Source organism: Streptomyces sp. RPT161, assembly GCF_027533845.1.
Lineage (GTDB): Bacteria > Actinomycetota > Actinomycetes > Streptomycetales > Streptomycetaceae > Streptantibioticus_A > Streptantibioticus_A silvisoli_A.
Map to the genome: position 1 here is coordinate 454,324 of NZ_JAPZVN010000002.1, position 115,343 is coordinate 569,666.

105 protein-coding genes and 3 riboswitches (2 of these 108 only partly in view) are annotated in these 115,343 nt (G+C 71.4%); of the genes, 70 read left to right on the forward strand and 35 right to left on the reverse strand.

The genetic code is table 11. The annotated features are described in order from the left end of the window. The 3 genes from O5O46_RS06690 to O5O46_RS06700 all read left to right on the forward strand — a co-directional run. Positions 1–662, forward strand: the 3' portion of a protein-coding gene (locus tag O5O46_RS06690) for a sensor histidine kinase (RefSeq protein ID WP_443072410.1). It extends 610 nt beyond the left edge of the window; the window shows 662 of its 1,272 coding nt (coding positions 611–1,272); the start codon falls outside the window, past its left edge; it ends in the stop codon at positions 660–662. Continuing rightward, complete coding sequence (locus tag O5O46_RS06695) at positions 659–1,324, forward strand: response regulator (RefSeq protein WP_269854304.1); 666 nt, start codon at positions 659–661, stop codon at positions 1,322–1,324. Before O5O46_RS06690 ends, O5O46_RS06695 begins: the two co-directional genes overlap by 4 nt. A 62-nt stretch (positions 1,325–1,386) precedes the next feature. Next, a complete protein-coding gene (locus O5O46_RS06700) occupies positions 1,387–2,253 on the forward strand; it encodes a GNAT family N-acetyltransferase (RefSeq protein WP_269854305.1) in 867 nt (288 codons plus the stop codon). Between the two features lie 11 nt (positions 2,254–2,264). Here O5O46_RS06700 and nadA read toward each other — a convergent pair whose 3' ends face one another. Beyond that, positions 2,265–3,452, reverse strand: a complete 1,188-nt coding sequence (nadA, locus tag O5O46_RS06705) for a quinolinate synthase NadA (RefSeq protein ID WP_269854306.1) — start codon at positions 3,450–3,452, stop codon at positions 2,265–2,267. 307 nt (positions 3,453–3,759) lie between these two features. Here nadA and O5O46_RS06710 point away from each other — a divergent pair, with 307 nt between their 5' ends. Beyond that, positions 3,760–4,113 (forward strand): HesB/IscA family protein, encoded by a 354-nt coding sequence (locus O5O46_RS06710; protein ID WP_269854307.1) that lies wholly within the window; start codon positions 3,760–3,762, stop codon positions 4,111–4,113. 66 nt (positions 4,114–4,179) lie between these two features. Here O5O46_RS06710 and O5O46_RS06715 read toward each other — a convergent pair whose 3' ends face one another. Further along, positions 4,180–5,694 carry a hypothetical protein gene (locus O5O46_RS06715; protein WP_269854308.1) on the reverse strand — a complete coding sequence of 505 codons (1,515 nt, stop codon included), beginning with the start codon at positions 5,692–5,694 and terminating at the stop codon, positions 4,180–4,182. 179 nt (positions 5,695–5,873) lie between these two features. Then, a complete protein-coding gene (locus O5O46_RS06720; RefSeq protein WP_269854309.1) occupies positions 5,874–6,110 on the reverse strand; it encodes a hypothetical protein in 237 nt (78 codons plus the stop codon). Between the two features lie 259 nt (positions 6,111–6,369). Here O5O46_RS06720 and O5O46_RS06725 point away from each other — a divergent pair, with 259 nt between their 5' ends. Next, positions 6,370–7,344, forward strand: a complete 975-nt coding sequence (locus O5O46_RS06725) for a carbohydrate kinase family protein (RefSeq protein WP_269854310.1) — start codon at positions 6,370–6,372, stop codon at positions 7,342–7,344. Positions 7,345–7,408: 64 nt separating this feature from the next. Here O5O46_RS06725 and O5O46_RS06730 read toward each other — a convergent pair whose 3' ends face one another. After that, entirely contained in the window at positions 7,409–8,785 is a 1,377-nt protein-coding gene (locus O5O46_RS06730) for a cysteine desulfurase/sulfurtransferase TusA family protein (protein ID WP_269854311.1), read from the reverse strand. A 325-nt stretch (positions 8,786–9,110) separates the two neighbouring features. Between O5O46_RS06730 and ctaC the strand changes: the two genes are divergently transcribed. The 4 genes from ctaC (at position 9,111) to O5O46_RS06750 (ending at position 13,713) form a co-directional block, all read left to right on the forward strand. Further along, on the forward strand, positions 9,111–10,142 hold the full coding sequence (gene ctaC, locus O5O46_RS06735; RefSeq protein WP_269854312.1) for an aa3-type cytochrome oxidase subunit II: 1,032 nt from the start codon (positions 9,111–9,113) through the stop codon (positions 10,140–10,142). Continuing rightward, on the forward strand, positions 10,139–11,866 hold the full coding sequence (gene ctaD / locus O5O46_RS06740) for an aa3-type cytochrome oxidase subunit I (protein WP_269854313.1): 1,728 nt from the start codon (positions 10,139–10,141) through the stop codon (positions 11,864–11,866). The genes ctaC and ctaD overlap by 4 nt, the downstream gene beginning before the upstream one ends. Continuing rightward, complete coding sequence (locus O5O46_RS06745) at positions 11,863–12,261, forward strand: cytochrome c oxidase subunit 4 (RefSeq protein WP_269854314.1); 399 nt, start codon at positions 11,863–11,865, stop codon at positions 12,259–12,261. The genes ctaD and O5O46_RS06745 overlap by 4 nt, the downstream gene beginning before the upstream one ends. A 168-nt stretch (positions 12,262–12,429) precedes the next feature. Continuing rightward, entirely contained in the window at positions 12,430–13,713 is a 1,284-nt protein-coding gene (locus tag O5O46_RS06750) for a L,D-transpeptidase (RefSeq protein WP_269854315.1), read from the forward strand. Positions 13,714–13,716: 3 nt separating this feature from the next. Here the strand turns inward: O5O46_RS06750 and O5O46_RS06755 are convergent, their stop codons facing one another. Then, positions 13,717–14,124: a hypothetical protein gene (locus O5O46_RS06755; protein WP_269854316.1), complete on the reverse strand. Its 408-nt coding sequence runs from the start codon at positions 14,122–14,124 to the stop codon at positions 13,717–13,719. A gap of 270 nt (positions 14,125–14,394) precedes the next feature. Here O5O46_RS06755 and ctaE point away from each other — a divergent pair, with 270 nt between their 5' ends. The 6 genes from ctaE (at position 14,395) to O5O46_RS06785 (ending at position 21,554) form a co-directional block, all read left to right on the forward strand. Then, entirely contained in the window at positions 14,395–15,015 is a 621-nt protein-coding gene (gene ctaE / locus O5O46_RS06760; RefSeq protein WP_269854317.1) for an aa3-type cytochrome oxidase subunit III, read from the forward strand. A gap of 63 nt (positions 15,016–15,078) precedes the next feature. Beyond that, positions 15,079–15,885 (forward strand): cytochrome bc1 complex diheme cytochrome c subunit, encoded by an 807-nt coding sequence (gene qcrC / locus O5O46_RS06765; RefSeq protein ID WP_269854318.1) that lies wholly within the window; start codon positions 15,079–15,081, stop codon positions 15,883–15,885. Further along, the gene (gene qcrA / locus O5O46_RS06770) at positions 15,882–16,937 is read left to right on the forward strand and encodes a cytochrome bc1 complex Rieske iron-sulfur subunit (RefSeq protein ID WP_269854319.1); all 1,056 of its coding nucleotides are present in this window, start codon (positions 15,882–15,884) and stop codon (positions 16,935–16,937) included. The genes qcrC and qcrA overlap by 4 nt, the downstream gene beginning before the upstream one ends. After that, positions 16,934–18,577 (forward strand): cytochrome bc1 complex cytochrome b subunit, encoded by a 1,644-nt coding sequence (qcrB, locus tag O5O46_RS06775; RefSeq protein ID WP_269854320.1) that lies wholly within the window; start codon positions 16,934–16,936, stop codon positions 18,575–18,577. The genes qcrA and qcrB overlap by 4 nt, the downstream gene beginning before the upstream one ends. Positions 18,578–18,787: 210 nt before the next feature. Next, positions 18,788–19,852 carry an anthranilate phosphoribosyltransferase gene (trpD, locus tag O5O46_RS06780; RefSeq protein ID WP_269854321.1) on the forward strand — a complete coding sequence of 355 codons (1,065 nt, stop codon included), beginning with the start codon at positions 18,788–18,790 and terminating at the stop codon, positions 19,850–19,852. Between the two features lie 82 nt (positions 19,853–19,934). Next, positions 19,935–20,051, forward strand: a riboswitch (SAM riboswitch). A gap of 138 nt (positions 20,052–20,189) precedes the next feature. Further along, positions 20,190–21,554 carry an aminotransferase class V-fold PLP-dependent enzyme gene (locus O5O46_RS06785; protein ID WP_269854322.1) on the forward strand — a complete coding sequence of 455 codons (1,365 nt, stop codon included), beginning with the start codon at positions 20,190–20,192 and terminating at the stop codon, positions 21,552–21,554. 4 nt (positions 21,555–21,558) lie between these two features. Here O5O46_RS06785 and O5O46_RS06790 read toward each other — a convergent pair whose 3' ends face one another. Together O5O46_RS06790 and O5O46_RS06795 are read right to left on the reverse strand one after the other, a co-directional pair. Further along, the gene (locus O5O46_RS06790; protein WP_269854323.1) at positions 21,559–21,840 is read right to left on the reverse strand and encodes an Lrp/AsnC family transcriptional regulator; all 282 of its coding nucleotides are present in this window, start codon (positions 21,838–21,840) and stop codon (positions 21,559–21,561) included. Between the two features lie 39 nt (positions 21,841–21,879). Then, on the reverse strand, positions 21,880–22,686 hold the full coding sequence (locus tag O5O46_RS06795) for a rhomboid family intramembrane serine protease (protein WP_269854324.1): 807 nt from the start codon (positions 22,684–22,686) through the stop codon (positions 21,880–21,882). A 186-nt stretch (positions 22,687–22,872) separates the two neighbouring features. Here O5O46_RS06795 and O5O46_RS06800 point away from each other — a divergent pair, with 186 nt between their 5' ends. From O5O46_RS06800 to O5O46_RS06825, 6 genes are all read left to right on the forward strand, one after another. Continuing rightward, positions 22,873–23,127 (forward strand): hypothetical protein, encoded by a 255-nt coding sequence (locus tag O5O46_RS06800; RefSeq protein WP_269854325.1) that lies wholly within the window; start codon positions 22,873–22,875, stop codon positions 23,125–23,127. 61 nt (positions 23,128–23,188) lie between these two features. Next, entirely contained in the window at positions 23,189–24,553 is a 1,365-nt protein-coding gene (locus tag O5O46_RS06805) for an NYN domain-containing protein (protein WP_443072411.1), read from the forward strand. 381 nt (positions 24,554–24,934) lie between these two features. Further along, positions 24,935–25,087, forward strand: a riboswitch (cyclic di-AMP (ydaO/yuaA leader). A gap of 10 nt (positions 25,088–25,097) precedes the next feature. Continuing rightward, positions 25,098–26,123, forward strand: a complete 1,026-nt coding sequence (locus O5O46_RS06810; RefSeq protein ID WP_269854326.1) for a C40 family peptidase — start codon at positions 25,098–25,100, stop codon at positions 26,121–26,123. Positions 26,124–26,385: 262 nt separating this feature from the next. Then, on the forward strand, positions 26,386–27,468 hold the full coding sequence (locus tag O5O46_RS06815) for a C40 family peptidase (RefSeq protein WP_269854327.1): 1,083 nt from the start codon (positions 26,386–26,388) through the stop codon (positions 27,466–27,468). An 86-nt stretch (positions 27,469–27,554) separates the two neighbouring features. After that, positions 27,555–28,778, forward strand: coding sequence for a hypothetical protein (locus O5O46_RS06820; RefSeq protein ID WP_269854328.1), 1,224 nt, complete (start codon positions 27,555–27,557; stop codon positions 28,776–28,778). Beyond that, positions 28,775–29,920 carry a M48 family metalloprotease gene (locus O5O46_RS06825; protein ID WP_269854329.1) on the forward strand — a complete coding sequence of 382 codons (1,146 nt, stop codon included), beginning with the start codon at positions 28,775–28,777 and terminating at the stop codon, positions 29,918–29,920. The genes O5O46_RS06820 and O5O46_RS06825 overlap by 4 nt, the downstream gene beginning before the upstream one ends. Here O5O46_RS06825 and O5O46_RS06830 read toward each other — a convergent pair. Further along, positions 29,908–31,032, reverse strand: coding sequence for a mannosyltransferase family protein (locus O5O46_RS06830; protein ID WP_269854330.1), 1,125 nt, complete (start codon positions 31,030–31,032; stop codon positions 29,908–29,910). The genes O5O46_RS06825 and O5O46_RS06830 overlap by 13 nt on opposite strands. 215 nt (positions 31,033–31,247) lie before the next feature. On the opposite strand from O5O46_RS06830, the gene O5O46_RS06835 reads away from it, so the two are divergent. Next, positions 31,248–32,381, forward strand: a complete 1,134-nt coding sequence (locus tag O5O46_RS06835) for a glycosyltransferase family 4 protein (protein ID WP_269854331.1) — start codon at positions 31,248–31,250, stop codon at positions 32,379–32,381. 272 nt (positions 32,382–32,653) lie between these two features. Here the strand turns inward: O5O46_RS06835 and O5O46_RS06840 are convergent, their stop codons facing one another. Then, on the reverse strand, positions 32,654–34,453 hold the full coding sequence (locus tag O5O46_RS06840; RefSeq protein WP_269854332.1) for an AMP-dependent synthetase/ligase: 1,800 nt from the start codon (positions 34,451–34,453) through the stop codon (positions 32,654–32,656). Positions 34,454–34,752: 299 nt separating this feature from the next. On the opposite strand from O5O46_RS06840, the gene O5O46_RS06845 reads away from it, so the two are divergent. The 6 genes from O5O46_RS06845 (at position 34,753) to O5O46_RS06870 (ending at position 39,560) form a co-directional block, all read left to right on the forward strand. Then, the gene (locus O5O46_RS06845) at positions 34,753–35,514 is read left to right on the forward strand and encodes a metallophosphoesterase family protein (RefSeq protein WP_269854333.1); all 762 of its coding nucleotides are present in this window, start codon (positions 34,753–34,755) and stop codon (positions 35,512–35,514) included. Between the two features lie 135 nt (positions 35,515–35,649). Further along, positions 35,650–36,090: an SRPBCC family protein gene (locus O5O46_RS06850; RefSeq protein WP_269854334.1), complete on the forward strand. Its 441-nt coding sequence runs from the start codon at positions 35,650–35,652 to the stop codon at positions 36,088–36,090. 5 nt (positions 36,091–36,095) lie between these two features. Further along, a complete protein-coding gene (locus tag O5O46_RS06855; RefSeq protein ID WP_269854335.1) occupies positions 36,096–37,247 on the forward strand; it encodes an ArsA family ATPase in 1,152 nt (383 codons plus the stop codon). A 133-nt stretch (positions 37,248–37,380) separates the two neighbouring features. Next, positions 37,381–37,782, forward strand: coding sequence for a DUF5304 family protein (locus O5O46_RS06860; protein ID WP_269854336.1), 402 nt, complete (start codon positions 37,381–37,383; stop codon positions 37,780–37,782). Positions 37,783–37,837: 55 nt separating this feature from the next. Beyond that, positions 37,838–38,779, forward strand: a complete 942-nt coding sequence (locus O5O46_RS06865) for an ROK family glucokinase (RefSeq protein WP_269854337.1) — start codon at positions 37,838–37,840, stop codon at positions 38,777–38,779. A gap of 16 nt (positions 38,780–38,795) precedes the next feature. Next, a complete protein-coding gene (locus O5O46_RS06870) occupies positions 38,796–39,560 on the forward strand; it encodes an endonuclease/exonuclease/phosphatase family protein (RefSeq protein WP_443072412.1) in 765 nt (254 codons plus the stop codon). Here O5O46_RS06870 and O5O46_RS06875 read toward each other — a convergent pair. Further along, complete coding sequence (locus O5O46_RS06875; protein ID WP_269854338.1) at positions 39,557–40,084, reverse strand: hypothetical protein; 528 nt, start codon at positions 40,082–40,084, stop codon at positions 39,557–39,559. The genes O5O46_RS06870 and O5O46_RS06875 overlap by 4 nt on opposite strands. After that, the gene (locus O5O46_RS06880; RefSeq protein WP_269854595.1) at positions 40,071–40,856 is read right to left on the reverse strand and encodes an alpha/beta hydrolase; all 786 of its coding nucleotides are present in this window, start codon (positions 40,854–40,856) and stop codon (positions 40,071–40,073) included. The genes O5O46_RS06875 and O5O46_RS06880 overlap by 14 nt, the downstream gene beginning before the upstream one ends. A 292-nt stretch (positions 40,857–41,148) precedes the next feature. On the opposite strand from O5O46_RS06880, the gene O5O46_RS06885 reads away from it, so the two are divergent. Next, positions 41,149–41,874, forward strand: coding sequence for a lysophospholipid acyltransferase family protein (locus tag O5O46_RS06885; protein WP_269854596.1), 726 nt, complete (start codon positions 41,149–41,151; stop codon positions 41,872–41,874). A 161-nt stretch (positions 41,875–42,035) separates the two neighbouring features. Then, positions 42,036–43,064, forward strand: a complete 1,029-nt coding sequence (locus O5O46_RS06890; RefSeq protein WP_269854339.1) for a 6-phosphofructokinase — start codon at positions 42,036–42,038, stop codon at positions 43,062–43,064. A gap of 47 nt (positions 43,065–43,111) precedes the next feature. On the opposite strand, the gene O5O46_RS06895 is transcribed toward O5O46_RS06890, so the two are convergent. After that, positions 43,112–45,022 (reverse strand): anthranilate synthase family protein, encoded by a 1,911-nt coding sequence (locus O5O46_RS06895; protein WP_269854340.1) that lies wholly within the window; start codon positions 45,020–45,022, stop codon positions 43,112–43,114. A 255-nt stretch (positions 45,023–45,277) separates the two neighbouring features. Here O5O46_RS06895 and O5O46_RS06900 point away from each other — a divergent pair, with 255 nt between their 5' ends. Both O5O46_RS06900 and O5O46_RS06905 read left to right on the forward strand, forming a co-directional pair. After that, on the forward strand, positions 45,278–46,627 hold the full coding sequence (locus O5O46_RS06900; RefSeq protein WP_269854341.1) for a class II 3-deoxy-7-phosphoheptulonate synthase: 1,350 nt from the start codon (positions 45,278–45,280) through the stop codon (positions 46,625–46,627). Between the two features lie 128 nt (positions 46,628–46,755). After that, positions 46,756–47,052, forward strand: coding sequence for a (2Fe-2S)-binding protein (locus O5O46_RS06905; protein WP_269854342.1), 297 nt, complete (start codon positions 46,756–46,758; stop codon positions 47,050–47,052). A 7-nt stretch (positions 47,053–47,059) separates the two neighbouring features. On the opposite strand, the gene bfr is transcribed toward O5O46_RS06905, so the two are convergent. Then, positions 47,060–47,542 (reverse strand): bacterioferritin, encoded by a 483-nt coding sequence (gene bfr / locus O5O46_RS06910; protein WP_269854343.1) that lies wholly within the window; start codon positions 47,540–47,542, stop codon positions 47,060–47,062. A gap of 171 nt (positions 47,543–47,713) precedes the next feature. On the opposite strand from bfr, the gene O5O46_RS06915 reads away from it, so the two are divergent. After that, a complete protein-coding gene (locus O5O46_RS06915; protein WP_269854344.1) occupies positions 47,714–48,328 on the forward strand; it encodes a sulfite oxidase-like oxidoreductase in 615 nt (204 codons plus the stop codon). Positions 48,329–48,438: 110 nt separating this feature from the next. Here the strand turns inward: O5O46_RS06915 and O5O46_RS06920 are convergent, their stop codons facing one another. The 5 genes from O5O46_RS06920 to thiO form a co-directional block, all read right to left on the reverse strand. Further along, positions 48,439–49,311 carry a deoxyribonuclease IV gene (locus tag O5O46_RS06920; RefSeq protein ID WP_269854597.1) on the reverse strand — a complete coding sequence of 291 codons (873 nt, stop codon included), beginning with the start codon at positions 49,309–49,311 and terminating at the stop codon, positions 48,439–48,441. Continuing rightward, positions 49,311–51,215 (reverse strand): Stk1 family PASTA domain-containing Ser/Thr kinase, encoded by a 1,905-nt coding sequence (pknB, locus tag O5O46_RS06925; protein ID WP_269854345.1) that lies wholly within the window; start codon positions 51,213–51,215, stop codon positions 49,311–49,313. Before pknB ends, O5O46_RS06920 begins: the two co-directional genes overlap by 1 nt. 43 nt (positions 51,216–51,258) lie before the next feature. Continuing rightward, positions 51,259–52,068 carry a thiazole synthase gene (locus tag O5O46_RS06930; protein ID WP_269854346.1) on the reverse strand — a complete coding sequence of 270 codons (810 nt, stop codon included), beginning with the start codon at positions 52,066–52,068 and terminating at the stop codon, positions 51,259–51,261. 4 nt (positions 52,069–52,072) lie between these two features. Then, a complete protein-coding gene (thiS, locus tag O5O46_RS06935) occupies positions 52,073–52,273 on the reverse strand; it encodes a sulfur carrier protein ThiS (RefSeq protein ID WP_269854347.1) in 201 nt (66 codons plus the stop codon). Further along, a complete protein-coding gene (gene thiO, locus O5O46_RS06940) occupies positions 52,270–53,442 on the reverse strand; it encodes a glycine oxidase ThiO (RefSeq protein WP_269854348.1) in 1,173 nt (390 codons plus the stop codon). Before thiO ends, thiS begins: the two co-directional genes overlap by 4 nt. Beyond that, positions 53,439–53,552, reverse strand: a riboswitch (TPP riboswitch). It overlaps the preceding gene by 4 nt. Before the next feature lie 509 nt (positions 53,553–54,061). Between thiO and O5O46_RS06945 the strand changes: the two genes are divergently transcribed. From O5O46_RS06945 to O5O46_RS06965, 5 genes are all read left to right on the forward strand, one after another. After that, complete coding sequence (locus O5O46_RS06945; RefSeq protein ID WP_269854598.1) at positions 54,062–55,231, forward strand: NAD(P)/FAD-dependent oxidoreductase; 1,170 nt, start codon at positions 54,062–54,064, stop codon at positions 55,229–55,231. A gap of 229 nt (positions 55,232–55,460) precedes the next feature. After that, positions 55,461–55,835 (forward strand): Rv2175c family DNA-binding protein, encoded by a 375-nt coding sequence (locus O5O46_RS06950; RefSeq protein WP_269854349.1) that lies wholly within the window; start codon positions 55,461–55,463, stop codon positions 55,833–55,835. Positions 55,836–55,860: 25 nt separating this feature from the next. Then, positions 55,861–56,544 carry a thiamine phosphate synthase gene (gene thiE, locus O5O46_RS06955; RefSeq protein WP_269854350.1) on the forward strand — a complete coding sequence of 228 codons (684 nt, stop codon included), beginning with the start codon at positions 55,861–55,863 and terminating at the stop codon, positions 56,542–56,544. Between the two features lie 60 nt (positions 56,545–56,604). After that, positions 56,605–57,522, forward strand: a complete 918-nt coding sequence (metF, locus tag O5O46_RS06960; protein WP_269854351.1) for a methylenetetrahydrofolate reductase [NAD(P)H] — start codon at positions 56,605–56,607, stop codon at positions 57,520–57,522. 59 nt (positions 57,523–57,581) lie between these two features. Next, positions 57,582–58,373, forward strand: a complete 792-nt coding sequence (locus O5O46_RS06965) for a hypothetical protein (protein WP_269854352.1) — start codon at positions 57,582–57,584, stop codon at positions 58,371–58,373. A 134-nt stretch (positions 58,374–58,507) separates the two neighbouring features. On the opposite strand, the gene O5O46_RS06970 is transcribed toward O5O46_RS06965, so the two are convergent. From O5O46_RS06970 to O5O46_RS06985, 4 genes are all read right to left on the reverse strand, one after another. Then, positions 58,508–59,935, reverse strand: a complete 1,428-nt coding sequence (locus O5O46_RS06970; protein WP_269854353.1) for a phytoene desaturase family protein — start codon at positions 59,933–59,935, stop codon at positions 58,508–58,510. 67 nt (positions 59,936–60,002) lie between these two features. Next, positions 60,003–60,605, reverse strand: a complete 603-nt coding sequence (locus O5O46_RS06975) for a TetR/AcrR family transcriptional regulator (RefSeq protein ID WP_269854354.1) — start codon at positions 60,603–60,605, stop codon at positions 60,003–60,005. Between the two features lie 19 nt (positions 60,606–60,624). Beyond that, positions 60,625–62,712, reverse strand: coding sequence for a YhgE/Pip family protein (locus O5O46_RS06980; protein WP_269854355.1), 2,088 nt, complete (start codon positions 62,710–62,712; stop codon positions 60,625–60,627). Continuing rightward, complete coding sequence (locus tag O5O46_RS06985; RefSeq protein ID WP_269854356.1) at positions 62,684–63,487, reverse strand: ATP-binding cassette domain-containing protein; 804 nt, start codon at positions 63,485–63,487, stop codon at positions 62,684–62,686. Before O5O46_RS06985 ends, O5O46_RS06980 begins: the two co-directional genes overlap by 29 nt. Positions 63,488–63,718: 231 nt before the next feature. On the opposite strand from O5O46_RS06985, the gene O5O46_RS06990 reads away from it, so the two are divergent. The 3 genes from O5O46_RS06990 to O5O46_RS07000 all read left to right on the forward strand — a co-directional run bounded on the left by O5O46_RS06990 (position 63,719) and on the right by O5O46_RS07000 (position 65,747). Further along, positions 63,719–64,213, forward strand: coding sequence for an SAV_6107 family HEPN domain-containing protein (locus O5O46_RS06990; protein WP_269854357.1), 495 nt, complete (start codon positions 63,719–63,721; stop codon positions 64,211–64,213). 110 nt (positions 64,214–64,323) lie between these two features. Continuing rightward, complete coding sequence (locus tag O5O46_RS06995) at positions 64,324–65,079, forward strand: methyltransferase (RefSeq protein WP_269854358.1); 756 nt, start codon at positions 64,324–64,326, stop codon at positions 65,077–65,079. A 263-nt stretch (positions 65,080–65,342) separates the two neighbouring features. Then, on the forward strand, positions 65,343–65,747 hold the full coding sequence (locus O5O46_RS07000; RefSeq protein WP_269854359.1) for a DUF3040 domain-containing protein: 405 nt from the start codon (positions 65,343–65,345) through the stop codon (positions 65,745–65,747). 57 nt (positions 65,748–65,804) lie between these two features. Here O5O46_RS07000 and O5O46_RS07005 read toward each other — a convergent pair whose 3' ends face one another. The 4 genes from O5O46_RS07005 to O5O46_RS07020 form a co-directional block, all read right to left on the reverse strand. Continuing rightward, positions 65,805–68,267, reverse strand: coding sequence for a transglutaminase family protein (locus O5O46_RS07005; RefSeq protein WP_269854360.1), 2,463 nt, complete (start codon positions 68,265–68,267; stop codon positions 65,805–65,807). Beyond that, complete coding sequence (locus O5O46_RS07010) at positions 68,264–69,559, reverse strand: DUF58 domain-containing protein (protein WP_269854361.1); 1,296 nt, start codon at positions 69,557–69,559, stop codon at positions 68,264–68,266. Before O5O46_RS07010 ends, O5O46_RS07005 begins: the two co-directional genes overlap by 4 nt. 172 nt (positions 69,560–69,731) lie before the next feature. Then, positions 69,732–70,727 (reverse strand): AAA family ATPase, encoded by a 996-nt coding sequence (locus O5O46_RS07015; RefSeq protein ID WP_269854362.1) that lies wholly within the window; start codon positions 70,725–70,727, stop codon positions 69,732–69,734. Between the two features lie 174 nt (positions 70,728–70,901). Next, complete coding sequence (locus O5O46_RS07020) at positions 70,902–71,435, reverse strand: beta-class carbonic anhydrase (RefSeq protein ID WP_269854363.1); 534 nt, start codon at positions 71,433–71,435, stop codon at positions 70,902–70,904. A 367-nt stretch (positions 71,436–71,802) separates the two neighbouring features. Here O5O46_RS07020 and mraZ point away from each other — a divergent pair, with 367 nt between their 5' ends. From mraZ to O5O46_RS07105, 17 genes are all read left to right on the forward strand, one after another. Then, positions 71,803–72,234, forward strand: coding sequence for a division/cell wall cluster transcriptional repressor MraZ (gene mraZ / locus O5O46_RS07025; protein ID WP_269854364.1), 432 nt, complete (start codon positions 71,803–71,805; stop codon positions 72,232–72,234). A gap of 340 nt (positions 72,235–72,574) precedes the next feature. Further along, on the forward strand, positions 72,575–73,522 hold the full coding sequence (rsmH, locus tag O5O46_RS07030) for a 16S rRNA (cytosine(1402)-N(4))-methyltransferase RsmH (protein ID WP_443072427.1): 948 nt from the start codon (positions 72,575–72,577) through the stop codon (positions 73,520–73,522). Beyond that, positions 73,519–73,929, forward strand: a complete 411-nt coding sequence (locus O5O46_RS07035) for a septum formation initiator family protein (protein WP_276092342.1) — start codon at positions 73,519–73,521, stop codon at positions 73,927–73,929. Before rsmH ends, O5O46_RS07035 begins: the two co-directional genes overlap by 4 nt. 4 nt (positions 73,930–73,933) lie before the next feature. Further along, positions 73,934–75,871 carry a peptidoglycan D,D-transpeptidase FtsI family protein gene (locus O5O46_RS07040; RefSeq protein WP_269854365.1) on the forward strand — a complete coding sequence of 646 codons (1,938 nt, stop codon included), beginning with the start codon at positions 73,934–73,936 and terminating at the stop codon, positions 75,869–75,871. 7 nt (positions 75,872–75,878) lie between these two features. After that, on the forward strand, positions 75,879–77,594 hold the full coding sequence (locus tag O5O46_RS07045) for a UDP-N-acetylmuramoyl-L-alanyl-D-glutamate--2,6-diaminopimelate ligase (protein WP_443072414.1): 1,716 nt from the start codon (positions 75,879–75,881) through the stop codon (positions 77,592–77,594). After that, positions 77,591–79,015, forward strand: a complete 1,425-nt coding sequence (locus tag O5O46_RS07050; protein WP_269854366.1) for a UDP-N-acetylmuramoyl-tripeptide--D-alanyl-D-alanine ligase — start codon at positions 77,591–77,593, stop codon at positions 79,013–79,015. The genes O5O46_RS07045 and O5O46_RS07050 overlap by 4 nt, the downstream gene beginning before the upstream one ends. Further along, complete coding sequence (mraY, locus tag O5O46_RS07055; protein WP_269854367.1) at positions 79,015–80,079, forward strand: phospho-N-acetylmuramoyl-pentapeptide-transferase; 1,065 nt, start codon at positions 79,015–79,017, stop codon at positions 80,077–80,079. The genes O5O46_RS07050 and mraY overlap by 1 nt, the downstream gene beginning before the upstream one ends. Before the next feature lie 8 nt (positions 80,080–80,087). After that, positions 80,088–81,554: a UDP-N-acetylmuramoyl-L-alanine--D-glutamate ligase gene (gene murD / locus O5O46_RS07060; RefSeq protein WP_269854368.1), complete on the forward strand. Its 1,467-nt coding sequence runs from the start codon at positions 80,088–80,090 to the stop codon at positions 81,552–81,554. Positions 81,555–81,611: 57 nt separating this feature from the next. Beyond that, the gene (gene ftsW / locus O5O46_RS07065; protein ID WP_269854369.1) at positions 81,612–83,018 is read left to right on the forward strand and encodes a putative lipid II flippase FtsW; all 1,407 of its coding nucleotides are present in this window, start codon (positions 81,612–81,614) and stop codon (positions 83,016–83,018) included. Between the two features lie 6 nt (positions 83,019–83,024). Further along, entirely contained in the window at positions 83,025–84,119 is a 1,095-nt protein-coding gene (gene murG / locus O5O46_RS07070; RefSeq protein ID WP_269854370.1) for an undecaprenyldiphospho-muramoylpentapeptide beta-N-acetylglucosaminyltransferase, read from the forward strand. A 30-nt stretch (positions 84,120–84,149) separates the two neighbouring features. Beyond that, complete coding sequence (locus O5O46_RS07075) at positions 84,150–84,956, forward strand: cell division protein FtsQ/DivIB (protein ID WP_443072415.1); 807 nt, start codon at positions 84,150–84,152, stop codon at positions 84,954–84,956. 274 nt (positions 84,957–85,230) lie between these two features. Further along, positions 85,231–86,481 carry a cell division protein FtsZ gene (ftsZ, locus tag O5O46_RS07080; RefSeq protein ID WP_269854372.1) on the forward strand — a complete coding sequence of 417 codons (1,251 nt, stop codon included), beginning with the start codon at positions 85,231–85,233 and terminating at the stop codon, positions 86,479–86,481. Between the two features lie 34 nt (positions 86,482–86,515). Then, positions 86,516–87,232, forward strand: coding sequence for a peptidoglycan editing factor PgeF (gene pgeF / locus O5O46_RS07085; RefSeq protein ID WP_269854373.1), 717 nt, complete (start codon positions 86,516–86,518; stop codon positions 87,230–87,232). Between the two features lie 7 nt (positions 87,233–87,239). Further along, positions 87,240–87,959 carry a YggS family pyridoxal phosphate-dependent enzyme gene (locus O5O46_RS07090; RefSeq protein WP_269854374.1) on the forward strand — a complete coding sequence of 240 codons (720 nt, stop codon included), beginning with the start codon at positions 87,240–87,242 and terminating at the stop codon, positions 87,957–87,959. 124 nt (positions 87,960–88,083) lie between these two features. Beyond that, on the forward strand, positions 88,084–88,644 hold the full coding sequence (locus tag O5O46_RS07095) for a cell division protein SepF (RefSeq protein ID WP_269854375.1): 561 nt from the start codon (positions 88,084–88,086) through the stop codon (positions 88,642–88,644). A gap of 68 nt (positions 88,645–88,712) precedes the next feature. After that, on the forward strand, positions 88,713–88,997 hold the full coding sequence (locus O5O46_RS07100) for a YggT family protein (RefSeq protein WP_255931860.1): 285 nt from the start codon (positions 88,713–88,715) through the stop codon (positions 88,995–88,997). A gap of 46 nt (positions 88,998–89,043) precedes the next feature. Then, positions 89,044–90,204: a DivIVA domain-containing protein gene (locus O5O46_RS07105; protein ID WP_269854376.1), complete on the forward strand. Its 1,161-nt coding sequence runs from the start codon at positions 89,044–89,046 to the stop codon at positions 90,202–90,204. Between the two features lie 219 nt (positions 90,205–90,423). On the opposite strand, the gene ileS is transcribed toward O5O46_RS07105, so the two are convergent. After that, entirely contained in the window at positions 90,424–93,558 is a 3,135-nt protein-coding gene (ileS, locus tag O5O46_RS07110) for an isoleucine--tRNA ligase (RefSeq protein ID WP_269854377.1), read from the reverse strand. 522 nt (positions 93,559–94,080) lie between these two features. On the opposite strand from ileS, the gene O5O46_RS07115 reads away from it, so the two are divergent. The 6 genes from O5O46_RS07115 to O5O46_RS07140 all read left to right on the forward strand — a co-directional run bounded on the left by O5O46_RS07115 (position 94,081) and on the right by O5O46_RS07140 (position 99,675). Next, positions 94,081–94,926, forward strand: coding sequence for a TraR/DksA family transcriptional regulator (locus O5O46_RS07115; RefSeq protein WP_269854378.1), 846 nt, complete (start codon positions 94,081–94,083; stop codon positions 94,924–94,926). Between the two features lie 76 nt (positions 94,927–95,002). Then, entirely contained in the window at positions 95,003–95,641 is a 639-nt protein-coding gene (gene lspA / locus O5O46_RS07120) for a signal peptidase II (protein WP_269854379.1), read from the forward strand. A 46-nt stretch (positions 95,642–95,687) separates the two neighbouring features. After that, positions 95,688–96,629 carry an RluA family pseudouridine synthase gene (locus O5O46_RS07125; protein WP_269854380.1) on the forward strand — a complete coding sequence of 314 codons (942 nt, stop codon included), beginning with the start codon at positions 95,688–95,690 and terminating at the stop codon, positions 96,627–96,629. Then, the gene (locus O5O46_RS07130; RefSeq protein WP_269854381.1) at positions 96,626–97,111 is read left to right on the forward strand and encodes a GNAT family N-acetyltransferase; all 486 of its coding nucleotides are present in this window, start codon (positions 96,626–96,628) and stop codon (positions 97,109–97,111) included. The genes O5O46_RS07125 and O5O46_RS07130 overlap by 4 nt, the downstream gene beginning before the upstream one ends. 100 nt (positions 97,112–97,211) lie before the next feature. Next, a complete protein-coding gene (locus tag O5O46_RS07135; RefSeq protein ID WP_269854382.1) occupies positions 97,212–98,798 on the forward strand; it encodes a Na+/H+ antiporter in 1,587 nt (528 codons plus the stop codon). Between the two features lie 298 nt (positions 98,799–99,096). After that, positions 99,097–99,675, forward strand: a complete 579-nt coding sequence (locus tag O5O46_RS07140; protein ID WP_269854383.1) for a dienelactone hydrolase family protein — start codon at positions 99,097–99,099, stop codon at positions 99,673–99,675. A 7-nt stretch (positions 99,676–99,682) separates the two neighbouring features. On the opposite strand, the gene O5O46_RS07145 is transcribed toward O5O46_RS07140, so the two are convergent. Together O5O46_RS07145 and O5O46_RS07150 are read right to left on the reverse strand one after the other, a co-directional pair. After that, on the reverse strand, positions 99,683–100,489 hold the full coding sequence (locus O5O46_RS07145) for a thioredoxin domain-containing protein (RefSeq protein WP_269854384.1): 807 nt from the start codon (positions 100,487–100,489) through the stop codon (positions 99,683–99,685). Between the two features lie 85 nt (positions 100,490–100,574). Beyond that, positions 100,575–101,228, reverse strand: coding sequence for a hypothetical protein (locus tag O5O46_RS07150; RefSeq protein ID WP_269854385.1), 654 nt, complete (start codon positions 101,226–101,228; stop codon positions 100,575–100,577). 135 nt (positions 101,229–101,363) lie between these two features. On the opposite strand from O5O46_RS07150, the gene dnaE reads away from it, so the two are divergent. After that, positions 101,364–104,912, forward strand: a complete 3,549-nt coding sequence (gene dnaE, locus O5O46_RS07155) for a DNA polymerase III subunit alpha (protein ID WP_269854386.1) — start codon at positions 101,364–101,366, stop codon at positions 104,910–104,912. A 75-nt stretch (positions 104,913–104,987) separates the two neighbouring features. Here dnaE and O5O46_RS07160 read toward each other — a convergent pair whose 3' ends face one another. Continuing rightward, entirely contained in the window at positions 104,988–105,161 is a 174-nt protein-coding gene (locus O5O46_RS07160; protein WP_269854387.1) for a hypothetical protein, read from the reverse strand. A 267-nt stretch (positions 105,162–105,428) separates the two neighbouring features. Between O5O46_RS07160 and O5O46_RS07165 the strand changes: the two genes are divergently transcribed. The 4 genes from O5O46_RS07165 (at position 105,429) to O5O46_RS07180 (ending at position 109,207) form a co-directional block, all read left to right on the forward strand. Then, a complete protein-coding gene (locus tag O5O46_RS07165; RefSeq protein ID WP_269854388.1) occupies positions 105,429–106,664 on the forward strand; it encodes an NYN domain-containing protein in 1,236 nt (411 codons plus the stop codon). 62 nt (positions 106,665–106,726) lie between these two features. Beyond that, positions 106,727–107,710 carry an ABC transporter ATP-binding protein gene (locus tag O5O46_RS07170; protein WP_269854601.1) on the forward strand — a complete coding sequence of 328 codons (984 nt, stop codon included), beginning with the start codon at positions 106,727–106,729 and terminating at the stop codon, positions 107,708–107,710. Between the two features lie 29 nt (positions 107,711–107,739). Further along, entirely contained in the window at positions 107,740–108,519 is a 780-nt protein-coding gene (locus O5O46_RS07175) for an ABC transporter permease (RefSeq protein ID WP_269854602.1), read from the forward strand. 49 nt (positions 108,520–108,568) lie between these two features. Then, positions 108,569–109,207 carry a DUF2567 domain-containing protein gene (locus O5O46_RS07180; protein WP_269854389.1) on the forward strand — a complete coding sequence of 213 codons (639 nt, stop codon included), beginning with the start codon at positions 108,569–108,571 and terminating at the stop codon, positions 109,205–109,207. 10 nt (positions 109,208–109,217) lie between these two features. Here O5O46_RS07180 and O5O46_RS07185 read toward each other — a convergent pair whose 3' ends face one another. From O5O46_RS07185 to O5O46_RS07205, 5 genes are all read right to left on the reverse strand, one after another. Next, the gene (locus O5O46_RS07185) at positions 109,218–110,390 is read right to left on the reverse strand and encodes a VIT1/CCC1 transporter family protein (protein ID WP_269854390.1); all 1,173 of its coding nucleotides are present in this window, start codon (positions 110,388–110,390) and stop codon (positions 109,218–109,220) included. Continuing rightward, entirely contained in the window at positions 110,387–110,830 is a 444-nt protein-coding gene (locus tag O5O46_RS07190; RefSeq protein ID WP_269854391.1) for a Fur family transcriptional regulator, read from the reverse strand. Before O5O46_RS07190 ends, O5O46_RS07185 begins: the two co-directional genes overlap by 4 nt. A 330-nt stretch (positions 110,831–111,160) precedes the next feature. Beyond that, a complete protein-coding gene (ybaK, locus tag O5O46_RS07195) occupies positions 111,161–111,616 on the reverse strand; it encodes a Cys-tRNA(Pro) deacylase (RefSeq protein ID WP_443072416.1) in 456 nt (151 codons plus the stop codon). A 53-nt stretch (positions 111,617–111,669) separates the two neighbouring features. Continuing rightward, a complete protein-coding gene (locus tag O5O46_RS07200) occupies positions 111,670–112,389 on the reverse strand; it encodes an LON peptidase substrate-binding domain-containing protein (RefSeq protein ID WP_269854392.1) in 720 nt (239 codons plus the stop codon). Positions 112,390–112,469: 80 nt separating this feature from the next. Further along, the gene (locus O5O46_RS07205) at positions 112,470–114,104 is read right to left on the reverse strand and encodes an oxidoreductase (RefSeq protein ID WP_269854604.1); all 1,635 of its coding nucleotides are present in this window, start codon (positions 114,102–114,104) and stop codon (positions 112,470–112,472) included. Positions 114,105–114,327: 223 nt separating this feature from the next. Between O5O46_RS07205 and hisD the strand changes: the two genes are divergently transcribed. After that, positions 114,328–115,343: the 5' portion of a histidinol dehydrogenase gene (gene hisD, locus O5O46_RS07210; protein ID WP_269854393.1), read on the forward strand. 316 nt of this gene lie beyond the right edge of the window; 1,016 of the gene's 1,332 nt are visible here — the first part of the coding sequence; it begins with the start codon at positions 114,328–114,330; its stop codon lies off the right edge, out of view.

Below are 115,343 nucleotides of genomic sequence, written 5' to 3' on the forward strand. Positions count from 1 at the left end.
AGCTGCACGACGTGGTCGCCCACCACATCGCGCTGGTCAACGTGCAGGCCGGAGTCGCCGCCCACGTCATGGACAGCCGACCCGCGCAGGCCAAGCAGGCGCTGGCGCACGTCCGCGAGGCGAGCCGCTCGGCGCTGGACGAACTGCGCGCCACGGTCGGCCTGTTGCGGCAGGCGGGCGACCCCGAGGCGCCCATGGAACCGGCGCCGCGCCTGGCCGATCTGGACCGGCTGGTCGACGGCTTCGTCCGCACCGGACTGCGCGCCGAGGTGGTCACCGAAGGACTCGCGGACGCCGCCGAGCCGTTGCCCGCGACCGTCGACCTGACCGCGTACCGGGTGATCCAGGAGTCGCTGACCAACGCCCACAAGCACGCGGGGCCGGACGCCCGGGTGAGGGTGCGGATCGTCCGGGACGGCACCGGGGTGGAGATCACCGTGCTGGACGACGGCACCGGCGGCGCGGCGGCGGACGCCGGGCGCGGTGGCGGACACGGGCTGATCGGGATGCGCGAGCGGGCCACGGCGCTGGGCGGCCGGTTCGAGGCGGGGCCCTGGCCGGAGGGCGGCTTCCGGGTCTTCGTACGCTTGCCGTCGGCAGCCCCGGCGCGGCTTTCCGGCGCGCTGGGCGAGGCCGCGGCCACGGGGGAGGGGCGACGATGATCCGGGTCGTACTCGCCGACGACCAGGCGCTGTTGCGCGGCGCGTTCCGGGTGCTGGTGGAGTCCGAGCCGGACATGGAGGTGGTCGGCGAGGCCGGTGACGGAGCCGAGGCGGTGGCGGTGGCCCGCCGGACCGGTGCCGATGTGGTGCTGATGGACATCCGGATGCCGGGGACGGACGGGATCGCCGCGACCCGGGAGATCACCGCCGCCGACGACCTCGGCGGCGTGCACGTGCTGATCCTGACCACCTTCGAGGCGGACGAGTACGTGATCGAGGCGCTGCGCGCCGGTGCCGCGGGGTTCCTGGGCAAGGGCGCGGAACCCGACGAACTGCTGACCGCCATCCGTACCGTCGCCGCCGGGGAGTCACTGCTGTCACCGGCCGCGACCAAGAGCCTGATCGCCCGGTTCCTCGGCGCCGGGGGTCCGTCCAGGGCCGCCGAGGAGCGCCTGGCGGTACTGACCGCGCGGGAGCGGGAGGTGCTCGCCGAGGTGGCGGCCGGGCTGTCCAACGAGGAGATCGCCGAACGCCTCGGGGTCAGCCCGCTCACCGTCAAGACCCACGTCAACCGCACGATGGCCAAGCTCTCCGCCCGCGACCGCGCCCAACTGGTCGTCATCGCCTACGAGACCGGGCTGGTCCGGCCTTCGACGGGCTGACCGGTCGGGTGCATTCCGCGCGGACCGGCCCGCGCGGTGCGCGATCACGGCAGCATGGAGGGATGCTGCTGCGTCCGGTGCGGGACACCGCTGAAGATGCCGAGGCCGTGCAGGCCATCACCGCCGCGTCGTTCGGGGATGCCAGGGCGCTGCCGGGGGGCGACTGGCCGCCGGAACGGGTGGTCCGGTTCCACGCGCGGGTGCGGTACTTCGCCAGGACCGACCCCGACGGCTGCTGGATCGCCGAGGACGTGGTGGCCGGTCCGGTGGGCGTGGCACTGGCCCTCAAGCGCGAGTTCCTGTGGGGGCTTTCACTGCTCGCCGTGGTACCGACGGCACAGGGCAAGGGAGTCGGCAAGGCGCTGCTTGCCCGCGCGATGGGGTACGGACGCGGCTGTCTGCGCGGTCTGCTGTGCGGCACCCGGCACCCCGTGGCGGCCCGCGCCTACCGCCGCGCCGGATTCACCCTGCACCCGGCGATGCGGCTCAAGGGGGTGGTCGACCCGGCGCGGCTCGAACCGCTGGACGGCGCCGTGCACGAGGGCACACCACGGCACCGGGACCTGATGGACTCGGTCGACCGGCGCACCAGGGGCGGTGCGCACGGCCCCGATCACGAGCAACTCCTCGGCGGCTGCCGCCTGTTCGTGGTGGACGACCTGGCGGGCAGCGGGTACTGCTACGCCGACCGCGGCCGCGTCGAACTGCTGGCCGCCACCTCGCGACGGCTCGCCACCCGACTGCTCACCGCGGCACTGCTGTCCGTACCGCCGGGCGGCACGGCCTGCGTACCGCATCTGACGAGCGATCAGCAGTGGGCGCTGGACGTGGGGTTGACGGCTGGGCTGGAACTGGCCAACTCCGGCTATGTGTGCCTACGCGGCATGCGGCCGCCAACCCCGTACATCCCGTCGGATACGTTCCTGTAGAGGGCGGCGCGTTACGGCAGTGCCAGCATCTGCTCCAGGGCGAGCTTGGCGTAGTGCTCGGTCTCCTCGTCCACCACGATGCGGTTGACCACGGTGCCCTCGGCCAGCGACTCCAGCGCCCACACCAGGTGCGGCAGGTCGATCCGGTTCATGGTCGAGCAGAAGCAGACGGTCTTGTCGAGGAAGACGATCCGCTTGTCCGGGTGCGCCTTCGCCAGCCGCCGCACCAGGTTGAGCTCGGTGCCGATGGCCCAGGAGGAACCGGCGGGGGCGGCTTCCAGCGCCTTGATGATGTACTCGGTAGAGCCCACGTAGTCGGCCGCGGCCACGACCTCGTGCTTGCACTCGGGGTGCACCAGCACGTTCACCCCGGGTATCCGGGACCGTACGTCCTCCACCGAGTCCAGCGAGAACCGGCCGTGCACCGAGCAGTGCCCGCGCCACAGGATCATCTTGGCCGCCCGCAGCTGTTCGGGGGTGACCCCGCCGCCCGGCTTGTGCGGGTTGTAGACCACGCAGTCGTCGAGAGCGAAGCCCATCTCGCGGACCGCGGTGTTGCGCCCGAGGTGCTGGTCCGGCAGGAACAGCACCTTCTCTCCCTGGGAGAACGCCCATTCCAGCGCGCGCTTGGCGTTGGAGGAGGTGCAGATGGTGCCGCCGTGCCGTCCGGTGAACGCCTTGATGTCGGCCGAGGAGTTCATGTACGAGACCGGCACGGTGACGTCCGCGACCCCGGCCTCGGTCAGCACGTCCCAGCACTCGGCGACCTGCTCGGCGCTGGCCATGTCGGCCATCGAGCAGCCCGCGGCCAGGTCCGGCAGGATGACCTGCTGGTCGGCGGTGGTCAGGATGTCCGCGCTTTCGGCCATGAAGTGCACACCGCAGAAGACGATGTACTCCGCCTGCGGGCGCGCCGCGGCGTCCCTGGCCAGCTTGAACGAGTCACCCGTGACGTCCGCGAACTCGATGACCTCGTCGCGCTGGTAGTGGTGACCGAGCACGAAGACCCGCTCGCCGAGCTTCGCCTTGGCCGCCCGGGCGCGCTCGACGAGGTCGGGGTCGGAGGGCGCGGGCAGGTCGCCGGGGCACTCCACTCCCCGCTCGCTCTTGGGGTCCGCCTCGCGGCCGAGCAGCAGCAGGGCGAGCGGCGTGGGCTGGACGTCCAGCGATCCGGGGGCCAGGGGTTCGGTGGTGGTCACGGGCGGGGCGCCCTTTCTCTTGGCACGTGCTGTCGACATGCACCTTTTCGTCTAACTGACGCTATCTATCATAGCCGGTTCGCGTCAGATTGACGATGGGCATCGTGTCGATGTGACGTATCCGGCTCGTTCTGGCCAACGGGTTGATCCGCCCGGGCCATGAGGTGACCTTGCCGTGAGCGGTGTGCGAGCATGAATGGAAGGCGTGAGTGGGATGCCGGATCCGACCCGGAATTTTTTCCGGGCGGCGGCGGTTCCAGTCGGCGGCAGAAAGACCGACGTTGCGTAGAAACCCGGGAGTGAACAGATGACGGTTCAGGACGAGACCACCGCAAGCGAGGGCATCATCCTGTCCGACGCCGCCGCGGCCAAGGTCAAGAGCCTGCTCGAACAGGAAGGCCGCGAAGACCTCGCGCTGCGTGTCGCGGTTCAGCCCGGAGGCTGCTCCGGTCTGCGCTACCAGCTGTTCTTCGACGAGCGCTCGCTCGACGGCGACGTCGTGAAGGACTTCGGCGGCGTCAAGGTCGTCACCGACCGGATGAGCGCCCCGTACCTCGGCGGTGCCTCGATCGACTTCGTGGACACCATCGAGAAGCAGGGCTTCACCATCGACAACCCGAACGCCACGGGCTCCTGCGCCTGCGGCGACTCGTTCCACTGAGTCCTACGCGACCATGCGGCGGTGCCCCCCAGGCCGGGGCACCGCCGCTCGCGTATCCGGCGCCGTTCAGCCGCGCTGCGGCACCGCCCGGCCGTCCGAGGCGTCGTAGACCGTACGGGTGCCGAGCGGAGCGTCCAGCGTCACCCGCTCGCTGATCGACTTCGCCAGCATCACGCAGATCCGCGCGGGGTCCTTGGCGGAACTGGTGATCCGGACCTTCACCGCGTCGGCCGACTGGCTGACCACGCTCGCCGAGTACGTCGAACACACCCCGCCCCAGAAGCGCAGAGTGAGCGTGCGGCTGTCCGCCGCGTAGGACTCGACGTGCGTGGCGGTGCCCGGCGACGGCGCCGCGCTGGGCGGGGGCGCGACGTACTTCGGGTCCACCGCTGGCTGGGCGATCTCGACGGGCTGCTGGGCCGCGGGCTGGGCCACCTGGAACAGCCAGGACGGCACCAGCTCCGACTGCCCGCCCACGAACTGCGCGGACAGCCCGAACCGCGCCGCCCGTACGTCGAACGTCAGCGGGGCGCCGGTGACGCAGCGCGTGGAAGGGCGCACCGGAAGGTCTCCGGGATCGGCGGGGCCACCGGGGTCGGCGCCCGACAGGCCCGTGGCGCCCGGGTGCATGGTGCGGCACGGACCGGTGCCCGGGGTGGCACCGGAGCCGTTCAGCTCGTCCAGCGCCCGCCGCGCGCTCACCACCGGATACGCGGCGCCCCGGGCCAGCGCCGCCAGCCGCCCCGAACCGCTCAGCAGCCGCCCGTCCGGGCCCACCTGGAGCATGGTCTGCCAGCCGTGCGTCGGCAGACCGCCCACCACCGGGTCAACCTCGACGGTGCGCACACCGCCCGCCGCCCGCGAGGCGTCCACCCGCGCCCCGCCCAGGCCGAGCGCCGTCAACACCGGGGCGACGGCACGCTTCGCCTGGTCGGGCGGTACGGCCGGGCCGGGGGACGGGACCGCGGGCGCCGTCGACCGCATGGCGTCCTCGGGGGAGTAGCAGACAGCCTGCCCGGCACCGCCCGCGCCGCCGCTCGCGGTGGACGGGTGGCATCCGGTGCCAGCCCCGTTCCGCGCGAACGCCCAACTGCCGGGCGCCTGTTGGGTCACCTGCAACGTCGGGCCCGGCGCGTTGTGGCTCGGGGCGGCCCGCCACAGGCCGTGGTCCAGCACGATCGGGCCGGACACGCCGAGCGCGGTCGCGAGCTTGGCCACGTCGTCCCGGGAGACCTGGCCGCGTGCCTGATAGACGGGGGCCGAGCCGGGACCGGACGGCAGGGTTCCGGTCGGCTGGTACCGCACCCCCGGGGTGCCCGCGTCGCTCTGGCCCCAGCCGCTCAGCGCCAGTGGCGCCGGGCCGGACCCGGCGCCGGGCGCCGCCGGGCCGGGGGCGCCGCTGGCGGCCGACGCCGCCCAGTAGGCGCTGCCGCCGCCCGCCACCAGGACCGCCCCCGCGACCAGTGCCACGGCCAGCGGCGATCGGCGCCCGCGGTGCTCACCGGTTCGCTCCGACACGCCGGACGTACCGGCTGGTGACCCGTTCCCGGGCCTGCTCTCCGGGGTGCGCTCGATGCCCACCGTTCAGCTCCTTTCGGCTCCGTGACGGTGTGGATGTCACCATCCGCCCTGTGGCGGACGTGACTTGGACGGAGCCGAGTGCCGTACGGTTCCGCGTACAGCTTCGGAGCGCGGTGGGCTGCTTCAGGGGTGCGGCGGACTGCCGCGGGGCGGGCGGACTGATGTGTTCCGGCCTGGGTTCAGCTGCCGTATTCGGACATTTCCTCGACGGCGTGCGCGGAGGCGGCGGGGACCTTCGTACCGTGAATGGACGATGGCGGAACCGGAGGCGCCGCATCCAGGTGGGCTGTCGCCCAGCGGGAGGCGATGCGGCGGCAGTCGTCCAGCAGATCCGCGGGGGAGCCGGACTCCGTACCCGGGAAGCCGGGCACACCAGGCAGTTCGGTGAGCTCGGGGTGTTCGGCCTGCTCGGACATGGTGGCTCCCGGTTCTGAGGGGCGCGAGGGAATCGTGCGCACTGGTGACTTTAGGCACCGTTTACTGGGGTGGAAAGCAGTACTTTCCGGTAATTTCCTGGAGAGCCCCCGGAGGCGTGATCCTCGGCCAGCCGGTCCTGGCCGGAACGGTTCGGTACCGGCGCCGCATGGCGACCCGGTAGCGTTGGCTGGTCCAGTAGGCCCACCCGCCACCAGCAGTCCAGCCCGCCATCGCCCCCACCGCAGGAGCACACCCGTCGTGCGTATCGCTGTCACCGGCTCCATCGCCACCGACCACCTGATGACCTTCCCCGGCCGCTTCGCCGACCAGCTGGTGGCCGACCAGTTGCACACGGTCTCGCTCTCCTTCCTGGTCGACACCCTGGACGTGCGGCGCGGCGGGGTCGCGCCGAACATCTGCTTCGGCATGGGCGTGCTCGGGCTGCGGCCGATCCTGGTCGGCGCCGCGGGCTCGGACTTCAGCGAGTACCGGGCGTGGCTCGACCGGCACAACGTGGACACCGAGTCGGTACGGATCTCCGAGGTGCTGCACACGGCGCGCTTCGTGTGCACCACGGACGCCGACCACAACCAGATCGCGTCCTTCTACACCGGTGCGATGAGCGAGGCCCGGCAGATCGAGCTCCAGCCGATCGCCGAGCGGGTGGGCGGGCTCGACCTGGTGGTGATCGGCGCGGACGACCCGCAGGCGATGCTGCGGCACACGCAGGAGTGCCGGACCCGCGGCCTCGCGTTCGCCGCGGACCCGTCGCAGCAGCTCGCCCGGCTGGACGGTGACGAGATCCGGCTGCTGGTGGAGGGGGCGGACTACCTCTTCACCAACGAGTACGAGGCGGCGCTGATCCAGAGCAAGACCGGCTGGTCACCGGAGGAGGTGCTGGCGAAGGTCGGCACCCGGGTGACCACGCTCGGTGCGAACGGCGTACGGATCGAACGGGCCGGGGAGGCACCGATCGAGGTCGGCTGCGCGGAGGAGGAGCGCAAGGTCGACCCGACCGGCGTGGGCGACGCCTTCCGCGCGGGCTTCCTGACGGGCCTGGCCTGGCAGCTGGGCCTTGAGCGGTCGGCGCAGGTGGGCTGCATGCTGGCGACCTTGGTCATCGAGACCCTGGGCACCCAGGAGTACGAGTTGCGCAGGGCGCACTTCCTGGAGCGGTTCACCAAGGCGTACGGGGAGCAGGCGGCGGCGGAGCTGCGGGTGCACCTGGCGTAACGGGCGCCGCCCCGTGGGGCTCCTGGCGACGGCGTGCGGACGGCAGCCACCCTCCGCGGGCGGGTTACGTGCGGCGGCGGACCACGTAGGCCGTGCCGCCCGGGACCGGGCGTTCGCCGGCGTACTGCTGGTCGCGCATGTCGCACCAGGCGGGGATGTCGAGGCGCGCCGCCTCGTCGTCGGACAGGACCGTCACCGTGCCCCCCATCGGAACGTCGCCGATCACCTTGGCGAGTTCGATCACCGGGATCGGGCACCGCTTGCCCAGTGTGTCCAGGACCAGGTCGGCGCCGCCCTCGGCCGGAGCGCCGGCCGTCTCCTCGAGGTGCCCGCGTACCCGCCGTACCGCCGCGGGCAGCACGTCGAGGAAGTGGTCGACGTCCGCCCCGGTCGTGCCCCGCGGCAGCGAAACCCGTACGTTGCCCTCCGACAGCACGCCCATCGCCCGCAGCACATGGCTCGGCGTCAACGTGCTGGAGGTACAGGACGAACCGGACGAGACCGCGAAACCGGACCGGTCCAGCTCGCCCAACAGCGCCTCACCGTCGACATACAGACAGGAGAAGGTGACCAGGTGCGGCAGCCGCCGCACCGGATCGCCCACCACGTCGACGTCCGGGACGAGTTGCGGAACCCGCGCGCGGATCCGGTCCACCAGGGCGGCCAGCCGCTCGCGTTCGGCCGCGGCCTCGTCCCGTACCGCGCGCAGCGACGCCGCCGCGGCCACGATCGCCGGAAGGTTCTCGAAGCCGGGCGCCCGTCCGCGCTCCCGTTCGTCCGCGGGCGCGGGCGCCGCGAACCGCACCCCCTTGCGCACCGCCAGCAGCCCAACTCCCGGCGGACCACCCCATTTGTGGGCACTGGCCGTCAGCAGCGACCAGTCGCCCGGCACCGGCTCCCACCCCAACGACTGTGCCGCGTCCACCAGTAGCGGTACCCCCGCCTCCCGGCAGACCGCCGCCACCTCGGACACCGGCTGCACCGTGCCCACCTCGTGGTTGGCCGACTGCAGGCAGGCCAGCGCGGTGTCGGGACGCAGCGCCGCCCGGTACGCCTCGGGCGCCGCCCGCCCCGTGCGGTCGACGCCCACCTCGGTGGCCGTGCCGCCGTCCGCCTCGTGCGCCTCGGCCGCGTGCAGCACCGACGAGTGCTCCACGGCGGACACCACGAGGTGACGGCCCGTCCGGCGGCGTCCCGCCAGCGCCCCGGCGACGGCGGTGTGCACCGCCCGGGTGCCCGAAGAGGTGAAGCTCAGCTCGTCGGGGCGGCAGCCGACCGCTTCCGCCGCCGTCTGCCGCGCGGCGTCCAGCAGCATCCGGGCCCGCCGCCCCTCCCGGTACAGTCGGGCCGGGTCGGCCCACCCCTCGTCCAGCGCCGCCAGCAGCGCCTGCCGGGCGACGGGGTGCAGCGGGGCGGTGGACGCCACGTCGAAGTAAGGCACGCTCCCGACGCTACCCCTCCCGGCCGACCAGGCGGAACGCCGGTCGCCCGGCCCGTGCGCCCCCGAAGGCGACATCCGGCAAACCACGCAAACCGCCACCCGCCCAGCGCTCCGTCAATTGGCCCTCGGAGTGGGGGATTCCACCCCTTCGGGGGCCATCCTCCGGCCGGTCCGGCGCGTTGGGACCCCTCCCCGCGTGGCCCCGATAAGCGTCCAGTAGGGTTTGGTCCGCATAAACATCCAAACCCTGCCCGCGCCAGGGCGCCGACCGCACGCAACGGCCGGGATCCGGGGCGCGCGGGCGAGACTCTCGGGAAGGCGCTACGTGAGTCCCAACGGCTCCGACCGCAAGTCGCGGCGCCCGATGCGGCGGCGGTTGCCGCAGGCGTTGGCCGCGGGCCTGGTCCTGGTGACCGCTACCGGTTGCACCTACAAGGACTTCCCCCGCCTCGGCATGCCCAGCCCCGCCACAGAAGAGGCACCGCGAATCCTTTCGCTCTGGCAGGGCTCCTGGGCCGCCGCACTGGCGACCGGTGTGCTCGTCTGGGGCCTGATCATCTGGTCCGTGATCTTCCACCGGCGCAGCCGGACGAAGATCGAGGTGCCCACTCAGACCCGGTACAACATGCCGCTTGAGGCGCTGTACACCGTGGTCCCCCTCGTCATCATCGCGGTGCTGTTCTACTTCACCGCCCGTGACGAGTCCAAGCTTCTGGAGACCTCCAAGAAGCCCGACCACATCATCAACGTGGTGGGCTTCCAGTGGAGCTGGGCGTTCAACTACATCGAGGACGTGCCGGGCAGCCCGAAGTCCCCGACCGCCGTCCCGGCCGAGCTGTCGAGCATCCCGCCGACCGCCCTGCAGGGCATGCCCGCGAACGCCGGCGGTGTCTACGAGACCGGCACCCCGGCCGAGTGGGACCCGGGCAACCCCAGCCCCGGCCCGACGCTGTGGCTTCCCGAGGGCCAGACGGTCAAGTTCGTCCTCACCTCGCGGGACGTCATCCACTCCTTCTGGGTGGTGCCGTTCCTGATGAAGATGGACGTCATCCCCGGCCACACCAACGTCTTCCAGGTCACCCCGAACAAGCTCGGCACCTTCATGGGCAAGTGCGCGGAGCTGTGCGGTGTCGACCACTCCAGGATGCTGTTCAACGTCAAGGTCGTCACCCCGGCCCAGTACCAGGCGCACCTGAAGGACCTCGCGAGCAAGGGACAGACCGGCTACCTCCCGGCGGGCATCCCGACCACGGGTAACACGCGCGACGCGAAGACGAACCGGCAGCCGGGCAGCACGACCGTCAACCAGACGGGTACCGGCACGCCGGGCAACAGCCAGTCGGAGAGTGACAAGTGAGCATCCTCAACGAACCCCAGGGTGCTGCCGTCGGCGGAGCCACCGAGCTGCCGCCGGTACGGCGAAAGCAGCCGGGCAACGCGGTCGTGAAGTGGCTGACCACCACCGACCACAAGACGATCGGCTCGCTGTACCTGGTGACGTCGTTCGGCTTCTTCATCATCGGCGGCATCATGGCGCTGCTGATGCGCGCCGAGCTGGCTCGCCCCGGTCTGCAGATCATGTCGACCGAGCAGTTCAACCAGGCGTTCACGATGCACGGCACGATCATGCTGCTGATGTTCGCGACGCCGCTGTTCGCGGGCTTCACCAACTGGATCATGCCGCTGCAGATCGGCGCGCCCGACGTGGCGTTCCCGCGGCTGAACATGTTCGCCTACTGGCTGTACCTGTTCGGCTCGCTGATCGCGGTCGGTGGCTTCCTCACCCCGCAGGGTGCGGCTGACTTCGGCTGGTTCGCCTACTCGCCGCTGTCGGACGCGGTCCGCTCGCCGGGTGTCGGCTCGGACATGTGGATCATGGGTCTGGCCCTCTCCGGCTTCGGCACGATCCTCGGTGCGGTCAACTTCATCACCACGATCATCTGCATGCGCGCTCCGGGCATGACGATGTTCCGGATGCCGATCTTCTGCTGGAACGTGCTGCTGACCGCGGTGCTGGTGCTGCTCGCCTTCCCGGTGCTGGCCGCCGCGCTGCTGGCCCTGGAGGCGGACCGCAAGTTCGGGGCGCATGTCTTCGACGCGGCCAACGGCGGTGCGCTGCTGTGGCAACACCTCTTCTGGTTCTTCGGCCATCCAGAGGTGTACATCATCGCGTTGCCGTTCTTCGGCATCATCAGTGAGGTCATTCCGGTCTTCAGCCGCAAGCCGATGTTCGGCTACATCGGCCTGGTGGCCGCGACCATCACCATCGCCGGTCTGTCGGTGACCGTGTGGGCGCACCACATGTACGTCACCGGTGGTGTGCTGCTGCCGTTCTTCTCCTTCATGACGTTCCTGATCGCGGTGCCGACCGGTGTGAAGTTCTTCAACTGGATCGGCACGATGTGGAAGGGGTCGCTGAGTTTCGAGACCCCGATGCTGTGGGCGATCGGCTTCCTGATCACCTTCACCTTCGGTGGTCTGACCGGTGTCATCCTGGCCGCGCCGCCGCTGGACTTCCACATCTCCGACTCGTACTTCGTGGTGGCGCACTTCCACTACGTGGTCTTCGGCACCGTGGTCTTCGCGATGTTCGCCGGCTTCCACTTCTGGTGGCCGAAGATGACCGGCAAGATGCTCGACGAGCGGCTCGGCAAGATCACCTTCTGGACGCTGTTCATCGGCTTCCACGGCACGTTCCTGGTCCAGCACTGGCTGGGCGTCGAGGGCATGCCGCGCCGCTACGCGGACTACCTGGCGGCGGACGGCTTCACCACGCTGAACACCATCTCGTCCATCAGCTCGTTCCTGCTCGGCCTGTCGATGCTGCCGTTCTTCTACAACGTGTGGAAGACCGCCAAGTACGGCAAGAAGGTCGAGGTCGACGACCCGTGGGGCTACGGCCGTTCGCTCGAATGGGCGACGTCCTGCCCGCCGCCGCGGCACAACTTCCTCACGCTGCCGCGCATCCGCTCCGAATCCCCGGCGTTCGACCTCCACCACCCGGAGATCGCCGCGCTGGAGCTCGAAGCCCACGGCGAGAAGGCCCTGGCCGGTGCCGAGGGTAAGGAGGCCGGAAAGTGAAGATCCAGGGCAAGATGTTCCTGTGGCTGGCGGTGTTCATCCTGCTGATGGCCATCGTGTACGGCGTGTGGTCCCACGAGCCCGCGGGCACCACGGCCCTCTTCCTGGCCTTCGGCCTGAGCGTGATGATCGGCTACTACCTGGCCTTCACCGCGCGCCGCGCCGACACCGGTGCGCAGGACCGGCCGGACGCCGATGTCGCGGACGACGCCGGTGAGCTGGGCTTCTTCAGCCCGCACAGCTGGCAGCCGCTGGCCCTCGCCGTCGGTGGTGCGCTGGCCTTCCTGGGCATCATCTTCGGCTGGTGGCTGATGTACTTCTCCGCCCCGTTCATCCTGGTCGGCATCTTCGGCTGGGTGTTCGAGTACTACCGTGGCGCGGACCAGCGCTACTGAGCCGTAGGACAGACCGCAGGGCCGGGGCCCGGACACCGCTTCCACAGCGGGTCCGGGCCCCGGCCCTTGCGCCGTACGGGGGGCGTGACCTCGCCCGCGTGGCGGTACGGCTCCCCGATTGCCGGAACGCGACGCGCGGGGACGGGTGATATTTCTTACCTTGTGACCATGAGTCAGATATCTCGCGGTCACTGGGTGATATGCCGTCTTTCGTACCTGGCGCTGCTGGCGCCGCTGGCGGCCGAGCTAACCGCCTGCGGGGGATCGGGGAACCCGCTGGCCGCCGCGCCGTACGACGCGGCGGGACAGGTCTCGTACAGCACCGGGGACGGCAGTCGCCAGGTCGACCCGAACAGGCCTCTGGACATATCCATCAAGGGCGACGGCAACCGGATCACCGACGTGACAGCCACCGACGCCGCAGGACACTTCGTGCGCGGCGAACTCGGCGCCGACCGCACCAGATGGCACAGCACCTCTCCGTTCGCCGCAGGCGCCCACTACACGGTCCGGGTGAGCACCGAGAACGCCAACGGCGCCCAGGGCCGCCAGAGCATCGCCTTCGACACCCGGCCCGCCCGTGACACCCTCGGCGTCAAACTCGGCCCGGACTCCGGCGACTACGGTGTCGGACAGCCCATAACCGCCGAACTCAGCCAACCGGTCAAGGATCCGGCCGCCCGGGTGGTCGTGGAGAGCGCCCTGCACGTCAGCTCCGTCCCGGCGGTCACCGGCGCCTGGCACTGGGTGGACGACCGCACCCTGCACTACCGGCCGCGCGAGTTCTGGCCGACCGACGCCAGGATCAACGTCACCAGCACCCTGCTCGGTGCCCGAATACAGGGTCAGCTCTACGGCGGCGAGGCCAAACCCGTGACGCTGCACACCGGCGACCAGGTCATCGCGGTGACCGACGCCGCGGCGCACCACCTCACCCTCAGCCGCAACGGCAAGGTCCAGCGCATCATCCCGGTGACCACCGGCAAACCGGGCTTCTCCACCCGCAACGGCATCAAGGTGGTGCTGGACAAGGAGTCCTTCGTCCGCATGAAGAGCAGCACGATAGGCATAGCCGAAGGCAGTTCGGACTCCTACGACCTGCCGGTGCACTGGGCCACCCGGGTCACCTGGAGCGGTGAGTTCGTGCACGCCGCGCCCTGGTCGGTGGGCTCGCAGGGCTCGGACAACGTCAGCCACGGCTGCACGGGCATGAGCACCGAGAACGCGCACTGGTTCTTCGACCAGGTGCGCAACGGAGACATCGTCCAGGTGGTCAACAGCCAGGGCGCCAGCATGGAACCGTTCGGCAACGGCTTCGGCGACTGGAACCTGACGTGGGACCAGTGGACGAAGGGCAGCGCGATGGGCGCCCGCGGCGTCAACCGGCCCGGCGGCCAGAACCCCTCCGCGCCGCGGCCGACCAGCCCGGCACGGCTCACCCCGCGGATGTGACCGTCAGGTGTTGGCGGGCGAGCGGTCCCGGTCGCGCAGCAAGCCCGCCAGCGCCTCGGCCAGCGCCATCGGATCGATCGGGTGGGACACGGCGGCGTCCGCCCGGCTCCAGGTGGCCAGCCAGGCATCCTGCGGGCGCCCCATCAGCAGCAGCACCGGCGGGCAACGGAAGACCTCGTCCTTGATCTGGCGGCACACCCCCATGCCGCCGGCCGGGACCGCCTCGCCGTCCAGCACGCAGACGTCGATCCCGCCCTTGTCCAACTCGGACAGCACGGCCGGGACCGTGGCGCACTCCACGAACTCCACCCGCGGCACGTCCGCCGCGGGCTGGCGCCCGACCGCCAGCCGGACCTGCTCCCGGGTATTCCTGTCGTCGCTGTAGACGAGCACCGTGGCGGTCTGCTGCATGGGCTTCAGCCTCCTCGTCGAGGTTCGCCGCGCGGCCGGTGACCGCGGCGCGGTCGCGGCGATGCTACTCCCGCCACGGCCCGCCCGGAACGGTACGGGAAACTCCCGACGTGCCGTCAGCAGCGGGCGTGGGCTGGGCGGACGGGCCGAGGACGGCCGCGGCTTCGCTCCTTCGAGGGACGGGCGCGGTACGCCACGCGAGTCGCCGAACAGCCCTTGACACACCGAATCGCACCCCCCGGAGTGAGCGCGAGATAAGCGACCGACATAATGTCGGTCGTGGCGACAGCAACAGCAGTAGAAACCGGGCACGCGCACCCGTCGGTCAACCGGCCGAACCTCGTCAGCGTGGGAACCATCATCTGGTTGAGTTCCGAGCTGATGTTCTTCGCGGCCCTCTTCGCGATGTACTTCACCCTGCGATCGGTGACCGGCACGGCCTTCTGGCACAGCCAGAACGACGCGCTGAACGTGCCGTTCTCGTCAGTGAACACCACGGTCCTGGTGCTCTCCTCGCTCACCTGCCAGCTCGGCGTGTTCGCCGCCGAGCGCGGTGACGTGAAGAAGCTGCGCCTCTGGTTCGTGATCACGTTCATCATGGGCGCGATCTTCATCGGCGGGCAGATCTTCGAGTACACCGACCTGGTGAAGCACGACGGTCTCTCCCTGAAGTCCAGCCCCTACGGCTCGGTGTTCTACCTGACCACCGGCTTCCACGGGTTGCACGTGACGGGCGGTCTGATCGCCTTCCTGCTGGTCCTGGGCAGGACGTACGCGGCCAAGAGGTTCACCCACGAGCAGGCCACGGCGGCCATCGTCGTGTCCTACTACTGGCACTTCGTCGATGTCGTCTGGATCGGCCTCTTCGCCACGATCTACCTGATCAAGTAATTCGGTCCGCAGAGGACCACACCAGAAGCATCGACGCAGAAGATCCTGACACCGGGGTAATCCGTGAAAAAGCTCTCCGCACGACGGCGCCACCCGCTGGCGGCGCTCGTCGTCCTACTCTTCGCGCTTGCGGCCACCGGGGGGCTGTATGCCGCGTTCGCGCCGGCTGAGAAGGCGCAGGCCGACTCCGCGCAGTCCCTAGCGACCGAGGAGGGCAAGAAGCTCTACTCCGTGGGCTGTGCCTCCTGCCACGGCACCTCCGGGCAGGGCACCCACAGCGGTCCGAGCCTGGTCGGTGTGGGTGCCGCCGCGGTGGACTTCCAGGTCGGCACCGGCCGTATGCCCGCCCAGCAGCCGGGTGCGCAGGTCCCGCGGAAGAAGGCCATCTACGACCAGGCCCAGATCGACCAGCTCGCCGCGTACATCGCCTCGCTCGGTCCCGGCCCGGCCATCCCGTCGAAGCAGCAGTACAGCCCCGACGGCGCCGACATCGCCAACGGCGGCCAGCTGTTCCGTACCAACTGCGCGCAGTGCCACAACTCGACCGGCAAGGGTGGTGCGCTGTCCGAGGGCAAGTTCGCACCGACGCTTGACGGTGTCGACCCCAAGCACATCTACGAGGCCATGCTGACCGGGCCGCAGAACATGCCCAACTTCCCGGACAGCACCCTGCCGTCGAAGGACAAGAAGGACATCGTCGCCTACCTCGGGCAGGTCGACAGCTCCAAGAGCGAGAGCCCCGGTGGTCTTGAGCTCGGCGGCCTCGGACCGGTCAGTGAGGGTCTCTTCGCCTGGGTCTTCGGTCTCGGTGCAATGATCACCGTGGCCATTTGGGTCGCCGCTCACACGGCAAAGGCCAGGAAGTCATGAGCAACGAGGACATGTCAGAAGCAAACCTGCCGAGTGAGCGGGAGCACGCTCACCACGGTGCGGTCGAGCCGGTCGGCGACCCGTTCGCCGACCCGGGCCTGCCGCCCCACGAGCCGCGCCGTCAGGACATCGACGAACAGACCGCCAGGCGCTCCGAGCGCACCGTGGCGCTGCTGTTCGTCCTGTCGATGATCGCGACCGTAGGCTTCATCGCCTCCTACGTGATCTTCCCGATCGGCAAGATCGTCTACATCTTCCCGTTCGGGCACGTCAGCGCGCTGAACTTCTCCCTGGGCCTGACCCTCGGTGTCGCGCTGTTCGCCATCGGCGCCGGAGCGGTCCACTGGGCCCGCACGCTGATGTCGGACGAGGAGATCCCGGACGAGCGGCACGCCATCGAGGCGACGCCCGAGGTCCGCGAGAAGGTCTTCGCCGACTTCCGCCAGGGCGTCAAGGAGAGCCAGTACGGCCGCCGCAAGCTGATCCGGACCACGATGATGGGCGCCCTGTCCCTGGTCCCGCTGTCCGGCGTCGTCCTGCTGCGCGACCTCGGCCCGCTGCCGGAGAAGAAGCTGCGGACCACGGCGTGGCGCAAGGGCATGAAGCTGATCAACGAGAACACCAATCAGCCGCTGCGTCCCGAGGACATCGGCGTCGGCTCGCTGACGTTCGCCAAGCCGGAAGGCCTGAGCGAGGACGACGAGAACTTCCAGACCGTCATCGCCAAGGCCGCGCTGATGATCGTCCGGCTCAACCCGGAGGACATCAAGGACAAGCGCGAGCTTGAGTGGTCGCACCAGGGCATCGTCGCCTACTCCAAGATCTGCACCCACGTCGGCTGCCCGATCAGCCTTTACGAGCAGCAGACGCATCACGTGCTGTGCCCCTGCCACCAGTCGACGTTCGACCTCTCCGACGGTGGTCGGGTGATCTTCGGCCCGGCGGGCCACGCCCTGCCGCAGCTGCGGATCAGCGTCAACGCACAGGGCTACCTCGAAGCGCTCGGCGACTTCGCGGAGCCCGTCGGCCCGAGCTTCTGGGAGCGCGGATGAGCACTGCAAGCCATGAGGCGAACGCCTCCGCACGGCGGGGCAAGGCCCCGGCCGGTGAGCGGTTGGCTGACTGGGCGGACGGCAGGCTGGGTATCTACGGCCTCGCCAAGGCCAACATGCGCAAGATCTTCCCGGACCACTGGTCCTTCATGCTCGGTGAGGTCTCGCTCTACAGCTTCGTCATCATCATCCTCACGGGTGTGTACCTGACGCTGTTCTTCCACCCGAGCATGCAGGAGGTCGTCTACAACGGCCCCTACGTACCGCTCCAGGGCATCCGCATGTCGGAGGCCTTCGAGTCGACCATGCACATCAGCTTCGAGGTGCGCGGTGGTCTGCTGATCCGTCAGATCCACCACTGGGCGGCGCTGGTCTTCGTGGCCGCGATGCTCGTGCACATGATGCGGGTGTTCTTCACCGGCGCGTTCCGCAAGCCGCGTGAGGTCAACTGGGTCTTCGGCTTCCTGCTGCTGGTCCTCGGCATGTTCACCGGTTTCACCGGTTACTCGCTGCCGGACGACCTGCTGTCGGGTACCGGTGTCCGGTTCATGGAGGGCGCGATCCTGTCGGTCCCGATCGTCGGGACCTACCTGCAGATGTTCCTGTTCGGCGGCGAGTTCCCCGGGCACGACTTCGTCTCGCGCTTCTACACGATCCACATCCTGCTGCTGCCGGGCATCATGGCCGCGCTGCTGGTGGGCCACCTGATCCTGGTCTTCTACCACAAGCACACGCAGTGGGCGGGCCCCGGCCGTACCAACAAGAACGTGGTCGGCATGCCGCTGCTGCCGGTGTACATGGCGAAGGCGGGCGGCTTCTTCTTCCTGGTCTTCGGCGTCATCGCGGCCATCGCGGCGATCGCCACGATCAACCCGATCTGGGCGTTCGGCCCGTACCGGCCGGACCAGGTGTCCACCGGTGCGCAGCCTGACTGGTACATGGGCTTCTCCGAGGGCCTGATCCGTGTCATGCCCGGCTGGGAGATCAACCTGTGGGGCCACACCCTCCAGTTGGGTGTGTTCATCCCGCTGATCATCTTCCCGCTGGTGCTGGTGACGATCGCCGTCTGGCCGTTCATCGAGGCCTGGGTCACCGGTGACGACCGCGAGCACCACATCCTGGACCGGCCGCGCAACCGCCCGGTGCGCACCGGCTTCGGTGCGGCGTGGATCTCCTGGTACCTGATCCTGCTGGTGGGTGGTGGCAACGACCTGTGGGCGACCCACTTCCACCTGTCGATCAACGCCATCACGTGGACCGTCCGCATCGGCTTCTTCCTGGTCCCGGTGCTGACGTTCGTGATCACCAAGCGGATCTGCCTGGGTCTGCAGCGTCGTGACCGCGACAAGGTGCTGCACGGTCGCGAGACCGGCATCATCAAGCGGCTGCCGCACGGTGAGTTCATCGAGGTGCACGAGCCGCTGCCGCAGGACCAGTTGCACACCCTCACCGCTCACGACCAGCCCAAGCCGCTGGAGATCGGCCCCGAGGTCGACGAGAACGGTGTGGAGCGCAAGCTGGACCGCAAGACCAGGCTGCGCGCCAAGCTCTCGCGCGCGGTGTACGGCGAGGGGGCGCAGATCCCCAAGCCGACCGCGGCCGAGCACGCCGAGATCACCAGCGGCCACGGCCACCACTGATCCCGCCGTCAACCGGCACTGATCGCCACAGACCAGGACCCCGGTCCGGTCCCCGCCACAGGGACCGGGCCGGGGTCCTGGCGTTTCCCGGCACGTCCCGGGGTGTCCGCAGTGCGGGCGCGGTGCCCGTGCGGCCTCGGCACGCCGATAGGCTCAGGGGTGCCGGGAACGTACCGGAAGCCAGAGCGTCGACCGCCAGGAGCGTGGACCATGAACGCCCAGACCCCAGCCGGAGGCGAGACCGTGGCGGCGCGCAGCTGGCCGGACGTGCTGAGCGACCTGCTGGCCGGCCGGGACCTGTCCTCGGACGACACCGCGTGGGCGATGGACCGGATCATGAGCGGCGAGGCGAGCGACGCCCAGATCGCCGGGTTCGCGGTGGCACTACGTGCCAAGGGCGAGACGGTCGACGAGGTCTCCGGGATCGTTCGGACGATGTACGAGCACGCCAGGCTCATCGAGGTGCCGGGCCCCTCGGTGGACATCGTCGGCACCGGCGGGGACCGGGCCAAGACGGTCAACATCTCGACCATGTCGGCGATCGTGGTGGCCGGTACGGGGGCGAAGGTGGTCAAGCACGGCAACCGTTCCGCCTCCTCCGCCAGCGGGGCCTCCGACGTGCTGGAGCGGCTCGGCGTCAATCTGGAGCTGTCGCCGCAGCGGGTGGCCGAGGTCGCGCAGGAGGCGGGCATCACGTTCTGCTTCGCCGTGAAGTTCCATCCCGCGCTGCGCCATGTGGCCCGTGCCAGGCGGGAGTTGGGCATCCCCACCGCGTTCAACTTCCTCGGTCCGCTGACCAATCCGGCCCGGGTACGGGCCCAGGCGACCGGTGTCGCCGACGCGCGCATGGCGCCGATCCTGGCGGGCGTACTGGCCGACCGGGGCTCCTCCGCGCTGGTCTTCCGCGGCGACGACGGGCTCGACGAGCTCACCACCACCGCGACCTCGCAGGTGTGGGTGGTACGGGACGGCAAGGTCGACCAGGTCCCGTTCGACCCCCGGGACGTCGGCCTCGACCTCGTTCCGGTCGAGGCACTGCGGGGCGCGGACCCCGCGTACAACGCGGAGGTCGCGCGGCGTGTGCTGGCGGGTGAGCGGGGTCCCGTCAGGGACGCGGTACTGCTCAACTCCGCCGCGGCCCTCGTCGCCCTCTCGCCGGGCGAGGGTCCCTTGACGGACAGCATCGCCGCGGCCATGCGGCGTGCCGCGCAGTCCATCGACTCGGGCGCCGCCCAGGCCGCCCTCGACCGCTGGGTGGCGGCCAGCAACAGCTAGAGGTCCTCCTGCGGTTCCGCCCCCTGCCTCCTGTGGGAGGGCGGAGCCCCCAGGGATCACGTGCTGCTACACTCCTGCCCAAGGTCACGAGTGACAGCGAAAATGCCCCGGCTTGCTGTCCGGCAACCCTCCGTCCGTGGCGGGGTGCCCCGGGTGATGACCAGGCCGTAGGCAGCGAGGTCTACGGCAAGCGCGGACCCTCGCGAATCCAGGGGGTCCTGGTTATCGTGGGAGTTTTTGTGAGCAAGCGAATGCGATAGGGCCTGTCGGCCCCTTTTTCCCATTTCCCCGAGGCTTCTGCCTCGTGCCGCCGCTTGCCCGCCAGGGAGATTTCGCCATGTCCGTGCTCAACTCTGCCGTCGAACAGACCATTTGTGCCCCGCTGCCCGTTCTCGGGCGTGATGTACTCGTTCCCCTGGTGACCGGGGGCGAGGTCACCTATGCCGCACTGGATTACGCGGCCAGCGCTCCCGCGTTGCAGCGGGTATGGGACGACGTGGCCGGATACGCGCCGTACTACGGCAGCGTGCACCGGGGCGCGGGATATCTGTCCCAGTTGTCCACCGACCTTTTTGAGCAAAGCCGGACAACCGTCGCGGAGTTCCTCGGCTGCCGCCCGGACGACCAACTCGTCTTCACCCGCTCCACCACCGACTCGCTCAACCTGCTCGCGGCCGTACTGCCGCCCGGCACCCGGGTGTTCGTCTTCGAGACCGAGCACCACGCCTCGCTGCTGCCCTGGCGCGACGGCGAGGTCACTTACCTCAACGCCCCCCGCACCCCGCGCGAGGCGGTCGACACCCTGGAGCGGGCGCTCGCCGACCGCGCCCCGTACGGCCCTGCCCTGGTCTGTGTGACCGGCGCCTCCAACGTCACCGGTGAACTGTGGCCGGTACGCGAACTGGCCGCCGCCGCGCACGCGCACGGCGCCCGTATCGTGCTAGACGCCGCACAGCTCGCCCCCCACCACCCGGTGGACATCGCCGGGTTGGACGTGGACTACGTCGCGTTCTCCGGGCACAAGCTCTACGCGCCGTTCGGCGCCGGGGTGTTGGCCGGACGCGCCGACTGGTTGCAGGCCGCCGAGCCGTACCTGGCGGGCGGCGGTGCCAGCAGGAGGGTCGCCCGGCGCGCCGACGGCGCGGTGGACGTCGAATGGCACAGCACGGCCGCCCGGCACGAGGCCGGTTCGCCGAACGTGATCGGGGTGTACGCCATCGCCTCCGCCTGCCGGGCGCTGACCGAGGCCGGGTTCGGTGCGCTGGTCGCCCGCGAGCAGGCGCTGGTCTCCCGGGTGCTGTCCGGGCTGGCGGAGATCCCGCAGGTCAAGGTGCTCTCGCTGTTCGGCGAGCAGGCCCCGCGGGTGGGCGTGATCTCGTTCGTGGTGGAGGGCTGGAACAGCTCGCACTTCGCCGCCGCACTCTCCGCGGAGTACGGCATCGGAGTCCGCGACGGGCTGTTCTGCGCGCACCCCCTGGTGCGTACGCTGCTCGGCGGTGAGCCGGACGCGGTGGGGGAGTGCGGTGCGCCGGAGGCGGAGCCGGGCGAGCGCTCGCTCAACGCCATCCGGGTCAGCTTCGGCGCCGGTACCCCCGACGAGCACGTGGAGCGTTTCCTCGGCGCGGTGGCGGAACTGGTCAGGGACGGTGCGAAGTGGAACTACCGCACCGAGGACGGCCGTTGCGTGCCGGACCGCGGCTGACCGGTCAGCCCTCCAGGCCGATGGCGAACGCCGCCTCCAGGTCGTGCTGGGAGTAGGTGCGGAACGCCACGTGGGTGTCGGTGGCGGCGACCCCGGGGATCTTGCTGATCCGGCCCGGGATGACGTCCGCGAGGTCGTCGTGCCGGGCCACCCGCACCATCGCCACCAGGTCGTAGGTGCCGGTCACCGAGTAGACCTCGCTCACGTGCTCCAACGCGGCGATCGACTCGGCGATCTCGGGGATACGGTCGACGTCGGTCTTGATGAGCACGATCGCGGTGATCACGGCTGACTGTCTCCTCGGGTCGCGGCCTGTGCGGTCAGCTTAGGGGCTGTGCGGCGGATCCTGGACGCGGCGGTGGCCCCCGGCGCCCGACCCCCGGAACCGGAACCACACCCACGTACACAGGAACCCGAACGCGAACCCGATTACGTGGGCGAGGTAGGCGACCCCGGGACCGTGCTGCGGAATCCGGGTCGACAGCCACTGGAGCGCGAACCAGAAACCCAGCACCAGCCAGGCGGGAAAGCGCAGCGGCAGCCCCATCAGGAACGGGAAGAGGCTGGTCACCCGAGCCTTCGGGTACAGGTAGAGATAGCCGCCGAGCACCCCCGCGATGGCCCCGGAGGCGCCCACCAGCGTCTGCGCGGAACGGGCGTGGCCGAGCGCGTAGCCGAACGTGGCCAGGTACCCGGCCGCCAGATAGAACAGGGCGTACCGCCAGCGCCCCATCCGCCGCTCCACCCCGGCGCCGAAGACCGCCAGGAACAGCATGTTGCCCAGCAGGTGCGGCCAGCCGCCGTGCACGAACAGCGCGGTCAGCACCGACAGTATCGGCACCTTCACCCGCCCCGGTGGTACGTGGCAGCCGGGCGGCAGCCCCAGGGTGGCGGTGTGCAGCGGGCCGTGCCACAGCTCGCTGGGGATCACCCCCCAGCGGTCGAAGTACAGCGCCTGCGCGCACAGCTGCGCCTGCCCGGAGCCGTACGCGGGGTCCAGGCCGGAGATCGGGCCGATCACGAAGACCACCACGCACAGTCCGATGACCGTGTAGGTGACCACCGGCAGCGGACGCCCCAGCCGGTGTGTGGCCTGGCCCAGGAACTGTGTGACGGGGCGGAGCGCGGGCATAGGCCGATCATGGCGGAACGGGTCTAACGGGCATAGGCCGCCTCGCCGGACGGCCTGCCGTACACCCGCAGCGCGGGCGAGCCGCTAGGCCGTAGGGTTGCCCGCAGCGCAACCGCATTCTTTGAGCCAGGCCGACCTGGCCGTGCCCGTCGTGAGCCCGGCCAAGAGCTGAGAAGAGGACGACAGATGCCGGTGCCACTGCCGACGGCCAGCACCAGATGGCGCTGCACGCTGTGCGGCAACCTCACCCGGTTCGACGTCACCCGCTCCAGCCGGGTCGTCGAGTACGTCCACCTGGACCTGGCCGGCGAACCGAGGGTGGAGGAGCGCGAGGTGCTCAGCGAGACGGTGGAATCGGTGCGCTGTCGTTGGTGCAGCGCCGCCGACCAGGTCGAACTGGTGGACCGCCCGGCCCCCGGCGCGGAGCCAGGGCAGGTCTGACCCGCCCCGGGCGGGGACAATGAGGACGTACGACGGGGGTGGATACTGACGGGAGTGACTGGTGGAGCGTACGGGCGGCAATCCGCAGGCGGAACCGGAGGGCGCCGCCGGGTTTGACGAGCCGCTCGACCGGCCGCTGCCCGAAGGGGTGCGCCACCGGGTGGTCTCGATAGCGGCCGAGGCCTTCGGCTCGCTGACCCCGGCGGAACTCCCCGCCCAGCTGCGGCAGTACGCCCGCTTCACTCCCTCCCGCCGTGCCAAGTTCGCCGGGAACGCGCTGGCCGCCGCCCTGGAGACCGACCCGGTGTTCCGGCAGCGCATCGCCGGACGGCTGCGTGAGGGCCAGCCGGAACTGGCCGCCGCGCTGGAGGCGGGCACCCCGCCGCCCGCCGCCGATCCGATCGACGTCGCGGCGGCCGCCTATCTGCTGCGTCCCGCGGGCTGGCCCAAACTCGTCGCCGCCGCGGGTGAGGAAGCCCAGCGCGCCCACGCCGACCAGGTCGGCGCGGAGACCGCACGCGAGCTACAGCAGGTCAAGGCGGAGCTGGCCCGGCTGCGCGGGGCCACCCAGACCGAGGTGCAGGCCGCCCGCGCCGAGCTGGAGACGGCCCGCAGGGAGGCCGAATCGCTGCAACGCAAGCTGCGCAGCGTCACCAGCGACCTGCGCCGCGGCCAGGCCGCTCTGCGCAAGGCCGAGACCGAGGCCGCGCAGGCCCGCGCCGCGGCCGCCGCGGAGCTGGCCGCCGCCGAGGGCGAGACCCGCAGGCTGCGGGCCCGGCTGACCGAGGCCGAGTCCGCGCTGGAGGCCAGTCGGCGCGCGGTGCGCGAGGGGCGCAGCGTGGAGGACATGCGGCTGCGCCTGCTGCTGGACACCGTGCTGGACGCCGCCCAGGGAATCCGCCGCGAACTGGCGCTGCCGCCGGTCTTCGGGCGGCCGGCGGACACCGTGGAGGCGGTGGCGCCCGGTGCGATCAACCCCAGGGACGTGGCCCGACGCGCGCTGTCCGAGGACGATCCGGCCCTGCTCGACCAGTTGCTGGCGCTGCCCCAGGCACATGTGGTGGTGGACGGCTACAACGTCACCAAGACCGGTTACCCGACGCTGCCGTTGGAGAAGCAGCGGCTGCGGCTGCTGGGCGGCCTCGCCGTGCTCGCCGCGCAGACCGGTGCCGAGGTCACCTGTGTCTTCGACGGGGCCGAGCTGGCGGCGCCGGTGCTGCTGGCGCCACCGCGCGGGGTGCGGGTGCTGTTCAGCAAACCCGGTGAGACCGCCGACGAGTTGATCCGGCGGCTGGTACGGGCCGAGCCCCCGGGCCGCCCGGTGGTGGTGGTCTCCGCGGACCGTGAGGTGGCCGACGGGGTGGCCAAGGCCGGAGCACGGCCGGTGTCCTCCACGCTGCTGCTGCGCAGACTCGCCCGCGGCTGACCGGACGACGGATCCGCGCGAATTTCCCGGACTCGCCAATTGCGCCGGGGAAGTCCGTTTTTGGGGCTTGCGCTATTCAAGGCGGCTTTTCTGTGGGCCGGTTGGATGGTGCGCCGACGGTCCGGCGCATTTTTGTGGCGCACATCACAGAAAGTCGGTACGGCCGGTTTCCGGTGCAATGTCCCTAGACGTTGGGTCAATTGGCGGTCACCGGCGGTGCGGTGTCCGTAAAGAACTCGTCTGCTGGCCAACTTTTTTCCCGTGAGGATTTGAACGGATCACAACCTGGTTACTAGGGTCAGGGCTCGAACCTCCGCGCAGTCGATCATCCAGCCCGGATGGCAGTGGGGGTTACCGCCGAGTTCGACGCGCCGGTACGTATGACGGGGGATGCCGACGCTCGGAGCCGGGGAACCACCGTTCCCGGGGTGAATCGGGGTCAGGTCGCGTCGACCAGGACGCGGTGAGACCTCGTAGGGCTACTTCCGGCCCGAACCCGACAGCTCACCCGGTAGGCGGCCGCAGGAAGAAGGAGCTCGCCTCCGTGGCGTCCCACCGTCGTCCCAAGCCCGCCAGTCGCACTCGCGTGACCGTGCTCACCGCGACCGCCGCGGCAGCCGTCGCCCTCTCCACGCAGGCGGCCAACGCCGACCCCAAGCCGAGTACTTCGGACGTCAAGTCCCAGGTGGACGACCTGAACCAGCAGGCGGAGACGGCCACCCAGCAGTACGACGGGGTCAAGGCGCAGCACGACCAGCTGCAGCAGCAGGTCAACGACCTGCAGAACAAGGTGGCCCGCGAGCAGGCCACGCTGAACAAGCTGGTGGACAACATCGGGACGCTCGCCGCCTCCCAGTACCGCAACGGCGGCATCGACCCGTCGGTCCAGCTGTTCCTCTCCTCCAACCCCAGCGACTTCCTCGACAAGGCCTCCACGCTCGACCAGTTGAGCGGCAAGCAGGCCGACGAGCTCAAGCAGATCGAGGAGCAAAAGCGCGTCCTGGACCAGGAGCGCACCGAGGCGGCCTCCAAGCTCGCCCAGCTGGACAGCACCCAGACGCAGCTCGAGCAGAAGAAGAAGGACGTCCAGGACAAGCTGTCCAAGGCGCAGGACCTGCTCAACTCGCTCACCGCGCAGCAGCGCGCCAGCATCGACCAGAGCAACCGGGCCAGCCGTGACACCCAGCGCCCCAACCTCGGCAACTCCCCGGCCGCCTCGCAGCGCGCCGCCGCCGCGTTGGCCGCCGCGGAGGGCGTCATCGGCGCACCGTACGTCTGGGGCGCCACCGGCCCCAGCTCCTTCGACTGCTCCGGCCTGACCTCCTGGGCGTACGCGCAGGCGGGTGTGTCCATACCCCGCACCACCTGGGACCAGGCCAACATCGGCCCGCACCTCAGCATGGACCAGCTCCAGCCCGGCGACCTGGTGCTGTTCTACGGCGACCTGCACCACGTCGGCCTGTACGCGGGCAACGGCATGGTGCTGCACGCCCCGCACACCGGTGCCAGCGTGCGGTTCGAGTCGATCAACGACATGCCGTTCCAGTTCGGCGTCCGGGTCGGCGGCTGACCGTCACCTCGCCAAGGCAACACCGAAGGGCCCCGTTCATCCGAGCGGGGCCCTTCGCGTACCCGGATCACCTCCACGGGTGGCCGCGGGCCGCGCGGCGAAAGTGCGCCGGACGGGTGACATGAAGTGTCGCGCCGAGCCCCTACGGGGCCGGTGACCTGCGAATCCGACGCGGCGTCAATTTTCGGTGGGCACCGGTGTTTTGAACCGACTGTGACGGCGACGCTACTGTCTGCCCGGCACAGAAGGAGGTGCGGCCCCCATGGCGATCCATCGCCGTCCTACGCGGCCGGGTCTGGCGCGGGCCACCCGGTTCACGGTGCTCTCCGCGGCCGCCATGGCCGCGGCGGTGTCCGCCACCGCTCCGGCGGGCGCCGCGCCGCAGGACAGCCCCGACGAGGTGAAGTCGCGGGTGGACGGGCTGTACCAGCAGGCGGAGCAGGCCACCGAGAAGTACGACGCCGCCCAGGAGCGGGCCGCCCGGTTGCGCGGCGAGTTGGAGAACCTGCGCAGCGAACTCGCCCGCGGCCAGGACGCGGTCAACCGGATGCGGGACGCGCTCGGCAAGGTCGCGGGCGCCCAGTACCGGGACGGCGGCGTCGATCCGGCGCTGGCCCTGCTGCTCTCCTCCGACCCCGGCGACTACCTCGACCGGGCCGCCACGTTGGACCGCATCGACAGCCGCCGGGCCGAGCAACTGCGCGCGTTGCAGGACGCCCAGCGGATCCTCGCCCAGGAGCACGACCAGGCCGCCACCAAGCTCGCCGAACTGGACCGGCTGCGCCGCACCCTGGAGGAGCACAAGAAGACCGTGCAGGGCAAGCTGGCCGAGGCGCAACGGCTGCTCGCCGCGCTGCCCGCCACCCAGCGGGACGCGATCGGCTTCGGACCCGCCGCGGACAACCGCACCGGCAGCCCGGGGCCGGATTCCACTTCGGGTTCCGCTTCCGGTTCCGCTCCGGACGGGGTGGCGGCCCTTGCGGACCTCGGGCCGCTGGACGGCCGGGCGTCCGAGGCGGTCGCCGCGGCCAGGGCCGCCATCGGCTCGCCGTACGCCTGGGGCAGCACCGGACCGGGCGCCTTCGACTGCTCGGGGCTGATGTACTGGGCCTACCAGCACGCGGGCATAACCCTGCCGCGCACCTCCCAGGAGCAGCTGTCCGCGGGACACCACGTCCCGCTGTCCCAGGCCCGCCCCGGCGACCTGGTCATCTACCGCAGCGACGCCAGCCACGTGGGCATGTACGTGGGCGGCGGCAAGGTCATCCACGCCCCCTATCCGGGCGCGCGGGTCCGCTACGACCCGGTCAACATGATGCCGGTGGCGGCCGTCGTCCGACCCTGACGGGCCGCTCCCGCCGGGTCGGCGGCGGCCAGGGGCGCCGGTGCGGGCCCGTGATGCTCCGGTTGCGCCGACCGTAGGATCGAGGCGTGCCGTCGCGGTGGATGTGGTTCCGGCTGGCTGCCGCCCTGGTGGCCCTGGCAGTGCTGGCCGGTTGCGGCGCCGGGGGGAGCCCGACGGACGTCGACCGGGCCGTACGGGCGGTGCTCGACGCACGGGCGCGCGCCGTACTGCGGCACGACGAGGCGGCGTTCCTGGCGAGCGTCGACCCCACGGCCACCGGGTTCCGGGACTCGCAGCGCCAGGTGTTCGGCAACCTGGTCAAGCTGCCGGTCGGCTCCTGGTCGTACCGCCTCCAACGCACCGACGCCTTCCCGCTCACCAGTGAGTCGGACGCCCAACGGCGGGTCGCCGCACAGGTGGAGCTGGAGTACACGCTGCGCGGCTACGACACCGCGCCGGTCTCCTCGGTGGCGTATCTGACGATGACCGAACGCGGCGGCCACTGGTACGTGGCCGCGCAGACCGACGGCGAACCCGCGGGCCGGCACACCACCGTCCAGCCCTGGGACCAGGGCAGCCTCACCGTGGTCGCCGGGCGGCGCAGCCTGGTACTCGGCCAGGGCGACGCACAGCGGCTCACCGGGTACGCGGACCTCGCCGACGCGGCCGTGCCCGTCGTCCAGAACGCCTGGCGGGGCGAGTGGCCGGGCAGGGCGATCGTCGAAGTCCCGCCCACCGAAGCCGACATGGCCGCCCTGCTGGGTGCCCAGCCCTCGGCGTACCAGGGGATCGCCGCGGTGACCACCGCCGAACTGCACGGCAACGGCAGCGCACCCGCCGACCGGGTCATCGTCAACCCGCAGGCCTTCTCCGGACTGAGCCCGCTGGGCCGACGCGTCGTGCTCACCCACGAGTTGACCCATGTGGCCACCCGCACCGCGACCACCCCGAACACCCCGCTGTGGCTGACCGAGGGCTTCGCCGAGTGGGTGGGCAACACCGGTACCGGCCAGCCCGTACAGCAGGTGGCCGCCGAGCTGCGGGCCGACGTGCGGGCCGGACGGCAGCCGCGACAACTGCCGTCCAACGCGGACTTCGGCAGTGCCAACAGCGGCCTGCCGCAGGCCTACGAGGGCGCCTGGCTGGCCTGCCGGATGGTCGCTGAGCAGTGGGGGAGCGGGGCACTGGTGCGGCTGTACCGGGCGGCGGGCCGCGAGTCCGCCGACGCCGCGCTGCGCGGCACGCTGGGTGTGGGCCTGGACCAGTTCACTGCCCGCTGGCAGACCTATGTGGCAAGGGAGTTGGGATGAGCGGCGAGCAGCCGGACTTCTCCGCCGAGGAGATCGCCCGCGGTCGCGCGCTGCGCCGGGCGCAGTGGCCACCGCTGCTCGCCGGGCGAGTGGTGTCGCTGGCGTTGCTGCTGGTGCTCGGGCTGACGCCGGTCGGCGCGGCCCTGGTGACGGCGGTGGCACGGCCGTTCGGCGGCGCCTGGAGCGCCCGGGTGCTGCTCGGCGGACTCGCGCTGCTGCTCGCCTCGGAGGCGGTGGAGCTGCCGTTCGCCGCCCGGGTACGGGTGGTGCGCCAGCGGTTCGGCCTGGTGACCCAGGGCTGGCCGGGCTGGGTCGCCGACCGGGCGCGCGGGCTGCTGATCGGCGCACCGCTGGCCCTGGCCGCGCTGTTCGGGGTCTACGCGCTGGCGGGGGCCACCCGATGGTGGTGGGCCTGGGCCGCGGGGGCCGCGGGCCTTGCGGCGGTGGTGCTGTCGTGGCTGGCGCCGGTGCTGCTGGAGCCGGTGTTCAACCGGTTCACGCCGATGGAACCCGGGCCGCTGCGCGAAGCGCTGCTGGCCCTGGCCGCCCGCGACCGGATCGCCGTGCGCGAGGTGCTGGTCGCCGACGCCTCCCGGCGTACCACCGCGCTCAACGCCTATGTGTCCGGCTTCGGCCGTACGCGTCGCATCGTCGTCTACGACACGCTGCTGGCCACCGCCCGGCCTCGGGAGGTCGAACTGGTCGCGGCGCATGAACTCGGCCACGTCAAGCACCGGGACGTACCGCGCGGCACACTGCTGGGCGCGCTGGGCGCGGCACTCGGGGTGTGCCTGCTGGCCGTACTGGCGCAGTGGTCACCGCTGCTGGCGGCGGCCGGTGTGCACCGGTTCGCCGACCCGCGGTCGATGGCGCTGCTGGCCGCGTTGGCGGCGCTGGGCTCGGCGCTCGCCGGGCCGGTCGGCTGTGCGCTCACCCGCCGGGTGGAGCGGCGCGCGGACCGGCACGCCCTGCGACTGACCGGGGATCCGGAGGAGTTCATCGCGATGCAGCGCCGGCTGACGGTCGCCAACGTGGCCGACCCGGATCCGCCCAGGGCGCTGCACCTGCTGTTCGGCACCCATCCGACGGCGGTGCAGCGCATCGCCGCCGCACGGGACTACCAGCGGGCTCAGATCGCGTAGATCCAGTTGGTCAGCATGTACGCGCCGAACCAGGTGCCGAACAGCGCGAACACCGCCGCCGCGGGCGCCGCCGAGCGCACCCCCGCCTTCGCGAACGCCCGGGCCAGCGGCACCAGGGCGAGCATCGCGGGCACCAGCAGCCGCAGCTTGGAGTGGTAGTAGTTGGTCTGCCCCACGGTGAGCGCGAACACCAGCAGCCCGTAGACCGCCAACGGCGGCCACGGCCGCCGCAGCACCGCGGTCACGCTCGCCGCCGCCAGCGCCACCAGCAGCACCGCGGTGACCACCGGAACCCAGTCGTGGCCGCGTTGCAGGGTGTCGGCGAGGAACTGCCAGGTGGCGTACCCCCAGTCCCAGGCGGTGTGCCAGCCTGCCTGCTGTATCACCATCCAGGCGTCCAGTCTGCCGAGCCGTAGCCCCACCCACGCCAGGTACAGCGGTACGCCCAGCAGGCCGACGGCCACCCCCGACACCGCCCGCCAGTCGATCCGCCGCTGCCGCCACATCGGCGGCAGCGCGGCGACCGCCAGCGCCAGCGCCACGGCGGCCCCGGTCGACCTGGCCAGCCCGGCCAGCAGCGCCAGCACGCCCGCCGTCAGCCACGCCCTGCGGTGCGCGGCGAGCAGACAGCACGCCGCCAGCAGCAGGAACAGGCTCTCGCTGTAGCCGATCCACAAGATGATGGCCATCGGCTGGGTGAACACCAGCAGCACCAGGCACAGCGCCACGCGCTCCCCGTACAGCCGGAGCCCCAGCCGGTACACGGCCACCGCCGCGCCCGCCGAGGCCAGCCAGGCTACAGCGAGGGACGCGCTCTGCCCGCTGAGGCCGGTGACCGCCGCCACCACCTTGATCAGCAGCGGGTAGAGCGGGAAGAACGCCAGCGTGTTGCCGGTCAGCTGGCCGTTGGCGTCGTAGCTGAACGAGTGCGGATAGCCCTGCTCGGCGATCGACACGTACCACTCGTTGTCCCACGACGTCAGCGCGGCGTGCAGCCAGTCCGGACGGGTGCTCAGCCACCACAGCATCAGCAGTTGCAGCAGCGCCGCGCCCGCCCACACGGCGAGCGCGGGACCGGCCTCACTCAGCAGCCGGCCGGCGGTCCGCGACACGGTTGCGGAAAGCGCGGTGTCGCTGTCGTTCCTCGCCGGGCGCGGCACGGAGTGCGCGGGCGCGACAGGGGAGTTCTCGGTGAGGTCCGGCAGCGGAGGCTCCTTCGCGCGGGTCAGGCGGGGTCACCGTGAGGCTACGCCACGATCCGCGCCGCCCCCCACTTCCGGTGCTGTCCAGGCGCGTGCCGCGGGGCACCGGGTACGGTCAGAGGGCGATGAACAAGACCCTGATCGTCACCAACGACTTCCCGCCGCGGCCGGGCGGCATCCAGGCCTTCGTACACAGCATGGCGTTGCGCCTCGACCCTGGACAGGTCGTTGTCTACGCCTCCACCTGGAAGGACGGCGAGGAGGTCGCCGCCTTCGACGCGGAGCAGCCGTTCCCGGTGGTGCGCGACCGCACCAGCGTGCTGCTGCCGACGCCGCGGATCACCCGGCGGGCGGTGCGGCTGCTGCGGGAGCACGGCTGCTCCTCGGTCTGGTTCGGCGCCGCCGCGCCGCTCGGGCTGATGGCCCCGGCGCTGCGCGCGGCGGGCGCCCGCAGGATCGTGGCGACGACGCACGGGCACGAGGCTGGCTGGGCCCAACTGCCCGCCGCCAGACAGCTGTTGCGGCGCATCGGCGAGGGTACGGACAACGTCACCTACCTCGGCGAGTACACCCGGTCGCGGATCGCCCCCGCGCTCAGCGGGCGGGCCGCGGCGCGGATGGTGCAACTGCCGCCCGGGGTCGACGAGAAGACCTTCCACCCCGCCTCGGGGGGCGCGGTGGTACGGGCCCGGCTGGGGCTGACCGACCGGCCGGTGGTCGTCTGCGTCTCGCGGCTGGTGCCGCGCAAGGGGCAGGACACGCTGATCCAGGCCATGCCGCGGATCCTGCGACGGGTGCCGGACGCGGTACTGCTGATCGTCGGCGGTGGGCCGTACCGGGCGCAACTGGAGCGGCTCGCCGCACAGATCGGGGTGGCCGAGTCCGTGCGGTTCACCGGGCCGGTGGCTTGGGAGGAACTGCCCGCGCACTACGGCGCGGGGGACGTGTTCGCTATGCCGTGCAGGACCCGGCGGGGCGGGCTGGACGTGGAGGGCCTCGGCATCGTCTACCTGGAGGCGTCCGCCACGGGGCTGCCGGTGGTGGCCGGAGACTCCGGCGGCGCGCCGGACGCCGTCCTCGACGGTGAGACGGGGTGGGTCGTACGGGGCGGTTCGGCGGTTGAGGCCGCCGAACGCGTCGCCGTGCTTCTCGAAGACCCCGAACTGCGGCGGCGGTTCGGCGACCGCGGGCGCCAGTGGGTCGAGGAGGCCTGGCGCTGGGATCTGCTGGCGGAGCGGCTCCGGGGGCTTCTGGGGTAGGGGGGCGGGCCGGGGCCTGCGGGGTGGGGGCCCTGGACCGTATGTTTACGGGCCCCTCCACGTCCGGCTTCGGTTGCCCGGTAGTTCGGCCCGCAAATACACGTCAGCGTCCAGGGCCCCCACCCCGCAGGCCCGGCCCCTCACGTACGGAGCAGAGGCGCGGCTACTGGGTGGGAAAGCCCACGGGCGGGGGAAGACCCTCCCCACCGGGGGAGACGGGCGGAGAACCGTCAGCGGGCGCGACGGGCGGCAGCCATCTCGCCCGGAACCGCTCAGCGCGAAGCGTAAATCGCCTCGATCTCGTCGGCGAAGTCCCGCAGGACGATGTTCCGCTTCAGCTTCAGCGACGGTGTCAGATGCCCCGACTCCTCACTGAACTGCGTCGGCAGGATGCGGAACTTCTTGACCGCCTCCGCGTGGGAGACCGCCGCGTTGCCGTCGTCCACCGCCCGCTGGACCTCCGCCAACAGGTCCGGGTCGGTACGGAGTTCGGCCACCGGCGTGCCGGCGGGCTTTCCGTGCTGCTCCGCCCAGCGCGGCAGGAACTCCTCGTCGAGCGTGACCAGCGCCCCGACGAACGGCCTGCCGTCACCGACCACCATGCACTCGGCGACCAGCGCGTGCGCCCGGATACGGTCCTCGATCACCGCTGGAGCGACGTTCTTGCCGCCCGCGGTGACGATGATCTCCTTCTTGCGCCCGGTGATCGTCAGATAGCCGTCCTCGTCCAGCGTGCCGATGTCCCCGGTGTGGAACCAGCCGTCCTCCAGCGCCTCGGCGGTGGCCCGCTCGTTGTTCCAGTAGCCGGTGAACAGGTGCTCCCCGTGCAGCAGCACCTCGCCGTCGTCGGCGATCCGCACCACGCTGCCCGGCAGCGGCTGGCCGACGGTGCCGATCTTGGTGCGGTCCCAGGGGTTGAACGCCGTCGCGGCGCAGGACTCGGTGAGCCCGTACCCCTCCAGCACGGTGAAGCCGATACCGCGGTAGAAGTGGCCGAGCCGCTCGCCCAGCGGCGCCCCGCCGGAGATGGCGTGGGTGGCCCGGCCGCCCAGCACGCCGCGCAGCTTGCCGTACACCAGCCGGTCGAAGACCTTGTGCCGCAGCCGCAGCGCGAAACCGGGACCGTTCGGGGTGTCCAGCGCCCGGCTGTACTCGATGGCGGTGTCCGCCGCCTTGTCGAAGATCTTCTCCTTGCCGCCCGAACGCGCCTGCGCCCGCGCCGAGTTGTAGACCTTCTCGAAAACCCGGGGCACGCTCAGCACCAACGAGGGCCGGAACGAGGCCAGTTCATCGGTGAGGTTCTTGACGTCGCTGACATGGCCGAGCTTGATCGGCGCCATCACGCACGCCACCTCGACCAGCCGGCCGAGCACATGCGCCAGCGGCAGGAACAGCAGCACCGACGACTCGCCGGTACGGAACAGCGGCGTCAGCCGGGCCACCACGTTGCCGCACTCGGCGAAGAAGCTGCGGTGGGTGAGCACACAGCCCTTGGGCCGGCCGGTGGTGCCCGAGGTGTAGACGATCGTGGCCGGGGTGTCGGCGTCGGCGATGGTGCTGCGCTCGTCGACCTCCGCGTCGGACACGTCACTGCCGGACGACGCGAGGGTCTCCACCGCGCCCGCGTCGATCCGCCACAGGTGCTTCAGCCGCGGAAGCCGCTCCCGTACCGACTCCACCACGTCCTCGTGCACGGTGGTCTCGACCACGCAGGCCACCGCTCCGGAGTCGCTGAGGATCCACTCCACCTGCTCGGCGGAGGACGTTTCGTATACGGGCACGGTGACCCCGCCCGCGCTCCAGATGGCGAAGTCCAGCAGCGTCCACTCGTACCGGGTACGGGACATCAGGGCGACGCGGTCACCGGGCTCGACACCGGAGGCGATCAGGCCCTTGGCGGCCGCGTGCACCTCGGCGAGGAACTGTCTGGCGGTCACGTCCTGCCAGCCCCCGTCACGCTTGCGAGCCAGCACCGGGACGTCGGGATGCTGCGCGGCGTTGCGGCGGATGAGATCCGTCAGATTGCCGTCGGCAGGGACCTCGTACAAAGCCGGAAGGCTGAACTCGCGCAAGACTGATGCTCCTCGTCGGCGCCGGCGGCGTTGTCGGCTGCGCTCGTGATCAAGAGCTGTATGGGACGGCCCGGACGTTACCCATCGGTAAAGCTTCCGGGATAGGGGTCAGGGGCAGATGTTCGCTGTGTCACACCACCCTCGATCGTCGTGGCACGCGCCACCGCCCTGTCCGTCCCCGCCGCCCGGACGTGACCGCAGCGGTGCTCCGGGCACCCTATTGCAGAGGTCTGGTGACCCGCAGGTAACCGCCGGTCCATCAGGCCGAACCCCTTGCGCGGCCCGTTAGGGTGATCGTCATGCGGGTCCATGTGGTGAGCGATGTCCACGGCGCCGTCGAGCCCCTCGCCAGGGCGGGGGACGGTGCGGACGCCCTGGTCTGCCTCGGCGACCTGATCCTCTTCCTGGACTACGCCGACCACTCGCGCGGGATCTTCCCCGAACTGTTCGGCACCGAGAACGCCGACCGCATCGTGGAGTTGCGCACCGCCCGCCGCTTCGAGGAGGCCCGCGCCCTGTCCCGGATGCTGTGGGACGGCATCGACCGGGCCGCCGCCGTGGAGCGCGCCGTTCGCAAGCAGTACGCCGAGATGTTCGCGGTGCTTCCCACACCGACGTACGCCACCTACGGCAACGTCGACATGCCCGATCTGTGGCCGGAGTTCGCCCGCCCCGGCACCCGCGTGCTGGACGGGAAGACGGTCGAGGTCGGCGGCCGGGTCTTCGGGTTCGTCGGCGGCGGACTGCGCACCCCGATGCGCACCCCCTACGAGATCGACGACGAGACCTACGCGGCCAAGGTCGCCGCGCTCGGCCCGGTCGACGTGCTCTGCTCGCACATCCCGCCCGCCGTGCCCGAGCTGTGCTACGACACCGTGGCCCGCCGCTTCGAACGCGGCAGCCAGGCGCTGCTCGACGCCATCCACACGGTGCGCCCCCGGTACGCGCTGTTCGGCCATGTCCACCAGCCGCTGGCCCAGCGGATGCGGATAGGGAACACCGAGTGCGTCAACGTCGGCCACTTCAACGCCACCCGCACCCCGTACGTCCTGGAGTGGTGACCGAGGCCGACCGAGGCGCTACCCACCGCCCGATCCACCCGCGATAACCTGACGCACCAGAAAAGCTCCAGGCGCGGCGCCGACGGTGCCGGGCGCCTGGCAGGACCGACGCGAAGTCCCGGAGGGGCCACGGCGATGGCGGAACACACCAGCTCTAGCATCACCATCGAGGCGGCCCCGGCCGACGTGATGAAGGTGATCTCGGACTTCGAGCGGTACCCGGAGTGGACCGGCGAGGTCAAGGAGGCCGAGATCCTCGCCAAGGACGACGAGGGCCGCGCGGAGCGGGTCCGGCTGGTGCTCGACGCCGGGGCGATCAAGGACGACCACACCCTGAAGTACACCTGGGGCGGCCCGAACAAGGTCAGCTGGTCGCTGGTGAAGTCGCAGATGCTGCGTGCCCTCGACGGCTCGTACACCCTGGTGCCACTCGCGGACGGCACGCGCACCGAGGTCACCTACCAGCTCACCGTCGACGTGAAGATCCCGATGCTCGGCATGATCAAGCGCAAGGCGGAGAAGGTCATCATCGACCGTGCGCTCGACGGGCTGAAGAAGCGCGTGGAGCAGGGCTGACCCTCGTGCGTACCGTCCTGGTCACCGGTCCCGGCGGCGCCGGGACCAGCACTGTCGCCGCGGCCACCGCGCTGGCCGCCGCGCGCGCCGGTGCCCGCGCCCTGCTGGTCACCGCCGACCCGCCGCCCGGACTCACCGCCGACGAGACGCCGGGACTGACCGTGCGGACGCTGGACAGCGCCGGTGTCTTCCAGGACCGGGCCGCGGAACTCCAGCAGCGGCTGTCCACCGTCTTCGAACTGCTCGGCGCCAGCCCGCTCGACCCCGAGGAGTTCACCGAACTGCCCGGCTCCCGGGAGTTCGCGCTGCTGCACGCGCTCGGTGGCACGGACGGCCACGACGTGGTGGTGGCCGATCTGCCGCCGGTGGACAGCGCCGTCCGGCTGCTGGCCCTGCCGGAGCAACTGCGCCGCTACCTCAGCCGGTTGCTGCCGCCGGAGCGGCAGGCCGCCCGTGCGCTGCGCCCGATGCTCGCCCAACTCGCCGGGGTGCCGATGCCCGCGGAGTGGCTTTACGAGACGGCCGCCCGCTGGGACGCCGAACTCGCCGCGGTCAACACGGTGATCGAGTCCGCCGCCACCACGGTCCGCCTGGTCGTGGAGCCGGGACCGCGCGCCGCGGCGGCCGTACGCGCCGCCCGTACCGGCCTCGCCCTGTTCGGGTACCGGGTGGAGTCGCTGACCGCCAACCGGCTGCTGCCGACCGGCTCCGCGGACCCGTTCCTGGCCGCGCTGTCCGGACAGCAGCAGAAGCATCTCAAAGCGCTGTACGAGGAGTTCGGCGCCGACGGCGTGCCGGTGCGCGAACTGCCGCACCTCGGCCGCGATCCGTACGGTCCCGACGACCTCGCGGTGCTCGGCGGGCCCGAGCTGGCCGTCGATCCGCTGCCCGACACACCGGCCGACCAACCGTGGAGCGTCGAGGACCGGTTGGCCGCGGAGGGACAACTGGTGTGGCGGCTACCGCTGCCCGGCGCCACCCGCGACACCCTCGACCTGGTCCGGCGGGGCGACGAAGTCGTCGTGGACGCGGGGCGGTTCCGGCGCATCATGCGGCTGCCGTCCGCGCTGCGCCGCTGCACCGTGACCGGGGCCGCGCTGCGCGACGGCGCCCTGCAGGTACGTTTCACCCCTGATCCGGCGCTGTGGCCCCAGTGAACGGGGCGTATCCGCCGGGCTAACGTTGGATAGGTCACGATGACCACACCCGGGTACGCCGCAGTGGTGTAGAACACACCATTGAGTACAACTGGTGAACCCACCGCCTCGGAACGCCGTTGAGGAGTCCGCGATGAGCGAAGGCCAGGACCGTCCGCAAACCGACGCCGACGCATGGGCCGCGGCCTGCGCCGAGGACCTCGCCGAGGAGCGTGCCCGCCGCCGTGCGCAGGCCGGTTACCGCCCCGGCAGCGCGGCGGACGAGCTGCGCAAGCTGGCCGAGGCCGTCGCCGACAAGGTCGCCGAACTGCGTTCCCCGGCCGCCGAGTTGGCCGCACAGACGGTGATCTCCCAGGTGCGCGCGGCGGTCGGGCCGATCCGCGAGCGCAACCCCGATGTCTTCGAGCACCTGGCCGCCGCCGGATCCGAGCTGCTGGCCGCCTACCAGGCCGCGGTGACCGGTCAGGAGAGCCGGTGGACCCAGGGCGGCAGCAAAGATCAGCGTTCAGGAAGTGAACACATCGACCTCGACTGAGCCCTCCTCGGGTACGGTTGCCTTAAGCGGGGTTCGACCAAAATCTGAGGGACACATGGGACTCACCATCGGCGTCGACATCGGCGGCACCAAGATCGCGGCCGGCGTGGTCGACGAGGAGGGCACGATCCTCGAAACCTGCAAGGTGCCGACCCCGTCGACGCCCGAGGGCGTCATCGATGCCATCGCGGACGCGGTGCGCACGGTCAGCGCCTCCCACCGGATCGACGCCGTCGGTATCGGCGCCGCGGGATACGTGGACGACAAGCGCGCCACCGTACTGTTCGCGCCGAACATCAACTGGCGCCACGAGGCGCTCAAGGACAAGGTCGAACAGCGGGTCGGCCTGCCCGTGGTGGTGGAGAACGACGCCAACGCCGCGGCCTGGGGCGAGTACCGGTTCGGCGCCGGCCAGGGCCATGACGACGTGGTCTGCATCACCCTCGGCACCGGCCTGGGCGGCGGCATCATCATCGGCGGCAAGCTGCACCGAGGCCGCTTCGGCGTCGCGGGCGAGTTCGGCCACATCCGGGTGGTGCCGGACGGGCTGCTGTGCGGATGCGGCAGCCAGGGCTGCTGGGAGCAGTACGCCTCCGGGCGCGCCCTGGTCCGCTACGCCCGGCAGCGCGCGGCGGCCACGCCGGAGAACGCGGTGGTCCTGCTCGGCCTGGGCGACGGCACCATCGACGCCATCGAGGGCAAGCACATCAGCGAGGCCGCCAGGAAGGGCGACCCGGTGGCCGTCGACTCGTTCCGCGAGCTGGCCCGCTGGGCCGGAGCCGGACTGGCCGACCTGGCCTCCCTCTTCGACCCCTCGGCGTTCATCGTCGGTGGCGGGGTCTCCGACGAGGGCGACCTGGTGCTGGAACCGATCCGCAAGTCCTTCCGCCGCTGGCTGGTGGGCGGTCAGTGGCGGCCGCACGCCCAGGTGCTCGCCGCCCAGCTCGGCGGTGAGGCAGGACTGGTCGGCGCGGCCGACCTGGCACGTCAGGGCTGACCGAACAGGAGCCGCCGTGGGCACAGTGGACCAGCTGCCGAACTCGCGTACCGAACCGGACGGTTCGGCGGTCGTCCGTGTGCTCAGCTACAACGTGCGTTCCATGCGGGACGACCGGGCGGCGCTGGCCCGGGTGATCCGGGCCTGCGCTCCCGACGTGGTCTGCGTCCAGGAGGCCCCGCGCTTCTTCCGGTGGCGCAAGCACGCGGCGTGGCTGGCCCGGGAGTCCGGCCTGGTCACGGTCAGCGGCGGGGCCACCGCCGCCGGGCCGATGATCCTGGCCAATCTGCGGGCCCATGTGGAGCACACCGAGGACCTGCTGCTGCCCCGCACCACAGGGCTGCACCAGCGCGGCTTCGCGACCGCCGTGCTGAGGTTCGGTGCCGCGCGGCTGGGGGTGATCAGCTGCCATCTGAGCGTCAACGCCGACGAGCGCTACGCGCAGTCCGGCCTGCTGCTCGACCGGGTCGCGGCGGCTGGGGAGCCGCACCTGGTGGTCGGCGGTGACTTCAACGACCACCCCGACGGGCGGTCGTTCTCCCGCATCGCCAGCGAACTGCAGGACGGGTGGGCGGTACGGCCGTGGGGCGGCGAGTTCACCTCCCGCCCCGGTGACCCGTACCAGCGCCTCGACGCGGTCTTCGCCACCAAGAGCGTGGAGTTCCTGGGCTGCGGCGTACCCGACAAGCTGCCGGGCATCAGGACGGACGACCTGATCGCGGCCACCGACCACCTGCCGGTCCTGGCGGCCCTGCGCGTCCCCAGCGGGCTGAGCGCCTAGACGACGGCCCCGCCGTGCGGGTCGTCGTCCTCCTCACGGCCCTTCATCCGCGCCACCAGCGTGGTGAAGCCGCCCAGGAAGCCGCCGACCCCCAGCAGCATCGCCCACCAGGTCAACGGCTCCTGGAACAGCACGAACCCGAGCACCAGCAGCGGTCCGCCGAGCACCGCGATCCAGGCGAACTTGGTGGTGACGTCGCTCGGTGGCAGCGGCGGCGGCTCCGGCGGCACGAAGTGCCCCTCGTCCTCGTCCTCGTCGTCGGCGACCTCGTAGTCCCGCGGCCCGGACCGCGGTGCCCGTATGACGAACTCCCGCGGCACCTCAGGAACGCCGCTGTTGGTCGCCCGCTCCTGCTCCTGCGCGGCTTCCGGCCAGCCGTCGGGCAGCTCCGGCTCCTCGCCGTACCCCGCGACGATCTGCGCCCAGGCCGCCTCCTCGTCCAGCGGCGCACCCGCGCCACCCGCCGGGTCCCGCGGCTCCGCGCCCTCCGCGCCGTCCTGCGGCGGCTCGTCACGCTCCGCCACTGGCCACCTCGACCTCCCCGTCCGGCGCGGGCGCCAACCGCCGTACGAACTCGTAGCTGGACCGGAAGAGCCGCTCGGCGTCGTGGTCCAGCGGTACCACGTGGTAGCTGCGCTCCAGGATGGTGCGGGTCAGGTCGGTGGAGCCCAGCCGCCGCTCCACCAGGTCGCCGTTGGCCGGGTGCACCACATGGTCCACCCGGCTGTTGAACAGCAGCACGGGCTGGGTCACCTTCGGCAGATCGGCCTGGACGATCCGCCAGAACCTCGACAGGGAGTGCACCGCGTGCAGCGGGGTGCGGTCGTAGCCCAGCTCCACACTGTCCTCCCTGGCGATGTCGCTGGCGATGCCCTTCACCGACGGGACGAAGTGCCGGGCCACCGGCACCAGCCGCAACCGCCCGCCGTCCGCCTTGACCGACGGGTTGACCAGTACGATGCCACTGATCGCCGGGCCGTGCTCGGCCGCCAGATGGATGGTGAGCGCACCGCCCATCGACAGCCCGAAGACGAACACCCGCGAACAGCGCTCACGCAGCGCGCGCAGTTCCCGGTCGACCTCCGCGTACCAGTCCTGCCATCCGGTGACCCCCAGGTCCTGCCAGCGGGTGCCGTGCCCGGGAAGCAGCGGCAGTGACACGGACAGACCGCGCTCGGCGAGGTACTCCGCCCAGGGGCGCAGGGACTGCGGCGAGCCGGTGAGGCCGTGGCACAGCAGCACACCGGTCGGTCCGCCGTCATGGCGGTACGGTTCGGCTCCGGGCATGAGCGGCACCGTGGGCCTCCTGTTCATGGGCGCGATCCCTGGGTGGGGCGGTACCGGTTCAGCGGCGCTGACGGCACACGGCACGGACAGGTACCTCACAGTACGCGGCCGGGTGGGCACCCGGTAGGTCAGTCGGACGCGGGCGCCGCGCGCCGTCGGCGTTCCCCACCCGCCGCCCACCGTCGCCCTCACCGGAAGCGCCGCGCGGCGGCGTTCGTATGTACGGGCGGCAGGACCCCCGCCCGGGCAGGTTAAGGTCTACCGTCGCCTTACAGGAGGTCCTCGGTTGTTCTACGGCGTGATGAAGCTGACGCTCGGCGGGTCGCTCAAGCTCGCCTTCAAGCCCTGGGTGGAGGGGCTGGAGAACATCCCCAAGGAAGGCCCGGCGATCCTGGCGAGCAATCACCTGTCCTTCTCCGACTCGTTCTTCCTGCCCGCGGTCCTCGACCGCAAGGTCACCTTCATCGCGAAAGCCGAATATTTCACCTCACCCGGGGTCAAGGGGAAGCTGACCGCGGCGTTCTTCAAGGGCGTGGGCCAGCTGCCGGTGGACCGCTCCGGTGCGCGCGGCGCGGGTGAGGCGGCGGTCAAGAGCGGCCTTGAGGTACTGGCCCGCGGTGAGCTGTTCGGCATCTACCCCGAGGGCACCCGCTCGCCGGACGGCCGCCTGTACCGCGGCAAGCCCGGCGGGCTGGCCCGGGTCGCGCTCGCCTCGGGGGCACCGGTGATCCCGGTCGCCATGATCGACACCGAGAAGATCCAGCCGCCGGGCAAGGTCGTGCCGAAGCTGATGAGCCCCGGCATCCGGATCGGCAAGCCGCTGGACTTCAGCCGCTACCACGGCATGGAGAACGACCGCTTCATCCTGCGCTCGGTGACCGACGAGGTCATGTACGAGATCATGAAGCTGTCCGGCCAGGAGTACGTGGACATCTACGCCACCGCCGCCAAGCGCCAGATCGCCGAGGCGAAGAAGCAGGCCGAGGAGGCCGAGAAGGCCGCCAAGCAGCACAGGCCCGGCTCCTGACCGGCTCGCGCCGCGCCGGCCGCGCCACCCGTTTGGGTGATGCGTGCGCCCCAACTCCCTTGTGACAGCCGGGAATCCGCGCCACGGGCGATCCCCTGTGACCTGGACCACGGCTAGCGTGTGCCGTGTTGGCTGCCAGCGTCATAGACAGGGAGGAATCCATGCGCGTCGGAGTGCTGACCGGCGGAGGCGACTGCCCCGGGCTGAACGCGGTCATCCGAGCCCTGGTACGCAAGGGCGTACAGCAGTACGGGCATGAGTTCGTGGGTTTCCGGGACGGCTGGCGCGGCCCGCTCGAAGGCCACACCAAGCAGTTGGACATCCCGGCGGTACGCGGCATCCTGCCGCGCGGCGGCACCATCCTCGGCTCGTCCCGCACCAATCCGCTGAAGGTCGAGGACGGGGTGCGCAAGGTCAAGGAGAACCTCGCCAAACACGAGGTGGACGCTCTGGTGGCGATCGGCGGCGAGGACACCCTCGGCGTGGCGGCCACCCTCGCCGACCAGTACGGCGTGCCGTGCGTGGGCGTGCCCAAGACCATCGACAACGACCTGAGCGCCACCGACTACACCTTCGGCTTCGACACCGCGGTCAACATCGCCACCGAGGCCATCGACCGGCTGCACACCACCGCCGAGTCGCACATGCGGGTGCTGGTGATCGAGGTCATGGGCCGCCACGCGGGCTGGATCGCGCTGCACGCCGGGCTCGCGGGCGGCGCCAACGTCATCCTCATCCCCGAGCAGCGCTTCGACATCGACGAGGTCTGCGGCTGGGTGGAGAGCCGCTTCAAGGTGCGCTACGCGCCGATCATCGTGGTCGCCGAGGGCGCCATGCCCAAGGACGGTGAACTGGTCACCAAGGACGGCACGTTGGACTCCTTCGGGCACGTCCGGCTGTCCGGGATCGGCGACTGGCTGGCCAAGGAGATCGAGAAGCGCACCGGCAAGGAGGCCAGGACCACGGTCCTGGGGCACATTCAGCGGGGCGGCACCCCGTCGGCGTTCGACCGGTGGCTGGCCACGCGGTTCGGGCTGCATGCGATCGACGCCGTCCAGGAAGGCGACTTCGGGAAGATGGTCGCTCTCCGGGGGACGGACATCGTCCGCGTCGCGCTCGGTGAGGCCACGGCCAAACTCAAGACCGTTGATCCCGCGTTGTACGCGGAAGCCGGGGTGTTCTTCGGCTGACCGCCGGTGGTGGGTGGGCTCGCGCCCACCCACCCGTCCGCGGACCCTCAGACCGTCACCGTGGCCAACAGCTCCTTGACGATTCCCGTGCCGTTCAGGGTCAGGACCGACTCCGGGTGGAACTGGACGCCCGCGAAGCCCGGGCCGCGCAGCGCGTGGATGTCTCCGGTGGCCGGGTCGCGGGACAACTCGACGCGGTGCATGCCCAGTTCGTCCGCGGCGGCGTCGTCGCACCGCGCGGTGAAGGTGTTGTAGAACCCGACCGTCTCGGCGCGGCCGAACAGGTCGATCCGCTCCTGCGCGCCCTGGAACGGCACCCGCTTGCGGACGATGTCCAGGCCCAGTTCGGCGGCGATCAGCTCGTGCCCGAGGCACACCCCGAGCAGGCCGCCGCGCTGGCCGCCGAGCAACTCGGCGGCCAGCGCGCGCAGTTGGCGCATCCTGGGGTCGGTGCGGTCCGACGGGTCGCCGGGCCCCGGGCCGAGGACCACCGGGCCGGGATGCGCCAGCGCGGCGTCCCGCAGGCCGGGCTCGTCGTGGCGGCGCACGGTCACTGAGAGGCCTGAGGAGCGCAGTACGTGCGCCAGCATCGCGGTGAAGGTGTCCTCGGCGTCGACCACCAGCGCCTGGCCGATCGGCTCGGCCTGCCGCCGCTCCCGCATCCGCAGCCAGAACGGCGCCAGGTTCGCCCGGCGCGCGTCGAGCGCGGCCCGCACCCGGATGTCGTCCGCGAGCCGGGGCCGCGGACCGCCGGTGCCGGGTGCGGCGGCCGGGCGTATCCCGAGTGCGGCCAGCACCCCGGCGGCCTTGGCGTGGGTCTCGGCCACCTCGCCGTGCGGGTCGGAGTGGCGCACCAGGGTGGCGCCCACGGAGACACCGAGCCGTCCGTCCGGGGTGATGTCGGCGGTGCGGATGAGGATGGGGGAGTCCAGGGTCTGCGCGCCGCCCGCGTCCCGGCCGATCAGCGCGAGAGCGCCCGCGTAGTAGCCGCGGCCGTGCGGCTCGTGGCGCTCGATGACCCGGCAGGCGTTCTGCACCGGCGAGCCGGTCACCGTCGCGGCGAACATCGTCTCGCGCAGCACCTCCCGTACGTCCATCGAACTGCGGCCGCGCAGCTCGTACTCGGTGTGCGCGAGATGCGCCATCTCCTTCAGCCGGGGGCCGACCACCTGGCCGCCGAGGTCACCGACGGTGCACATCATCTTCAGTTCCTCGTCGACGACCATGGTCAGCTCCTCCACCTCCTTCGCGTCCCGCAGGAACGCCAGCACGCCCTCGGCGCTGGGACCGGCCGCCGGATAGCGGTACGTGCCGCTGATCGGGTTCATCACGACGGTGCCCCCGGACATCCGGACATGGACCTCGGGGCTGGCGCCGACCAGGGTGCGCTCGCCGGTGTGCACCACGTACGTCCAGTACGCGCCGCGCTCGCCGGTCAGCAGCCGCCGGAACAGGGCGAGCGCGTCGGCGGCGGTGAAGCCGGGGATCTCGCCGCGGAACGTCCGCCGGATCACGAAGTTCGCGCCCTCGCCCCGGCCGATCTCGTCCTCGACGACCTGCCGCACGATCCGCGCGTACGCCTCGTCGTCCACGTCGAAAGCCCCGCCCTCGACCGTGACCGCGTGCCGTGGCAGCGCGTCCAGCAGTTCCGGCACCGGCAGCCGGTGCGTCTGCCGAGGCCGCAGCACCAGCAGCGGTGTGCCGTCGTCGCGCACGTCGAAGCCGCGCTCCCGGATCTGCCGGAACGGCACCAGCGCCAGCGCGTCCAGCGCCGCGCCGCCGTCCGGGACACCGGACGGCAGCGGGATGCCGGCCAGCCGCTCGTGCCGGGTCACCGGGCCGAGCAGCAGCTCGACGGTGTCCGTGGCCAGGCCGGGCGTACGGCGGTGCAGCAGGGCGAACGGCGGGCAGTCGGGGGAGCGCAGGCGCTCCACGAGTGCGCTGGTACTGGCGTCCATGGCGGATCCTTCCGGGATGCGGAGGGCGGCCGGACACACCGAAGGCCGCCCCTCGGGCGGCCTTCGCGAAACTCCTGGGTACGCGCGATCAGTGGGCCGCCGGATCAGCGGTCCACCACCATGCCGTGCGGCAGGCGAGCATCGATCGTGCGTACATGGTCTCGACCCTAGCGCACGTCCACGGATGAACACCGGTTGTCTCACCTTGCGGGCATCGGAGAAAAGATCTGGACGGGACCCCGTAGTGTTGGCCTTGTGACCGTGAACGCTGAATCCACTGCCGGTGGCAACACCTGGCGCGACCTTCCCGCGGCGCAGCAGCCCGAGTGGCCCAACCCCGAGGCTCTGCGCGATGTGATCGCGGACCTCCAGTCGTATCCGCCGCTCGTCTTCGCGGGCGAGTGCGACCTGCTGCGCAGCCGTATGGGAGCCGTCGCCCGTGGCGAGGCGTTCCTGCTGCAGGGCGGTGACTGCGCCGAGGCGTTCGACGCGGTCTCCGCCGACCACATCCGCAGCAAGCTCAAGACGCTGCTCCAGATGGGCGCCGTTCTCACCTACGCCGCGTCGGTGCCGGTGGTGAAGGTCGGCCGGATCGCCGGGCAGTACTCCAAGCCCCGCTCCAAGCCGACCGAGACCCGCGACGGCGTCACCCTGCCCACTTACCGCGGTGACAGCGTCAACGGCTTCGAGTTCACCGCCGAGGCCCGCACTCCGGACCCGGAGCGGCTGAAGCGGATGTACCACGCCTCGGCCGCCACCTTGAACCTGGTGCGCGCCTTCGCCACCGGTGGCTACGCCGACCTGCGGCAGGTGCACGCCTGGAACCAGGACTTCGTGAGGTCGTCCCCGTCCGGACAGCGCTACGAGGCGCTCGCCCGGGAGATCGACAGCGCGATGAACTTCATGAAGGCGTGCGGGACGGACCCGGAGGAGTTCAAGACCGTCGAGTTCTACTCCTCGCACGAGGCGCTGATCCTGGACTACGAGTCGGCGCTGACCCGGGTGGACTCGCGCACCGGCAAGCTGTACGACGTCTCCGGGCACATGGTGTGGATCGGCGAGCGCACCCGGCAGCTGGACGGCGCGCACATCGAGTTCGCCTCCCGGATCCGCAACCCGATCGGCGTCAAGCTCGGCCCGAAGACCAGCCCCGAGGACGCGCTCACCCTGATCGACCGCCTCGACCCGGAGCGCGAGCCCGGTCGGCTGACGTTCATCACCCGGATGGGCGCCGACAAGATCCGCGACCGGCTGCCCGAACTGGTGGAGAAGGTCACCGCGTCCGGCGCCCGGGTGGCGTGGGTGTGCGACCCCATGCACGGCAACACCTTCGAGGCGGCCTCCGGGCACAAGACCCGGCGCTTCGACGACGTGCTGGACGAGGTCAAGGGCTTCTTCGAGGTCCACAAGGGCCTGGGCACCCACCCGGGCGGTATCCATGTGGAGCTGACCGGTGACGACGTCACCGAGTGCGTGGGCGGCGGCGACGAGATCTTCGTGGACGACCTGCACCAGCGCTACGAGACGGCCTGCGACCCCCGGCTCAACCGCAGCCAGTCCCTGGACCTGGCGTTCCTGGTGGCGGAGATGTACCGGCAGCAGTAGGTCCCATGACCTGGCCGAGGGGCGCGAATCACACCGATCCGCGCCCCTCGGTGCTTTTCCCGGGCAGCCGCGCCAGGTAAGGTTAGGTTTGCCTCACTGATCTAGGGACCCGCAGGGAGTGAAACCACGTGTACGTATGCAGCTGCTTCGGTGTGACCGAGGCGCAGGTGCATGCGCACCGGGCGGCCGGAGCCTGCACTCCGCGCGACGTGGCCTCCGCGTGCAAGGCGGGGACCGACTGCGGGTCCTGCGTCCGCCGCATCCAGGCGCTGCTCGGCCGGAGCGGCGGGTGTGCGTCACGTGGCGAGGCCTCACGCGATGCGATCCAGGCCCGGCTGACTCCGGCGGCGCCCTCCGCGATGCCGTCCACCGCCGGGCCCGTGGCCGCGCCGCGGCCGGTGCCGGCGGCGGTCGAGGCGGCCTGAGCCCGGTTCACGAGGCGTCCGGCTGCTCGATGACCTGCGCGATGTAGAGCGGTTCGCCCAGCTTCTCCACCAGTTCAAGCTGGGTGTCGAGGTAGTCGATGTGGTGTTCCTCGTCGGCGAGGATGTCCTCGAAGATGTTGGCCGACGTGATGTCGCCCTTGGACCGCATCACCTCGATGCCGCGCCGCAGCCGGTCGATCGCCTCCACCTCGACCTGCCGGTCCGCCTGGAACATCTCGGTCACCGTCTGGCCGACCCTGACGTGGAACAGTCGCTGGTAGTTGGGCAGCCCCTCCAGGAACAGGATCCGGTCGGTGAGCACCTCCGCGTGCTTCATCTCGTCGAACGACTCGGCCCGGGTGTATTTCGCGAGCTTGTACCAGCCGAAGTTCTCCTGCATCTTCGCGTGCAGGAAGTACTGGTTGATCGCGGTCAGTTCGCCGGTCAGCTGCTCGTTGAGGAACTCGATCACCTCGGGGTCGCCCTGCATGGCAACGCCGTCCCTTCGTTGGTGCCCTGGGGGCGGGGCAGATGGGCGCATCCTCGCACCGAGCCCCAGAGCGATCCAGTAAGTGCACACTCATGGCGGCTTGTCCGGATTACTCACTGGCTGGCATACCGCTGGTCAAGAGCATGCCGCCCGGTCTGTCACCATGGAGTCATGGGTCAGTCGGAACGCCGCGAAGGAGAGCTTCCTCCCGGGCAGCGGCTTCAGCGCGGCTGGCCGGTTCTGCACTACGGGCCGGTGCCCAGGTTCAAGCCGGACCGCTGGGAGTTCCGGGTTTTCGGCGCCACGGCCGACGGCGAGAAGCACTGCTGGAACCACGAGGAGTTCTCGGCGCTGCCGCACGCCACGGTGATCGGCGACTTCCACTGCGTCACCAAGTTCTCCATGCTCGGCGTGGAGTGGGGCGGGGTGGCCACCTCGACGGTACTGAAGCTGGCGCCGCCCGCCCCCGACGTCACCCATGTCATGGTCTGGGCCGAGTACGGCTTCAGCTCCAACCTGCGGCTGGACGACTTCGCTGACGACAAATCGATATTCGCCACGCACCGGGGCGGCGAGCTGCTCACCGCCGAGCACGGCTTCCCGGTGCGGCTGATAGTGCCGCACCTGTACGCCTGGAAGGGCCCCAAGTGGGTGCGCGGGGTGGAGTACATGGTCGCCGACCGCCGCGGCTTCTGGGAGGAGCGCGGCTACCACAACCTCGGCGACCCCTGGCGCGAACAGCGCTACTCCTACCAGGAGGAACCGGGCGACGGCCCAGAACTCTAGCCTTCCGGCGGATCCCGCCCTCGGGTCGCGGTTGGCTCGGACCGCCGACCCGCCTCGGCAGCCACCGCGGCGTGGACCGGCGGTGCGAAGCGGCCGCGCCCCGCGAAGCGCTAAGCCCGCAGCGCCTTGAGGCGTGCCACGTCGGCCGCGTAGTTCACCTTCGGCCCCGGGGTCTCGATCACCAGCGGCACGCCCTCGGTCGCCGGATGGCGGAACAGCTCCCGGAAGGGCTCCGCGCCGATGTGACCGGCGCCGATGTTCTCGTGCCGGTCCTTGTGCGCGCCGACCACGTCCTTGGAGTCATTGGCGTGGATCAGCCGAAGCCGCCCCTCGCCGACCGTCTCCGTCAGCAGGTCCAGCGTCTGCTTCATGCCCCCGGGGGCCGCCAGGTCGTGGCCCGCGGCGAAGACATGGCAGGTGTCCAGGCACACGCCCAGCCTCGGATGCCGGTCCAACGCCTCGAAGTACGGCTCCAGGTCCGCCATCAGCGAGCACAACGAGGCGCCCTGCCCGGCCGTGGGCTCCAGCAGCAGCCACGGGTCGTCCTCGTGCTCCAGCTCCTCCAGCAGCGGCAGCATCCGCTCCCGTACCTGCGCGAGCGCCACCGCGCGGGTGCGCCCGCCGGTCGCCGAACCGGTGTGCACCACCACGCCCCGCGCCCCGATCGCCCGGCCCCGCCGCAGCGAATGCCGCATCGAGGCCACCGAGTTGTCGACCGTCGCCGCGGTGTGCGAGCCGAAGTTGATCAGGTAGGGGGCGTGCACAAACGCCGGTATGCCCGCCTCCGCGCACTGTTCGCGGAACGCCTCGTCCTGCGCCGGGTTGCCCACCGGCGTCGCCCAGCCGCGCGGGTTGGCGACAAAGACCTGGACCGTCTCCGCGTCGATGTCCCGCGCGTACCCCAGGCCGGTGGCCGCCAGTCCTCCGGCCACCGGGACATGGGCGCCGACCGGGTTGCGGACCGCACCGCCCGCCGTACCCATCAGCGCGCCCACAGGGTGATCGTGGTGCCCTTCGGCTGCATCGAACCGCCGCCGGGCGACTCGCTGAAGACCTTGCCGGTGAAGAACAGGTTGATCACGGTGACCTTGAAGCCCGCCGCCTCAAGGGTCTGCTTCGCGGTGTCGGTGTCCTGACCGGTCACATCCGGCACCTTGAACAACTGCCGGCCCTTGGAGACGGTGAGGGTGACCGTGTCGCCCTGCGCGGCCTGGCCGTCGGCCGGGCTCTGCTGGGCGACGGAGTCCTTGGGCACCGAGTCCGAGTACACCGGGCTGCCGGAGACCTGCGCCTTCAACCCGGCGGCCTGGAGCTTCTGTTCGGCGTCGCTGACCGTGGAACCCACCACGTCGGGGACCGCCACCGCCTTGCCCCGGCTGACGGTGATCGCCACCGCGTCGCCGTTCTTGCGCGGGGTGCCCGGTGCGGGATCGGTGGAGATCACCGCGCCCGCCGGCACCGTGTCGTTGAACTCCCTGGCGACCGTGCCCGGGGTCAGTCCGGCGTCCTTGATCTGCCGCTGCGCCTGGTCCAGCGGCTTGCCGACCACCTGCGGCACGTCGGTGCGCTGCGGGCCGCGCGAGACGACCACCCGCACCGTGCCGTTGCCGCGGATCCGGGCGCCGGGGCCGGGATCGGTGGAGATCACGTGGTCCTTGGCGACCGTCTCGCTGAAGTCCTCGCTGACCCGCACCCCGAGCCCGGCGCCCCGCAGCTTCTGCTCGGCCTGCGCCCTGGACAGCGCCAGGACCGGCGGCACGCTGGTGAACTGCCCGGAACCCACGTACCAGACGACCGCGCCGGTGCCGAACAGCACCGCGAGCACGGTGACGATCGCTATCAGGCCGCGCCGCGGCAGCCGCCGCGGGCTGCCGGGCGCCGGGGGCTCCTCGTGCTTGATCAGGTCCGGTGGCAGCTGGAAGCGGCTGGTGCGGTTGATCACCTCGGTGCGCTCGCCGCCGGTGCGGCGGATGACCGTCGTACGGTCGTCGTCCTCCGCGCCCGCCAGGGCCTGCGGTGGTACCGCGTCCAGCTGCTCGTCGGTGAGCGCGCCGCGCGCCGCGCGCAACCGCCCCAGCGCCGCCACCGCGTCGGCCGGGCGCGGCTGCGGCGTACGGGACGCCATGGTGGTCACCAGTTCGTCCAGCTCCGGCGCGAGCCCCGGCACGGCGGCCGAGGGCGGCCCGACGTCCTCGTGCAGGTGCTGGTAGATCACGGTGGCCGGGGTGCCGCCGTTGTGCGGCTTGGCGCCGGTGAGCATCTCGTAGAGCAGTACACCGCACGCGTAGACGTCGGAGCGCTCGTCGGCGGTGCCGTGCTCGATCTGCTCCGGCGCCAGGTACGACACGGTGCCCAGCACCGAACCGCTGGTGGAGGTGGTGTCGGTGCCCACCGCGCGCACCAGGCCGAAGTCGGCGACCTTGACCCGGCCGTCGTCGCCCATCAGGACGTTCTCCGGCTTCATGTCGCGGTGCACCAGGCCCGCCAGGTGCGCGGCGCCCAGCGCGGCCAGTATCGGCTCCAGGATGTCCAGCGCGGCCCGCGGCGGCAGCGCGCCGCGCTCCCGCAGCACATCGCGCAGGGTGCAGCCGGCCACGTACTCCATCGCCAGGTAGACGTACGTGCCGTCGGTTCCCTGGTCGAACACGCCCACGACGTTGGGGTGGTCAAGGCGGGCCACCGCCTTGGCCTCCCGGATGAACCGCTCGACGAAGGCATCGTCGCCCGCCAGCGCCGGGTGCATCACCTTCAGCGCCAGCACTCGGTCGAGACGGGTGTCCACGGCCCGGTAGACCGTGGCCATCCCGCCGACGGCGATCCGCGCCTCGATCCGGTACCGGCCGTCGAGCACGTGCCCGACGAGCGGGTCCTGCAGGGTCGTATTCACGCAAGGGAGTTTACGAGGTGGGACTGTGGAACCCCGGTGCCCGTCAGGTCCCGGCCGCGCCCCACGCCGGACGTTCCGGGTCCAGGGCGGCCCTGCCCTCGTCGGGTGAGGACGCGAGCGCGTGGTGCCGCCGCGGGATCCGTCCGGCCCGCGCGGCGAGCCGCCCGCCCTCCACGGCGTGCCGCATGGCGGCCGCCATCAGCACCGGCTGCTGCGCCCGCGTCACGGCGGACGCCAGCATCACCCCCGCGCACCCCAGCTCCATGGCGAGCGCCGCGTCCGAGGCGGTGCCCGCGCCCGCGTCGAGGATCACCGGAACCGACGCCCGCTCGGTGATCAACTGGAAGTTGTAGGGGTTCCGGATACCGAGCCCGGAACCGATCGGCGAGCCCAGCGGCATCACCGCGGCGCATCCCACGTCCTCCAGCTTGGCGGCCAGCACCGGGTCGTCGTTGGTGTACGGCAGCACCACGAAGCCGTCGTCCACCAACGTCTCGGCGGCGTCGAGCAGTTCGACCGGGTCGGGCAGCAACGTGCGCTCGTCCGCGACCACTTCGAGCTTGACCCAGTCGGTGCCCAGTGCCTCCCGGGCCAGCCGTGCGGTCAGCACCGCCTCCCCGGCGGTGTGGCAGCCCGCGGTGTTCGGCAGCACCCGGATGCCGTGCTTCTCCAGCACCGAAAGCACCGAGCCGCGCACGGTCGGGTCCAGCCTGCGCATCGCGACCGTGGTCAGCTCGGTCCCGGAGGCGAGCAGCGCCTGCTCCAGCACCTCAAGGCTGGGCGCTCCGCCGGTGCCCATGATCAGGCGGGAGGTGAAGGCGGCGTCGGCGATCCTGAACAGGTCGTCGGCCATGTGATCAGCCTCCCTGGACCGCGGTGAGCACCTCGACGCGGTCTCCCTCGCCGAGCGCGGTGCTGGTCCAGCGGCTGCGCGGAACGACGGTTTCGTTGACGGCGGCGGCCACCCCGGAGTGCGCGGTGGTCAGGGTGGCGACGAGGCGGTCAAGGGTGAGGCCTTCGGGGACTTCGCGGGCTTCACCGTTCAGCGAGACGGTCATACGGCCTGCTCCTGGAGTGCGTTCGCGAATCGTGCGGGGGTGAACGGGCGGGCGTACGGCGGGACTTCGCCGGTGGTCAGCGCCTCGGCCATGACATCGCCGGTGATCGGGGTGAGCAGCACCCCGTTGCGGTGGTGGCCGGTGGCCAGCAGCAGCCCGGGCAGCGCGGTCGGCCCGAGTAGCGGCGCGTTGTCCGGTGAGCCGGGACGCAGCCCGGCCAGGGTCTCGGCGAGCGGTAGTTCGGTGATGCCGGGCACCAGGTCGTGCGCGTCCCGCAGCAGTTCGTAGACGCCGCCCGCGGTGACCTCGGTGTCCCAGCCCAGCTCCTCGCTGGTCGCGCCGACCACCAGCTCGCCGTTCTCCCTCGGCACCAGGTAGACATGGCCGCCGCGCACCACCCCGCGCACCGTCCTGGACAGGAACGGCGCGTACGCCCGCGGGATCCGCAGCCGCAGCACCTGGCCCTTCACCGGCCGCACCGGTGGCAGTACGTGCTCGGGCAGGCCCGCGACGACGCCGCTGCGGCTGCCCGCCGCCAGCACGGTGTGCTCGGCGGTGAGCGAGGTGCCGCCGCGCAGTACCGCGCCGCGGGCCCGGTCGCCGTCCACGGCGATCCGCTCGACGAGGTCGCGGTGGAAGGCCACCCCGGCGCCCTCGCAGGCCAGCAGCAGGGCGTTGGCCAGCCGTCGGGGGTCGACCTGGTGGTCGCCGTCCACCCGCAGACCGCCGCGCACGCCGGGGGCCAGCATCGGCTCCAGGCGGCGGCAGTCGCGGCCGCTGATCCACTCGGACTCCAGGCCCAGGGAGAGCTGGAAGGCGTGCAGTTCGCGCAGCGCCGCGCGGTCGTCGGCGTCCAGCGCGACCGCGAGCGTCCCGCATGGGCGGTAACCGAGGTCGAGGCCGGTGGCCTCGGTCAGCTCCGCGGCGAACGACGGATAGCGGCGCGCCGACGCCAGGTTGAGGTCCAGCAGGGTCTGCTCGCCGTACTGGAGTTCCGTGACGGCGGCGAGCATCCCGGCGGCGACACGGGCGGCGCCACCGCCCGGCGCCGGGTCGACCACCGCCGTTCGCAGCCCGCGCTGGGCCGCGCGCCAGGCTGTGACAAGGCCGATGATTCCGCCACCGATGACGAGCACGTCGCCTTGCGGCGGGCAACCGGAAACGTGCATGACGGTTCCGCTCCTCCCTTCGCCGGTATGACCCGGATCAGGTTCGTACGGTCGGCGGCCGGTCAGCCGCCCTCTCAGCCCGGTACGTCCGGGCTCCCGCGAGTGCGTATGCGTACCCGTACCTTACTGCGTGAGGTACGGGGGGCGACCCCCCCCGGGACCCCGGCCGGGTGGTGCCGGCGGCCCTTCGCGGGGTGTGGGGGGCGGTGGTTGCGGACCGCCGGTCCGGTTCGCGGGGTTGCTCGCCGCTGCGGCGGATCCTTTTCCGGGGGCAGGCCCCCATACCCCCTGGCCTGGCGGATTCCTCTGGACGAGCCCATGGCCCCGTCGGGCGGGGTCTTCCGGGGGCGAGTCCCGGCTCCACGCCGTTGCGACGGGGTTCTGCCGGGGTGAGCGCTGTCGCAGCCGCAGGGGGTCCGGGGCTTGCCCCCGGAAAGAAATCCGCCGCGATGGCGAGCAACCCCCACGGCGCGGTTCGGCGGCGCGAACCGGCCGCAAGCCGTGACGATGTGTCAGGGATCTCTCCGCACGATGCTGCGGAAACCGCGCCGGACGGCGCTACCGTGATCGCGTGAGGGATGAGCAGAGCGTGCGCCGAGTCGTGGTGGTCGGGGCCGGAATGGCCGGAGTGCAGACCGCGGTGTCGCTGCGCGAGCACGGGTTCGGCGGATCGATCACACTGCTCGGCGCGGAACCGCACCACCCCTACGACCGCCCGCCGCTGTCGAAGTCCGTACTGCTGGGCGCGGCCGACGGCTCCGCCTTCGACGTGGACTTCGCCGGACTCGGCATCGAACTGCGGCTCGGCCAGCACGCCGACGCGCTGCGCCCGGACGAGCGGCAGGTCGTGACGGCCGGCGGCCCGCTCGCGTACGACCGGCTGGTGATCGCCACCGGCGCGGAACCCGTGACGCTGCCCGGCGCGGCCGGAGTGCCCGGCGTGCACATGCTGCGCACGCTGGACGACGCGAACGCGCTGCGCCCGGTGCTGGCCGCCAAACGCCAGGTGGTCGTGGTCGGCGCCGGGTGGATCGGCGCCGAGTTCGCCACCGCGGCCCGCGAGTCCGGCTGCGAGGTGACCGTGGTCGAGGCCGCGGAGCGGCCGTTGGCCGGGGTGCTGCCCGCCGAGATCTCCGCGCCGATGCGCGGCTGGTACGAGGAGGCCGGGGTACGGCTGCTCACCGGCGTCCAGGTCGCCGGGGTGGAACCGGGCGCCGTACTGCTCTCCGACGGCACCCGGCTGATCGCCGGCGCGGTGGTGATCGGGATCGGGGCGCGCCCGACGACCGGCTGGCTGGCCGGTTCCGGCGTCGAACTGGACGAGCACCGGGCGGTACGCGCCGACGACCGGCTGCGCACCTCGGTCCCCGGCGTCCTGGCGGTCGGCGACTGCGCGTCGTTCCCGTCCGCCCGCTACGGCGAGCGGCTGCTCATCCACCACTGGGACAACGCGGTGCAGGGCCCGCGCACGGCGGCGGCGAACCTGCTGGGCGAGGACGAGCCGTACGACCCGGTGCCGTACTTCTGGTCCGAGCAGTTCGGGCGCTTCGTGCAGTACGCGGGCCACCACACGGACTCCGACCAGCTGCTGCGGCGCGGCGATCCGGACGGTCCGGCGTGGTCGGTGTGCTGGCTGCGGGACGGCGCGCTGGCCGCACTGCTCGCCGTGGGCCGCCCCCGCGACCTGGCGCAGGGCCGCAAGCTGATCGAACGCGGCGCCCGACTGGACCCCGCGGCGGCCGCGGACCCCGCCGTCCCGCTGAAGTCGGCGGTCCGCAGCGCGGCGTGACGCCCCGGGGGCCGCTTCCGAAGGGCCCGCCGCGACGGCGGGCGTCCAGCACGGCGCGGCCCGGCGGTGCCGCGCGCACCGGCCCCCAGCGGCGGGCGGCCGTAAGAGTGACGTTGAATCGGTGGCCCGGCCCTCATGGACGCAGTCCGTAAGGGCGCCGCACCACGGGCCTCCCCCGGGGGAACCAGTCGGGTACCGGTTGTCGGTGCGGGATGGCACGCTTGTCCCCGTGACTGGTTACTCGTCGATTGACCCCAAGATTGACGCCCTCGTTCCTTCCTGGCTCACCCTGCCCGACGCCGCCGAGCGGCTCGATGTCGAAGTGACCCGCGTTCGGCAGCTGATCAAGGAGGGTCAGCTCATCGCGGTTCGCCGGGGCGAAAACCGGGTTCTGATGGTCCCCGCCGACTTCATCGGCACCGGCAAGGTGGTCAAGGGCCTCGCCGGAACGCTGACGCTGCTCAGGGACGACGGCTTCACCGACGAAGAGGCGTTGGAGTGGCTGTTCACCGCCGACCCGACCCTCCCCGGCACCCCCGTCCAGGCACTGCGGGAGAATCGCGGAACCGAGGTGAAGCGCCGCGCCCAGGCGCTCGCCGTCTGACCCGATCCGGGGGGAGCGCCACCGTATGACCACCACCGCCGAGAACCGCGGGCGCGCGCTGCGCGCACAGCTCGCCGACGCCCGGGTCTACCTGTGCACCGACGCCCGCAGGCGGCAGGGCGATCTGCCCCAGTTCCTGGACGCGGTCCTCGGCTCCGGCGTGGACATCGTGCAGCTGCGGGACAAGGGCATGGAGGCCGCCGAGGAGCTGGAACACCTCGCGGTCTTCCGGGAGGCCTGCCGCAGGCACGGCAAGCTGCTCGCGGTCAACGACCGGGCGGACGTCGCACACGCGGTGGGCGCGGACGTGCTGCACCTCGGGCAGGGCGACCTGCCGGTGCCCGCCGCCCGCGCCATCCTCGGCGACGAGGTGGTCATCGGACGCTCCACCCATGCCGAATCCGAAGCGGCCGCGGCCGCCATCGAGCCCGGTGCGGACTACTTCTGCACCGGGCCGGTGTGGCCCACGCCCACCAAGCCCGGGCGGCACGCCCCCGGCCTGCCGCTGGTGGAGTACGCGGCGGGGCTGGCCACCGAACGCCCCTGGTTCGCCATCGGCGGCATCGACCTGTCCAACGTGGAGCAGGTGCTGGCCGCCGGCGCGCGGCGGATCGTCGTGGTCCGGGCGATCACCGAGGCGGACGACCCCGCCGAGGCGGCGGCACGCTTTGCCAAGATCGTCCGAGGCGCGGACGGAACTCCGTCATAACCGCTCATATCGCGGAAGCTGGGTTACGGACCGTCCACACTGGCCGTTAGCCTGAACGACATGGCCCTTGGAACCTCTTCCACCAGGACCGATCGCGCGGTCACCATTCGTGAACTGCTCTCGTCCGGCGAGCGCTCGTACTCCTTCGAATTCGCTGCCCCGAAGACCGAGAAGGGCGAGCGGACCCTGTGGGACGCCATCCGCCGCATCGAGGCCGTCCGGCCGACCTTCGTATCCGTGACATACGGTGCGGGCGGCTCCTCCCGTGAGGGAACGGTCCGCGCCACCGACCGCATCGTCTCCGACACCACGCTGACCCCGTGCGCGCATCTGACCGCGGTCAACCACTCGGTCGCCGAACTGCGCAACATCATCGGCCAGTACGCGGACGCCGGAATCCGCAACATGCTCGCGGTCCGTGGCGACCCGCCCGGTGACCCGATGGGCGAGTGGGTCCCGCACCCGCAGGGCCTGCGCTACGCCGCGGAACTCGTCTCGCTGATCAAGGAGTCCGGGGACTTCTGCGTGGGCGTGGCGGCCTTCACCGAGATGCATCCGCGCTCCCTCGACCCGGAGTCCGACACCCGGTACTTCGTGGACAAGTGCCGGGCGGGCGCCGACTTCGCCATCACCCAGATGTTCTTCAACGCCGAGGACTACCTGCGGCTGCGGGACCGGGTGGCGAGGGCCGGATGCGAGACGCCGATCATTCCGGAGATCATGCCGGTCACCAACGTCCGGCAGATCGAGCGCTTCTCGCAGCTCGGCAACGCCCCGTTCCCGCCCTCGCTGGCGGAACGGATCCTCGCGGTCCAGGACGACCCGGCGGCGGTGCGGGCCATCGGTGTGGAGTTCGCCAGCGAGATGTGCCGCAGACTGATGGACGAGGACATCCCGGGACTGCACTTCATTACCCTGAACCACTCCACGGCATCGCTGGAAATCTACGAGAATCTCGGTCTGCACCGAAGGTCGTAGCGGGCGGATCCGCGCCCCGGGGGATACGACGGCGGTGAACGGTAAAAGGAAGTGCGCGCATGGGCTACACGGTGCTCTACATCGCGTTCGGTGTCGTGGCGCTCTGGCTGCTGGGCGAGGTACTGCTCCAGTACAAGGCGCGGCTGCGCTGGCGGCTGCTGGCCTTCTCCGGGTTCTGCGGCGTGGTCCTGGGCGTCGCCCTGCCGTCGGTGATCGTGATCTGCCTGGGCGCGGCGGCGTTCGCGGCCGGGCAGACCTTCGTCACGCTGTCGTACCGGCGCGGTTTCGCCGCCGGTTGGGCGCTCGGCGGACGGCCAGGTTCCAGCCGCCGCCGCAAAGGGGGCCGCGGAGCGGGGAGCGCCCCGGCGAGTGAGGTGCCGACGGCGCCGGAGCAGCCCCCGGCCCAGCCCGAACCGCCTTTGGAGACGGCCGAGTTCGAGCCGTACGGCACCGGCAGCGAGGAGTACCCGCAGGGTGTGGACAGCACCCAGGTGTACTCGCCGATGCCGATGCCGGAGGAGACGGGGGAGTACGCCGCCTACCAGCCGCACCCGGGCGACGGCTACGAGGGCTACGGGTGGCAGCAGCAGCCGTCCTACGCGTACGAGCCGGATGTCTTCGGCAACACGCCGCAGCCGGACTACGGCTACGGCCAGCAGCAGTATCCGCAGTACGGGGAGTACGCCTATCCGGCGCAGGATCCTTACGCCGCCGCGCAGTACGGCTACGAGACACCGCCCGGCGGGGTCTGGAACCCGGAGTACCACCCCGAGCCCCACATCCCCCAACAGGCGCCCCCCGCACATGACCAGCCCCAACCCACGGACCCGTACGACCCCTACCACTACTAGGGCCTGCGGCCGGGCCTGATCACGGGCCGTGGTGGGCTCGCCCCGGAACAGAACCGCCGCGACGGCGAGCAACCCCCTGGCGGAGCCAGGCGGTCCGAGCGCCCGCCGCTGAAGCGCGGAACCTGGCCGGAGGCCTACCTGCTGCCGCCCGGGCCGCCGGCGATGAGGTCGGCGGTGATCGCGCCGGACATTCCGGCGTGCGCCAGGCCGCCGCCGGGATGCGCCGAGCCGCCCACGAGATACAGGCCCTCGGGCCGGGCGCGGTTGCCGGTACGCAGGTACGCACCTGCCGCCCCGGCCAGCGCCGGTCCCGGCACCGCGCCCCCGGGCACACCGGTGAGCCGCTCGGTGTCCACCGGAGTCCGCACCTCGCGCCACAGGACCCGCTCGGGCAGCCCCGGGACCGCGGCCTCGGCCGCCTCGACCACCCGGTCGGCGAACGCGTCCGCGTAGCCCGGCGCCGTCCAGTCCACCGGCCCCTGCGCAGGCACGGTGACCGTCAGCGTGACGGACTCGTGCGCGTCGTCCGGCCGCAGCCGGGCGTCATCGGGCCGCAGCACCGTCACCGTGGGCGCGGGGGTGCCCGGACGGCCGTCGTGCGGGCGGTCCGTACCGTGCACCAGGGTGCGGTGCGCCGTCCCGGCCGGGCGCGGGCCGCGAAGCGCCAGCAGCACGGTGAAGCGGGCCAGGTCCACCGCAAGCGGCTGGCGCGGGGTGCCGCGGACCACCGTGTCGGCCTCCGCCAACGTGCCGTCGGCGAGCCGCACCCCCACCGCCCGGCCGTCCTTCTCGACCACCTCGGCCACCTCGGCCCCGAAGTGGAACTCGACCCCGCGCGCCGTACAGCGCTCGAACACCGCGTCGGCGAGCGCCCGCAGGCCCCCGCCGACGTACCAGGAACCGAAGGTCTGCTCCATGTACGGCAGCACCGCCGCACTGGCCGGCGCGGTGGCCGGGTCGTACCCGTACCCCAGCACGTAGGCCGCCAGCAGCGCGGCGAGACCGGGGTGCTTCAGCTCGCGGCGGCCCACCTCGGCGATCGTGGGGGCGGAGCTGCGGCCGAACAGGCCGCGCCGCCGCGCCGGGTACGGGTCGCGACCGAGCGGTGCGGTGTCGGCGGCCAGCGTGTCCTCCAGCAGTGGGCGGCGGGTGGCCTCCCAGACCGCCCGCGCCCTGTTCATGACCTCGCCCCAGCGCTCGCCCGCCCCGCCGCCGAACGCCTCGTCGAGCGCCGCGACCACGCCCGCGCGGGACGCGTTGGGCAGCGCGAAGCGCGTGCCGTCCGGGAGCAGATGTTCGCTCGACGGATCAACCTGGGTCAGCTCGACGCTGCGCTCCAGCGTCTCCTTGCCGGTCTTGACGAACAAGTCGCGGTAGACGGCGGGCAGATGGAGCAGTCCGGGGCCGGTGTCGAACGCGAACCCGTCCCGCTCGTACCGGGCGACGCCGCCGCCGTAGGTTTCCGCGCGCTCGTACACCGCCACCCGGTGGCCGCCCGTGGCGAGCCGGGCGGCGGTCGCCAGCGAGCCCATACCCGCGCCGATTACCGCGATTCGTGCCATGTCAGGGACTGTATCGGGCACCACTGACAGTCACCCCCGCCGGGACCGGCCCGCGGGGCTCCCGGCCTCAGCCGCCGCCCACGCGGCCCTGCAGCAGGCGGGACAGCGCCGCGTGGACGTCGTCGATGTCGCGGTCCGGCTGGAACGCCTGCCAGTCGAGCGCGGCCACCAGGACCATGCCGAACAGGGCGGACGCGGTGAGCGGCACGTCGATCTCGTCGCTCAGCTCGCCGCGGTCCACCGCCTCCCGCAGCACCTTCTCCACCACCGCGATCGCCTCCTGGCGGACCATCATCAAGGTGGACTGCCAGGCCCGGTTGGTGCGCCACAGTTCGGCGACGTACAGCTGGGTGAACGACGGGGAGCGGCCGATGAAGACCAGCCCCGCCCGGATCATCGCGTCCAGCGCGTCCACCCGGCTGCCGCCCTCGGCGATCACGTTCTCCGACGCCTCGCGCAGGGAGCCGGTGAGCAACCCCACGCCGTGCCGCAGCAACTCCTCGAAGAGGTCGTTCTTGCTCGCGAAGTTGTAGTAGACGGTGCCCTTCGCGACCCCGGCGCGCTCGGCGATCTCGTCCACGGTCGTGGACGAGAACCCCTTCTCCGCGATGAGGGTGACCGCGGCCTCGTAGAGCCGCTGCCGGGTGGCCTGGCGTCGTGCGCTGTTCATGCGCCGATTCTCCTCCCCGTCACAAGCTGATCTCGGGGTGGAGCCGATCCACCGTCCACACCTGCTTGCGGCTCGCGCTCCACGCCGTGAGGGTAAGGGAGCCTGCGGTGAACGCCAGCAGCACCAGGCACGCCCGCCACACCGGCCACAGCTCACCGCCGGTGATCAGGTGCCGCAGCCCGTCGACGATGTAGCTCATCGGCAGGAACGGGTGGATCGCGTTGAAGAACGCGGGCGAGGTCTGCACCGGATACGTTCCGCCTGCCGAGGTCAGCTGGAGCATCAGCAGGGCCAGCACCAGCACCCGTCCCGCGGGTCCGAAGCGGGCGTTCAGCCACTGGACGATGGCCGCGAAGCATCCGGTGACCAGCACCAGGAACCCGACGGTGCCCGCCGTCCGTGCCATCTGCAACCCGATCGCCCAGTGCAGCACCGCCAGCAGTGCGCCGACCTGGAGCACGCCTACCGCCGCGGCCGGCAGCCAGCCCGCGAAGGCGATCCGCCACGCCGGGGCGCCCGCGGACAGCGCGCGCTTGCTCAGCGGCTGCATCAGCATGTACGCCACCATGGCGCCCACCCACAGCGACAGCGGGATGAAGTACGGGGCGAAGCCCGTGCCGTAGGTCGACGCCTTGTGCGTCGCCTGGGACAGCAGCTGTACGGGGTCGGACATCACCGCGCTGCGTGCGTCGCGGTCCTTCTCGTCGTAGTCCGGGATCTGCTGGACGCCGTCCTTCAGGCCGGTGGCGAGGGTGTTGGAACCGTCGGACAGCTTGTACATGCCGCCGTTGAGCGTCTGCGCGCCGGACTGGAGGTCGCCGATGCCGGAGTCCAGGGTGTCGACCGCGCTCTTGGCGGTGCCGGCGCCGTCCCGCACACCGTCGGCGCCGTTGGCGACGTCGTGCGCGCCCTTGTTCAGCGCGTTGACCTTGGCGACCGCGGTGTCCAGGTCGGAGGACAGGTTCGGTGCGTTGTCGGCTATCTGCTGCGCCAGTTGGTGCAGCGTCCTGAGGTTGCCGTCCAGCTTGTCCAGCGCGGAGGAGTCCGTCTTCAGCGAGGCGTCGAGGCTCTTGGCGTCGCTCGCCTGCTGGGCGTTGATGTCCGCGATGTCCTTCAACGTGGCGCAGTCCGCGCCGGGTTGGGGCGCGGCGCCGCAACGTGCGTCGTAGTACTTGCGGGACAGGTCCGCGGCGGTCTGCGCGGCGGTGGCGATGCTGGAGGACTTCTGCGGCAGGTCACCGAGGTTGTCGCGGATCTGCTGGGAGACGTCGGCGATCAGTTGGGCGGTGAGGCCGATCTGCTTGCTGTTCGACTTCAGGAACGCGCCGTAGTTGTCGGTGAGTCCGTTGACCTTGTCGGCCAACTGCTGTGTGCCGTCCGCCAGGGTGTGTGCGCCGCTGGCCAGGTCGCTGCTGCCGGACCGCAGTGAGCCGAGGCCGTTGCCGATCCGGGCGCTGGCGTCCTTGGCGGTGTTGAGGCCGTCGGCCAGCTTGCCGGTGGCCTGTTGGGCCTTGTCGATGCCGCCATGCAGGTTGTCGGCGCCCTGTGCCGCGTGCTGCGTCTTGTCGTGGATGTCGGAGAAGGAGACGAAGATCTTGTCGTAGAAGCCCTTCGAGGCGTTGGCAGAGGCGGCCGAGCGGATCTGGGCGAAGACCGAACGGGAGATGGTGCCGACGATGTAGTTGTTGGCGTCGTTGGTGCGCACCTGTAGGGCGCCGGTCTGCGGGTCGTTGCCCCCGCTGGAGGCGATGCGGCGGCTGAAGTCGGCCGGAATGGTCAGCGACAGGTAGTACTTGCCGTTCTCGACGCCCTTGGCGGCGTGCGCGGCGTCCGTCTCCTGCCAGTCGAAGCCGCTGCTGTTGCCGTGCATCTTGGCGACGATGTCATCGCCCGCGGTGAGCTTCTTGCCGCCCACGGTCGCGCCCTGATCGGCGTTGACCAGCGCCACCGGAATCTTGTTCAGGCGCCCGTAGGGATCCCAGAACGACCACAGGTACAGCGCTCCGTAGAGCAGCGGCAGCAGCAGGAGCGCCGCCATCGCGGCCCTCGGCAGCCGCCCCCTGCCGAACTTGCGCAGCTCAAGCGCGGCCAGCCTCGGCGTACGCATCCGCCGCCTCCTCCTCGGTCTCGGTGGTCTTGTCGCTGGTGGTGGTGCCCGCGTCGGCCGGGCGTACGGTGATCGCGTCCTCGGGCGCCTCGGTGCACACGGCGAGCACGGTGGTGCCGGCGTCGGCGATCGACCCGAGGGTGGTCCAGGCGGCCGCGCGGTCCCCGGCGGACAGCTTGTGGTCGGCGTCGTCCACCGCGAGCACCCGCGGGCGGCCGATCAGGGCCAGTGCGATGCCCAGCCGCAGCGCCTCCAGCCGTTCCAGGTCCCGCACATAGGTGCGCGGGCCCTTCGGCAGCGTCTCCAGGTCGAGCCCGGCGGCGGCGAGGGCCTGCTCCGCCCGGGCGCGGTCCTGCGCGGCACGTTCACGGCGGGGCCGCAGCAGGGCGCGCAGCGAGCCGTCGAACCGGCGCTGCAGCAGCGCCCGCTCCCGCAGGTGCTCGCCCACGGTCAGCGCCGGGTCGAGTTCCGCCACGCCGTCCACGGGGCCGAGCGCGCTGATCCGGCGGACCGCGGTCAGAGCCTTGGGCAGACGGTGCCCGGCGACCTCGGCGTGGCCCTCGGTGCCGCGCATCCGGCCGGTGAGCGCCAGCAGCAGGCAGGTCCGGCCGGTGCCGGACGGTCCCTCGATGGCGACCAGACTCCCGGACGGCGCATCGAACGTGACGTTCCGGAACACCCAGCCGCGGGGTCCCTTGAGTCCGAACCCGTTCGCGCTGACCGCCGCTCCGCCGGGTGCGGCGGTGTCCGTTTGTGCTTCGGCGTGCCGACCCACGTGCCCTCCCTCTGACTCGTCCCTACTTGAACTGACTGGTCAGTTCAAAAAAAGTATGCCCCATGAGGGGCGCGGTATTCCCGGCGGGGGTGGCCGAAGCGTCAACTGGGCCGTGGTTACCGGTGTTTACGCAGGTCAGAGCCGATTGTCAGTGGTCTGCCCCACTATGAGCGTGGACGGACTCGCACCGTCGTCCGAAGGAAGGCAGGAGTCCGAAGACAGGAGGTCGCCATGGCTGCCACCGCCGCCAACGCACGCGCACGCCACCGTCATGCCGCCGCCGGCCCGGTATCCGGTCCGCCCACCGACGTTCACCCCGTTCTGCGCAAGATGGCCGCACCGCCCGCCGCCCTCGATCTGCTGGCCCAGGCCCATACCGGCCTCGACGAAGCCGCGGCCCTCCCGACCGCCAACGAGCGCTACGCCACCGCCCACCTCGCCGCGCTGCGCACCGCCGCCGCGGTGCTCGCCGTCCGGGCCCGCCCGCAGCCGACCGGCCGCCGCAGGCAGCGCATCCGCAGCGCGTGGGAGGTGTTGCCCGAGGTGGCGCCCGAACTGGCCGAGTGGAGCGCCCTGTTCGCCTCCGGCGCCAGCCGCAGGGCCCGCGCGGAAGCGGGCATACCCGGTGCCGCGAGCTGGCGCGAGGCGGATGACCTGGTGCGCGCCACGGGCATGTTCCTGCGCCTGGTGGAACGGATGCTGGGGCTCCAGCCGCCCTTGCGGTAGCACCCGGCGGGAGGGGGTTCCCGGCCGGTGGCCACTAAGGTGGAGGCCGACGTCAAGTTCCGTGTCCGGGCGGCAGAGCCCGGCACGCCGCGCCGAGGAGCCGCCCCGCCGTGTCAGATCCGCTGCGCCCCCGAGCCTCCCTGCGAACCGCCGTTGTCTGGGAGGTGCTCAAGGACGCCCTGGAACGGCAGGCCAAAGCCTCGGGTGTGGAGGTGCTCGACGTACTGGACACCGGCGGCGGCACCGGGAACTTCGCGGTTCCGGTCGCCCGGCTCGGCCACCGGGTGACGGTGGTCGACCCCAGCCCCGACGCGCTGTTCGGGCTGGAGCGGCGGGCGGCCGAGTCCGGGGTCACCGAGCGCATCCGCGGGGTGCAGGGCGACGCGCACGGCCTGCTCGACGTGGTTTCGCCGTCCTCGTACGACGTGGTGCTCTGCCACGGCGTGCTGGAGTACCTGGACGACCCGGCCGAGGGCGTGCGCAACGCGGTCCGTGCGCTGCGCTCCTGCGGCACCCTCAGTCTGCTGGCCGCCAGCCGCAACGGCGCGGTGCTCGCCCGGGCCATCGCCGGGCACTTCGCCGAGGCCCGGCAGGGGCTCACCGACCCCGACGGCCGATGGGGCGAGGGCGACCCGCTGCCCCGCCGCTTCACCACGGACGACCTGACCGCGCTGGTCGCCGAAGCGGGCCTGGCGGTCGCCGCCGTGCACGGAGTGCGGGTCTTCGCCGACCTGGTGCCCGGAGTGCTGGTGGACACCGAGCCCGGCGCGCTGGACGCGTTGCTCAAGCTGGAACTGGCCGCCGCCGAACTGCCCGCGTTCCACTCGATCGCGACGCAGTTGCACGTGCTGGCGCACCGCGGCTGACGAGCCGGGCGAGCAGTCCGTCACAGCCCGCCCGTTCCAGGGATGTGGAACGTATCATCTGGGTAAAGCAACGACAGCATGACGAACCGGCGGGTGGGGAATGCACTCCTCGGCCCGCCGCGCTCGTCACCGAAGCGGGTACGCGAAAAGCGCATCGGCGGCTGGATTGGCGCTCAGGGGCGGGTTTCACGGGGACGAATCCCTGCCTATCCTGAAAGGGTCGTACCGGTCGCGCCCCTGCGACCGACGAGTAGGAGGACTCCGTGCCGCTCTCGGAGCACGAGCAGCGCATGCTTGAGCAGATGGAGCGAGCGCTGTATGCCGAAGACCCCAAGTTCGCGTCGGCGCTTGAGGGAAGCGGGCTGCGCACGTTCACTCGACGACGTGTCTACCAGGCGGTAGCGGGCTTCCTGGTCGGCATCGGGCTGCTGATGGCCGGAATGGTCGCCCAGCAGATCTGGATCAGTGTGGTCGGCTTCCTCGTCATGCTGGGCTGCGCCGCGCTCGCGATCACCGGTTGGCGGCGCTCCGCCAAACCCGCCCAGCAGCAGCCGGGCATGGGCATGTCCTCGGGGCCGTACGGCCGTCATCCCCGGCGCAGGGGACGGGTGATGGACCGGATCGAGGAGCGGTGGCAGCGCCGCCGCGATGAGCAGCAGGGTCCCTGAGAGTCCTCAGCAGAGCGTGCCGTTGAGGGGCGCGGGTTCCATCGGAACCCGCGCCCCTCAACGCACCCTGACCACCGCTGCCGCGCGCTCCGCCACCTCGCGCCCCCGGCGTACCACCCGCCCCCAGCGATCGGCGACCCGCCACCCCAGCCGCGCCGCCGACCGGGGCGCCAGCACCGCCCGCAGCCGGGTGACCCGGTCGGCCCCGGCGTACAGCGCCCGGCGCACCCGCCGCACGTCCTCGGCGACCTCCGCCACCGGGCCCGGCGCCGGTGCGTACAGCGCCTGCTCCACCGCGACCGCCAACCGGCGCGCCGCTGCCGCCGCCTCGTCGTCCAGCCGGGCCACCCGGACCAGCCGGTCGGCCGCCCGGCGCGGGGTCTCCGCGTCGTTCGGCAGCACGCCGTAGTCCCAGGCGCTGTCCACCAGCTCCCGCCAGCCGGCCAGCACCCTGTCACCCGGCGCGCCGTCATCGCGTCCCGGCTGGGCGCCCGGCGAGCCGTCAGCACGTTCCAGCCACGCGGTCAGCCCCCCGCCGCCCGGCGAGCCCTCCGCGCGGGCCAGCCGGGCGGTGCGCACCCGGGACCGCCACACCATCGGCAGCGCGCACAGCGCGCCCAGCAGCACCACACCGACCAGGCCCGCCAGCACCCCGCCGCCCGGGCCGTTGCCGCCGGTCGGAGCGCCGAACGCGGGCTGCCCGACGGCTCCGCAGTCATCGGCGCGGTGGCCCCCCTGGGCGCAGGCCGTCCCGGCGGACGGATTGGCCGACGGCGCCGCGCTGGCGCCCTGCTGCGGCCCGGCCGGGTCATGGCCGCTGGGCAGTGTGCTGGTGTCCCGGGTGTAGTCGGGGGTGCTGCCCCGGCTCGGGGTGGGCTCGAAGCGGGTCCAGCCGACGCCCTCGAAGTACAGCTCGGGCCAGGCGTGCGCGTCCTTCAGCCCGACCGACCAGGAGTTGTCCGGCTGCTGGGTGCCGGGGACGAAGCCCACGTCGACCCGGGCCGGAATGCCCAGGGTGCGCGCCATCGCCGCCATGGTGAAGGCGAAGTGGACGCAAAAGCCCCGCCTGTCGTGCAGGAAGCGGACGATCGCGTCCGGTCCGCTGCCCTCCTGGACCCGGGTGTCGTAGGTGAAGCCGCCGGTGAGGGTGAACCAGTTCTGCAGCTTGACCGCGCGCTCGTAGTCGTTGGTGGCGCCCCGCGTCACCTGCTGCGCGGTCTGCCGTACCTCCGGCGGCAGCGAGCCGGGCACCCGGGTGTACTCGCGACGGATCCGGTCCGGGGCGGGGGGCGCGTCGGCGAGCTGGCGCGCGGTCGGCGCCACCAGCAGGCTGGCGACCTGGTACTGCGCGTTCGCCGTGGTCTGCCCGTGGTCGCCGACCAGGGTGCGGCCCTCGGGCTCGTACCGCCAGTTGCCGCCGATCCGCACCCTCGTCGCCGGATAGGGCAGTGGCAGATAGCTCTGGGCGTACCAGGAGGCGGCGGCGATCGAGGTGGCTACCTGGCTCACCTGCACCCCCGGGCTGAGCCCGGCGGGCGACGGCAGAGTGCCGGGAACGTCCGTGACGCCGCGGGTCGACGCCTTCCAGGAGGTGCCGTCGAACTGGTCGAGGGTGATGACCCGCAGATACATGCTGAGCGCGTCGGGGGAGGTGGTGCGGTAGCGCAGCACCTCCCGGTCGGCCGGCTGGTTGAGGTTGTTCTGCAACGACACCAGCGGATTGACCGCGGTGATGGTGCCCCCGCCGTGGCCGAGCGGCCCGTCCGGGTCGCCGGCGTCCAGCAGCCCGCCGCCCATCGCGGGCAGCAGGGCCGGCACCACGAGTGCCAGTCCCAGGGCCAGCGCGCCGATCCGCCGACCGGTGCGCACCGGCGCCACCGCGCCGTGACCCGCGGCGTCCGCCGGAGGCCCGGAACGGCGCGCCGCGCCGCCGAACACCCGGCCCCAGCGGGACAGCCGGTCCCGGCCCTCGGCGAGCAGCAGCAGGAGGTAGCCGCCCGCCGCGAGCAGGAACCACAGCCAGTGCCCGCCCCCCTCGTCGAGCCCGGAGGCGATCGAGAACAGCGCCAGCAGCGGCAGCCCGGCGGGGGCGGCGCTGCGGTAGGTCACCGCCAGCACGTCCACCACCAGCGCGATCAGCAGCACCCCGCCCACCAGCAGCAACCGGATCCCGCCGGTCACCGGCGCCGGAGTGGCGTACTGGCCGACGTCGCGCACCCCGTCCCCGAGCAGTCGGCCCAGGCCGTCGATCGCGGACGGGCCCGGCAGCACGCCGAGCACCGCCTGGCCCCGGACGAACACCAGGGCCAGCAGTGCCAGCGACACGACCGCCTGCAACGCCACCGTCAGCGGCCTGGCCAGCGGAATCCGCCGCCCGACCGCGCCCACCGCCGACTGCGCCAGCACCAGCACCGCGGCCTGCACCAGCCACACCGTCGGCGTGGCCAGCGGCAGCAGCGAGCACGCCGTCAGCAGCGAGGCCAGTGCCGCGCAGAACGTCAGCCGTGCCCCCGCGCTCATCGCCCGGCCCCCGTCCCGCCGGGCGAGGCGGAACCGTCCGCCTGCCGCCACAGACCGGCGAGCTGGTCGCCGGTCCGGACCGGCAGCGCTGTCCAGCCCGCCTCCCGCAGTGTCCGCAGTGGGCCGGTGGCCCACGCGCCGTCCTCCCGTCCGTCCAGCACGAAGGCGACCGCGCCTCCGGTGCGCTGCCGCATCCGGGCCACCGCCGCCGCCTGCTCCTCGTCCAGCTCGCCGAGGAAGGCCACCACCAGCCCCTCGTTCCCGCCGCGCAGCACCTCGTGCGCGGCGGAGAACCCGGAGGCCTCGGAGTGGTCCACCACGGCGAGCGCGTCCAGCAGCAGCCCGGCCGTCTCCGAGGACTCGGCGCCCGAGCCGCCGAAGGCGGTGGCGCCGTCGGGGCCCGGCACACAGCTGCCGGTGTCGGTCAGCAACCGGACCGCGTAGCCGCGCTCCAGCATGTGCACGGCGACCGACGCGGCGCCGGTCACCGCCCACTCGAAGGAGGAGTCGGGACCGGCGCCGTGGAAGGCGGAGCGCCGGGTGTCCAGCAGTACCGTGCAGCGGGCCCGGTGCGGCTGCTCCTCGCGACGCACCATCAACTCCCCGTACTTGGCGGTGGATCGCCAGTGCACCCGCCGTAGGTCGTCGCCGTACCGGTAGCCGCGCGGAATCACGTCGTCGGCACCGGCCAGCGCCAGGGCGCGATAGCCGCTGTCCCCGTACCCCGACGCCTCACCGGCCAGCCGCACCCCCGGAAGCGGTTCGGTGCGCGGCACGACGGTCAGTGTGTCGGCGGTGGTGAACGACCGGGTCAGCTCGCACATGCCGAACGGGTCCGCCAACTGGAGCTGCAGCGGCCCGAGCGGATAGCGGCCGCGCAGGTCGGAGCGGACCCGGTAGGCCACCTCCCGGTGGCCGCCCGGCTCCACCCGGTCCAGTACGAACCGCGGACGCGGGCCGAGCACGTACGGCACCCGGTCCTGGAGCATCAGCAGACCGGTGGGCAGCCGGGAGACGTTCTCCACGCGCAGCAGCACCCGCGCCTCGGACATCGCGGGCACCCGCGAAGGGCTCAGCCGACGGGTGCTGGCCACCCGGTACCGGGTGCGGTACAGCGCGAGCACGCAGACCAGCGGCAGCCCGGCCAGCAGGAGCCCGACCCGCAGCAGGTCGGGCTGCCCGAGGACGTACGAGCAGATGCCCGCGGCCAGTCCCGCGGCCAGGAACGACCGGCCACGGGTGGTCAGCCCTCCGAGGGCCTGCCGTACCGCCCTTTCGGGCTCGGCGGTCATGAGACGGCTCCCCGCTTCCGGTGGGTTGGCGCGGACCGCGGTCGGCACGGTGCTCGCGACGGCAGGAACTGCCCGCCGCGACGGCGAGCGGCCGCGGTGACGCGTTCCGGCGGCGCCCAACCCGCCGCGCCCCGGCCGCGGTTCGCGGAAACGGCGCCAGCCGTACGCGTCCTCACAGGGACCGGCCGCGCTGTCCGGGGCCGTACGGGTCGGGGACCGGGGTGCGGCGGACGATCTCAGCGACCACGTGTTCCGGGGTGCGCCGGTTCAACTGCGCCTGGGCGGTGGGCAGTAGCCGGTGCGCCAGTACCGCCGGCGCCAGCACCTGGACGTCGTCCGGCAGCACGAACTCCCGTCCGTCCAGCGCCGCCGCGGCCCGCGCCGCCCTCACCAGGTGCAGCGTGGCGCGTGGTGAGGCACCCAGCCGCAGCTCCGGATGGTGCCGGGTGGCGCCCACCAGGTCCACCGCGTACCGCCGCACACCGGGCGCGACGTGCACCGTGCGCACCGCCTCCACCAGCTTGGCGATCTCATGGGCGTGCGCCACGGGTTGCAGGTCGTCCAGCGGACTGACGCCGCCGTGCACGTCCAGCATCTGCAACTCCGCCTCGGGGCTGGGGTATCCGATGGAAACGCGGGCCATGAAGCGGTCCCGCTGGGCCTCGGGCAGCGGGTAGGTGCCCTCCATCTCCACCGGGTTCTGGGTGGCGATCACCATGAAGGGGCTGGGGAGTTCGTACGTGCTGCCGTCGATGGTGACCTGTCGCTCCTCCATCGACTCCAGCAGCGCGGACTGCGTCTTGGGCGAGGCTCGGTTGATCTCGTCGCCCACCACGATCTGCGCGAAGATCGCGCCCGGCTTGAACTCGAAGTCCTTGCGCTGCTGGTCGAAGACGCTGACCCCGGTGATGTCCGAGGGCAGCAGGTCGGGGGTGAACTGGATGCGGCGCACCGAGCAGTCGATGGATCTCGCCAGCGCCTTGGCGAGCATCGTCTTGCCCACCCCCGGCACGTCCTCGATCAGCAGGTGCCCCTCGGCGAGCAGCACGGTCAGCGCCAGCCGTACGACCTCGGGCTTGCCCTCGATCACGTTCTCCACCGAACGCCGCACCCGGTCGGCGGTGGTGGTCAGATCGCTGAGGCTCGCTCGTGCGTCAAAGGTCGTCACCCGGCCCTCCTAGGCCCATGTGCGGCGGGCTGGCGCCCTTGTCCTGGGGGAGCGGCCGGTAGCGACCCGAGCACCGGCCCTCCCCGGCTGAAGCGGCACCGGGCAAGCCGGTGCCGCCGTGTGCATTCTTCCCTTCGGCTTGGCCGTACGTCACGGGCCTGCGCCAAGAGGGCCCTAGTCGCTGGCGATTTCGCGCAGCAGACCGGTGTGCACGTCGAAGACGAAGCCGCGTACATCGTCGGTGTGCGGCAGGAACGGCGAGGTGCGCACCCGGGCCATCGACTGCCGTACGTCCTGGTCCACGTCGGAGAACGCCTCGACCGCCCAGGTCGGGCGCTGGCCGACCTCGCGCTCCAGGTCGGTGCGGAAGTCCTCGGTCAGCGACTGCAGGCCGCAGCCGGTGTGGTGGATCAGCACGACCGAGCGGGTGCCCAGGGCGCGCTGGCTGATGGTCAGTGAGCGGATGGTGTCGTCGGTGACCACACCGCCCGCGTTGCGGATGGTGTGGCAGTCGCCCAGTTGGAGGCCGAGCGCGGCGTGCAGGTCGATGCGGGCGTCCATGCAGGCGACGACGGCGACCTTCAGTACCGGGCGGGCGTCCATCCCGGGGTCGTGGAAGTCGGCCGCGTACCGACGGTTGGCCTCCACCAGACGGTCGATCACGGATCCCTGGGCGGCGTCGGCAGGCAATGGTGCAGGTATCGGCATGCCGAGACCGTAACGGGCGACGGGCCCGCTGTCCCGCCAAGGCATGGCCGAAACTGCGTAATTACCATGTCAATTACGCATCCTGTGAGGTAACCCACAGGCAGGGAGACCGTTCCCCTGAACGGGTGAATTGCGCGCGGGGGGCGCGCGATGCTGGGCCCGCCGCGCCGGGGTGCCCGCGCATACTGCCGCCGCAACCGCTCTGGCCTGCGGCTTCGCGTGTCACGGTGCCGGCCGGACGACCCTGACGTCGGTTGACCGTGGGGCATCGTGGAGTAAAGTGGCGCGAAGTGGGAGGCGATGTGCTCCCGCTGAGGTGTTTCGGACAGTCCGGGCGGTCGGTGCGGGTCGAGTACGGGAGGTGCGGATGTTCCTCGGAACGTACGCGCCGCGGCTCGACGACAAGAGCCGGCTCGTCCTCCCGGCCAAGTTCCGCGAACAGCTCGCCGACGGACTGGTGATCACCAAGGGCCAGGAACGCTGCCTGTGCGTCTGGCCGGTGACGGAGTTCCGTGCCGTCACCGAGCAGCTGCGGCAGGCGCCGGTGACCTCGAAGGCCGCCCGCGACTACATGCGGGTGCTGTTCGCCGGGGCCACCGACGAGACACCTGACAAGCAGGGCCGTATCACCATCCCGCAGCCGCTGCGCGACTACGCGGGCCTGCTCCGGGACTGCGCGGTGATCGGCGCCAACAACCGGGTCGAGGTGTGGGACGCCGCGGCCTGGGAGCACTACCTCGCCGCCCAGGAGGAGTCCTTCTCGGCCCTGTCGCAGGAGGCGCTTCCCGGAATACTGTGACCGCGCCGCCAACCGTCCGAACCGTCCGCATCCGAAACACCCGGCAGCCACGCCCGCGCCATCCGCGTACGTGACGCCAGGCCTCCTCCCGCTCCATGGTCTGCTGGTGCTACTTCCCCGGCGCCAGCCGACCGCTTCCCCTTCCGAGCGGGCGGGGACCCGGCGGTACGTCCAGCGTTCCCAGGGCGCAGTCCGACAAGAGGGCCCAGATGAGCACCACCAGTCAAACGCCCCCATGCCCTGAGGGCATGGGGGGCACCCCCTGCCTCTCGCCGCGGTCGCGGCCCGGCGACGCCGGAACGGGGCGGTGACTGTGGAGGAGCCACGCCATGTCCCGGTCATGCTCCAGCGCTGCCTGGACCTGCTGTCCCCGGCGCTGACCGAACCCGGCGCGGTGGTGGTCGACGCCACGCTCGGCCTCGGCGGCCACAGCGAGGCGCTGCTGGCCAACTTCCCGCAGGCCCGGCTGGTCGCCATCGACCGCGACCCGGCCGCGCTCAAACTGGCCGGGGAGCGGCTGGCACCGTACGGCGACCGGGCCACCTTGGTGCATGCCGTGTACGACGAACTCCCCGACGTGCTGCGGCGTTTGGCGATCCCCAAGGTCCAGGGCATCCTGTTCGACCTCGGCGTCTCCTCCATGCAACTCGACGAGGCCGAGCGGGGTTTCGCGTACGCCCAGGACGCGCCTCTGGACATGCGGATGAACCAGGACACCGGCATCAGTGCCGCCGAGGTCCTCAACACCTATCCGCCCGGTGAACTCGTCCGCATCCTGCGCACGTACGGCGAGGAGAAGTTCGCCCGGAAGATCGTCGAGGCGATCGTGCGGGAACGGGAGCGTGAGCCGTTCCGCAACAGCGCCCGGCTGGTCGAACTCATCCGCGCCGCACTGCCGCAGGCCGCCAAGCGCACTGGCGGCAACCCGGCCAAACGCACCTTCCAGGCGCTGCGGATCGAGGTCAACGGTGAACTGTCGGTGCTGGAACGGGCTATCCCAGCGGGTGTGGGCGCACTGGCGGTGGGCGGCCGGATCGCCGTGCTCTCGTACCACTCGCTGGAGGACCGGCTGGTCAAGCAGGTCTTCGCGGCGGGCGCCAGCAGCACCGCACCGCCCGGCCTGCCGGTCGTACCGGAGCGGTACCAGCCACGGCTGAGGCTGCTCACCCGCGGCGCCGAACTGCCCACCGAGGCGGAGATCGCCGTCAACCGCCGGGCCGCCCCGGCCCGGCTGCGCGCCGCCGAACGCGTCCGCGAGGACGCCCACGACCAGCGGGACGCCCCGTGACCGGCGGCAAACCCAGGCCGGCGGCCGGGGCGGGGCTGGGCAGGCTGCTGCCCGGCCGCACCAGGCGGTCGGCGAAGGCCGCCCGGGCGCCGTTCGTGCTGCTGGTGGTGGCGCTGCTGGCCAGTGGGCTGATCTCGCTGCTGCTGCTCAACACGGCCGTGAACCAGGGCTCCTTCCAGTTGTCGAAGCTGAAGAAGGAGACCACCGACCTCACCGACCAGGAGCAGGCGCTCCAGCAGGAGGTCGACCGCGACTCCGCCCCCGGCACGCTGGAGCAGCGGGCCCGGGGGCTCGGCATGGTCCCCGGCGGCACCCCGGTGTTCCTCGGCGCCGACGGCAGGGTGCACGGCGTACCCAGCCAGGCCGGCGCGCCACCGAACGCCCCCGCCCCGAGCGCCGGAAGGTGAGCGAGTGACCGAGCCCAAGCCGCCCCGCCGGGGCCAGCCGCCCCGCCAGGCCCCGCGCAGGCCCGTGGCCACGCCCCGGCCGCGGGCCTCCGGCCAGGCCCGGCCGTCGGTGACCCCGGCGCTGCGGCTGATGCAGCCCAGGCCCCGGCTGCGGCTGGTCACCGTACTGCTCACCGTGGTGCTCGTGGTGTTCTCGGTCCGCCTGTTCCAGGTTCAGGTGGTCGACGCCTCCGCGTACGCGGCCAAGGCGGACCTCAACCGCTACCAGCCGGTGGAGGTCGCCGCCAAGCGCGGCGACATCACCGACCGCTTCGGCGTACCGCTGGCCACCAGCGTCGACGCGTACGACATCACCGCCGACCCGTACCTGTTCACCCCGCAGCAGGCGAAGATCGGCGACGCCCCGCAGCAGGCCGCCAAGCTGCTCGCCCCCGTCATCGGCGGCGACGAGCAGACCATCGCCCAGCAACTGGCCACGCCCAAGTCCCGCTACGTGGTGCTGGCCCGCCGCCAGTTGCCGCAGGTGTGGAACCGGATCAAGGCCCTCAAGAGCACCCTGGCCGACCAGGCGGCCAAGCGCGGCGCCCCCGGACTGCTCAACGGCGTGCTGTCCGAGCCCACCAGCAGGCGCGTCTACCCCAACACCGAGCTGGCCGCCGGGGTGCTCGGCTTCGTCAACGGCCAACAGCAGGGCGCGGGCGGCCTGGAGGCCGGGCTGAACACCGAACTCGCCGGCAAGCCGGGCAAAATGACCTACGCCCAGTCCGGCAGCCAGATGATCCCCAGCGCGGGCTTCCAGGAGCAGGCCGCGGTCCCCGGCACCAACGTCGAGCTGACCATCGACCGGGACATCCAGTGGGCCGCCCAGAGCGCCATCAGCCAGCAGGTGCGCCAGTCACACGCCGACCGCGGCTACGTCGTGGTCCAGGACGCGCGCAACGGCCAGATCCTGGCCATGGCCGACGCCCCAAGCTTCGACCCCAACGACATCAGCGGCGCCGACCCCGCCGCGCTGGGCAACGCCGCGGTCCAGGACGCCTACGAGCCGGGCAGCGTCAGCAAGCTGATGTCCATGTCCGCCGTCCTCGACCAGGGCGTCGCGACCCCGTGGACGCACGTCGTGGTCCCCGGCACCCTGCAGCGCGGCGACCGGGTCTTCCACGACGACGTCGACCACGGCACCTGGGACCTCACCCTCAACGGGGTGCTGGCCAAGTCCAGCAACATCGGCACGATCCTGGCCACCGGCCAGCTCGGGCGGACCCAGAGCCAGGCCGACCAGGTGCTGTACTCGTACCTGAAGAAGTTCGGCATCGGCGACCCCACCGGACTGAACTTCCCCGGTGAGACCCCCGGCATCCTGGCCAGGCCGCAGAACTGGAGCACCTCGCAGCAGTACACCATCCCGTTCGGGCAGGGCCTGTCCGTCAACGCGGTCCAGGCCACCTCGATCTACTCCACCATCGCCAACGGCGGGGTAAGGATCCAGCCGACCCTGGTCAAGGGCACCGTCGGCCCCGACGGCCAGTTCACCCCGGCGCCGGCGCCCAAGAAGACCAGGGTGGTCAGCGAGAAGACCGCCAAGACGGTCGCCGAGATGCTGGAGTCGGTGGTCGGCGACGACCAGGGCACCGGCACCAAGGCGCAGATCGACGGCTACCGGGTGGCGGGCAAGACCGGTACCGCCAACCGGGTCGACCCCAAGACCGGCCGCTACCACGGCTACACGGCGTCGTTCATGGGCTTCGCCCCGGCCGACCAGCCGCGGGTGACGGTCTCCTGCGTCATCCAGAACCCGACGGTCGGCAGCTACTTCGGCGGCCAGATCTGCGGGCCGGTGTTCAAGCAGGTCATGGAGTTCGCGTTGAAGACCCTCCAGGTGCCGCCGACCGGCGCTCCGGCACCGCAGATCCCCGTCGACTTCCAGCCAGGCAAGCAGTGAGGGCACCGTGACAACGATCACAAACCCGCCGGGGGAGGGAACCGGCGCCGAGCCGCCGGAGCTGGCCCCTTTTCGCCCGGACCCCGGCCCGCCCGGTAACCTCACCGCCGTGCCACATGCTGATCAGTCCCACCAAGCGCAGGACCCCGGTCACGTCCCGGGCCCCCCGCGCCCGTCCCAGGTCCGCCCCAAGCCGCTCACGGAGCTGGCCGAACAGCTCGGCACCGCGGTGCCCACCCCGGGGAAGCCCGCCACCGGCATCACCCACGACTCCCGTGCGGTCCGTCCAGGCGATGTCTACGCGGCACTGCCGGGCGCCCGCTTCCACGGCGCCGACTTCGCCGCCCAGGCCGCCGAGCGCGGCGCGGTCGCGATCCTGACCGACCCCGAGGGCGAGCGGCGGGCCGCGGCTACCGGACTGCCGGTCCTCGTGGTGGACCAGCCGCGGGCCCGGATGGGCGCGCTGGCCGCCGCGATCTACGACGAGCCCGGCCGGCACCTGCTGCAGATCGGCATCACCGGGACCTCCGGCAAGACCACCACCGCCTACCTGGTCGAGGGCGGGCTGCGGGCCGCCTACCAGGAGCACACCGGACTGATCGGCACCGTCGAGTCCCGGATCGGCGACGAGCGGATCAAGAGCGAGCGGACCACGCCGGAGGCCACCGATCTGCAGGCGCTGTTCGCGGTGATGCGGGAGCGCGGGGTGCGCTCCGTCGCCATGGAGGTCTCCAGCCACGCCCTGGTGCTCGGCCGGGTGGACGGCGCGGTCTTCGACATCGCGGTGTTCACCAACCTCAGCCCGGAGCACATGGAGTTCCACTCCGACATGGAGGACTACTTCCAGGCCAAGGCGGCGCTGTTCACCCCGGCCCGCAGCCGCGCCGCGGTGGTCAACCTCGACGACGAGTACGGCCGCAGGCTGCTGAAGGAGGCCACCGTGCCGGTGGTCAGCTACTCCGCCGAGGGCCACCCGGACGCCGACTGGCGCGCCGAGGACGTGACCGTGGGACCGCGGGGCAGCACCTTCACCGTCGTCGGCCCCAAGGACGAGCGGGTCAGCGCGACCGCCCCGCTGCCCGGCCCGTTCAACGTGGCCAACACACTGGCCGCCATCACCGCCCTGGTCGCCGCCGGGATCGACCCGCAGCTCGCCGCCGACGGCGTGGCCGCCGTGCCCGGCGTGCCGGGGCGGCTGGAGCGGGTGGACGAGGGCCAGCCATATCTGGCGGTGGTCGACTACGCGCACAAGACCGACGCCGTCGAGTCCGTGCTGCGCTCCCTGCGCAAGGTCACCGAGGGCCGGATCCACGTCGTGCTCGGCTGCGGCGGCGACCGCGACCAGCAAAAGCGCGGGCCGATGGGCGCCGCCTGCGCCCGGCTCGCCGACACCGCGATCCTCACCTCGGACAACCCGCGCTCCGAGGACCCGCTGGCGATCCTGGCCGCGATGCTGGCCGGAGCCGCCGAGGTACCCGCGCACGAGCGCGGACACGTCACCGTGGAGCCCGACCGGGCGGCCGCCATCGCCGCCGCCGTCACGGTCGCCGAACCCGGGGACACCGTCCTTGTCGCGGGCAAGGGCCACGAACAGGGCCAGGACATCGCCGGAGTGGTACGCCCCTTCGACGACCGTGAGGTACTGCGTACGGCGATCCGGAACGCCGCGCTTCGGAAAGCCGAAACTCCGCTCAGCCAAGCGAAGGACCAGGACCAGCAGTGATCGCATTCACCCTCGCCGAAGTCGCGCAGGCGGTCGGCGGGAGCATGCACGACATACCCGACCCGCGTGTCACCGTCACCGGACCCGTGGTGATCGACTCCCGTGAGGTGCGCCCCGGCGCGCTGTTCGCCGCCTTCCGCGGCGAACGGGTGGACGGACACGACTTCGCCGAGTCCGCGCTGGCGGCCGGTGCGGTGGCCGTGCTGGCCGCCCGGCCGGTCGCCGGTCCGTCGATCGTCGTGGACGACGTACAGGCCGCGCTCGGCGCGCTCGCCCGGGCCGTCATCGAACGGCTCGGCGCCAGCGTCGTCGCGCTCACCGGCTCCGCGGGCAAGACCAGCACCAAGGACCTGATCGCCCAGCTGCTGGAGAAGATCGGTCCCACGGTCTGGCCTCCCGGCTCCTTCAACAACGAGATCGGGCTGCCGCTCACCGCGCTCCGCGCCGACCAGGACACCCGTCACCTGGTGCTGGAGATGGGCGCGCGCGGCATCGGCCACATCAACTACCTGACCGGACTGACCCCGCCGCGCATCGGTGTGGTGCTCAACGTCGGCACCGCGCACATCGGCGAGTTCGGCGGCCGCGAGCAGATCGCCCAGGCGAAGGGCGAGTTGGTCGAGGCGCTGCCCACCGCGGCGGACGGCGGCGTCGCCGTGCTCAACGCCGACGACCCGCTGGTACGGGCGATGGCCAGCCGCACCAAGGCCCGTACCGTGCTGTTCGGCGAGTCCGAGGACGCCGACGTGCGGGCCGAGGACGTGCGCCTGGACGGAAGCGGACGCCCGGTCTTCACACTCCGCACACCCACCGGGTGCGCCCAAGTGACCTTGCGGCTGTACGGTGAGCACCACGTGTCGAACGCGCTGGCTGCCGCCGCCGTCGCCGGTGAACTGGGCATGCCCGTCTCGCGGATCGCGTCCGCGCTCTCGGAGGCGGGCACACTCTCACGCTGGCGGATGGAGGTCGTCGAGCGGCCGGACGGTGTGACGGTCGTCAACGACGCCTACAACGCGAACCCGGACTCCATGCGTGCCGCGCTACGGGCGCTGGTCGCCATGGGCGAGGCCGCACGGGCAAAGGGGGGTCGGACATGGGCGGTGCTCGGCGAGATGGCCGAGCTCGGTGGGGAGTCCCTCGCCGAGCACGACGCGGTCGGGCGGCTCGCCGTCCGGCTCAACGTCAGCAAGCTCGTGGCCGTGGGCGGCCAGGCGGCCGCCTGGCTGGACATGGGCGCCAAGAACGAGGGTTCGTGGGGTGAGGAGTCGGTGCACGTGTCCGACGCGGAGACGGCGATCGATTTGCTGCGCAGCGAAGTGCGCCCGGGGGATGTCGTGCTGGTGAAGGCATCGAGGTCGGTCGGCCTTGAGCGGGTCGCGCTGGCCCTGCTCGAAGGTGCCGAGGGCGAGGGCGCGCGGTGATGAAGCAGATCCTCATCTCCGGTGTCATCGCGCTGTTCCTGTCCCTGGTCGGCACTCCGCTGCTGATCAAGTTGCTGGCCCGCAAGGGCTACGGGCAGTTCATCCGCGACGACGGGCCCAAGGAACACCACAGCAAGCGCGGCACCCCGACGATGGGCGGCATCGCGTTCATCCTGGCGACGCTGATCGCCTACGCGTTGACCAAGGTCATCGTCTCCGAACGCCCCACCATGTCCGGTCTGTTGGTGCTTTTCCTGTTCGCCGGGCTCGGTGTGGTCGGCTTCCTCGACGACTACATCAAGATCGTCAAGCAGCGCAGCCTGGGCCTGCGCGCCAAGGCCAAGATGGCCGGACAGTTCATCGTCGGTATCACCTTCGCGATCCTGGCTCTCAACTTCGCCGACGGGCGCGGCACCACGCCCGCGTCCACCAGGCTGTCCTTCACCCAGGACTTCGGCTGGTCGATCGGCCCGGTGATCTTCGTCATCTGGGCGCTGTTCATGATCCTGGCGATGTCCAACGGCGTGAACCTCACCGACGGTCTGGACGGTCTGGCCACCGGCGCCTCGGTGATGGTCTTCGCCGCCTACACCGTCATCGGTGTGTGGCAGTACGGACAGTCCTGCGCCAACCCGCTGACCGCGGGCCCGGGTTGCTACGACGTACGCGATCCGCTGGACCTCGCGGTGGTGGCGGCGGCGCTGATGGGCGCGTGCTTCGGCTTCCTGTGGTGGAACACCTCACCCGCCAAGATCTTCATGGGCGACACCGGTTCGCTGGCGCTCGGCGGCGCGCTCGCCGGGCTGGCGATCTGCTCGCGCACCGAGTTGCTGCTGGCCATCCTCGGCGGCCTGTTCGTGCTGATCACCCTCTCCGTGGTGATCCAGGTCGGCTCCTTCCGGCTCACCGGGAAACGGGTCTTCCGAATGGCTCCGCTCCAGCACCACTTCGAGTTGAAGGGGTGGAGCGAGGTCCTGGTCGTGGTCCGGTTCTGGATCATCCAGGGCATGTGCATGGCCGTTGGCCTGGGCCTGTTCTACGCGGGCTTCGTCGCGGCGAAGTAAGGACTGCCATGGAACTGTCGGGGAAGAACGTCACCGTCGCCGGGCTCGGCGTCACCGGACTGAGCGCCGCCCGGGTGCTCGCCGGTCTCGGGGCGAGGGTCACCGTGGTGGACGGCGGTGACGGCGACAAGCAGCGCCGGACCGCCACCGCCCTGGAGGCCGAGGGCATCGCGGTCCGCCTCGGCGACGGCGACACGCTGCCGGAGGGCACCGACCTCATCGTCACCTCGCCCGGCTGGAAGCCGACCAGCCCGCTGTTCACCGCCGCCGCGGCGGCGAACGTGCCGGTGTGGGGCGATGTCGAACTCGCCTGGCGGCTAAGGGGACAGGATGTGGCCGCGGCGCGCGGCGCCTCGGCTGAGGGCGGAGGGCGACGGGCGGGCGCGGCCGACTGGCTCGTGGTGACCGGCACCAACGGCAAGACCACCACGGTCCAGATGCTCGCCTCGATCCTGAAGGCCGCGGGCCTGCGTACCGCGGCCGTCGGCAACATCGGCACCCCGATCCTGGACGTCGTGCTCTCCGACGAGCCGTACGACGTGCTCGCCGTGGAGCTGTCCAGCTACCAACTGCACTGGGCGCCGAGCGTGCGCGCGCACTCCGCCGCCGTGCTCAACATCGCCCCCGACCACCTCGACTGGCACGGCTCGATGGCGGCGTACGCCGCCGACAAGGGCCGTGCCTACGAGGGCAACAAGGTCGCCTGCGTCTACAACACCGCCGACCCGGCCACCGAGGAACTGGTACGCGGCGCCGACGTGGAGGAGGGCTGCCGGGCCATCGGCTTCACCCTCGGCACTCCCGCCCCCTCCCAACTCGGCGTGGTGGAGGGCCTGCTGGTCGACAGGGCCTTCGTGGCGAACCGGCACAAGAACGCCCAGGAGCTGTGCGAGGTCTCCGACATCGCCCAGCAGGGCACCGTCGCACCGCACAACATCGCCAACGCGCTGGCCGCCGCCGCGCTCGCCCGCGCCTACGGCGTCGAGCCGCAGGCGGTACGCGACGGGCTGCGCGCCTTCCGCCCGGACGCGCACCGCATCGCGCGGGTCGCGACCGTGGACGGTGTGGACTACGTCGACGACTCCAAGGCCACCAACACCCACGCCGCCGAGGCGTCCTTGGCCGCCTACGAGCACGTGGTGTGGATCGCGGGCGGCCTGGCCAAGGGCGCCACGTTCGACGAACTTGTCGCCAAATCGGCAAAGCGACTTCGCGGGGCGGTGCTCATCGGCGCCGACCGCGCGCTGATCGCCGAAGCGCTTCGGCGACACGCCCCCGAGGTCCCGGTCGTGGACCTGGAACGGACCGACACTGAAGCGATGACGGCCGTGGTCGACGCCGCCAAAGCGCTTGCCCAGCCCGGCGACACCGTCCTGCTGGCCCCCGCCTGTGCCTCGATGGACATGTTCGCCAACTACGGCAAGCGCGGCGATGCCTTCGCCGAAGCCGTACGCGCTCTGCACAACAACCGATAGCCGGGCGTCCACGCGTCGCCGAGGACCCGGCGCGACGCACCGATGGAGGGGACGCGCATGACGGCCGACCGCTCGACCGCCCGTGGCCGCCGCCCCGGGCCGGGAGCGCAGCCGCTGCCCGGCCGCCGCACTCCGGCCGCCGCCCCGGGCGGCCCACCGCGCGGCTCCGCCCGGGGCACCGCACCGCGTACCGGCACACCGCGCCCGGCAGAGCAACTGCGAGGAGCGCAGCTCGCGTACGAGCGGGCCAGGAGGGCCTGGGACCGGCCGCTGACCGCGTACTACCTGATCGTCGGCGGCAGTGCGCTGATCATCGTGCTGGGCCTGGTGATGGTCTTCTCCGCTTCCCAGGTCAAGGCGTTGCAGATGGGCCTGCCGGGCACGTACTTCTTCCGCAAGCAGTTGCTCGCGGCGGCCATCGGCGGCGTCCTGCTGGTGGTGGCCGCCCGGCTGCCGGTGCGCACCCATCGGGCGCTGGCCTATCCGCTGCTCGCCGGATCGATTTTCCTGATGGTGCTGGTACAGGTGCCGGGGATAGGGAAGAAGGTCAACGGCAACCAGAACTGGCTGTCCGTCGGCGGCCCTTTCCAGATGCAGCCCAGTGAGTTCGCCAAGCTCGCCCTGGTGCTCTGGGGCGCCGACCTGCTCGCCCGCAAGTACGAGAAGCGGCTGCTCACCCAGTGGAAGCACCTGCTGGTACCACTCGTGCCGGTGGTGATGCTGATCCTCGGACTGATCCTGCTCGGCGGCGACATGGGCACCGCGATCGTGCTCACCGCGATGCTGTTCGGGCTGCTGTGGCTGGCCGGTGCGCCCACCAGGCTGTTCGCGGGCGTCATGGGGGTGGCGGGACTGCTCGCGCTGCTGCTGATCAAGACCAGCCCGCACCGGATGTCCCGACTGGCGTGCATCGGCGCCACCGATCCGGGTACCAACGACCAGTGCTGGCAGGCGGTGCACGGGCTCTATGCACTCGCCTCGGGCGGATGGTTTGGTTCCGGTCTTGGCGCGAGTGTGGAAAAATGGGGTCAACTCCCCGAACCGCATACCGACTTCATCTTCGCGGTGACGGGAGAGGAACTCGGGCTCGCGGGGACGCTGTCGGTGCTCGGTCTGTTCGCGGCTCTAGGCTATGCGGGTATCCGCGTAGCCGGACGCACGGAGGACCCCTTCGTCAGGTTCGCGGCGGGAAGCGTGACCACGTGGATCATGGCCCAGGCCGTGGTCAACATCGGGTCGGTGCTCGGTCTGCTGCCGATCGCCGGGGTTCCGCTCCCGCTGTTCTCCTACGGGGGTTCGGCGTTGCTGCCGACCATGTTCGCGATCGGGTTGCTGATCTCCTTCGCTAGGAGCGAGCCTGGAGCCAGGGCGGCGCTGGCCGCGCGGGGGGCGGGTCCTGTGACAGGGGCAATGACACGTAGCATGCGACGTCTCGTCCGACGACGGTCGTCCAGGAAGCGGTGAATTTCGGTGCATGTCGTTCTCGCCGGCGGTGGGACCGCCGGCCACATCGAGCCCGCGCTCGCGCTCGCGGATGCCCTGCGCAGGCAGGACCCGACCGTGGGTATCACGGCGCTCGGTACGGAGCGGGGCCTGGAGACCAGGCTGGTTCCGGAACGCGGCTACGAACTGGCGTTGATCCCCGCCGTGCCCCTGCCACGCAGGCCCACCGCGGAACTCATCACCGTGCCCGGCCGACTGCGCGGCACCATCAAGGCCGCGGAGCAGGTGCTGGAGCGCACCAAGGCCTCCTGCGTGGTGGGCTTCGGCGGCTACGTGGCACTGCCCGGCTACCTGGCCGCCAAGCGGCTCGGGGTGCCGATCGTGGTCCACGAGGCCAACGCCCGCCCCGGCCTGGCCAACAAGATCGGGTCCCGCTACGCGAAGGTCGTCGCGGTCAGCACCCCCGACAGCAAGCTGCGCGACGCCCGCTACATCGGCATCCCGCTGCGCCGCTCCATCGCGACCCTCGACCGGGCCGCCGTGCGCCCGCAGGCGCGCGCCGCGTTCGGCCTGGACCCCAACCTGCCCACGCTGCTGGTCTCCGGCGGCTCGCAGGGCGCCCGCAGGCTCAACGAGACCGTCCAGGCGGTCGCCCCGCGGCTCCAGCAGTCCGGGGTGCAGATCCTGCACGCTGTCGGCCCCAAGAACGAGCTGCCGCAGCCGAACAACATGCCGGGCATGCCCCCGTACATCCCGGTTCCCTATGTCGACCGGATGGATCTGGCGTACGCCGCGGCCGACATGATGCTCTGCCGGGCCGGTGCCATGACCGTCGCCGAGCTGTCCGCGGTGGGCCTGCCCGCCGCGTACGTCCCGCTGCCGATCGGCAACGGCGAGCAGCGCCTCAACGCCCAGCCGGTGGTCAAGGCGGGCGGCGGCCTGCTGGTCGACGACGCCGAGCTGACCCCGGAGTGGGTGCTGGGCAACGTCCTGCCGGTGCTGACCGATCCGCACCGGTTGTACGAGATGTCACGCTCCGCCGCCGAGTTCGGCCGCCGCGACGCGGACGACCTCCTCGTCGGCATGGTGCGCGAGGCCATCGCCGCCGGCCGGGCAGGATAGGGAACGACGTGCGCAGCTAGAGGAGGGGCAGTGGCCGGATCGACGACCGCCAACCGTGAGCGCGCTCGCCCGGTCCGGCCGCGCCCCTCTCCCGGCCGCCCGCCACGGCTGCGGCTGTCCCGGCGCGGCGTGCTGGCACTGCTGGGGGCGGTCGTCCTGCTGCTGGCGGGCGGTACGTATCTGGTCTACGGATCACCGTGGCTGAGGGTGCGCCAGGTCGAGGTGGCGGGCACCCGGGTGCTCACCCCGGACCAGGTCAGGGCCGCGGCGGCGGTGCGGATCGGGACCCCGTTGGTCTCGGTCGACACCCGCGCGGTGGCGGACCGGCTCCGTTCGAGGTTGTTGCGGATCGCCTCGGTTGACGTCGAACGGTCATGGCCGGACTCGATCGCACTGAAAGTAACCGAGCGAACACCAAAAGCAGTTCTCAAAAAGGACGGAAAGTTCCAGGAACTGGACGCGGGCGGTGTCCGATTTGCTGTGGACTCGACGCCGCCTTCCGGAGTTCCGTTCGTCGAATTGGCGGGCGACGCCGCGTCGGCTGACCAGAACCGGTCTCCCAGCAACCGCTATTTCGGGACAGACCGACTTCTCCACGCGGCGGCGCAAGTCGCTATGGATCTACCTGAATCAGTACAGAAGCAGACGCAAGCCATCCAAGTGCGGTCGTTTGACGCCATCTCGCTGGAACTCACCGGTGGTCGCTCGGTCCTGTGGGGCAGCGCGGAACGCGGTGCCCAGAAGGCCGCCGCGCTGACTGCACTGATGAAGGCGCAGGGGAGTGTCACGCACTACGACGTGAGCGCCCCCACCGCGCCCGCGTCATCGGGTAGTTGACGGCGCAGATTGTCCGGGGCCACCCTGGTTGGCCCGCATCGAGCGTGATCACATAGGGTCAAAAGAAAAGCGGGAGGTTCGGCGTGTTCGTTGAACGAGTACCGCTTGTCGACTTAGTGTCCTGTGCAGGCGGACACAAGGAACAGACATACTGGTAACCCTAAACCTCAGGGTTAGGGTTCGGGTCGGCGTCCGAACCGTCCCATCGGCATCCGTCGGCGCACCGCGACTTCGCGAGGCGGCGACACGTAAATCGAGGCGAGAGGCCTTCGACGTGGCAGCACCGCAGAACTACCTCGCAGTCATCAAGGTCGTCGGCATTGGCGGCGGAGGCGTCAACGCCATCAACCGGATGATCGAGGTCGGTCTCAAGGGCGTCGAGTTCATCGCGATCAACACCGATGCGCAGGCCCTGCTGATGAGCGACGCCGACGTCAAGCTCGATGTCGGCCGTGAGCTCACCCGCGGCCTCGGCGCCGGCGCCAACCCCGATGTCGGCCGCAAGGCCGCCGAGGACCACCGCGAGGAGATCGAGGAGGTCCTCAAGGGGGCCGACATGGTCTTCGTCACCGCGGGCGAGGGCGGCGGCACCGGAACCGGTGGCGCACCCGTCGTCGCCAACATCGCCCGGTCGCTGGGCGCGTTGACGATCGGCGTGGTCACCCGCCCGTTCACCTTCGAGGGCCGCCGCCGCGCCAACCAGGCCGAGGACGGCATCGCGGACCTGCGCGACGAGGTCGACACCCTGATCGTCATCCCCAACGACCGTCTGCTGTCCATCTCCGACCGCCAGGTCAGCGTGCTGGACGCGTTCAAGTCGGCGGACCAGGTACTGCTCTCCGGTGTCCAGGGCATCACCGACCTGATCACCACCCCTGGCCTGATCAACCTGGACTTCGCGGACGTCAAGTCCGTGATGTCCGAGGCGGGTTCGGCGCTGATGGGCATCGGCTCGGCGCGCGGCGACGACCGCGCGGTGGCCGCCGCCGAGATGGCGATCTCCTCGCCGCTGCTCGAAGCGTCCATCGACGGCGCCCGCGGCGTGCTGCTGTCCATCTCGGGCGGTTCGGACCTCGGCCTGTTCGAGATCAACGAGTCGGCCCAACTGGTCAGCGAGGCCGCGCACCCCGAGGCCAACATCATCTTCGGCGCGGTCATCGACGACGCGCTCGGCGACGAGGTGCGGGTCACCGTCATCGCCGCCGGGTTCGACGGCGGCCAGCCGCCCACCAAGAACCGCGAGAAGGTGCTCGGTTCCTACGGCGGCCGCGACGAGAACGCGTCGTCCACCCCGTCCGCCGCCTCCCGCATCGGCAGCCAGCCGACCGAGACTCCGCGCCCGGTGTTCGGCGGCCTCGGCAGCGTCACTCCGCGTGAACCGGAGCCGGTGCGCGAGGAGAAGCCGGAGCCCGCGGTGGCCGCCGAGGCCCCGACCGCTCCGCTCACACCGCCGCAGGTGCCCCCGGCCCGTCCCTACCAGGACAGTCAGGCCGAGGAACTGGACGTTCCCGACTTTCTGAAGTGAACCGGCCCAGTTGATAATTCAGCAGCGTTACGAAGTGAGCGGCGCCCACTTCGCCTTCACCGACCGGTGGGGCGGGGTGAGCGCCGCTCCTTACGAGGAGCTCAACCTCGGCGGAGCGGTCGGCGACGAGCCGCGGGCCGTACGGGAGAACCGCGAACTGGCCGCCAAGGCCCTGGGGCTTGACCCCGGCGCGGTGGTATGGATGAACCAGGTGCACGGCAACGACGTCGCCGTGGTCACCGCCCCCTGGGATGGCGCGCCGGTTCCAGCGGTGGACGCCGTGGTCACCGCCCGCCCGGGGCTCGCGCTCGCCGTGCTCACCGCGGACTGCGTGCCGGTACTGCTGGCCGACCCGGTGGCGGGTGTGGTGGCCGCGGCGCATTCGGGGCGGCCGGGGCTGGTCGCCGGAGTGGTTCCGGCGGCGGTCGAGGCGATGACCGGTCTGGGCGCGCGGCCCGAACGCATCACGGCCTTCACCGGGCCCTCGGTCTGCGGCCGGTGCTACGAGGTGCCGGGCGAGATGCGGGCGGCGGTCGCCGAGTCGGTTCCCGAGGCGTGGGCGCAGACGAGTTGGGGGACGCCCGCGGTCGACGTGGCCGCCGGAGTGCATGCCCAACTCGCCCGACTTGGGGTGGCAAGAAGAGAGAAATCCCATATCTGCACCCTGGAGTCGGCGGACCACTTCTCCTACCGGCGCGACCGCACGACTGGGCGGCTCGCCGGGTATGTGTGGCTGGACGGCAGCGAGTGACGGAGAGATGACGGACAGGAAGGCCCAACTGGCCGCGAATCTGGCCCGGGTCGAGCGGCGCATCGCGGACGCGTGCGCCGCCGCGGGGAGGGAGCGCGAGGAGGTGACCCTGATCGTGGTCACCAAGACCTACCCGGCGAGCGATGTGAGGTTTCTCGCGGAACTCGGGGTGCGGGAGGTCGCGGAGAACCGCGACCAGGACGCGGCACCCAAGGCCGCCGAATGTGCTGAACTCGACCTGAAATGGCACTTCGTAGGGCAACTGCAGACCAACAAGGCGCGGTCTGTGGTGCGTTATGCCGACTTCGTGCACTCTGTCGACCGTTTGCGACTGGTTGACGCGCTGTCGGCCGCCGCGGTGCGGGCCGAGCGCGAAGTGGGCTGCCTGGTGCAGGTGGCGCTCGACGCCCCGTCAGGGTCCGTTGGCAGCCGGGGCGGTGCGGCGCCCGCCGATGCGGCCTCCGTCGCGGACGCGATCGCCGCCGCCCCCGGGCTCCGGCTCGCGGGGGTGATGACTGTAGCGCCGCTCGCCGGGCCCTACGCGGGAAAACCGCGCGCCGCCTTCGACCGGCTGATGGAAATCGCATCCGCGCTGCGCGAAGCGCATCCGGCTGCAACCATGGTGTCCGCAGGGATGAGTTCGGACCTTGAGGACGCCGTCGCCGCCGGTGCGACACATGTACGCGTCGGTACGGCGGTACTCGGAGTCCGTCCCGCCCTCGGGTAACGTCACGAGGAAGTCGGACCACAGCAGAAAATATGGTCATGCTCCGTCAAAACACGGAGCTGACCGAGTGGATCCCCTCACCTGGTGACGGTGCCGATCCACCACAGAGCGGAGGACGCAGAGCATGGCCGGCGCGATGCGCAAGATGGCGGTCTACCTCGGCCTCGTGGAGGACGATGGGTACGACGGCCCGGGGTTCGACCCCGACGACGAGTTCGAGCCCGAGCCGGAACCCGACCGGGCGCGACGACAACACCAGCCAACTCAGGAAGAACCGGCGCGAATCGTGCATGCTCCGGCTCCCCGAGAACCGCGGATCGCCCCCGTGGCATCCATCACACCCGAACGCCGCACTCTGGAGAAGAACGCACCGGTGATCATGCCCAAGGTTGTGTCGGAGCGAGAGCCGTATCGAATCACCACGCTTCACCCCCGGACGTACAACGAAGCCCGTACGATCGGGGAACACTTCCGCGAGAGCACCCCGGTGATCATGAACTTGACGGAGATGGATGACACAGATGCGAAGCGTCTTGTTGACTTTGCCGCGGGTTTGGTCTTCGGTCTGCACGGGAGCATTGAACGGGTGACGCAGAAGGTGTTCCTGCTGTCTCCTGCTAACGTCGATGTCACGGCGGAGGACAAAGCCCGTATCGCCGAGGGCGGGTTCTTCAACCAGAGCTGAGACAGCGACCATGTGGGACCGGACCGACAGGGACGGCGGAGAGCAGGGGAGAGGGGAGCGGGATCGCGATGGGTGTCGCAAAACAGGTCATCTACATCGCATTGATGTGCTTCCTGATCGTGCTGATCTTCCGGCTAGTGATGGACTACGTCTTCCAGTTCGCCCGATCGTGGCGTCCTGGCAAGGTGATGGTGGTCCTTCTCGAAGCCACCTACACTGTCACCGATCCGCCACTCAAGCTTCTGCGGCGGTTTATTCCGCCGCTGCGTCTCGGGGGCGTGGCGCTCGACCTGTCCTTCTTCGTACTGATGATCATCGTCTACATCCTGATCTCCGTCGTGGCCAGGCTGTGAACGATACGGTCTTGCCGATTGCCGACGATCACGTTGAGGTGAAGAGATGCCGCTGACCCCCGAGGACGTTCGTAACAAGCAGTTCACGACCGTCCGCCTCCGCGAAGGCTATGACGAGGACGAGGTCGACGCCTTCCTCGACGAGGTCGAGGCGGAGCTCACCAGGCTGCTGCGGGAGAACGAGGATCTCCGCGCCAAACTCGCCGCGGCCACCCGGGCCGCCGCGCAGAACCAACAGCGCAAGCCCGAGCCGCAGGACCGGCAGGGGGCTCCTGTCCCCGCCGCCATATCCGGCCCGCAGCCGGTGCCGCCGGGCCAGCAGCAGATGGGCGGTCCGCCCCAACTGCCTGGCGCTCCGCAGCTTCCGGCTGGTCCGAGCGGGCAGCAGGGCTCGATGGGCCCCGGCCCCATGGGTCAGGGTCCGATGGGCCAGGGACCGATGGGTCAGGGCCCGATGGGCCAGGGTCCGATGGGTCAGGGCCACCCGATGCAGCAGGGTCACCCCATGCAGCAGGGGCACCCCATGCAGCAGGGCGGTCCCGGTGGGGACAGCGCCGCGCGCGTGCTGTCGCTGGCGCAGCAGACCGCGGACCAGGCGATCGCGGAGGCCCGTTCCGAGGCCAACAAGATCGTCGGCGAGGCGCGCAGCCGCGCCGAGGGCCTGGAGCGGGACGCCCGCGCCAAGGCGGACGCCCTTGAGCGGGACGCGCAGGAGAAGCACCGCGTCGCGATGGGCTCGCTGGAGTCGGCCCGCGCCACGCTGGAGCGCAAGGTCGAGGACCTGCGCGGCTTCGAGCGCGAGTACCGCACCCGGCTGAAGTCCTACCTGGAGAGCCAGCTGCGCCAGTTGGAGAACCAGGCCGACGACTCGCTGGCTCCGCCGCGCACGCCCGCGACCGCGTCGCTGCCCTCGTCGTCCACCATGGGCGGTTCGCTCGGTGGCGGCACCATGGGCGGCGCCTCGATGGGCAGCGGCATGGCCGCGGCCGGTGCCGGGGCGATGGGGCACACCAACGGTGGCAACCAGACCTACGGCGGCCAGCAGATGGGCGGCGGTGGCGGCGGTCCGCAGACCTACGGCGGTCAGCAGCAGATGTCGCCGGCGATGACCCAGCCGATGGCTCCGGTCCGCCCGCAGGGTCCGCAGCCGCTCCAGCAGGCGCCGACGCCGATGAGGGGCTTCCTCATCGACGAGGACGACAACTGAACGCTCGCCGCGAGGCAAGCACAGGGCCGGGCCCCTGGGGACACGTTCCCCTGGGGCCCGGCCCTTTTGGCGTTCGATGAGTGGGCGCGGGCCGTGGGTGGCGCCCACCCGTTTCGTCCTACGGGGCGGTGGCCCGCAACCCGCGTGGAACGGCTGTCGCCGGGCGGGCTCCTATGAGCACGCCCGGCGATCGAGGGCCGATGAACGGGTGGGTGGGGACTAGTGCTTGCGCAGGCGGAACGTCAGCCCGAGCGCCTCGTCCGTGAACGGCTCACCGTAGGAGGAATCCGCCTCGCCCTCAGCGAAGTCGACGGCGAGCACCTCGTCGGAGACGAGTCCCGAGTGCTCCCGGAGCGCCTCCGCCAGCTCCGCGTCGGACGCCGACCAACGCAGCGCGATCCGGTCCGCGACGTCCAACCCGCTGTTCTTACGGGCCTCCTGGATGAGACGGATGGCGTCCCGGGCCAGGCCCGCCCGGCGCAGCTCCGGTGTGATCTCCAGGTCAAGCGCGACCGTCGCCCCCGAGTCGGAGGCCACCGACCATCCCTCGCGCGGGGTTTCGGTGATGATGACCTCCTCCGGGGAGAGGCTGATGGTCTCCCCGTTCACCTCGACCGACGCCGTGCCCTCCCGTAGCGCCAGCGACAGCGCGGCGGCGTCCGCCTCCGCGACGGCCTTGGCGACCGGCTGGGTGCCCTTGCCGAAACGCCTGCCCAGCGCACGGAAGTTGGCCTTCGCCGTGGTGTCCACCAGCGAACCGCCCACCGAGGAGAGCGAGTCGAGGGAGCTGACGTTCAGCTCCTCCGCGATCTGGGCGCGCAGGTCCGCGTCCAACTCCTCGAAGCCCGCCGCGGCGACCAGCGCACGGGACAGCGGCTGGCGGGTCTTGACGCCGGACTCCGCCCGGGTCGCCCGGCCCAGCTCCACGAGTCGGCGAACCAGGGTCATTCGCACGGAGAGCGTGGGGTTGATCAGGCTTTCGTCGGCCGTCGGCCAGGTGGCCAGATGGACCGAGTCCGGGGCGTCCGGCGTGGTCGGCACCACCAGGTCCTGCCAGACGCGTTCGGTTATGAAGGGCACCAGCGGGGCCATCAGCCGGGTGACCGTCTCGACGGCGTCGTGCAGGGTGCGCAGCGCCGCGTTGTCGCCCTGCCAGAACCGGCGCCGCGAGCGGCGCACGTACCAGTTGGACAGGTCGTCGACGAACGCCGACAGCAGCTTGCCCGCCCGCTGGGTGTCGTAGGACTCCAGCGCCTCGGTGACGTCCCGGGTCAGCGCGTTCAGCTCGCCGAGCAGCCAGCGGTCCAGCAGCGGCCGGTCGGCCGGGGCCGGATCGGCGGTGCTGGGCGCCCAGTTGGAGGTGCGGGCGTACAGCGCCTGGAAGGCGACCGTGTTCCAGTAGGTGAGCAGCGTCTTGCGCACCACCTCCTGGATCGTGCCGTGGCCGACCCGGCGGGCCGCCCAGGGCGAGCCGCCCGCGGCCATGAACCAGCGCACCGCGTCCGCGCCGTGCTGGTCCATCAACGGGATCGGTTCGAGGATGTTGCCCAGGTGCTTGGACATCTTGCGGCCGTCCTCGGCCAGGATGTGGCCGAGGCAGACGACGTTCTCGTAGGCGCTGCGGTCGAAGACCAGCGTGCCGACCGCCATCAGCGTGTAGAACCAGCCACGGGTCTGGTCGATCGCCTCGGAGATGAACTGCGCCGGGTAGCTCTTCTCGAAGACCTCCTTGTTGCGGTACGGGTAGCCCCACTGCGCGAACGGCATGGAGCCCGAGTCGTACCAGGCGTCGATGACCTCGGGGACGCGGACCGCTTCCAGAGTGCAGCCGTCCGCCGTGCAGCCGAAGGTGATCTCGTCGATGTACGGGCGGTGCGGGTCCAGCGAGGTCTGGTCGGTGCCGGTCAGCTCGCTCAGCTCGGCGAGCGAGCCGACGCAGGTGAGGTGGTCCTCCGCGCAGCGCCAGATGGGCAGCGGGGTGCCCCAGTAGCGGTTGCGGGACAGCGCCCAGTCGATGTTGTTGTTCAGCCAGTCGCCGAAGCGGCCGTGCTTGACCGCCTCCGGGAACCAGTTGGTGCGCTCGTTCTCGCGCAGCAGCGCGTCCTTGATCTGCGTGGTGCGGATGTACCAGGACGGCTGCGCGTAGTACAGCAGCGCGGTGTGGCAGCGCCAGCAGTGCGGGTAGCTGTGCTCGTACGGAAGGTGCCGGAACAGCAGGCCGCGCGACTGCAGGTCGGTCACCAGCGCCTCGTCGGCCTTCTTGAAGAACTGGCCGCCGACCAGGTCCAGCTCCTCGGCGAAGGTGCCGTCCGGGTTGACCGGGTTGACCACCGGCAGGCCGTACGCCCGGCAGGTCTTGAGGTCGTCCTCACCGAAGGCGGGGGCCTGGTGGACCAGACCGGTGCCGTCCTCGGTGGTCACGTAGTCGGCGTTGACCACGAAGTGGGCGCCCTCGATGTCTACCAGCTCGAACGGGCGCTGGTAGGTCCAGCGCTCCATCTCGGTGCCGCGGTAGGACTCACCGGTCGCGGTCCAGCCCTCGCCCAGCGCCTTGTCCAGCAGTGGCTCGGCCACCACCAGCTTCTCGTTGCCGTCGGTGGCCACCACGTAGCTGACCTCGGGGTGCGCGGCCACCGCGGTGTTGGAGACCAGGGTCCACGGGGTGGTGGTCCACACCAGCAGCGACGCCTGGCCCGCCAGCGGGCCCGAGGTCAGCGGGAAGCGGACGAACACCGACGGGTCGACCACCGTCTCATAGCCCTGCGCCAGCTCGTGGTCGGACAGGCCGGTGCCGCAGCGCGGGCACCAGGGCGCCACCCGGTGGTCCTGCACCAGCAGGCCCTTGCCGAAGATCTGCTTGAGCGACCACCAGACGGACTCCACGTACTCCGGGTCCATCGTCCGGTACGCCTGGTCCAGGTCGACCCAGTAGCCCATGCGGCGGGTCAGCGCGGCGAAGGCGTCGGTGTGCCGGGTGACCGACTCCCGGCACTTGGCGTTGAACTCGGCGATGCCGTAGCGCTCGATGTCCTGCTTGCCGGAGAAGCCCAGTTCCTTCTCGACGGCCAGCTCCACCGGCAGGCCGTGGCAGTCCCAGCCCGCCTTACGGGTCACATGGTGGCCCTGCATGGTCTTGAAGCGCGGGAAGACGTCCTTGAAGACGCGGGCCTCGATGTGGTGTGCGCCGGGCATTCCGTTGGCGGTCGGCGGGCCCTCGTAGAAGACCCACTCGGGCCGCCCCTCGCTCTGCTCGAGGGAGCGGGCGAACACCTTGTTCTCCTGCCAGAACCGGAGCACCTCGTGCTCCAGCGCGGGCAGGTCCACCTGGGCGGGGACCTGGCGGTACTGCGTCATCGGAATGTCCTCCGGCGGATACGGTCGATCTCCGTCGGAGGGACGAGAGCGCGTGCTCCCGCGGTACCACCCTCCTTGGCCGGGAGTGCCCTCCCGACCCCCTCATTGGGGCCGCGACACCGGTTCTACTCGCCCGCTGGGCTTTCCTCCGGCGGCTCCGGGGTGATCTTCACGTCGCGCACACCCCCGGGCTCGCACCGTCCCCGGGTCGCTGATGGCTGCGTACGGCGCTACTCGTCCCCTTCAACGCCTTTCGCTTCGCACAGTGTACGGCGCGCCGGGCGGGTCCTCCTCCGGAATTCCCCGCTGGGCCGAGCTGTTCCTCCACTGACCCGAACAGGGGAGGTTGGGCGCACTGGACGGGTCGCTACCGGGGCGTACCGGATTACCCACCGGTGAGCTGGGCACAACGGATGCAGACCTGCCTGCCGTGGGCGTGCCCCGTTGCCGCGGGCGTGGAGTCGATTTATCGTTCCGGCACGATTCGCGAGCAAGATCACACTATGTGAAGGGGTCGCGTCCATGGTGGTGAAGAAGACCGCAGCGCCCAAGAGAGCGGCGCCCACCGCCAAGAAGGCCGCGGCCCACAAGACGTCGGCCAGGAAGGCGGCGGTCAATAAGACTCCGGCCAACAAGGCCCCTGCCAACAAGGCCCCCGCCAAGAAGGCCGCAGCCAAGAAAGCCCCCGCCAAGAAGGGGACGGCGAAGAAGGCGGCCAAGAAGGAGACGGTCGAGAAGGAAGCGGCGAGCGACGCCGCGCAGCGACGAACGGCCGGGGCCGGCAAGGCCCCCGCCAAGAAGGCCGCCGCCAAGAAGACGGCGGCCAGGAGCACCACCACCAAGAAGGCGCCGGCCGCGAAGAAGAGCGCGACGGCCAAGCAGACAGGAGCCAAGACGGTGGTTGCGAAGAAGACAGCGTCCCGCGGATCCTCCCCGCTTCCCTCCGCGCGTACCGCGACGGATCCGGTCGACCCCGGCACGCTCGCGGTACGCCCGGGTGAGGAGCCCTGGTCGGAGGCCGAGGTCACCGAGGCGCGGACCGTGCTGATGGACGAGGCCGCCCGGCTGCGTACCGAGATCCTCGCGTCCGAGAACGCGATCTCCGGCCTGATGCGCGACTCCGGCGACGGCGCCGGGGACGACCAGGCGGACGTGGGCACCAAGAACATCTCGCGTGAGCACGAGATCGCGCTGGCCGAGAACGCCCGCGAGATGCTGGTGCAGACCGAGCACGCGCTCGAACGCCTGGACAACGGCACCTACGGTTTGTGCGAATCCTGCGGGAAGCCGATCGGCAAGGCCCGGATGCAGGCCTTCCCGAGGGCGACCCTGTGCGTCGAGTGCAAGCAGCGGACGGAACGCCGCTGACCCCGGTCAACCCCATGCCGTACGCTCGACTCCGTCAGGCAGCGCCTGACGCGGGACTCAACGCTGAAGGACTCACGTGACGAAGGCGGAGCGGACCATCGGTACGCCAGGTTTCGAACAGGCGGCGGGCGAGCCGGGCGACGGCAAGGCCGCGGACGACACGGCCGCCGACCGTACCCCGGAACCGGACGCGGCGCCGGGCGGCGAGGCGGACGCGTCCGCCTCGCGCCACAAGCGGCGGATCCCCGTGCTGTTCGGGGTGGCTGCGCTCGCCTACGCCCTGGACCTGATCAGCAAGACGCTGGTGGTCCAGCACCTGGAGAACCAGCCGTCGGTCCAGCTGATCGGCCACTACCTGCAGCTGGTGGCGATCCGGAACTCCGGCGCCGCCTTCAGCATCGGCCAGGGCATGACCGTGGTCTTCACGCTGATCGCGGTCATCGTGATCGGGGTGATCGCCCGACTGGCCCGCAAGCTCTACAGCACGCCGTGGGCGGTCGCGCTCGGGCTGCTGCTCGGCGGTGCGCTGGGCAACCTCACCGACCGCATCTTCCGCTCGCCCGGGGTCTTCGAGGGCGGCGTGGTGGACTTCATCGCCCCGGCGCACTTCGCGGTGTTCAACCTGGCCGACTCCGCGATCGTCTGCGGCGGCATCCTGATCGTCTGGCTCTCCTTCCGCGGCCTCGACCCGGACGGGACCGTGCACCGGGACTGACGGCCGGTGGACCGGACCGCGCCCGTGGTCCGGCATACTCGATCGGGTGAGCACCCTTCCCGAAACCCGCACCCTTCCGGTACCCGACGGCCTGGAGGGCGAGCGGGTGGACGCCGCGCTGGCCCGAATGTTCGGCTTCTCCCGTACGAAGGCGGCCGAGCTGGCCGCCGACGGCAAGGTACGGGTGGACGGCGCCGCGGCCGGGAAGTCGGACCGGGTGCGCGGCGGGGCCTGGCTAGAGGTCGAGATGCCCGCGCCCGCCGCGCCGGTGCGGATCGTCGCCGAGCCGGTCGAGGGCATGGAGATCGTCCACGACGACGAGGACGTCGTCGTGATCATCAAGCCGGTCGGTGTGGCGGCCCACCCCAGCCCCGGCTGGACCGGCCCCACCGTGATCGGCGGCCTCGCCGCGGCCGGGTACCGGATCTCCACCTCGGGCGCGGCCGAGCGCCAGGGCATCGTGCACCGCCTCGATGTCGGCACCTCCGGGCTGATGGTCGTCGCCAAGTCCGAGCGCGCGTACACCCTGCTCAAGCAGCAGTTCCGGGAACGCACCGTCGACAAGCGCTACCACGCCCTGGTGCAGGGCCACCCCGATCCGCTCAGCGGCACCATCGATGCGCCGATCGGCCGCCACCCCAACCACGACTACAAGTGGGCGATCGTCGCCGAGGGCAAGCCCAGCGTCACCCACTACGACCTGATCGAGGCGTTCCGCGCCGCCAGCCTGCTCGACATCAAGCTGGAGACCGGCCGCACCCACCAGATCCGGGTCCACATGTCCGCGCACCGCCACCCGTGCGTCGGCGACCTGACCTACGGCGCCGACCCGACGCTCGCCAAGCGGCTGAAGCTCACCCGGCAGTGGCTGCACGCCGTGCGCCTCGGCTTCGAGCACCCGGCCGACGGCCGCTGGGCGGAGTTCGAGGCGCCCTACCCGGCCGACCTCCAGCACGCGCTGGACACGGTGCGGGCCGACAGCGCATGACGGCCCCTCAGCGCTACCGGATCGCGGTGGCCGCGGAGCCTGAGCTGGAGGGCTGCTACGCGGTGCGCCGCGAGGTGTTCGTCACCGAGCAGGGCGTCCCGGAGGACGTGGAGATGGACGCCTACGACGCGCACGCGGTGCATCTGCTCGCCACCAGCCAGCCCGACGGCCGGCCCGCGGGCACCGCCCGCATCCTGCACGGCGCCGTGGCGCGCCGGAAGTACCCGACGGCGGTGGCCGACGATCTGACGGCGGTTCTGGGGCGGCTGGCCGTTGGCAGGTCCGCCCGCGGCACCGGTCTCGGAGCCGCGCTGGTACGGGCGGTGGAGGACGAGGCGCGCCGACTCGGGCTCACCCAGGTCTACCTGGAGGCACAGACCCGCGCCCTCGGCTTCTACGAGCGGCTCGGCTACCGCGCCTACGGGCCGGAGTTCGACGAGGGCAGCGGGATCCCGCACCAGGCGATGCGCCGCACGTTGTGATCTCGACGCCCTGAGACAGGCTCAACATCCGGATTGTCGGTCGCACATGGCACGCTGAAAGGCACTGAAGCGAGAACTCGACTCCGGGAGCGTGCCGACCGTGGACCAGCTCGCCCTGCTGTTCGTCCTGCTGCTCGGGGCCATCGTGATGGTCCCGGTGGGGGAGCGGCTGGGGCTGCCGTCCCCGGTGCTGATGACCCTGTTCGGAGGCGTGCTGGCGGCACTGCCGTTCGTGCCCAACGTCGCCATCCGGCCCGGGCTGATCCTGCCGCTGGTGCTGCCGCCGCTGATCTACGCCGCCGTACAGCGCACGTCCTGGCGGCAGTTCGCCTCCAACAGGCGGCCGATCTTCCTGCTGGCGGTGGCTCTGGTCTTCGTCACCACGGCCGCCGTCGCCGCCGTCGCCCACGCGCTGGTGCCGGGGCTGCCGGTCGCCGCCGCGGTGGTGCTGGGGGCGCTGGTGGCGCCGCCGGACCCGGTGGCGGCCACCGCGGTGGCGGGGAGCCTGGGGCTGCCGCGCCGGATGGTCTCGATCCTTGAGGGCGAGGGGCTGTTCAACGACGTGACCGCGATCGTGCTCTACCACGTGGCGGTAGCCGCCGTGGTCACCGGGACGTTCTCACTGCCGCGGGCGGCCTTCACGCTGGTGCTGTCCGCGGTGGTCGCGGTGGCGGTCGGGCTGGTGCTCGGCTGGGTGGCGAACAAGCTGATGACGCTGGTCGACGAGGCCACGCTGCAGGTGGGGCTCTCGCTGCTGGTGCCGTTCGCGAGCTACGCGCTCGCCGAGGAACTGCACGGCTCCGGCGTGCTGGCCGTGCTCACCACCGCGCTGTACCTGTCCGAGTACATGAGCGATCCCGACGACGTCACCGGCCGCCTGGCCGGGAACACGTTCTGGACGGTGGTGGACACCCTGGTCACCGGCGCCGCCTTCGGCCTCATCGGACTCGAACTGCACAACGTCTTCGGCACCGCGGCGGTGCACGCCGGGTCGCTGGTCGGCGGCGCGATCGCCGTGGTGGCCGTGGTCGTGGGGGTACGGCTGCTGTGGCTGCTGCCCGCCGCGTGGATGACCCGTCGGCTGCACCGAAGACGCGACGTGGACGAGGACATCCCGATCAACTGGCGGGAGACCGTCGTGGTGTGGTGGTCGGGCATGCGCGGGGTGGCCTCGGTGGCCCTGGCGCTCGCCGTTCCGCTGACCGTGGACAACGGTGGACCGTTCCCCGGCCGGGAGGCCATCTTGTTCGTCGCGTTCGCCGTGGTGCTGGCCACCCTGGTGGTCCAGGGCCTGACCCTGCCGTGGCTGGTCAAGCGGCTGGGGGTACGCGGTGATGTGGCCGTGGAGCGCGATCTGGAACGGGAGTTGGCGATCCGGGCGGCCAAGGCGGCCAAGCGGCGGCTGAAGGAGATCGAGGAGGTCGAGGAGCTGCCCGAGGAGATGTCGGAGGCGCTGGCCCGGCGCGCCTATGACATCGGGGCGCGGATCAGCCCGGACATGGTCGACGCCGAGAAGCGCGAGGCGGTCAGGGAGCGCGCCAAACGGCAGCAGCACATCCGCCGGGTGCAGAACGAGATGATGTCCGCGGCCCGGCACGCCGTCCTCGCGGCCCGCAGCCAACCCGGCTTCGACCCCGAGGTGGTGGACCGGGTCCTGCGCCACCTGGACGTCCGCAGCCTGCGCTGACGCTCCCGGGACACACGCGTCCGGCGGCGAGCGACCTCCACGGCGCCCCCTGGACGGCGACCGAGCCACCCGTCATGATCTTTTTCCGCCGCGACGGTGAGCAACCCGTACCTCGCGGTCCGGCGGTACCGGGTGAACCGACCCGCGAGTCGGGCCCCGCACGGCGGGCACCCGGCCAACGATGCGCACCGCCCGGCGGGCGCTCCCGCCCACAGTCACTCCGCCGGGCAGGCGCCTGGCACGATGGGGTGGGTGCTGGCACCAACCCCGACCGCACGACACGAGAAAGAGGGCCGCGTTGGCCGCCGCTGAGACGATCGTCCTGTTCCACTCCACGTACGGGCTGCGGCCCGCCGTCCACACGGCCGCCGACCGGCTGCGCGCCGCCGGGCACGAGGTGGTGGTCCCCGACCTGTTCGACGGCAGGACCGCCGACAACGTCACCGACGGTCTGGCGATCAAGGACGAGATCGGTCACGAGGAACTGCTCAGGCGCGCCGTCACCGCCGCCGCGCCGCACTCCCAGCGCGGCGTCGTCTACGCGGGCCTCTCGCTCGGCGGAGCCATCGCGCAGAACCTGGCGCTGGCCGACGAGAAGGCCAGGGGCTTGCTGCTGCTGCACGGGACCTCGGACATCGCGGACGACGCCGCGACCGACATCCCGGTACAGCTGCACGTCGCGGAGCCGGACCCGTTCGAGCCCGACGACTGGCTGAACGCCTGGTACCTGCGGATGCGGCGGGCCGGAGCCGATGTGGAGGTGCACCGCTACCGCGGCGCGGGCCACCTGTACACCGACCCCGACCTTCCCGACTGGGACGAGGAGGCCGCGGAGCGCACCTGGTCCACGGCCCTGTCCTTCCTCGCCGAGCTGTAGCCGGCCGCTACTTCTTGGGGCCGAGCGCCTTGTCGAAGGCCGCCGCCAACTGGGCCGGGGTGATGACCCCGGTCTGCGGGAAGTTGCTACCGGCCACCGGCAGGTCCTTGCCGTCGAGCTTGGCGGTCGGGGTGGCCTGCACGCCGCTGCTGTTGAACGAGTCGGACATCTTCTGCGCCCACGCGTCGTACGTGCCGTCCTTGACCGCCTTCTGGAAGGCGGCGTTGCCCTTCAGCTCCGGTACCTGGTCGGAGATCTTGAACAGGTAGCTGTTGTCGCTGAACTTGTCCTGCGTCTCGTCAGGGTGGTTGGCCTGGGAGTACAGCGCGGTGTGGAACTTGATGAACGCGTCCGGGCTCACGTTCAGCGCGGCGCCCAGGGCGCTGAGCGCGTGCATGGAGCCGCTGCCGCCGTCGTTCTTGTCGATGAAGGTGCCGAAGGTGTACTGGATCTTGTACCGGCTGTCCTGCGCCCCCTGGAGCACGTCCTTGCCGTCCGCCTGCTCGAACATCGCGCAGACCGGGCAGCGCGGGTCCTCGTACAGGCTCAGGGTGTGCGCGGCGTTCTTGTTGCCGTAGACCACCGTGGTGCCGTTCGGCCCCGAGGTGTTGGCAGGCAGCACCAGCGGCTTGCTGGAGCCGCCGGACTGCGACACGGCCACGGCGACACCGCCCGCTATCGCCAGGGCGGCGACGATCGCGCCGCCCGCGATGAGCTGGCGGCGCAGCTTGTCCCGCTTCGCCTGCCGCTCACGCTCGGCCTTGAGCCGCTCACGCGCCGACGCCTTGTTCTCCCAGGAGTTCTTGCTGCTCATGATTGGTCCGCTTCTCCGTCACGGTGGTGGATGTACGTGGATGCGCGTAGGTACGCGGCCCGGTGTGGCGGCTCGACGGCAGGCGTCAGGCCGCGACCGGGCACGGCGGACCACGCCGTACGACGGAGTGCAGCAGTAGCGGGGAGGTTGGCGCGGCCGAGCGCGTCTCGGGCCGCCGCGCCCGCGGCCGGTCCGGTACCGCGGCGTACGCGCACAGCACCGCGGCGGCGCGGGCCAGCGGGCGGAACGCGAACGAGGCGGTGGCGCGCAGCAGTTGGCGCAGCGCCGCCTCGCCGCGGCGCAGCCACCAGGAGGCGAGCAGCCCCACGGTGACGTGGGCGGCCAGTAGCAGCCAGGGCACCGCCGGGTCGGCGACCGGTACGGCACCGGCCAGCGGGGTGCCCACCCGGCCGCCGTCGCAGATCACATCGGCCCCGAAGGACCGCAGCGCTCCGGTGACCGGGCCGCCGTTCGGTCCGTAGCAGGTGTGCTGGCCGGTGGTGAACACCGTGTCGGCGGCCAGTTCCAGCGGCACCAGCAGCGTGGCGATCGGCCAGAAGCCGCGCTCCCGTCCGGCGAGCGCGTAGGCCAGCGCGAACATGCCCAGGAAGGCGAACGCCACCGTGGCCAACGGCAGCGGCTGGCGGGAGAGCAGTACGTGCGAGGTGGTGGAGAGGGTGACGCACAGCGCGGCGAACAGCGCCGCGCGTGCCGCCCTGAAGGGCGCGGTTCTCTCCATGAAGGCAGAGTGTGCCATGGAACTCCGTATGCGGCGCCTAAAGGTCCCGCAACGATCTGGACGGGCCCGGGCTGTCACTGCCGCGGACTAGACTTTCCACCTCGCCGAAAGCTCCCACCGGAGGTGTCCCGCACCGTGGCCAAGACCTTCACGCACCTGCATGTGCACACGCAGTACTCGCTGCTGGACGGTGCGGCGCGACTGAAGGACATGTTCAAGGCGTGTCAGGAGATGGGCATGACGCACATCGCCATGACCGACCACGGCAACCTGCACGGTGCGTACGACTTCTACCAGCAGGCGACGGGCGCCGGGATCACCCCGATCATCGGCATCGAGGCGTATGTGGCGCCCGAGTCGCGGCGCAACAAGCGCAAGATCCAGTGGGGCCAGCCGCACCAGAAGCGCGATGACGTCTCCGGTTCCGGTGGTTACACCCACAAGACGATCTGGGCGGCCAACAAGACCGGTCTGCACAACCTGTTCCGGCTCTCCTCGGACGCGTACGCCGAGGGCTGGCTGCAGAAGTGGCCGCGGATGGACAAGGAGACCATCGCCCAGTGGTCTGAGGGGCTGATCGCGTCCACCGGCTGCCCGTCCGGCGAGGTGCAGACCCGGCTGCGGCTCGGGCAGTTCGACGAGGCGCTCAAGGCCGCCGCTGAATACCAGGAGATCTTCGGCAAGGAGCGGTACTTCCTGGAGTTGATGGACCACGGCATCGAGATCGAGCGCCGGGTCCGCGACGGGCTGCTGGAGATCGGCAAGAAGCTCGGCATCCGCCCGATCGTCACCAACGACTCGCACTACACGTACGCGCACGAGGCCGACGCGCACGACGCGCTGCTGTGCATCCAGACCGGCAAGAACCTCACCGACCCCGACCGCTTCAAGTTCGACGGCACCGGCTACTACCTGAAGACGGCGGACGAGATGTACGCCATCGACTCCTCTGACGCCTGGCAGGAGGGCTGCGCCAACACCCTGCTGGTCGCCGAGCAGGTGGACACGACCGGCTGGTTCGAGAAGCGCGACCTGATGCCGCGGTTCGACGTGCCCGAGGGGTACACCGAGGTCACCTGGTTCCGCGAGGAGGTCAAGCGGGGCATGGCCCGCCGCTACCCCGGCGGAGTTCCCGAGGACCGGCAGAAGCAGGCCGAGTACGAGATGGACATCATCATCCAGATGGGGTTCCCGGGGTACTTCCTGGTCGTCGCCGACTTCATCATGTGGGCCAAGAACAACGGCATCGCGGTGGGCCCCGGCCGTGGTTCCGCGGCCGGTTCGATCGTGGCCTACGCGATGGGCATCACCGACCTCGACCCGATCGACCACGGTCTGATCTTCGAGCGGTTTCTCAACCCCGAGCGCGTCTCCATGCCCGATGTCGACATCGACTTCGACGAACGTCGGCGCGCCGAGGTGATTCGCTACGTCACCGAGAAGTACGGCGCGGACAAGGTGGCGATGATCGGCACCTACGGCACCATCAAGGCGAAGAACGCCATCAAGGACTCCGCGCGGGTGCTGGGCTACCCGTACGCGATGGGCGACCGGATCACCAAGGCGATGCCCGCCGACGTGCTCGGCAAGGGCATCCCGCTGTCCGGCATCCTCGACCCGCAGCACCCGCGCTACGGCGAGGCGGGCGAGGTCCGGGGAATGTACGAGAACGAGCCGGACGTGAAGAAGGTGATCGACACCGCCCGCGGCGTCGAGGGCCTGGTCCGGCAGATGGGTGTGCACGCGGCGGGCGTGATCATGTCCAGCGAGACCATCACCGAACACGTTCCGGTCTGGGTCCGCGCCTCTGACGGCGTCACCATCACGCAGTGGGACTACCCCACCTGTGAGTCGCTCGGCCTGCTGAAGATGGACTTCCTGGGCCTGCGAAACCTGACGATCATGGATGACGCGGTCAAGCTGGTCAAGGCCAACAAGGGCATCGACATCGAGTTGCTCTCCCTGCCGTTGGACGACCCCAAGACCTACGAACTGCTGTGCCGCGGTGACACGTTGGGCGTCTTCCAGTTCGACGGCGGGCCGATGCGTTCGCTGCTGCGGATGATGAAGCCGGACAACTTCGAGGACATTTCCGCCGTTTCGGCCCTGTACCGGCCGGGCCCGATGGGCATGAACTCGCACATCAACTACGCGCTGCGGAAGAACGGCCAGCAGGAGATCACTCCGATCCACCCGGAGTTGGAGGAGCCCCTCAAGGAGGTCCTCGACATCACCTACGGCCTGATCGTGTACCAGGAGCAGGTGCAGAAGGCCGCCCAGGTGCTCGCCGGCTACACGCTGGGCCAAGCCGACCTGCTGCGCCGGGCGATGGGCAAGAAGAAGCAGGAGGTCCTGGACAAGGAGTTCGTGCCCTTCCAGGCGGGCATGCGCGAACGCGGCTTCTCCGACGAGGCGATCCAGGCGGTGTGGGACGTACTCGTCCCGTTCGCCGGATACGCGTTCAACAAGGCGCACTCCTCCGCGTACGGGCTGGTCACCTACTGGACCGCGTATCTGAAGGCCAACTACCCGGCCGAGTACATGTCCGCGCTGCTCACCTCGGTGCGCGACGACAAGGACAAGTCGGCGGTCTACCTCAACGAGTGCCGCCGCATGGGTATCAAGGTGCTCCCGCCGAACGTCAATGAGTCGGACGCGAACTTCACCGCCCAGGGTGATGACACGATCCTGTTCGGCCTCACCGCGGTGCGCAACGTGGGCCAGAACGTCGTGGATTCGATCATCCGCTGCCGCAAGGCCAAGGGGAAGTACACCACTTTCCCCGACTTCCTGGACAAGGTCGAGGCGGTGGTGTGCAACAAGCGGACCGTCGAATCGCTGATCAAGGCGGGCGCGTTCGACGAGATGGGGCACACCCGGCGCGGCCTGACCGAGCACTACGAAGCGATGATCGACAACGTGGTGCAGGTCAAGCGCAAGGAGGCCGAGGGCCAGTTCGACCTCTTCGGCGGCATGGGCGACGACGACAAGGACGAGCCCGGTTTCGGGCTCGACGTCACCTTCTCCGACATCGAGTGGGACAAGGCGTATCTGCTCGCCCAGGAGCGCGAGATGCTCGGCCTGTACGTATCGGACCACCCGCTGTTCGGCATCGAGCACGTCCTCAACGACAAGACCGACGCCGCCATCGCCCAGCTGACCGGCGGTGACTACGCCGACGGCGCGATCGTCACCATCGGCGGCATCATCTCCGGCCTGCAGCGGAAGATGACCAAGCAGGGCAACGCCTGGGCGATCGCCACCGTCGAGGACCTGGCCGGTTCCATCGACTGCATGTTCTTCCCGGCCACCTACCAGCTGGTGTCCACCCAGCTGGTCGAGGACGCGGTGGTCTTCGTCAAGGGCCGCCTCGACAAGCGCGAGGACGTGCCCCGGCTGGTGGCGATGGAGCTCCAGGTCCCCGACCTGTCGGAGGCCTCCGCCAACGCCCCGGTGACCATCTCCATCCCCACCGTCAAGGTCACCCCGCCCCTGGTCGCCCGCCTCGGCGAGGTGCTGGACAGCCACCGGGGCAACACCGAGGTGCGAGTGCGGCTCCAAGGCGCCCGCAAGACCACCGTGCTGCGCCTGGACCGGCACCGGGTCGCCCCCGACCCGGCCCTGTTCGGTGACCTCAAGGCGCTGCTCGGCCCGGCCTGCCTGGGCGCCTCACAAGCCGGCTGACGCTCTCGGAAAGAGGGGCGCACCCCGTGCGGGTGCGCCCCTCAACGCGTGTGCGGCACCGGCCGGTTGACCGGCTCAGTTGTGACCGAAGCGCTTCTGCCGCCCCTTGCGCGCCATCGACATGGCCGTCAGGTCATCCCGGTGCGCTTCCAGGGAGACGTTCTTCGCGTCTTCCGCGCTGCGCTCGGCCGCGCTGCGGCTGCTCTCCGGCTGTCGGGCCGGCTTCTTGGTGTCCTTGTTCTTGGCCACGATCGTGCCTCCTGTGAGGATCCCGGACGACGGCCCGAGATGCGTGGGCGGCCCCGAGACGGCCCCCGGGACGGCTTCCCGGTGCGAACACAGACTTGCACGGGGGAACGGAAGTCGCATTTCGGGCGTTTGTCGGAGGGAAGGAAGGCCTCAATCCGGTATCCGCCACGCCGATGATCGAGTTCCGGCTCATATCCCAGGCGAGGTCGGGCAGACTCAAGGCAACCTCGTGCCGGGGGCGACCTGATGTGGAAAAGAGGGTGGAACGTGGACCGCTGCGTCGTCCTCGTGGACGCCGGCTATCTGCTCGGCGCCGCCGCGAGCCTGCTGGCCGGGGAACCCTCTCGGTCCCGGATCACCGTGGACCACGCCGCCGTCGTGCAGGGCCTGCGAGAACGTGCGGAACGCGAGACGGGCCAGCCCCTGCTGCGGATCTACTGGTTCGACGGCGCTCCCGACCGGGTGCCCCAACCCGAGCACCGGCGGCTGCGCGTGATGCCCCGGGTCACCGTACGGCTCGGCGCGCTGACCCGCACCGACGGGCGCTGGGCGCAGAAGGGCGTGGACGCCGCGATGCACGCGGAGCTGTCCGAGCTGGCCCGCAACCGTGCCTGCTCCGACGTGGTCCTGGTGACCGGGGACGGCGATCTGCTGCCCGGGATGATGTCCGCGAAGGAGCACGGCGTCGCCGTGCACCTGTGGGCCGTACAGGCGGCCGACGGGGACTACAACCAGTCGGAGGACCTGGTCGCCGAGGCCGATGAGCGCCGGGTGCTGGACCGCGAGTGGATCACCCAGGCGGTCCAGGCCCGCGACACCGGCGCGGTGTGCCCGCCGCCCGGGGCGCGCCCGGAGATCGCCGCGATCCTGTCCGCGCCGCTGCCGGAGTCCGCGATGCCCGGCCCCGCCGCCAAACCACCCCGCCCCACGCAGCAACCCGAACCGGCCAAGAACGGACACGCCCCGGCGACCACGGAGCCCGGCGCAGCGAAGACCGGCGTGCCCACCCCGAAGGACCTCGCCGGGCTCGGCGGTGGCCGGGGCCCCGCGGGCGGCCACCCCACCCCGCACCCGCCCGCCGCCGCCACCCTGCGCTGGTCGTCGGAGAAGGGCTGGATCGAACGCGGCCCCGGCAGCGAGGCCGCCGACCCCGGGCTGCCCACCCTCGCCCAGCTCACCAGCGCCGAACAGCGCTGGGCCGACCGGGAAGAGGACATCACCGCGGTCAGCGGCGACCCGTTCGAGGTCGGCCAGGTCTTCGCCCGCCGCTGGATCGACCGGCTGGGCGACTCCTCGGGGCTCCAGACGCTCTCCGCCGAGTACCCCCGGGTACCGCACCGCATCGACGGCGAACTGCTGCGTTACGCGGCCCGCTTCGGCCTGCTGGCGCACAAGGACGACCAGATCGACGAGCATGACCGCTACGCCATCCGGGCGGGCTTCTGGCGCGAGGTCGACAGTCGATCCGCCGGGCCGCGCAGCGACCCCGCGCCATCCGCCTGACCGCAACCCAGGACGCCCCGGTACTCTCTGTGCCCGTGAGTACGGGCACCAAATCGGCGGTGATGTGGACCGTCCGCGGGCTGGTCAAGAGCTACCCCGCCGGACGGACGCCATGGCGCCGCCGGTCCGCCGGCGCGCCCGCGGCGGCGGTACGTGCCAACGACGGCATCGACCTCGACATCCGGCGCGGCGAGATCTTCGGGCTGCTCGGACCCAACGGCGCGGGCAAGTCCACCCTGGTCCGCCAGCTCACCGGGCTGCTGCGACCGGACGCGGGCCACATCACCCTGCTCGGCCACGACCTGGTGGCCCACCCCGAACGCGCCGCCCGGCTGATCGGCTACCTCGGCCAGGAGTCCACCGCCCTCGACGAGCTGACCGTCGCCCTGGCCGCCGAGACCACAGGCCGACTGCGCGGCCTCGACCTTCGTGCCGCACGTGCCGAGCGGGACGCCGTACTCGAGGAACTCGGCCTGGCCGACATCGCCCAGCGCCCGCTGAAGCGGCTGTCCGGCGGGCAGCGGCGGCTGGCCTGCTTCGCCGCCGCGCTGGTGGGGGAGCGCCCGGTGCTGGTCCTGGACGAGCCGACGACCGGGATGGACCCGGTGGCGCGGCGCGCCGTGTGGGCCGCCGTGGACCGCCGCCGCGCCGAACGCGGGACCACCGTGCTGCTGGTCACCCACAACGTCATCGAGGCCGAGACCGTGCTGGACCGGGTCGCCGTCATCGACCGCGGCCGGGTCATCGCCTGCGACACCCCGGCCGGGCTGAAGGCGATGGTCGACGGGGACGTACGACTCGACCTGGTGTGGCGGGACCAGCCGCCGCTGGACCTGCCCGAGATCGCCGCGCTGCGCGAGCGCGCGGAGGCCGCCGGGCGGCGCTGGACGCTGCGGCTGCCCCAGGACCGGGCGCGGGCCGTGGTCGCCTCGGTCACCGCGGGACCGGCGTTCGCCGCGCTCGACGACTTCACGCTCGCCACGCCGAGCCTGGAGGACGTGTACCTGGCGCTCGGCGGAAGCCAGAAAGGACTGGTCAAGGCGTGACCACCGTGTCCGCTCCGAGGGTGCCGACGATGCGCGGCGCCGTGGAAGACGCCGCCGGGCTCGCGCCGCGCGCCCGGCTGTGGCCCGCGCTGTGCGCGGTGTACCGGGCCCAGCTGTCCCGGGCGAGGGTCGCCCGGATTCCGCTGCTGTTCGTGGCGACGTTCCAGTCCATCGGCATCATGGTCCTGATGCGCGGGGTGGTCTCCACCGGCTCCGACGCGGCTCGCGCGGTGGTCTCCGGCTCCAGCGTGCTGGTGGTGGCGTTCGTCGCGCTCAATCTGCTGGCCCAGTACTTCGGGCAGCTACGCGCGTCCGGCGGACTGGACCACTACGCCACGCTGCCGGTGCCCGCGGCCTCCGTGGTGCTGGGCGCGGCGGCGGCGTACGCGTCGTTCACCCTGCCCGGGACGGTGGTGACCGCGGCCGTCGGCTGTGTGCTGTTCCATCTGCCGCTCGGCGGGCTGTGGGTGCTCGGCGCGGTGGTGCCGCTCGCGGGCGCCGCGCTGTCCGGGCTGGGGGCGACGCTGGGGCTGCTCGCTCCGCGCCAGGAACTCGCCACGCTTTTCGGCCAGTTGGGCATGTCCGCCGCCCTGCTGCTCGGGGTGCTTCCGGCCGGGCACCTGCCCGGGCCGGTGGGCCTGGCTCGGGACGCGCTGCCGTCCACGTACGGGGTGGAGGCCTTCGCCCGGACCTTCGGCGGGTCGCCGGACTGGGCCGCCGTGCTCGGTGATCTGTCGGTGTGCGCCGCGGTGGGCGTGGTGTCGCTGGCGGTGGCCACCTGGGCGTACCGCAGGGCGGCCTACCGCTGACCGCCGGGGCGTTCCGCGGTCGCACAGCCGGACCTGGCACGATAGGCGGGTGACCGCACCGTTGAGCCCGCACGACCAGCAGCCCCCGAACCCGCCCGTCCCGGACGCGGACGGCGGCGGCGCGGACGAACAGCCCCGGCTGGGCCGGGAGCTGCGGGACGCGGCGATCGCCGCGGTGGCGGTCGCGGTGTGCGGGGTGGTACTCGGACTGCTCTGGGAGCAACTGGCGCCGCAGGTGCCGCTGATCTCTGACGGCTCGGCCGTCTACCTGAAGAACTCCGAGGGCGAGCAGGCGGTCGGCGCCGACGGCTGGTTCGCGCTGATGGGCCTGGGCTTCGGCGTGCTCACCGCGGCGGCGGTCTTCTGGTGGCGGCGCGCCGGGGGCATCGCGGTGGTCATCGGGCTCGCCGTGGGCGCGGTGCTCGGCTCGCTGATCGCCTGGCGGCTGGGCGTGGCGCTCGGCCCGACGCAGAACGTGGTGGCGCACGCCAAGGCGGTCGGCCCCAACAAGGTCTTCTACGCCCCGCTGGAGCTGCGAGCCAAGGGCGCCCTGCTCGCCTGGCCGGTGGCCGCGATGGCCACCCTCCTCGCCCTCACCTCCGCCTTCGGCCCGCGCGACCCCCAGCCGCCGCAGCACTGGGACGGCTGGTCCGCGCCCAAGCCGCCTGGCGGCACCCCGGACCAGTGACCGGTCAGGATCAGACCGACCCGGTGCCGATGGCGTGCCCGATGCCGAAGACGGCCGCCGCCGCGCCCGCGCCGACCAGCAGCTGACGGGCGCCCGAGCGCACCGCGGCGCGCCCGTTGAGCAGGCCGAGCACCGCGCCGACGGTGAACAGCGCGCCGACGGCCAGCACGACCGCGGCGACCAGCGCGGCCGGACCGGAGCCGAACAGATAGGGGAGCACGACCACCAGGGCGCCCAGGGCGAAGGCGACGAGGCTGGAGAGTGCCGCTGACAACGGTGAGCCCAGCTCGTCCGGGTCGAGCCCGAGTTCCTCGCGGGCCATCGTGTTGAGGGCCGCCTCGTCGTCCTTCATGATCGTGGTCGCGACGCGCTCGGCCTCTTCCGCGTCCAGGCCCTTGGCCCGGTAGATCAGGGCGAGTTCCTCGGCCTCGGCCTCGGGGTCGTCGCGCAACTCGTCGGCCTCCAGCGCGATCTCCCGTTCGTACGCCTCGCGCTGGCTGCGCATCGAGACGTACTCACCGGCGGCCATCGAGAACGCCCCGGCCAGCAGCCCGGCGACACCGGCGAACAGGATGGTCGAGCCCGCGGCGCCGGATCCGGCGAAGCCCATGACCAGCGCGGTGTTGGACACCAGGCCGTCGTTGACGCCGAACACCGCCGCGCGCAGCGCCCCGGAGCGGTCGCTGCGGTGCCACCGCTCCCGCCGGACGATTTCCCGGCCGCCCTCGGCGCCGGCCGCCGAGCCCTGCTCGCGCAACCAGGTCAGCACCCGGGCGTGCGAACGCTCGTCGACGGCCATGCCCGGCGCGGCGTCCGGGTCGTTCGCGTACAGGCCCGCGTCGGCGTGCTCGGCACGTTCCACCATCGGCAGCACCGCGTCCACCGAGAAGCGGCGGGCCAGCCAGGACAGCAGCCTGGTGCGCAGCCCTGCGCGGCCGGGGGCGGGGACGTGTTCGCCGAGGGCGCTGAGCTTGTCCGCCCAGTGCCTGGCGTGCCGCTCCTCGACCGCGGAGAGCTCCAGGAATATCTGCTGCCGTTCGCCGGTGGCACCGGCGGCCAGTCCCCGGTAGAGGGCGGCGCTGCGGCGCTCGGACTCCAGGGCGGCCCGGTACCGGGCGGCCGCCCGCCGGTCGGTGGGCGTGGGAGGTTCGGCGACGTGCGGTTCAGGGGTCTCGGCGTTCATGGCGTGGTTCTCCCGCCAGGGGTCGTACCGGTGGTTCGGAGGCAGTCGTGGCAGATGCCGCGGAAGATGACCTGCGCCTCGTCGACGCGGCCCACGTCCTGGCCGGCGGTCAGGCAGGGCTTCGCGCCGACCAGGCAGGAGACGTCGCTGACCCGTCCACAGCGCCGGCAGACGAAGTGGTGGTGCCAGGTCTCGGCGAACTCGTAGACGGCCGCGCCCGGCCCGACGTCGGCGCGCAGCACCACGCCGAGTTCGGACAGCGTCACCAGGGCGTTGTACACGCTGGTCCTGGGCAGCGGCGTGCCGTGCTCGACGAGGTGCGCGTGCACCTCGTCGGCGGTGTGGTGGCCGCCCATCGCCCGCAGCGCCTCGGTGACCGCCAGCCGGGGCCGCGTGGCCCGCAGCCCGGCCGCCCGCAGCCGTTCGGCGACGTCCGTCATCCGCGCTCTCCCCACCTGAGTTATTTGGACAATATCCAAGTTACACCCAGGCGAAAAAAGGCGGCGAGGAGCGGGAACTCCTCGCCGCGATGGCGGTCGACCCCAACGACGTAGCCCCGCGGTCCTCAGCGAACCGCGACTACGAAGGGGTCATGCGGGCCGATGGCCGTGGTTGGCGTGGCGCTTCTTGAGCCGCCACTTCCGCTTACGGGTGCGCTTGGACATGGCACTCGCTCCCTCCGCGCGGCCGAGCGACCGCACTGTGCCCAGCGTGCGCCCATCGGGCGGGCCTGTCGAGACGACGGCCAGGCAACGCGCTCAGGCCCGCGCTCAGGCGCGGCCGATGGAAGCCGTCGAGGCGTTGGCGACCCGCACCAGGTCCTCCGGAGCCAGCTCCACCTCAAGCCCGCGGCGGCCCGCCGAGACGAAGACCGTGGGATGCCCGAGCGCCGAGGCGTCGACGACCGTGACCAGCCGTTTGCGCTGGCCCAGCGGCGAGATCCCGCCGCGCACGTACCCCGTGGTGCGCTCGGCGGCGGCCGGATCGGCCATCGCCGAACGCTTGCCGCCCACCGCCGCGGCCAGCGCCTTGAGGTCCAGCGATCCCGCGACCGGTACGACCGCCACCGTGAGCGCCCCGTCCACCTCCGCGACCAGTGTCTTGAAGACCCGCTCCGGCGTGACGCCCAACGCCCGCCAGGCCTCCTCGCCGTACGACGCGGCGGCCGGATCGTGTTCGTAGGAGTGCACGGTGAACGGCACTCCCGCCGCGGCCAGCGCGACCATCGCCGGAGTCCCTCCGGATTTCGCCTTCTTGGCCAACTCGCCCAGACCTCAGCTCAGTTGCGGTTCGTCGGCTGCCGGGTCAGTTCAACCGCGGGCAGTGAGGGGAGCCTACCGATCACCGCCGTCTCCCTGCGCAGCAGTTTCAGCTCCTCCGCCAGCCGGGTCGCGGCGTCCGGAGCCTCCAACAGCTCCTGCTTGACCGGGACTTCGGCCACCGTGGCAGCGGCCACCAGATAGGACAGCACCGACGGCTGACCGGGCAGTTCCTGCGCCGTGGACAGCGTCCGCTCCTGCGCCCCCGCGAGTTGCTTCTGGTACGTACGGAACGCCCGCTCCACCTCCGCGGTGAGCGGCCCCGCCCCCTCGCCCGGCAGTTCGGGCAGCTCCTCGATCTCGCCGACCAGATACGGGCCCGTGGCGTCCACCGACCGCAGCCGGAACCGGGCGGTGCCGGTGGCCACCATCTCGTACCCGCCGCCCTCCTTCTCCCGCAGCGAGGCCGCGTCCGCTATGCACCCGACCTGGTACAGCGCCTTGCCCAGGTCGGGCCCGAAGCCCGCCGTCGCACCGCCGTCCGGCGCGCCGGGACCGCTCGGCGCGACCTCGTAGCCGTCCCTGATCGCCACCACGCCGAAGTGCCGAGGGGCGTCCTCGGACAGCGCCAGCAGATCGCGGGCGAGGGCGCGGTACCGCTCCTCGAAGATGTGGAGCGGCAGCACGAGGCCCGGAAAGAGCACCGAGCCGAGTGGGAACAGCGGAAGTCGTGCGGTCACAACAGGTAAGCCTAAGCGCAGGCCCTGTGCGTCAATACCGGTTTCGTACAGACGCGGTGCCGAGGGCACGCGCAGGATCGTCAGCCGCGGCGCAGCAGCCGTGACGCGCCGGTGACCACGGTCGAGGCCAGGACCCAGCCGACCATGGTCATCGCGGCCGCCACCCACTGCGCGGCCCCGCCCAGCCGCCAGGCATGGCTCTGCCCCAGATCGACGACCGGCAGTAACAGGTCGAGCGCGAACAGCGCCGGGTTCCAGTGCGGCCAGGCGTGATCGTCCACTGGCTCCGGCGGGTGACCCAGCCCGAAGTACAGCGTGCCCGCCGCCCACAGCACCGCCATCCACAGCGCCGCCCGCCCCGGCCGGTACCCGTAGCCGACCGTGACGTCCTGCAGCCAGCCCCACATCATGCCGGCCAGCGGCAGCGTCTCCCGGCGTCTGCGCTGCTTGGCCAGCAGCACCTCGCGGGCCTGCGAGTCCTCGCCGCCGTGCCGCAGCACCTGGGCCAGGGTCTCGTACGGCTCAGGGTTGTACTCCGGCGTCGCGTCGGCCAGCCAGGCGATCCGCTGGTCCAACGGCACCGGACTGGGCGAGGACAGCGACTCGTAGCTGAACCCGGCCAGGTCGATGCCGCCCCGGCCGGGCCAACTCGACGGCCGGTCAGTGAGGTTGCCGACCCGGGCGCCGGCCAGCGAGATCCGCCCGGACGGCGGTTCGTCCAGGACGAGGCGGAGTTCGGGGGTCTGGACGCGGCGCAGCGACAACTGCTGGGTACCGGTCAGCCGGAAGTGCGCCTTGTCCGCGATCACCGCGTTGCCGAACCGCCCGTCGTCCAGCCGGATCCCGCCCTCGGAGGTGAACCGCTGGGTGTGCACGCCCGCGGGCGGGGTGCCGCCGCCCAGGTAGCCGCTGAACCACCCGGAGCTGAGGTAGAGGGTGTGCTCCACGGTGATCCGCGCGGCGTTCAGCGCGTAGCGGCCGTACGGGTTGTGCAGCGCGCTGCCGCGCAGGCTGAGCCGACCGCCGATGCGGGCGCTGCGCAGGCTGATCTCACCGGTCGACTCCAGCAGTTCGGCCTCCACGTCCTGGGCGACGGTCAGCCCGTCCGCCGCGATGGAGTGGCCGCTGCGGCTCTGGCCCACCGTGAGCTGGTTGAGCACCAGATCGGTGCCGATGTGCGCGTCGGTCAGCCGGATCCCGCCCGGCACCGTGCACTGCGGCAGATGCAGATCGCCCTCGCTGTTCAGCCGGGCCGCCTCGATCCGCGGCACCTCGCAGCGCACCATCCGTACGGTGGTGAAATGGCAGGCGGGCAACAGCAGTTGGTGGTCGAAGTGGCACTCCCGCAGCTCCACATAGGGCTGGACGTGGCCGCCCGACAGGTTGAGCAGCCCGGTGACCAGCGCCCCGGTCAGCTTCAGCGCCGCGACCCGCCCGGGCTCACTGGGCGGCCCGTCGAGCAGCAGCAGCGCCACGACCTCCGCCCGCACGGTACGGCCGGGATCCGCGTCACCGTCCGCCGGCCGCGCACCGCGCGCTTCCGGCTCACCGCCGCCCGCCCGGGGCTGCGGCAGCGCGCCCGCGGCGCCGTCGGACGGCTCCGCAGCGGTGTCCGGCTCGCCGCGCTCCGCCGGGCCGAGCCTCAGGTCGCAGGTCTCGCCCCGGCGGTAGGCGTCCCACATGCGGCGTTCCGCGGTGGTCAGGTCTACCGGCATGGCGGGCTGGCTCACGGTGTGGTCCCTTCCCGTCGGCGGCGGGTGACCACCCGGCGGCGATCGCCCGGTCGCACGCTATAGCGCGGCGGACGTCGCGCCACCTCCCGATGGCCGAATCCAGCCACCGATCCGCCCTGGACATGACAGCCTCACGGGGACGCGCCGTGTCTCACGAAGTGGAGGCCGACCACGGCTGGCAATGGCGCTCTCTACACTTGACACCGTGATCTCCCGAATTGATCTGCGCGGCGCCGCCTTCTCCGAGGCCACTGTGAGTGGCGGAATCGACCGTGACCTGCTTCCCCGTGCCGAACTCGACGTGGAGGCCGCCCTGGAGAAGGTGCGGCCGATCTGCGACGACGTGAAGCATCGCGGCACCGCTGCGCTGATCGAGTACGCGGAGCGGTTCGACGGCGTCAGGATCGACCATGTACGCGTCCCCGAGGAGGCGCTGCGGCGCGCCCTGAAGGAACTGGATCCGGCCGTCCGCGCCGCGCTGGAGGAGTCCATCCGGCGCGCGCGCCTGGTGCACGGCGAGCAGCGCCGTACCGACCACACCACCCAGGTCGTGCCCGGCGGCACGGTCACCGAGCGGTGGGTCCCGGTGGAGCGGGTCGGGCTGTACGTGCCCGGCGGGCGGGCCGTCTATCCGTCCTCCGTGGTGATGAACGTGGTGCCCGCCCAGGAGGCGGGCGTCGCTTCGCTGGCCGTCGCCTCGCCGCCGCAGGCGGACTTCGGCGGGCTGCCGCACCCCACCATCCTCGCGGCCTGCGCACTGCTCGGCGTGGACGAGGTGTACGCGGCCGGCGGCGCGCAGGCGGTCGCCATGTTCGCGTACGGCACCGACGAGTGCCGCCCGGTGAACCTGGTCACCGGCCCCGGCAACATCTGGGTCGCCGCGGCCAAGCGGCTGCTCAAGGGCCGCATCGGCATCGACGCCGAGGCCGGGCCCACCGAGATCGCCATCCTCGCCGACCACACCGCCGACCCAGCGCACGTCGCCGCCGACCTGATCAGCCAGGCCGAGCACGACACCCTGGCCGCCGCCGTACTGGTCACCACCTCCACCGACCTCGCAGACGCGGTCGACAAGGAGCTGGACCGCCAGGTCGCCGCCACCAAGCACACCGAGCGGATCACCGAGGCGCTGTCCGGCAGGCAGTCCGCGACCGTCCTGGTCGACACCCTCGACCAGGGCCTGGTGGTGGTGGACGCGTACGCCGCCGAGCACCTGGAGAT

Coding starts and splice junctions, on each gene's coding strand:
- O5O46_RS06920 (WP_269854597.1), bottom strand. CDS start 49,311: ATGGGTACGGCGGGCGGTGCGGTCCGCAACCCGGTCGGCGCCCATGTC.
- murD (WP_269854368.1), top strand. CDS start 80,088: ATGGAACTGTCGGGGAAGAACGTCACCGTCGCCGGGCTCGGCGTCACC.
- O5O46_RS06825 (WP_269854329.1), top strand. CDS start 28,775: ATGAGCGGCGAGCAGCCGGACTTCTCCGCCGAGGAGATCGCCCGCGGT.
- mraY (WP_269854367.1), top strand. CDS start 79,015: ATGAAGCAGATCCTCATCTCCGGTGTCATCGCGCTGTTCCTGTCCCTG.
- ctaE (WP_269854317.1), top strand. CDS start 14,395: ATGTCGGTCGTGGCGACAGCAACAGCAGTAGAAACCGGGCACGCGCAC.
- O5O46_RS07115 (WP_269854378.1), top strand. CDS start 94,081: ATGGTGGTGAAGAAGACCGCAGCGCCCAAGAGAGCGGCGCCCACCGCC.
- O5O46_RS07005 (WP_269854360.1), bottom strand. CDS start 68,267: ATGAGCGCGGGGGCACGGCTGACGTTCTGCGCGGCACTGGCCTCGCTG.
- O5O46_RS06915 (WP_269854344.1), top strand. CDS start 47,714: ATGGGTCAGTCGGAACGCCGCGAAGGAGAGCTTCCTCCCGGGCAGCGG.
- O5O46_RS06785 (WP_269854322.1), top strand. CDS start 20,190: ATGTCCGTGCTCAACTCTGCCGTCGAACAGACCATTTGTGCCCCGCTG.
- O5O46_RS06815 (WP_269854327.1), top strand. CDS start 26,386: ATGGCGATCCATCGCCGTCCTACGCGGCCGGGTCTGGCGCGGGCCACC.
- thiS (WP_269854347.1), bottom strand. CDS start 52,273: ATGACCGTCTCGCTGAACGGTGAAGCCCGCGAAGTCCCCGAAGGCCTC.
- O5O46_RS07185 (WP_269854390.1), bottom strand. CDS start 110,390: ATGAACGCCGAGACCCCTGAACCGCACGTCGCCGAACCTCCCACGCCC.
- O5O46_RS06795 (WP_269854324.1), bottom strand. CDS start 22,686: ATGCCCGCGCTCCGCCCCGTCACACAGTTCCTGGGCCAGGCCACACAC.
- O5O46_RS06750 (WP_269854315.1), top strand. CDS start 12,430: ATGAGTCAGATATCTCGCGGTCACTGGGTGATATGCCGTCTTTCGTAC.
- thiO (WP_269854348.1), bottom strand. CDS start 53,442: ATGCACGTTTCCGGTTGCCCGCCGCAAGGCGACGTGCTCGTCATCGGT.
- O5O46_RS07205 (WP_269854604.1), bottom strand. CDS start 114,104: ATGCCGGTAGACCTGACCACCGCGGAACGCCGCATGTGGGACGCCTAC.
- O5O46_RS07020 (WP_269854363.1), bottom strand. CDS start 71,435: ATGCCGATACCTGCACCATTGCCTGCCGACGCCGCCCAGGGATCCGTG.
- O5O46_RS06930 (WP_269854346.1), bottom strand. CDS start 52,068: ATGGCCGACGACCTGTTCAGGATCGCCGACGCCGCCTTCACCTCCCGC.
- O5O46_RS06945 (WP_269854598.1), top strand. CDS start 54,062: ATGGCCGGAGTGCAGACCGCGGTGTCGCTGCGCGAGCACGGGTTCGGC.
- trpD (WP_269854321.1), top strand. CDS start 18,788: ATGAACGCCCAGACCCCAGCCGGAGGCGAGACCGTGGCGGCGCGCAGC.
- O5O46_RS06885 (WP_269854596.1), top strand. CDS start 41,149: ATGAAGCTGACGCTCGGCGGGTCGCTCAAGCTCGCCTTCAAGCCCTGG.
- O5O46_RS06965 (WP_269854352.1), top strand. CDS start 57,582: ATGGGCTACACGGTGCTCTACATCGCGTTCGGTGTCGTGGCGCTCTGG.
- O5O46_RS06720 (WP_269854309.1), bottom strand. CDS start 6,110: ATGTCCGAGCAGGCCGAACACCCCGAGCTCACCGAACTGCCTGGTGTG.
- O5O46_RS06800 (WP_269854325.1), top strand. CDS start 22,873: ATGCCGGTGCCACTGCCGACGGCCAGCACCAGATGGCGCTGCACGCTG.
- O5O46_RS07090 (WP_269854374.1), top strand. CDS start 87,240: ATGACGGACAGGAAGGCCCAACTGGCCGCGAATCTGGCCCGGGTCGAG.
- O5O46_RS06845 (WP_269854333.1), top strand. CDS start 34,753: ATGCGGGTCCATGTGGTGAGCGATGTCCACGGCGCCGTCGAGCCCCTC.
- rsmH (WP_443072427.1), top strand. CDS start 72,575: ATGCTCCAGCGCTGCCTGGACCTGCTGTCCCCGGCGCTGACCGAACCC.
- O5O46_RS07105 (WP_269854376.1), top strand. CDS start 89,044: ATGCCGCTGACCCCCGAGGACGTTCGTAACAAGCAGTTCACGACCGTC.
- O5O46_RS06755 (WP_269854316.1), bottom strand. CDS start 14,124: ATGCAGCAGACCGCCACGGTGCTCGTCTACAGCGACGACAGGAATACC.
- qcrA (WP_269854319.1), top strand. CDS start 15,882: ATGAGCAACGAGGACATGTCAGAAGCAAACCTGCCGAGTGAGCGGGAG.
- O5O46_RS06990 (WP_269854357.1), top strand. CDS start 63,719: ATGGCTGCCACCGCCGCCAACGCACGCGCACGCCACCGTCATGCCGCC.
- O5O46_RS06895 (WP_269854340.1), bottom strand. CDS start 45,022: ATGGACGCCAGTACCAGCGCACTCGTGGAGCGCCTGCGCTCCCCCGAC.
- metF (WP_269854351.1), top strand. CDS start 56,605: ATGGCCCTTGGAACCTCTTCCACCAGGACCGATCGCGCGGTCACCATT.
- O5O46_RS07150 (WP_269854385.1), bottom strand. CDS start 101,228: ATGGAGAGAACCGCGCCCTTCAGGGCGGCACGCGCGGCGCTGTTCGCC.
- O5O46_RS07175 (WP_269854602.1), top strand. CDS start 107,740: ATGCGCGGCGCCGTGGAAGACGCCGCCGGGCTCGCGCCGCGCGCCCGG.
- bfr (WP_269854343.1), bottom strand. CDS start 47,542: ATGCAGGGCGACCCCGAGGTGATCGAGTTCCTCAACGAGCAGCTGACC.
- O5O46_RS06710 (WP_269854307.1), top strand. CDS start 3,760: ATGACGGTTCAGGACGAGACCACCGCAAGCGAGGGCATCATCCTGTCC.
- ybaK (WP_443072416.1), bottom strand. CDS start 111,616: ATGGTCGCGCTGGCCGCGGCGGGAGTGCCGTTCACCGTGCACTCCTAC.
- O5O46_RS07100 (WP_255931860.1), top strand. CDS start 88,713: ATGGGTGTCGCAAAACAGGTCATCTACATCGCATTGATGTGCTTCCTG.
- O5O46_RS06850 (WP_269854334.1), top strand. CDS start 35,650: ATGGCGGAACACACCAGCTCTAGCATCACCATCGAGGCGGCCCCGGCC.
- O5O46_RS06835 (WP_269854331.1), top strand. CDS start 31,248: ATGAACAAGACCCTGATCGTCACCAACGACTTCCCGCCGCGGCCGGGC.
- O5O46_RS07010 (WP_269854361.1), bottom strand. CDS start 69,559: ATGACCGCCGAGCCCGAAAGGGCGGTACGGCAGGCCCTCGGAGGGCTG.
- O5O46_RS06980 (WP_269854355.1), bottom strand. CDS start 62,712: ATGCGTACGCCGAGGCTGGCCGCGCTTGAGCTGCGCAAGTTCGGCAGG.
- O5O46_RS06700 (WP_269854305.1), top strand. CDS start 1,387: ATGCTGCTGCGTCCGGTGCGGGACACCGCTGAAGATGCCGAGGCCGTG.
- O5O46_RS06890 (WP_269854339.1), top strand. CDS start 42,036: ATGCGCGTCGGAGTGCTGACCGGCGGAGGCGACTGCCCCGGGCTGAAC.
- O5O46_RS06860 (WP_269854336.1), top strand. CDS start 37,381: ATGAGCGAAGGCCAGGACCGTCCGCAAACCGACGCCGACGCATGGGCC.
- thiE (WP_269854350.1), top strand. CDS start 55,861: ATGACCACCACCGCCGAGAACCGCGGGCGCGCGCTGCGCGCACAGCTC.
- O5O46_RS07095 (WP_269854375.1), top strand. CDS start 88,084: ATGGCCGGCGCGATGCGCAAGATGGCGGTCTACCTCGGCCTCGTGGAG.
- O5O46_RS07190 (WP_269854391.1), bottom strand. CDS start 110,830: ATGACGGACGTCGCCGAACGGCTGCGGGCGGCCGGGCTGCGGGCCACG.
- O5O46_RS06975 (WP_269854354.1), bottom strand. CDS start 60,605: ATGAACAGCGCACGACGCCAGGCCACCCGGCAGCGGCTCTACGAGGCC.
- ftsW (WP_269854369.1), top strand. CDS start 81,612: ATGACGGCCGACCGCTCGACCGCCCGTGGCCGCCGCCCCGGGCCGGGA.
- O5O46_RS07130 (WP_269854381.1), top strand. CDS start 96,626: ATGACGGCCCCTCAGCGCTACCGGATCGCGGTGGCCGCGGAGCCTGAG.
- O5O46_RS06695 (WP_269854304.1), top strand. CDS start 659: ATGATCCGGGTCGTACTCGCCGACGACCAGGCGCTGTTGCGCGGCGCG.
- O5O46_RS07170 (WP_269854601.1), top strand. CDS start 106,727: ATGTGGACCGTCCGCGGGCTGGTCAAGAGCTACCCCGCCGGACGGACG.
- ileS (WP_269854377.1), bottom strand. CDS start 93,558: ATGACGCAGTACCGCCAGGTCCCCGCCCAGGTGGACCTGCCCGCGCTG.
- qcrB (WP_269854320.1), top strand. CDS start 16,934: ATGAGCACTGCAAGCCATGAGGCGAACGCCTCCGCACGGCGGGGCAAG.
- O5O46_RS06865 (WP_269854337.1), top strand. CDS start 37,838: ATGGGACTCACCATCGGCGTCGACATCGGCGGCACCAAGATCGCGGCC.
- O5O46_RS07145 (WP_269854384.1), bottom strand. CDS start 100,489: ATGAGCAGCAAGAACTCCTGGGAGAACAAGGCGTCGGCGCGTGAGCGG.
- O5O46_RS06970 (WP_269854353.1), bottom strand. CDS start 59,935: ATGGCACGAATCGCGGTAATCGGCGCGGGTATGGGCTCGCTGGCGACC.
- mraZ (WP_269854364.1), top strand. CDS start 71,803: ATGTTCCTCGGAACGTACGCGCCGCGGCTCGACGACAAGAGCCGGCTC.